The 115,343-nt window shown below is 61.8% G+C and carries 105 protein-coding genes and 1 tRNA gene (1 of these 106 running past the window's edge); 84 read left to right on the forward strand and 22 right to left on the reverse strand.

The annotated features are described in order from the left end of the window. The 7 genes from KOL99_RS09820 to KOL99_RS21900 all read right to left on the reverse strand — a co-directional run. A partial coding sequence (locus tag KOL99_RS09820; protein ID WP_216510306.1) for a transposase occupies positions 1-318 on the reverse strand: 318 nt, incomplete at its 3' end. 339 nt (positions 319-657) lie between these two features. Next, positions 658-1,686: a transposase gene (locus tag KOL99_RS09825; RefSeq protein ID WP_216510307.1), complete on the reverse strand. Its 1,029-nt coding sequence runs from the start codon at positions 1,684-1,686 to the stop codon at positions 658-660. Between the two features lie 80 nt (positions 1,687-1,766). Next, a complete protein-coding gene (locus KOL99_RS09830; RefSeq protein WP_216510308.1) occupies positions 1,767-2,468 on the reverse strand; it encodes a hypothetical protein in 702 nt (233 codons plus the stop codon). Then, complete coding sequence (locus tag KOL99_RS09835) at positions 2,468-4,105, reverse strand: RNA-directed DNA polymerase (RefSeq protein ID WP_216510309.1); 1,638 nt, start codon at positions 4,103-4,105, stop codon at positions 2,468-2,470. The genes KOL99_RS09830 and KOL99_RS09835 overlap by 1 nt, the downstream gene beginning before the upstream one ends. Before the next feature lie 226 nt (positions 4,106-4,331). Beyond that, positions 4,332-5,537, reverse strand: coding sequence for a hypothetical protein (locus KOL99_RS09840; RefSeq protein ID WP_216510310.1), 1,206 nt, complete (start codon positions 5,535-5,537; stop codon positions 4,332-4,334). After that, the gene (locus tag KOL99_RS09845) at positions 5,534-6,478 is read right to left on the reverse strand and encodes a DUF2157 domain-containing protein (protein ID WP_216510311.1); all 945 of its coding nucleotides are present in this window, start codon (positions 6,476-6,478) and stop codon (positions 5,534-5,536) included. The genes KOL99_RS09840 and KOL99_RS09845 overlap by 4 nt, the downstream gene beginning before the upstream one ends. A gap of 182 nt (positions 6,479-6,660) precedes the next feature. Further along, the gene (locus tag KOL99_RS21900) at positions 6,661-7,335 is read right to left on the reverse strand and encodes a DUF2845 domain-containing protein (RefSeq protein WP_216510312.1); all 675 of its coding nucleotides are present in this window, start codon (positions 7,333-7,335) and stop codon (positions 6,661-6,663) included. Positions 7,336-7,708: 373 nt separating this feature from the next. On the opposite strand from KOL99_RS21900, the gene KOL99_RS09855 reads away from it, so the two are divergent. The 30 genes from KOL99_RS09855 to KOL99_RS10000 all read left to right on the forward strand — a co-directional run bounded on the left by KOL99_RS09855 (position 7,709) and on the right by KOL99_RS10000 (position 36,776). After that, entirely contained in the window at positions 7,709-8,170 is a 462-nt protein-coding gene (locus KOL99_RS09855; RefSeq protein WP_216510313.1) for an RrF2 family transcriptional regulator, read from the forward strand. A 69-nt stretch (positions 8,171-8,239) separates the two neighbouring features. Beyond that, a complete protein-coding gene (locus KOL99_RS09860; RefSeq protein WP_216510314.1) occupies positions 8,240-9,232 on the forward strand; it encodes a sulfate ABC transporter substrate-binding protein in 993 nt (330 codons plus the stop codon). A 37-nt stretch (positions 9,233-9,269) separates the two neighbouring features. Continuing rightward, entirely contained in the window at positions 9,270-9,428 is a 159-nt protein-coding gene (locus KOL99_RS09865; protein WP_216510315.1) for a YezD family protein, read from the forward strand. Between the two features lie 170 nt (positions 9,429-9,598). Then, positions 9,599-10,807 (forward strand): methionine adenosyltransferase, encoded by a 1,209-nt coding sequence (gene metK, locus KOL99_RS09870; RefSeq protein ID WP_216510316.1) that lies wholly within the window; start codon positions 9,599-9,601, stop codon positions 10,805-10,807. A 100-nt stretch (positions 10,808-10,907) separates the two neighbouring features. After that, positions 10,908-11,735 (forward strand): nucleotide-binding protein, encoded by an 828-nt coding sequence (locus KOL99_RS09875; RefSeq protein ID WP_216510317.1) that lies wholly within the window; start codon positions 10,908-10,910, stop codon positions 11,733-11,735. A gap of 17 nt (positions 11,736-11,752) precedes the next feature. After that, complete coding sequence (locus KOL99_RS09880; RefSeq protein ID WP_328760089.1) at positions 11,753-12,121, forward strand: PLP-dependent cysteine synthase family protein; 369 nt, start codon at positions 11,753-11,755, stop codon at positions 12,119-12,121. 159 nt (positions 12,122-12,280) lie between these two features. Then, positions 12,281-13,159, forward strand: a complete 879-nt coding sequence (gene nifH, locus KOL99_RS09885) for a nitrogenase iron protein (RefSeq protein WP_216510318.1) — start codon at positions 12,281-12,283, stop codon at positions 13,157-13,159. A gap of 29 nt (positions 13,160-13,188) precedes the next feature. Next, positions 13,189-14,022, forward strand: coding sequence for a radical SAM protein (locus tag KOL99_RS09890; RefSeq protein WP_216510319.1), 834 nt, complete (start codon positions 13,189-13,191; stop codon positions 14,020-14,022). A 75-nt stretch (positions 14,023-14,097) separates the two neighbouring features. Further along, positions 14,098-15,183: a uroporphyrinogen decarboxylase family protein gene (locus KOL99_RS09895; RefSeq protein ID WP_216510320.1), complete on the forward strand. Its 1,086-nt coding sequence runs from the start codon at positions 14,098-14,100 to the stop codon at positions 15,181-15,183. A 206-nt stretch (positions 15,184-15,389) separates the two neighbouring features. After that, a complete protein-coding gene (gene cysT, locus KOL99_RS09900; protein ID WP_216510321.1) occupies positions 15,390-16,220 on the forward strand; it encodes a sulfate ABC transporter permease subunit CysT in 831 nt (276 codons plus the stop codon). A 29-nt stretch (positions 16,221-16,249) separates the two neighbouring features. Then, positions 16,250-17,125: a sulfate ABC transporter permease subunit CysW gene (gene cysW / locus KOL99_RS09905; RefSeq protein WP_216510322.1), complete on the forward strand. Its 876-nt coding sequence runs from the start codon at positions 16,250-16,252 to the stop codon at positions 17,123-17,125. A 4-nt stretch (positions 17,126-17,129) separates the two neighbouring features. Further along, positions 17,130-18,197: a sulfate/molybdate ABC transporter ATP-binding protein gene (locus tag KOL99_RS09910; protein WP_216510323.1), complete on the forward strand. Its 1,068-nt coding sequence runs from the start codon at positions 17,130-17,132 to the stop codon at positions 18,195-18,197. 416 nt (positions 18,198-18,613) lie between these two features. Next, positions 18,614-18,964: a NifB/NifX family molybdenum-iron cluster-binding protein gene (locus KOL99_RS09915; RefSeq protein WP_216510324.1), complete on the forward strand. Its 351-nt coding sequence runs from the start codon at positions 18,614-18,616 to the stop codon at positions 18,962-18,964. An 11-nt stretch (positions 18,965-18,975) separates the two neighbouring features. Next, on the forward strand, positions 18,976-19,905 hold the full coding sequence (gene cysK / locus KOL99_RS09920; protein WP_216510325.1) for a cysteine synthase A: 930 nt from the start codon (positions 18,976-18,978) through the stop codon (positions 19,903-19,905). Between the two features lie 36 nt (positions 19,906-19,941). Beyond that, positions 19,942-20,757: an ABC transporter ATP-binding protein gene (locus tag KOL99_RS09925; protein WP_216510326.1), complete on the forward strand. Its 816-nt coding sequence runs from the start codon at positions 19,942-19,944 to the stop codon at positions 20,755-20,757. A gap of 2 nt (positions 20,758-20,759) precedes the next feature. Then, positions 20,760-21,566, forward strand: a complete 807-nt coding sequence (locus KOL99_RS09930; RefSeq protein ID WP_216510327.1) for an ABC transporter substrate-binding protein — start codon at positions 20,760-20,762, stop codon at positions 21,564-21,566. Then, positions 21,563-22,591 (forward strand): ABC transporter substrate-binding protein, encoded by a 1,029-nt coding sequence (locus KOL99_RS09935; RefSeq protein WP_216510328.1) that lies wholly within the window; start codon positions 21,563-21,565, stop codon positions 22,589-22,591. The genes KOL99_RS09930 and KOL99_RS09935 overlap by 4 nt, the downstream gene beginning before the upstream one ends. Before the next feature lie 32 nt (positions 22,592-22,623). Beyond that, positions 22,624-23,673, forward strand: coding sequence for an ABC transporter substrate-binding protein (locus tag KOL99_RS09940; RefSeq protein WP_216510329.1), 1,050 nt, complete (start codon positions 22,624-22,626; stop codon positions 23,671-23,673). Between the two features lie 7 nt (positions 23,674-23,680). Beyond that, positions 23,681-24,637, forward strand: coding sequence for an ABC transporter permease (locus tag KOL99_RS09945; protein ID WP_216510330.1), 957 nt, complete (start codon positions 23,681-23,683; stop codon positions 24,635-24,637). Positions 24,638-24,658: 21 nt separating this feature from the next. Next, a complete protein-coding gene (locus KOL99_RS09950; protein WP_216510331.1) occupies positions 24,659-25,315 on the forward strand; it encodes a DUF1847 domain-containing protein in 657 nt (218 codons plus the stop codon). 45 nt (positions 25,316-25,360) lie between these two features. Beyond that, the gene (locus KOL99_RS09955; RefSeq protein ID WP_216510332.1) at positions 25,361-26,893 is read left to right on the forward strand and encodes a nitrogenase component 1; all 1,533 of its coding nucleotides are present in this window, start codon (positions 25,361-25,363) and stop codon (positions 26,891-26,893) included. Then, a complete protein-coding gene (locus tag KOL99_RS09960) occupies positions 26,886-28,229 on the forward strand; it encodes a nitrogenase component 1 (protein WP_216510333.1) in 1,344 nt (447 codons plus the stop codon). Before KOL99_RS09955 ends, KOL99_RS09960 begins: the two co-directional genes overlap by 8 nt. A 13-nt stretch (positions 28,230-28,242) precedes the next feature. Continuing rightward, on the forward strand, positions 28,243-28,908 hold the full coding sequence (locus tag KOL99_RS09965; protein ID WP_216510334.1) for a corrinoid protein: 666 nt from the start codon (positions 28,243-28,245) through the stop codon (positions 28,906-28,908). After that, complete coding sequence (locus tag KOL99_RS09970) at positions 28,908-29,954, forward strand: uroporphyrinogen decarboxylase family protein (RefSeq protein WP_236026036.1); 1,047 nt, start codon at positions 28,908-28,910, stop codon at positions 29,952-29,954. Before KOL99_RS09965 ends, KOL99_RS09970 begins: the two co-directional genes overlap by 1 nt. Before the next feature lie 153 nt (positions 29,955-30,107). Then, positions 30,108-31,139 carry a uroporphyrinogen decarboxylase family protein gene (locus KOL99_RS09975; protein WP_216510335.1) on the forward strand — a complete coding sequence of 344 codons (1,032 nt, stop codon included), beginning with the start codon at positions 30,108-30,110 and terminating at the stop codon, positions 31,137-31,139. Beyond that, on the forward strand, positions 31,133-32,806 hold the full coding sequence (locus KOL99_RS09980; RefSeq protein WP_216510336.1) for an ASKHA domain-containing protein: 1,674 nt from the start codon (positions 31,133-31,135) through the stop codon (positions 32,804-32,806). The genes KOL99_RS09975 and KOL99_RS09980 overlap by 7 nt, the downstream gene beginning before the upstream one ends. 196 nt (positions 32,807-33,002) lie before the next feature. Next, positions 33,003-34,037 carry an ABC transporter substrate-binding protein gene (locus KOL99_RS09985; RefSeq protein ID WP_216510337.1) on the forward strand — a complete coding sequence of 345 codons (1,035 nt, stop codon included), beginning with the start codon at positions 33,003-33,005 and terminating at the stop codon, positions 34,035-34,037. An 11-nt stretch (positions 34,038-34,048) separates the two neighbouring features. Continuing rightward, positions 34,049-34,810 carry an ABC transporter permease gene (locus tag KOL99_RS09990; protein WP_216510338.1) on the forward strand — a complete coding sequence of 254 codons (762 nt, stop codon included), beginning with the start codon at positions 34,049-34,051 and terminating at the stop codon, positions 34,808-34,810. A gap of 11 nt (positions 34,811-34,821) precedes the next feature. Beyond that, complete coding sequence (locus tag KOL99_RS09995; protein WP_216510339.1) at positions 34,822-36,195, forward strand: hypothetical protein; 1,374 nt, start codon at positions 34,822-34,824, stop codon at positions 36,193-36,195. Between the two features lie 38 nt (positions 36,196-36,233). Continuing rightward, entirely contained in the window at positions 36,234-36,776 is a 543-nt protein-coding gene (locus KOL99_RS10000; RefSeq protein ID WP_216510340.1) for a class I SAM-dependent methyltransferase, read from the forward strand. Between the two features lie 270 nt (positions 36,777-37,046). On the opposite strand, the gene KOL99_RS10005 is transcribed toward KOL99_RS10000, so the two are convergent. Further along, positions 37,047-37,144, reverse strand: a tRNA-Sec gene (locus KOL99_RS10005). Between the two features lie 244 nt (positions 37,145-37,388). On the opposite strand from KOL99_RS10005, the gene KOL99_RS10010 reads away from it, so the two are divergent. From KOL99_RS10010 to galU, 7 genes are all read left to right on the forward strand, one after another. Beyond that, positions 37,389-37,721, forward strand: a complete 333-nt coding sequence (locus tag KOL99_RS10010) for a YggT family protein (protein ID WP_216510341.1) — start codon at positions 37,389-37,391, stop codon at positions 37,719-37,721. Further along, positions 37,718-38,164 carry a DivIVA domain-containing protein gene (locus tag KOL99_RS10015; RefSeq protein ID WP_216510342.1) on the forward strand — a complete coding sequence of 149 codons (447 nt, stop codon included), beginning with the start codon at positions 37,718-37,720 and terminating at the stop codon, positions 38,162-38,164. Before KOL99_RS10010 ends, KOL99_RS10015 begins: the two co-directional genes overlap by 4 nt. Further along, positions 38,164-38,478: a DUF167 domain-containing protein gene (locus KOL99_RS10020; protein WP_216510343.1), complete on the forward strand. Its 315-nt coding sequence runs from the start codon at positions 38,164-38,166 to the stop codon at positions 38,476-38,478. The genes KOL99_RS10015 and KOL99_RS10020 overlap by 1 nt, the downstream gene beginning before the upstream one ends. Then, entirely contained in the window at positions 38,475-38,933 is a 459-nt protein-coding gene (locus tag KOL99_RS10025; protein WP_216510344.1) for a CBS domain-containing protein, read from the forward strand. The genes KOL99_RS10020 and KOL99_RS10025 overlap by 4 nt, the downstream gene beginning before the upstream one ends. An 85-nt stretch (positions 38,934-39,018) precedes the next feature. Further along, positions 39,019-39,258, forward strand: coding sequence for an FmdB family zinc ribbon protein (locus KOL99_RS10030; RefSeq protein WP_216510345.1), 240 nt, complete (start codon positions 39,019-39,021; stop codon positions 39,256-39,258). A 177-nt stretch (positions 39,259-39,435) separates the two neighbouring features. Continuing rightward, on the forward strand, positions 39,436-40,281 hold the full coding sequence (gene folD, locus KOL99_RS10035; RefSeq protein ID WP_216510346.1) for a bifunctional methylenetetrahydrofolate dehydrogenase/methenyltetrahydrofolate cyclohydrolase FolD: 846 nt from the start codon (positions 39,436-39,438) through the stop codon (positions 40,279-40,281). A gap of 283 nt (positions 40,282-40,564) precedes the next feature. Next, positions 40,565-41,431, forward strand: a complete 867-nt coding sequence (galU, locus tag KOL99_RS10040) for a UTP--glucose-1-phosphate uridylyltransferase GalU (protein ID WP_216510347.1) — start codon at positions 40,565-40,567, stop codon at positions 41,429-41,431. Here galU and KOL99_RS10045 read toward each other — a convergent pair. Continuing rightward, on the reverse strand, positions 41,428-42,276 hold the full coding sequence (locus tag KOL99_RS10045) for an energy transducer TonB (RefSeq protein WP_216510348.1): 849 nt from the start codon (positions 42,274-42,276) through the stop codon (positions 41,428-41,430). The genes galU and KOL99_RS10045 overlap by 4 nt on opposite strands. A 242-nt stretch (positions 42,277-42,518) precedes the next feature. On the opposite strand from KOL99_RS10045, the gene KOL99_RS10050 reads away from it, so the two are divergent. The 12 genes from KOL99_RS10050 (at position 42,519) to KOL99_RS10105 (ending at position 58,031) form a co-directional block, all read left to right on the forward strand. Further along, entirely contained in the window at positions 42,519-43,331 is an 813-nt protein-coding gene (locus KOL99_RS10050) for an electron transfer flavoprotein subunit beta/FixA family protein (RefSeq protein ID WP_216510349.1), read from the forward strand. Between the two features lie 22 nt (positions 43,332-43,353). Next, positions 43,354-44,679: an electron transfer flavoprotein subunit alpha gene (locus tag KOL99_RS10055; protein WP_216510350.1), complete on the forward strand. Its 1,326-nt coding sequence runs from the start codon at positions 43,354-43,356 to the stop codon at positions 44,677-44,679. A 53-nt stretch (positions 44,680-44,732) separates the two neighbouring features. Then, positions 44,733-46,727, forward strand: coding sequence for a (Fe-S)-binding protein (locus KOL99_RS10060; protein WP_216510351.1), 1,995 nt, complete (start codon positions 44,733-44,735; stop codon positions 46,725-46,727). Between the two features lie 171 nt (positions 46,728-46,898). Continuing rightward, entirely contained in the window at positions 46,899-47,990 is a 1,092-nt protein-coding gene (locus tag KOL99_RS10065; RefSeq protein ID WP_216510352.1) for a CapA family protein, read from the forward strand. 47 nt (positions 47,991-48,037) lie between these two features. Beyond that, positions 48,038-48,724 (forward strand): type 1 glutamine amidotransferase, encoded by a 687-nt coding sequence (locus KOL99_RS10070; protein ID WP_216510353.1) that lies wholly within the window; start codon positions 48,038-48,040, stop codon positions 48,722-48,724. A gap of 117 nt (positions 48,725-48,841) precedes the next feature. Further along, positions 48,842-51,295, forward strand: a complete 2,454-nt coding sequence (locus KOL99_RS10075) for a response regulator (protein WP_216510354.1) — start codon at positions 48,842-48,844, stop codon at positions 51,293-51,295. Next, positions 51,289-53,475: a putative bifunctional diguanylate cyclase/phosphodiesterase gene (locus KOL99_RS10080; protein WP_236026038.1), complete on the forward strand. Its 2,187-nt coding sequence runs from the start codon at positions 51,289-51,291 to the stop codon at positions 53,473-53,475. Before KOL99_RS10075 ends, KOL99_RS10080 begins: the two co-directional genes overlap by 7 nt. 414 nt (positions 53,476-53,889) lie before the next feature. Then, positions 53,890-54,228 carry a P-II family nitrogen regulator gene (locus KOL99_RS10085; protein ID WP_216510355.1) on the forward strand — a complete coding sequence of 113 codons (339 nt, stop codon included), beginning with the start codon at positions 53,890-53,892 and terminating at the stop codon, positions 54,226-54,228. A 52-nt stretch (positions 54,229-54,280) separates the two neighbouring features. Continuing rightward, positions 54,281-55,819 carry an ammonium transporter gene (locus tag KOL99_RS10090; RefSeq protein ID WP_328760097.1) on the forward strand — a complete coding sequence of 513 codons (1,539 nt, stop codon included), beginning with the start codon at positions 54,281-54,283 and terminating at the stop codon, positions 55,817-55,819. Between the two features lie 324 nt (positions 55,820-56,143). Beyond that, positions 56,144-56,587: a ferritin family protein gene (locus KOL99_RS10095; protein ID WP_216510356.1), complete on the forward strand. Its 444-nt coding sequence runs from the start codon at positions 56,144-56,146 to the stop codon at positions 56,585-56,587. Continuing rightward, entirely contained in the window at positions 56,577-57,389 is an 813-nt protein-coding gene (locus KOL99_RS10100; RefSeq protein ID WP_216510357.1) for an inositol monophosphatase family protein, read from the forward strand. Before KOL99_RS10095 ends, KOL99_RS10100 begins: the two co-directional genes overlap by 11 nt. 186 nt (positions 57,390-57,575) lie before the next feature. After that, entirely contained in the window at positions 57,576-58,031 is a 456-nt protein-coding gene (locus tag KOL99_RS10105) for a universal stress protein (protein WP_216510358.1), read from the forward strand. On the opposite strand, the gene KOL99_RS10110 is transcribed toward KOL99_RS10105, so the two are convergent. From KOL99_RS10110 to KOL99_RS10165, 12 genes are all read right to left on the reverse strand, one after another. Next, positions 58,021-58,815, reverse strand: coding sequence for a sugar phosphate isomerase/epimerase family protein (locus KOL99_RS10110; RefSeq protein ID WP_216510359.1), 795 nt, complete (start codon positions 58,813-58,815; stop codon positions 58,021-58,023). The two genes, KOL99_RS10105 and KOL99_RS10110, sit on opposite strands and share 11 nt — an antisense overlap. A gap of 13 nt (positions 58,816-58,828) precedes the next feature. After that, complete coding sequence (locus tag KOL99_RS10115) at positions 58,829-60,094, reverse strand: putative nucleotidyltransferase substrate binding domain-containing protein (protein WP_216510360.1); 1,266 nt, start codon at positions 60,092-60,094, stop codon at positions 58,829-58,831. Between the two features lie 15 nt (positions 60,095-60,109). After that, positions 60,110-61,630, reverse strand: coding sequence for a VC_2705 family sodium/solute symporter (locus tag KOL99_RS10120; RefSeq protein ID WP_216510361.1), 1,521 nt, complete (start codon positions 61,628-61,630; stop codon positions 60,110-60,112). Continuing rightward, a complete protein-coding gene (locus KOL99_RS10125; RefSeq protein WP_216510362.1) occupies positions 61,623-61,943 on the reverse strand; it encodes a DUF4212 domain-containing protein in 321 nt (106 codons plus the stop codon). Before KOL99_RS10125 ends, KOL99_RS10120 begins: the two co-directional genes overlap by 8 nt. Positions 61,944-62,004: 61 nt before the next feature. Further along, positions 62,005-63,222: a putative nucleotidyltransferase substrate binding domain-containing protein gene (locus KOL99_RS10130; RefSeq protein ID WP_216510363.1), complete on the reverse strand. Its 1,218-nt coding sequence runs from the start codon at positions 63,220-63,222 to the stop codon at positions 62,005-62,007. A gap of 204 nt (positions 63,223-63,426) precedes the next feature. Next, positions 63,427-65,421: a solute symporter family protein gene (locus KOL99_RS10135; protein ID WP_216510364.1), complete on the reverse strand. Its 1,995-nt coding sequence runs from the start codon at positions 65,419-65,421 to the stop codon at positions 63,427-63,429. 16 nt (positions 65,422-65,437) lie between these two features. Beyond that, positions 65,438-65,749, reverse strand: coding sequence for a DUF485 domain-containing protein (locus KOL99_RS10140; RefSeq protein WP_216510365.1), 312 nt, complete (start codon positions 65,747-65,749; stop codon positions 65,438-65,440). Between the two features lie 867 nt (positions 65,750-66,616). Continuing rightward, a complete protein-coding gene (locus tag KOL99_RS10145; RefSeq protein ID WP_216510366.1) occupies positions 66,617-67,669 on the reverse strand; it encodes a hypothetical protein in 1,053 nt (350 codons plus the stop codon). A 31-nt stretch (positions 67,670-67,700) separates the two neighbouring features. Beyond that, positions 67,701-67,952, reverse strand: a complete 252-nt coding sequence (locus KOL99_RS10150) for a hypothetical protein (protein WP_012529954.1) — start codon at positions 67,950-67,952, stop codon at positions 67,701-67,703. Positions 67,953-68,020: 68 nt separating this feature from the next. Then, a complete protein-coding gene (locus KOL99_RS10155) occupies positions 68,021-68,218 on the reverse strand; it encodes a hypothetical protein (RefSeq protein ID WP_216510367.1) in 198 nt (65 codons plus the stop codon). Positions 68,219-68,594: 376 nt separating this feature from the next. Next, the gene (locus KOL99_RS10160; protein WP_216510368.1) at positions 68,595-69,977 is read right to left on the reverse strand and encodes a sigma-54-dependent transcriptional regulator; all 1,383 of its coding nucleotides are present in this window, start codon (positions 69,975-69,977) and stop codon (positions 68,595-68,597) included. A gap of 37 nt (positions 69,978-70,014) precedes the next feature. After that, complete coding sequence (locus KOL99_RS10165; protein ID WP_216510369.1) at positions 70,015-71,985, reverse strand: cache domain-containing protein; 1,971 nt, start codon at positions 71,983-71,985, stop codon at positions 70,015-70,017. A 237-nt stretch (positions 71,986-72,222) separates the two neighbouring features. Between KOL99_RS10165 and KOL99_RS10170 the strand changes: the two genes are divergently transcribed. Then, on the forward strand, positions 72,223-73,128 hold the full coding sequence (locus KOL99_RS10170; RefSeq protein WP_216510370.1) for a DUF2156 domain-containing protein: 906 nt from the start codon (positions 72,223-72,225) through the stop codon (positions 73,126-73,128). A gap of 22 nt (positions 73,129-73,150) precedes the next feature. On the opposite strand, the gene mnmH is transcribed toward KOL99_RS10170, so the two are convergent. Next, positions 73,151-74,176, reverse strand: a complete 1,026-nt coding sequence (gene mnmH / locus KOL99_RS10175; protein ID WP_216510371.1) for a tRNA 2-selenouridine(34) synthase MnmH — start codon at positions 74,174-74,176, stop codon at positions 73,151-73,153. Positions 74,177-74,406: 230 nt separating this feature from the next. Here mnmH and secA point away from each other — a divergent pair, with 230 nt between their 5' ends. The 34 genes from secA to KOL99_RS10345 form a co-directional block, all read left to right on the forward strand. After that, a complete protein-coding gene (gene secA, locus KOL99_RS10180) occupies positions 74,407-77,289 on the forward strand; it encodes a preprotein translocase subunit SecA (protein ID WP_216510372.1) in 2,883 nt (960 codons plus the stop codon). A gap of 9 nt (positions 77,290-77,298) precedes the next feature. Continuing rightward, complete coding sequence (argJ, locus tag KOL99_RS10185; protein ID WP_216510373.1) at positions 77,299-78,474, forward strand: bifunctional glutamate N-acetyltransferase/amino-acid acetyltransferase ArgJ; 1,176 nt, start codon at positions 77,299-77,301, stop codon at positions 78,472-78,474. Positions 78,475-78,561: 87 nt separating this feature from the next. Then, positions 78,562-78,969: a DUF2914 domain-containing protein gene (locus KOL99_RS10190; protein ID WP_216510374.1), complete on the forward strand. Its 408-nt coding sequence runs from the start codon at positions 78,562-78,564 to the stop codon at positions 78,967-78,969. A gap of 66 nt (positions 78,970-79,035) precedes the next feature. After that, a complete protein-coding gene (locus KOL99_RS10195; RefSeq protein WP_328760101.1) occupies positions 79,036-80,184 on the forward strand; it encodes a serine hydrolase domain-containing protein in 1,149 nt (382 codons plus the stop codon). A 236-nt stretch (positions 80,185-80,420) separates the two neighbouring features. After that, a complete protein-coding gene (locus KOL99_RS10200) occupies positions 80,421-81,716 on the forward strand; it encodes a response regulator (protein ID WP_216510376.1) in 1,296 nt (431 codons plus the stop codon). Between the two features lie 259 nt (positions 81,717-81,975). Next, complete coding sequence (locus KOL99_RS10205; protein WP_216510377.1) at positions 81,976-84,642, forward strand: valine--tRNA ligase; 2,667 nt, start codon at positions 81,976-81,978, stop codon at positions 84,640-84,642. A gap of 133 nt (positions 84,643-84,775) precedes the next feature. Then, entirely contained in the window at positions 84,776-85,600 is an 825-nt protein-coding gene (locus KOL99_RS10210) for a prepilin peptidase (protein WP_216510378.1), read from the forward strand. Positions 85,601-85,610: 10 nt separating this feature from the next. Then, positions 85,611-87,095 (forward strand): sensor histidine kinase, encoded by a 1,485-nt coding sequence (locus KOL99_RS10215; RefSeq protein WP_216510379.1) that lies wholly within the window; start codon positions 85,611-85,613, stop codon positions 87,093-87,095. An 87-nt stretch (positions 87,096-87,182) separates the two neighbouring features. Continuing rightward, entirely contained in the window at positions 87,183-88,550 is a 1,368-nt protein-coding gene (locus KOL99_RS10220) for a sigma-54-dependent transcriptional regulator (RefSeq protein WP_216510380.1), read from the forward strand. A 227-nt stretch (positions 88,551-88,777) separates the two neighbouring features. Continuing rightward, positions 88,778-89,575, forward strand: coding sequence for a DsbC family protein (locus KOL99_RS10225; RefSeq protein WP_216510381.1), 798 nt, complete (start codon positions 88,778-88,780; stop codon positions 89,573-89,575). An 89-nt stretch (positions 89,576-89,664) separates the two neighbouring features. Then, positions 89,665-95,280 (forward strand): pilus assembly protein, encoded by a 5,616-nt coding sequence (locus KOL99_RS10230; RefSeq protein WP_216510382.1) that lies wholly within the window; start codon positions 89,665-89,667, stop codon positions 95,278-95,280. 2 nt (positions 95,281-95,282) lie between these two features. Next, positions 95,283-95,750: a pilus assembly FimT family protein gene (locus tag KOL99_RS10235; RefSeq protein WP_268898927.1), complete on the forward strand. Its 468-nt coding sequence runs from the start codon at positions 95,283-95,285 to the stop codon at positions 95,748-95,750. Continuing rightward, a complete protein-coding gene (locus tag KOL99_RS10240) occupies positions 95,728-96,117 on the forward strand; it encodes a type IV pilus modification PilV family protein (RefSeq protein WP_216510384.1) in 390 nt (129 codons plus the stop codon). The genes KOL99_RS10235 and KOL99_RS10240 overlap by 23 nt, the downstream gene beginning before the upstream one ends. After that, complete coding sequence (locus tag KOL99_RS10245; protein WP_216510385.1) at positions 96,114-97,313, forward strand: PilW family protein; 1,200 nt, start codon at positions 96,114-96,116, stop codon at positions 97,311-97,313. The genes KOL99_RS10240 and KOL99_RS10245 overlap by 4 nt, the downstream gene beginning before the upstream one ends. Positions 97,314-97,334: 21 nt before the next feature. Next, positions 97,335-97,991: a pilus assembly protein PilX gene (locus KOL99_RS10250; RefSeq protein ID WP_216510386.1), complete on the forward strand. Its 657-nt coding sequence runs from the start codon at positions 97,335-97,337 to the stop codon at positions 97,989-97,991. A 216-nt stretch (positions 97,992-98,207) separates the two neighbouring features. Then, positions 98,208-98,702 carry a pilus assembly FimT family protein gene (locus tag KOL99_RS10255; protein WP_216510387.1) on the forward strand — a complete coding sequence of 165 codons (495 nt, stop codon included), beginning with the start codon at positions 98,208-98,210 and terminating at the stop codon, positions 98,700-98,702. Continuing rightward, positions 98,674-99,081, forward strand: a complete 408-nt coding sequence (locus tag KOL99_RS10260; RefSeq protein ID WP_328760106.1) for a type IV pilus modification PilV family protein — start codon at positions 98,674-98,676, stop codon at positions 99,079-99,081. The genes KOL99_RS10255 and KOL99_RS10260 overlap by 29 nt, the downstream gene beginning before the upstream one ends. Continuing rightward, on the forward strand, positions 99,078-100,235 hold the full coding sequence (locus KOL99_RS10265) for a PulJ/GspJ family protein (RefSeq protein ID WP_216510389.1): 1,158 nt from the start codon (positions 99,078-99,080) through the stop codon (positions 100,233-100,235). The genes KOL99_RS10260 and KOL99_RS10265 overlap by 4 nt, the downstream gene beginning before the upstream one ends. 14 nt (positions 100,236-100,249) lie before the next feature. After that, positions 100,250-100,870, forward strand: coding sequence for a pilus assembly protein PilX (locus KOL99_RS10270; protein WP_216510390.1), 621 nt, complete (start codon positions 100,250-100,252; stop codon positions 100,868-100,870). Positions 100,871-101,116: 246 nt separating this feature from the next. Next, positions 101,117-101,314 carry a helix-turn-helix transcriptional regulator gene (locus KOL99_RS10275; RefSeq protein WP_041248407.1) on the forward strand — a complete coding sequence of 66 codons (198 nt, stop codon included), beginning with the start codon at positions 101,117-101,119 and terminating at the stop codon, positions 101,312-101,314. Positions 101,315-101,329: 15 nt separating this feature from the next. Next, entirely contained in the window at positions 101,330-102,382 is a 1,053-nt protein-coding gene (pilM, locus tag KOL99_RS10280; protein ID WP_216510391.1) for a type IV pilus assembly protein PilM, read from the forward strand. Further along, complete coding sequence (locus tag KOL99_RS10285) at positions 102,379-102,927, forward strand: PilN domain-containing protein (RefSeq protein ID WP_216510392.1); 549 nt, start codon at positions 102,379-102,381, stop codon at positions 102,925-102,927. Before pilM ends, KOL99_RS10285 begins: the two co-directional genes overlap by 4 nt. A 37-nt stretch (positions 102,928-102,964) precedes the next feature. Then, a complete protein-coding gene (locus KOL99_RS10290) occupies positions 102,965-103,570 on the forward strand; it encodes a type IV pilus inner membrane component PilO (protein WP_216510393.1) in 606 nt (201 codons plus the stop codon). After that, positions 103,545-104,075 (forward strand): pilus assembly protein PilP, encoded by a 531-nt coding sequence (locus tag KOL99_RS10295; RefSeq protein ID WP_216510394.1) that lies wholly within the window; start codon positions 103,545-103,547, stop codon positions 104,073-104,075. Before KOL99_RS10290 ends, KOL99_RS10295 begins: the two co-directional genes overlap by 26 nt. 12 nt (positions 104,076-104,087) lie before the next feature. Next, positions 104,088-106,862, forward strand: a complete 2,775-nt coding sequence (pilQ, locus tag KOL99_RS10300; protein WP_216510395.1) for a type IV pilus secretin family protein — start codon at positions 104,088-104,090, stop codon at positions 106,860-106,862. Positions 106,863-106,880: 18 nt separating this feature from the next. After that, positions 106,881-107,279, forward strand: coding sequence for a hypothetical protein (locus tag KOL99_RS10305; protein ID WP_216510396.1), 399 nt, complete (start codon positions 106,881-106,883; stop codon positions 107,277-107,279). A 13-nt stretch (positions 107,280-107,292) separates the two neighbouring features. Then, a complete protein-coding gene (locus KOL99_RS10310) occupies positions 107,293-109,206 on the forward strand; it encodes an Ig-like domain-containing protein (protein ID WP_216510397.1) in 1,914 nt (637 codons plus the stop codon). A 152-nt stretch (positions 109,207-109,358) separates the two neighbouring features. Beyond that, positions 109,359-110,540 (forward strand): chorismate synthase, encoded by a 1,182-nt coding sequence (gene aroC / locus KOL99_RS10315; RefSeq protein ID WP_216510398.1) that lies wholly within the window; start codon positions 109,359-109,361, stop codon positions 110,538-110,540. 168 nt (positions 110,541-110,708) lie between these two features. Then, the gene (locus KOL99_RS10320; protein ID WP_328760110.1) at positions 110,709-111,224 is read left to right on the forward strand and encodes a shikimate kinase; all 516 of its coding nucleotides are present in this window, start codon (positions 110,709-110,711) and stop codon (positions 111,222-111,224) included. Further along, positions 111,221-112,300, forward strand: coding sequence for a 3-dehydroquinate synthase (aroB, locus tag KOL99_RS10325; RefSeq protein WP_216510399.1), 1,080 nt, complete (start codon positions 111,221-111,223; stop codon positions 112,298-112,300). Before KOL99_RS10320 ends, aroB begins: the two co-directional genes overlap by 4 nt. A 9-nt stretch (positions 112,301-112,309) precedes the next feature. Next, on the forward strand, positions 112,310-113,482 hold the full coding sequence (locus KOL99_RS10330) for a tetratricopeptide repeat protein (protein ID WP_216510400.1): 1,173 nt from the start codon (positions 112,310-112,312) through the stop codon (positions 113,480-113,482). Continuing rightward, the gene (locus KOL99_RS10335; RefSeq protein WP_216510401.1) at positions 113,472-113,831 is read left to right on the forward strand and encodes a roadblock/LC7 domain-containing protein; all 360 of its coding nucleotides are present in this window, start codon (positions 113,472-113,474) and stop codon (positions 113,829-113,831) included. Before KOL99_RS10330 ends, KOL99_RS10335 begins: the two co-directional genes overlap by 11 nt. Continuing rightward, positions 113,828-114,271 carry a type II 3-dehydroquinate dehydratase gene (aroQ, locus tag KOL99_RS10340; RefSeq protein WP_216510402.1) on the forward strand — a complete coding sequence of 148 codons (444 nt, stop codon included), beginning with the start codon at positions 113,828-113,830 and terminating at the stop codon, positions 114,269-114,271. The genes KOL99_RS10335 and aroQ overlap by 4 nt, the downstream gene beginning before the upstream one ends. A gap of 21 nt (positions 114,272-114,292) precedes the next feature. Next, positions 114,293-115,343 carry the 5' portion of a M24 family metallopeptidase gene (locus KOL99_RS10345; protein WP_216510403.1) on the forward strand. 17 nt of this gene lie beyond the right edge of the window, so 1,051 of the gene's 1,068 nt are visible here — the first part of the coding sequence; its start codon is at positions 114,293-114,295; its stop codon lies off the right edge, out of view.

Below are 115,343 nucleotides of genomic sequence, written 5' to 3' on the forward strand. Positions count from 1 at the left end.
AAGAATCGACTTGTATCGGTTCTGAAACAAATGCCCGCAGCGTTGATGGCGCAGATTGAAAGCGGTAGCGTAGCCTCCCAACAACTTCTGCATCAGGCTGGAAATAGGAATGTTTCCAGTCTGCAGCAGTAGATGAAGGTGATTTGGGATCAAAGCCCAGGCAAAGCATCGGGTTGAGGAGGTGGTCGTAAGCTCGATGAGCCGAGACAGGAAGTCGTCTCTGTCTACATCATCGGAGAAAATGTCTCTACGTTCGATGCCACGGCAAATTATGTGGTGCAAAGACCCTGGTATATCGATCCGTCCTTGGCGAGGCATAGCCACCTCCTGGAAATCTTATAATCTTATACGTGTCCCCCTGTTCCTTGGAAATCTTATAATCTTATACGTGTCCCCCTGTTCCCCAGATAAAAGTGGTTACCTGATGTTGTTATTGCTTCTTTTGTCAAATCATGCTCGGTCATTTTGCATCTCTCTTTTTCAACGTCTCAAGGCGCACCGGCGACCGTAGCGAACACCGTGTGCCGCCGCTGGTTGAACTCTAAAGGCTTATTTCTTCAGTCACAAAGAATCAATTTCTAATCGCGCCTGCCTCTCGGGGCAAAGGGGGACACGTATAAGATTATAAGTTTCGGGCAAAGGGGGACACGTATAAGATTATAAGTTTCTGTCCAGCACCTCTTGCAGTTCCCATCCGTTTTCTTCGGCCAGCTTTTCACCACGTGAAACAGCTTGGGCAACAGCGGGTTGAGATATCTGTAACAACCTCGCTAGGGCCACCTCTGTAACCCCTATCTCTCTGACCGCCCAAAAACATAACAAACTGCGTGCCCGAACATGCTGGCGCTGTTTGCCCGCCGCACAAACGTCCTTTGCTTCCATCTCAAGAACATTAGCTACCAATAAAATTAATCTCTCAATATCCACCTTCTGTCGGCTGTATCTAGTCTTTTTTTCAAATTCGTCCTCTGCCAACTGCAGCAGAGAATGAACAAAATCACTGTCGCCCAGTATTCGTTCATCACTTTCGAAGAACATATCGGCATCTCTAGCAGAACGTAACTCTCGCCATCCGCCGACACTTCTCCTTAATCCGCCACCTGTCAAATCTGAGCGACGTCCCATCGCCACTCCGTCAAATACGAAGCTCTTATACGCTTTGCGGCTTTCTCCAAGCTTGTTGCCGAACCGCCCTAAAACATCTGTGATAGGCATCCATGACTCAAGGTCTGGGTTGCAACCAAGCATGCAACCATGCCCGCAGTACCGGAACTCCGATAATGCTTCAAACGTGGGAACAAGGCCTGCACGTAAGGGATTCAAATGGATGTATCTCACCAGTTCCAGCAAATAGACCTCTTCCTGGCAAAGAATCGACTTGTATCGGTTCTGAAACAAATGCCCGCAGCGTTGATGGCGCAGATTGAAAGCGGTAGCGTAGCCTCCCAACAACTTCTGCATCAGGCTGGAAATAGGAATGTTTCCAGTCTGCAGCAGTAGATGAAGGTGATTTGGGATCAAAGCCCAGGCAAAGCATCGGGTTGAGGAGGTGGTCGTAAGCTCGATGAGCCGAGACAGGAAGTCGTCTCTGTCTACATCATCGGAGAAAATGTCTCTACGTTCGATGCCACGGCAAATTATGTGGTGCAAAGACCCTGGTATATCGATCCGTCCTTGGCGAGGCATAGCCACCTCCTGGAAATCTTATAATCTTATACGTGTCCCCCTGTTCCCCCTGTTCCTGTTCCCCTGTTCCCTGTTCTGAGTTACATCGAACCCACTTCTGTGGAAACAAAAGCTATTACATCAGAAAAAACATCTACAGCTTTGGTTCCGGAACATGACTCTATTAATTCATCAACTGTGCACTCAAATTTTAAACCAGTGCGTGGATTAACTAGAGCAATATTTTCAATTTGATACTGCATAGAATAAAAATTTAGGGCAAGATATGTTATTATTTGCCGTAGATCGTTTGTTTTAAAATGTCTGTCACCAGCCTTTACCTCGACCAGCCTGTCAAGATATATAATATCTGCTTTGCAAGAATCCAATTGCCCACAGCCTTTAAATAATGGCCAAAAGACAATATTTGAAAAGTCAGCTCCATAAAAATATCTGGAAAGAGAATTTGCAATCTTCTTAGCTTCGCTCAGTTCTTTATTTGATAACGGATCAATTGGATTAATACTTTGAGCAAGTCGCTGGATATATGCACGTACGTTTTCCTCGATGGAACTGAACTTTCCAGACGCTACTTTCCCAGAAATTGATTTCTCTTTAAATAAGCGAAAGGCCAACTCGTTGATAACCGCTCTTCTATCTCTATCTACTTGACCTGATGAAAGCACAGGCAAATTAAATCTATTTGATGACAGGTTCAAATGTCTAACAAATGAATCCGCCGTAGGGAGCAGTTGATTCCAAAAAGATGAGTATGAATTAGAAAATTTGCGTTCAGAAATCATTATATTTCCAACCCCTTACCATTGGCTTTATGCTCAGATGCCCAAGTAAGAACCAATTTATCAAAAGGTGATAGGGATGACTTAATTCGTTTCCGCCATTCTTTTCCTTCGTCTTCAAGAATATACGAAGATATAAGTAAGGCGCGTTTTTCCCACGGGGTGGCTGTATTGAACCGCTTAAGTTGATTGGATACCCAATAATCAGCATTATGTTTAGCAAGAATCAAAATAATATCGCGCTTTATCATCATAGACGTTGTTTCCATAAAAACTTTTATAAGCACAGTGTCTGTTTCATCGGAGTTATCATATGATAGAACTCTAACAGCAAAGGCAAGATTGACCGGAACCTGACAGATATACGATTGTGTTTCGAGCAATTCTCTTAGTTTAGCAAAAACCTTCTGCCTCGTATTATCATTCAAATCATCTATAATACGAACAAGCAGTATCATAACTGTTGTGAATATTGGATATAAAATATATAAATTCTCCAACAACGACAATACTGCTGGGTTTTTTACGTTTTCATCAATGTGACCAATCGCTTTGATTAATTTACGAGTTAGGCCTTCCTGCACTCTAGTTTTTTGCATTTCACTCGCAAGCATTCCAACAATGTCAAACTTACCTAATTCATCGCAAAGTGTTTCGTAATCTTCATCAGCAGTATCAGAATATGGGTCATAGTGAATATGTATGCTTAGAAAATCCCTCTTATTTTTTTCTTCTCCATCCTCAGGAATGTTTGAATCTGAGAAGGTAGATGTTTCAAGGAATTCACCAGAACTAAGGATTCGAGTTTTTGTTTTTTGTATCGTCAAGCCTTCGTTATTCAGTAGGGTTTCACTTAGATAAATAAGATTTGCATACATCTCTTCTTTAGAATTGCCAAATATATGATAATCATCAACAAAACGGCAAAAGGAAATCCCGCGAGCGACCAAAAGTTTATCTGTTCTATTTAGCAACAACTCGCTAAGCAACCTTGCTGCTGGACCTCCGATGGGTAAACCATACGAGACCCCACCGGACAGGCCATTCAGCAAGTACTTAATTTGTTTGATCACTTCAGATTTTCTGGTAGTTTTCTTTAATGCATTTTCAAGGCGGTGATGATAAATATGAGGATAAAAATCAGATATGTCACACGTCAGTACAAATTTGAATTTACTAGCTTGCTGAATCGAATGCTTTTGGAAAGCAAGCCACCCAAAATCTTTGTCAAAAATTGTATGATCATCCATATCTGGTTTAAACCGATATGAAAAAACATTATCGTTGCTAGTACTGATCCTGCTTTTTTCGATGTCGTTACCTATAAAAATTACCAATCCAAGCAGGTAAGCATTCCAAATCGAATCTATCTGAGTCCCTTGCCTAAATCCAGTATACCCTACCGAGTTGAGTAGTTTTTCATGCTCTAGAGGCATTTGACTGATTAATTCGTCAAAAGATCCATTAATACTCTCAAGTAATTTTATTATATCGTCTTTCTTATCTTTAAAGATTTGACGCTCAATTGGGTACGGGAAGATATCAGTATCACCATATCTGATAATATTTTCAAGTGAGAAGGCTAAACATTTATCAAGTGAACCTAATTTAGGTGTTTCAGCTTTTTGTTTAAGTTGCACAGTGTGATCTACCTTTATTAGTGGAATATTGTTGTTCTAGTTGTTGGGAGGCCAACGCCCAAAGGGAGACATGGGGACGCCCATGATTTCATGCGTTTCTTCGGAAACTAAGAAAATGGGTAGCGCACAACTTCATGGGCGTCCCCCTGCTGCATAATCGCTGGAAGCTCGTCCTCCCTTTTCACATTTACGCCGATCTCCTTTAGGTCAGAAATTCTGCGGATCACTAATAGCTGCCGGATGCGCCGCCTCCGCCGAAGGTACCACCGCCCGGTTGAAATCCTTTTGCCTGTGGCACACTGGCCACCGGGGTGAGGGGCTGGATCGCCGCCAACGCCTCGGCATCGAGACCATAGAGGCGCGGTTCAAGAAGCGGTTCGGCGGTAAAGGCGCCCCGGCAGCGCTTCGAACCGGTGCGCAGCCAGCGCAGCAGGCCGAAGGCGAGACTTGCCAACAACAGTCCCGCTGCCGTCAACTCCTCGGCAAGATGCCCGAAATGTATGTAGTACTTGAGGGTGATGATCGACAGGATTGCGGAGACGACGCCGAACCAGAGCAGGGCCCGGTCGCGGCGGCAGATCCCTATCGCCAGGGCCGCCACCGGCAGGATGGCGGTAAGTAGCGCGCAAAGGGGATCGCTCCAGGGTAGCTGCCACTCTCCCGGAGTCCAGCCGAGCCATTCCCGCCAGAGGAGGCGATGGGCAAAGAGGTTCACGTCGAGGTAGATTCCCGCCCAGGCCGCGAGGCGCATGCTCTCCAAAGACCAAACGTATCCCCGGGGCAGGTTCTTTCGGCCGGTAAGCCGCAGTTGCGCCCAGATTGCCGCTGCGCCGAGCAGCAGCAAGAGGACGAGCCGGGACAGTCCCGGCGTCTGCCAGAGGAGAACGTCCGCGAGATGGAAGGGAAGACCGGCAAGGGCGAAGATCGCCCCGAACGCCGCCAGGGCGTAGCCGTAGCGGACCGTCAGCAGGACCGCTCCGGCCAGGACGATGACGTGCGCCGCAAGCCAAGCCAGGCGTTCCGCGCTGTGCCCCAAGTCGTGAGTGGGGATGGCAACCGCCAGGGCAAGCATGCCGACCGCCAGCAGCAGCAGCGCCTCCTCGGCGCCGCAGCGGTAGAGGCGGCGGCCGGCAATGAGCTCGTGATCGGCGACCCAGGCGCAGAGCGGGGCGAAGAGCAGGCACAATACAGTGAAGCCGTCTTCCTTGACATCGAACATAACAGCCGGCAGCGCCACCAGAGCCGCTACTCCGACCGTGGTGAACAAGGCGAGGAGGATGCGGATAAAGACGTTCACCCGCACCAATTCCGGCCGATAGCGCTCCGCCACCGCAGCGGCCTGCTCAGGGGTAATGATCCCGGCCTCCTGCCAGCGTCGCGCCTCCTCAACCACCGCCACCCGGCGCTCACCTTTCTCGTAGAGGCGTATCATTCGGCACTCCGAAGGCGGCGGTGCAAGGCCACCAGAGCCGTCAGCAACGACGCCGCGCTGATCAGGAAGTAGAGTATGCCCCCTTCACTGCTCCAGTGACCGCGATCGAACATGAAGCTGGTGATGCCGAGATAGCCATAAAGGACGGCGTACAGGAGGAAGGCGAAGCTGCGTTCCCGCAGGGCATAGAGGGCGCTGCCGCAGCCGGCCAGCAGCAGGCCGGCAAGATAGGCCAGACCGGTGGCGCGGGAGCTGATCCCGGCGACCAAGGCGGCGAGGAGTACGTTGACCCCGAGGTGCAGGTGGACGGGGAGGAAGTGGCGTTTCCAGCCGAGCCGGGTCTGTATCGCCCCCGTCGCCACAACCAGGGCCCCGAAGAAGAGGGCATTGTCGCGCAGGGCGCCATCCCAAAGCCCTGCGCCGAGTAGGCTCGTCTTGACGCCGAGCCAGGCGCCGAGGGTGGAGAGGGCCAGGGATAGGACCAGGCGATTATCAAAATAGTGGGCGCAGAGGAGATACGTCAGGGCGGAGACCAGCAGCCACCAGTTCCAGTATTGGGCGAGGAGTTGGTAGCGGAGTTCCAGATAGCCCTGTAGCGTTCCAAGGAGGAGGCAGCCGAGCAGGAGGACATAGTCGTATGCCGCGTCGGGGGGCGCGAGTTTTTCCCGAGAGAAACCTCCGCCGTGGCGCAGGCAGTAGGCAAAACAAACAGCACACCCCAGGGTAATGGCCGCGAGCAGGGTCAGGTGGCCGATGGAGGCAAAATGTTTGGCGACAAGCAGACCGAGTCCGGTAGTCAGGATCAGGATGCCGCCATAGAGGAGCAGCCGCAGTTCCCAGTGCACCGAAAATAGCTCCCGACCGTAGATCCGGCGCAGCAGCGCCGCCTGCTCCCGGCTCAGGATTTCGCTACTCTCAAGATCATCCAGTGCCTCTTGCACCGTGCCTCCCTTTCTTCAATCCACCACACACTCGACATCTGAGGAGACATGGGAGACATGGGGACGCCCATTGATTTTATGCGTTTCTCCGCACAGGGATGCATGATTTCATTGGCGTCCCAGCTTTCTACAAGCCTGCCCCTTTATCGCTACATCTCAGTTGTCCATCACTCGGCCGGCTATCAGTAGCCATAGTCGAGACTGAGAACTTTGCTCACGCGACCGCCCTTAAAACAAACGCCTTGCATGAACTCATTGGGCCCGAAGTTGTATAGCCAAATCTCCTGACAGTCGCTTTTCCAGGGAGACGGGTGGGCTACAGGCTGGCCACACTTCTGTAACACCTCTCCCTTGGAGTCACCTCTCGCCGCCAAACCGTTACTGCACCGGCACGACTCAAAAACGTTCGTTCCGGTAGTAGCATTTGCTGCGTTCATGGCTACCAAGGCAACATTCCTCGGTGGGGCGGCCTGTATTGGGGCAACTGTTGCCGGAGATATCTGCTGAGATGGCAACGGTGATCGTTGCGGCAAAGTTTGCTGAGGTGCTGCCTGAATTGGTGCCGGTTCTGCTTCGTACCTGGCGGGAACCACAACTACCTCATTCCCATTTTTATCGGTGTAGTGTTCATAGCCGGAGGTGTCAGTTGGTTTCTGAGGCTGCGGGGCGGGCATCGCTACTGGCTGTGCAGGCATCGCCGGAACTTGCTGCATGGGGATGGCAGGTTCTTTCGCAGCGCCGAAAATAAAGGAAGTCAGATCTGTTTTCACCAGCTGTACAGCGGCAAGCAGTATTACCACAGACATCCAGACACCCATGGCATTTTGCGGTGACTGGGGTTTTCTTTTCTGTCTCACAGAGGATTCTCCGGTTCAATCCATTCTTGTGCACACGCTACGGGTGATAATGGCAAGCTACGGTTGTGTGGGGAGACATAGTGGGTAAGAGCTTATTAAGTAAACGACACTATATGATTTCTTATGAGGCAAGTCAAACGGCAATGACTGTCACGGGTAGGATGGATACGTTCGGACTTAGAACAAGAGGGTGTGAGACTGTTGTGGTAAGAGGAGGGGGGATGCGGAAAGGTACTTTGATCGCAGAAATTTTCAGGAGAAAAAATAATGATATTAAATATATAGCATGGGGACGTAAAGTTGCCGGAAAAAAGAGTTGACATAAAGTTTTGGAGGAGCTATACACAAGTCTACAAAAACGACAGGGTAATAGATGATTTCTAAAAAGACTAAATATGGCCTGAAAGCCCTCATCTACCTTGCTCGCCAGTACGAGCAGGGACCGATCCTGATTGCGGACCTTGCTCGGGACGAAAACATCCCGAAGAAGTTTCTGGAAGCCATCCTGCTTGCCCTGAAAAACAGTGGCATCCTGCAGAGCCGGAAAGGGAAGGGGGGCGGCTACTACCTGGGCCGCTCACCCAGGCAGATTACCATGGGGCAGGCCATCCGTGTCATGGAAGGTCCCCTCGCTCCGGTTCCCTGCGTCAGCGAGTCCGCGTACGCGAAGTGTACCGAGTGCGGCAACGAGAACACCTGCGGCATCCGGCTGGTCATGAAGGACGTGCGCGACGCGATCGCCCAGATCCTCGACAACACTACCCTAGCCGATGTGCTGGAGCGCATCGACCACGCCGAACAGTCTGAAAAGAACGTCATCGATTTTTGTATCTAGCACGGCAACACTTTTTTTTGCCTTTAAAATCTATCAAATCTGTAGACTAACCAGAAAAGGAGAATGGCCATGAAAAGATTCATCCGCACCGCTTTTGTCACACTGCTCACCGCAGCACTGCCCCTCACCGCCTTCGCGGCACAGGAGTTCCTCAACGTCTCGTACGATCCGACTCGCGAGCTGTACCAGGACTTCAACAAGGCTTTCGCCAAAAAAGGGCACTCGAACGTCACCTTCAAGCAGTCCCACGGCGGCTCCGGAAAGCAGGCCAGGGCGGTGATCGACGGCCTCGAGGCCGACGTGGTCACGCTGGCGCTGGCCTACGACATCGACGAGATCAGCGACAAGGCGAAGCTCCTCCCGGCCGACTGGCAGAAGAGGCTCCCGAACAACAGCTCTCCCTACACCTCGACCATCGTCTTCCTGGTGCGCAAAGGTAACCCGAAGCAGATCAAGGACTGGAACGACCTGGTGAAGCCGGGCGTCGCCGTCATCACCCCGAACCCCAAGACCTCCGGCGGCGCGCGCTGGAACTACCTCGCGGCCTGGGCCTACGCCCTGAAGCAGAAAGGGGGCAACGAGGCCAAAGCGAAGCAGTTCGTGTCCGAGCTCTTCAAGCACGTGCCGGTGCTCGATTCCGGCGCACGCGGCGCCACCACCACCTTCGTGCAGCGCGGCCAGGGCGACGTGCTCCTCGCCTGGGAAAACGAGGCCTTCCTTGCGGTGAACGAACTGGGCAAGGACAAGTTCGAGATCGTGGTGCCGTCGGTGAGCATCCTGGCCGAACCGCCGGTCTCCCTGGTTGACAAGGTGGTCGACAAGAAGGGAACCAGGAAGCTTGCCGAGGAGTACCTGAAGTACCTCTATTCGCCGGAAGGGCAGGAGATCGCAGCCAAACATTACTACCGTCCGCGTGACAAGAAGGTGGCGGCGAAGTATGCCAAGGTGTTCCCCAAGGTGAAGCTCGTCACTATCGACGACACCTTCGGCGGCTGGCGCAAGGCACAGAAGACCCATTTCGCCGACGGCGGCGTGTTCGATCAGATCTACAGCGCAAAGTAGCTTGCACTGCATCACGCCAAGCGGGCCAGGAGGGAGCATGAACGCCGTAGCGGAAAAATCCGGCAAATGGAGTAAGGAGCTTGAGCAGAGAATCCGTCTTGCACTCCAGGACCTGCGCTTCGGGACGGTGACCCTCGTGGTCCAGGACGGCAAAGTCATCCAGCTCGACAAGAACGAGAAGATCAGGATTCAGTAGGTCATCAGCAGGAACCCCGGCGGCGCCCGAGAGGCCGCCGCCGGAGATACATCAATTCCCGAAACAACCTGTCGCCGACCAGACAAACTGGAGGCCAGGCCGTAACCGGATGCACGGTTATGCCTGGCCTTTTTTGTTGCCGCCGGCCAGTTCCAGAGGAGGAAGCACCCATGTCCAAGCAGCGATTTCTGTTCACCTCCGAATCCGTCACCGAGGGGCACCCCGACAAGCTGGCGGACCAGGTTTCCGACGCCATCCTCGACGCCTTGCTCGCCCAAGATCCCCATGCCCGTGTGGCCTGCGAGACCAGCGTGACGACTGGGCTTGTGCTGCTGTTCGGCGAGGTCTCCAGCTCGGCCCAAGTCAACTTCGCCCGCATCGCCCGGGACACCATCGCCCAAGTCGGCTATACCGACGCGAAGTACGGCCTGGATGCGGAACATGCCGCGGTCCTGGTTTCTCTGGACCAGCAGTCGGCCGACATCGCCCAGGGGGTAGACGTCGCGCTGGAGCAGAGAAAGGGGGCGGAGCACGACGGGTACCTCGACTCTGTGGGGGCGGGGGACCAGGGGATGGTCTTCGGCTTTGCCACCGACGAGACCCCCGAATACCTTCCCACCAGCATCGCCCTGGCCCACAAGCTGGCCCGGCGGCTCACCGAGGCGCGCAAGTCCGGCGAGCTTCCCTACCTGCGCCCCGACGGCAAGACCCAGGTAACCGTGGAATATGAAGGGGATGTTCCTGTCCGGGTGGACACGGTGGTCATCTCGGCCCAGCACGACCCGGAGGTGGAGCTCGAACAGATCCGCGCCGACCTGATCGCAAAGGTGATCGGGCCGGTGATCCCCGAGGCGCTCCTGGACGCGCAGACCCGCATCTTCGTCAACCCGACCGGTCGCTTCGTCATCGGCGGACCGCACGGCGACGCCGGCCTCACCGGCAGGAAGATCATCGTGGACAGCTACGGCGGCTTCTCGCGCCACGGCGGCGGCGCGTTCTCGGGCAAGGACTCCACCAAGGTGGACCGCTCCGGCGCGTACGCGGCCCGCTACGTGGCGAAGAATCTGGTCGCTGCGGGGTTGGCAAAGAAGGTCGAGGTCCAGATCGCCTACGCCATCGGCGTCGCCCGCCCGGTCTCCATCTTCGTCGACAGCTTCGGGACCGGGGCCTTGGCCAACGAGGAACTGGCCGGACTGATCGCGCGCCACTTCGACCTGCGGCCTGCTGCCATCATCGAGCAGCTCGACCTCAGGCGTCCCATCTACCGCGACACGGCAGCCTACGGCCACTTCGGCAGGCTCGATCTCGATCTCCCCTGGGAGCGGACCGACAAGGCCGATCTCTTGCGTCAGGCGGCGCGCGGCGTGGCGGTCAGCTGAAAGCATCCTGATCGGCCGGCCGTGGAGAACCTGTGCTTCACCGCCAGCCAACGGCGCACCGTGCTGCGCTTGGGCATGAAACAGTAAAAGGAGGCGCCACATGGCCGGACAACATCTCATCATCGTAGGGAAAAGCGGCGTCGGCAGGTCCACCGTCGCGGCCAATGTGGGCGCCGCCCTGGCGGAAACGGGGCGCCGGGTGCTGCTGATCGGTTACGACAACCACAGGAGCTCGGCGGGCAACCTGAGCGGAGGCAGCGAACTGAAGGCGCTGCCGGTCTGGGGGCACGGGGAGGAGCCACCCCTTTATGCACGTGGCTACCGCGGCGCCCTCTGCCTGGAAGCGGGGGGAGGCGTTGCGGAGGACGAAGCCGCGCAGGCGGCTCTTTTGGACCACCCCCTGGTCGAGGCTTACCAGCCGGAGTTCGTGCTGCATGATTTGGCCTGGGAGCCCGGCGGCACCTTCCGGCTCCCGGCGGGGATCGACGGCGTGGCCAGCGTCCTGGCGGTCACCTCCGCCGACCGTTGCGCACTGCAGGCGGTGAACCGGCTCTTCGGCTGGCTCAACACGGTCGCGGCCGCCAACACCAGGCTGGGAGGCGTGGTGGCCAACAACCTGACGGGGCCGCTGCAGGAGGCGATCGTGTCGGATTTCGCGGGGCAAACTGGGGCTTCGGTCACGGCGACCATCCCGCACTCCATCATGGTTTCGGTAAGCGACTTCTATAGCCAGACGCTGCTCGAGTCCGCGCCCTTCTCCCACGTCACCTACGCCTACCGCAAGCTGGCCAGAACGCTGGTAGAGGCGGCGACGCAGCGCCGTCCCCGGCAGCTCGACGACGATGCCATGAAGAAGTGGTCCGGCAAGTGGGGTGACATCATAGCCGAACTCGAGACAGGCGTGGTGAACGGCGGACTCGGGATCTAGACAAGGAGGATGCCGAGATGGCACGCATTTATGACAGCCTTACCGAGCTGATCGGAGCCACGCCCCTGCTGCGCCTGAACCGTTTCGCAGCCGGTATCGGGGCGGAAGTCCTGGCCAAGCTGGAAGCCTTCAACCCCGGAGGGAGCGTCAAGGACCGCATCGGCTACGGCATGCTCATCGAGGCAGAAAAGCAGGGACTCATCGACCGCGATACCGTCATCATCGAGCCCACCAGCGGCAACACGGGCATCGCGCTCGCCATGGTGGCGGCGGCGCGCGGCTACCGGCTGGTGCTCGCCATGCCGGATTCGATGAGCGTCGAGCGTCGCAACCTGCTCAAGGCCTACGGGGCCGAACTGATACTTACCCCGGTGCGGATGGGATGAAGGGGGCCATCAAGAAGGCCGAGGAGATCGCCGCTTCCGAGCCGGGACGCTATTTTATCCCGCAGCAGTGAGGGAAGGTTCACCAGAAAACACAATGGGGAGCCGCAGGCTAGCCGCCGCGGCCCTTGAGTAATCGAACACACAAAAGGAGTTAACGACATGTCCGGCAAAAAAGTGAAAACCATCGCCATCTACGGCAAGGGGGGGATCGGCAAGTCCACCACCACCTCCAACATCAGCGCGGCGCTCGCGGCCTCGGGGCTTAGGGTGATGCAGATCGGCTGCGACCCCAAGAGCGACTCCACCACCACGTTGCGCGGCGGAGGCTACATCCCGACCATCCTCGACACCCTGCGCGAGAAGAAGAATGTGAAGCTTGACGAGGTGGTGTTCCGCGGCTTCGCCGGCATCTACTGCGTCGAGGCGGGCGGACCCGCCCCGGGTGTCGGCTGCGCCGGCCGCGGCATCATCACCTCGGTGGAACTGTTGAAGCAGCTGCGCGTCTTCGAGGAGCTCGATCTCGACATCGTGGTCTACGACGTCCTCGGGGACGTGGTCTGCGGCGGCTTCGCGGTGCCGGTGCGCGAGGGGATCGCCGACCATGTCTTCACGGTTTCCTCCTCGGACTTCATGGCCATCTACGCGGCGAACAACCTGTTCAAGGGGATCCAGAAGTACTCCAACAACGGCGGTGCGCTCCTGGGCGGGGTGATCGCCAACTCCATGAACTCCGATTACCACAAGGCGATCATCGACGATTTCGTGGAGAACACCCAGACCCGGGTGGTCGAGTACGTGCCCCGTTCGGTTACCGTGACCCAGTCCGAACTGCAGGGGAAAACCACCATCGAGGCCTTCCCCGACTCGGAGCAGGCCAAGGTGTATCGCGCCCTCGCGGACAGGATCTACCACCATACCGACTCCAAGGTGCCCGCACCGCTGAACGACAAGCAACTGCACGAGTGGGCCCTCAAGTGGGCAGACACCCTGCTCGCCATCGAGACCGGCGAAGTGAGAAGCAGCGGCGCCAGCATCTAGATTCTGGCGGACGGGGGAGGGGAGAATACATGGCGACTTCATGCACGAGGGAAAAGGTACTGCATGGGCACCCATGCTTCGGCGGGAACCGGCACAAGAACGGTCGCATGCACCTGGCCGTGGCGCCGCGCTGCAACATCAAGTGCGGCTATTGCGATAGAAGGCACGACTGTGCCAATGAGTCGCGTCCCGGGGTGACCAGCAGGCTCCTTACCCCGCCGGAGGCGCTGGAGCGGGTGCGCGGCGTCATGGCCAGCTCTTACGGCCCACTGATCAAGGTCATCGGCATTGCCGGGCCGGGAGATCCTCTGGCCAACGAAGAGAGCTTCGAGACATTCCGGCTGGTGCAGCGAGAGTTCCCGGATTTGCTGTTCTGTCTGAGCACGAACGGGCTGGCGTTACCCGAGCGCGTCGAGGACCTTTCTATCGTCAACCTGCATAGCCTTACCGTCACCATCAATGCCGTTGACCCGGAGGTGGGAGCCCGAATTTACCGGGAGGTCCGGTACCGCGGCTGCGTCCTGCGTGGCGCTGAGGGGGCTGAAATCCTGATCCGGAACCAGTTTGAGGGGGTGCGCCTTGCCGCACAGCTCGGCATGGTGGTCAAGGTGAACACGGTACTCATCCCTGGGATCAACGAGGAGCAGATCCCGCTTATCGCACAGAAGGTGAGCGATGCGGGAGCTTTTGTCATGAACGTGATGCCCATAATTCCGCAGGCAGACCTCGCCCACGTCCCCCGCCCGACCCCGGAGCACCTGGAACAGGTCCGGTCTGCCAACGAAGCCACCATCGCACAGTTTCGCGGCTGTCAGCAGTGCCGCGCCGATGCGGTCGGCCTCATCGGCGGCTGCGCCGGATAATCGCGGCAGTAGACAAATCCGACTGAAGGAACCGGCAATGGTGAAAATGGAGATTGCCAAAAGGGGAAGCCGTGTATGAGTGCTGGCGCCTGGAAAGAAACCATGTCCTCCCGGGAGCGGACCGTAGCGGCCCTGACCGGAAAGCCGTACGACCGGATCCCGGTAAACCTGTTGATCAGCGACCATGCCGCCCGTGTCATCGGCGTCAGCGTCGGCGACTACAACAACTCGGAGCACCTTATGGCCAAAGGGCAGATCGCCGCCTGGCGCAGTTACGGCGCCGACAACGTCAACACCGGGCCTGGGCTCACGGGGGTGGCCGAGGCGATAGGGAGCAAGGTCGTCTTCCCGGACAGCACGCCCTACATCGCTCACAACGTGGTGGTCGACGAGTCGTCGCTCGACACCCTGCGCGTCCCGGACCCGGAGAACGACGGGCGCTTACCGCTCTTCCTGGAGGCGGCGACGCTGGTGCTCAAAGAGATCGGCGATCAGGTGCCGCTGACGATGACCTGTGCCGGTCCCTTCACCACAGCCGCCGGCATCCGCGGCACCGCACCGTTCCTGCGGGACCTGCGCAAGAACCCAGCCTTTGCGCACCGCCTGCTACGGCTCTCGACCGACAGTATCATCCGCTTCGCGAAGGCGGCCCTCGAACGTGGCGCCAGCATCGGTCTCGCCGATCCGACGGCTTCGGGGACCATGGTCTCCTCAGCGCTGTTCAAGGAGTTCGCGTTCCCCTACCTGCGCCAGCTCTGCTCGGCGGTCCGCAACGAGTGCGGCGCCGCACCGTCGCTTCACATCTGTGGCAATACCACAAGGATCTGGCGCGAGATGGCGGATACCGGCGCATCGGTGCTGAGTCTTGACGATGCCGTCGATCTTGCCGACGCCAAGGCGGAGGTAGGCGGGCGAGTGGCCCTTCTTGGCAACGTCAAGCCCACCGCCGCCATGTACCTCGGCACGCCGGGCGACGTAACACGTAACGCGAAGGAGTGCATCGCCAAAGGGTGGGACAACCCGAAGGGGTACATCCTCGGCCTTGGCTGTGGGCTCCCCATCGACACGCCGCCCGCCAATATCCATGCCCTGGTTGCCGCGGCCAAGACCTATGGGCGGTGGCCCCACGATGCCACGGCCGCGGCTAAGGAGGTGTTATAAATCAAGCATTTCAAGCGATACTGGTTTGTTTATAAGTTTGCTGTGTAATTTCAATCATAGTTACTACATCAAATAAGTAGTTTTTTTCGTTGACAATGCCGAACTCCTGGTGGTAAATACTAGTCCACTATTCCGATGGATTTATTATGCATAGGTTGGGCGATGCCCCTGCGCCAATGCAGATCCGACGATTAACAGGGGGGACCATGGCCTGGTCAGGCAGGAAAAACAACGTGTTGCCCGGATTCACTCCGGCGCTCGGCTACACCATCTTCTACCTGAGCCTCGTCGTGCTCATCCCACTCTCCGCGCTCTTCTTCAAGACCGCATCTCTCAGCTGGGACGCCTTTGTCGCAGCGGTCACCGCGCCGCGGGTGCTCGCTTCCTACCGGGTTACCTTCGGTTCCTCGCTTGCCGCTGCACTCATCAACGCGTTCTTCGGGGTACTGGTGGCCTGGGTGCTGGTCCGCTACCGCTTTCCAGGTAAAAAACTGATCGATGCCCTCGTGGACCTTCCGTTCGCCTTGCCGACCGCCGTGGCCGGCATCACCCTCGCCAGCATCTACTCGCAAAATGGCTGGCTGGGGCGCTACCTGGAGCCGCACGGCATCAAGGTCGCCTTCACCCCGCTTGGCATCGCGGTCGCCATGGTCTTCATCGGCCTCCCCTTCGTGGTACGGACGGTCCAGCCGGTGCTGGAGGAGCTGGACCAGGAAATCGAGGAGGCCGCCTCCTGCCTCGGCGCCAACCGGTGGCAGACCTTTCGCCGGGTGCTTTTGCCGACCATGCTCCCCGCCATTCTCACCGGCTTCGCCCTTTCCTTTGCGCGTGCCGTCGGGGAATACGGCTCCATCATCTTCATCGCCGGCAACATGCCGATGGTCTCCGAGATCACCCCGCTGCTCATCATCACCAAACTGGAGCAGTACGACTACGCCGGCGCGACTGCCATCGCGACCGTCATGCTGGTGGTCTCCTTCGTCATGCTGCTCTGCATCAACCTGTTGCAGAAGTGGAGCAGGCGGTTCGCGGAATAGACGGGCTTCGGCGCCGGGAGGGTTAGGACATGGTTGGAAAGGGACTTAACAAAAAGGAGAGGAAAGGGGCGACGGTCACCGAGCCTGCCTGGGTGCGCTCGCTGCTGATCGCGATAGCCCTGGCTTTCCTGGCGCTGTTCCTGCTGCTGCCGCTCGCCGCGGTGTTCAGCCAGGCGCTTGAAAAAGGATGGGAGGCGTACCTCGCCGCGCTCAAGGAGCCGGATACCATCTCAGCCATCCGGCTCACCCTGATCACCGCCGCGGTTTGCGTACCTTTAAACCTCTTCTTCGGCATCGTCGCGGCCTGGGCCATCGCCAAGTTCAGCTTTCCCGGCAAGAGCTTCCTGATCACGCTGATCGACCTGCCGTTCTCGGTATCCCCGGTGGTCTCGGGCCTCATCTACGTGCTGATCTTCGGTTTGCAGGGGTGGCTCGGCCCGTGGCTCCAGGCGCACGACATCAAGATCATTTTCGCTGTCCCGGGGATCATTCTCGCCACCATCTTCGTCACCTTCCCGTTCATCGCGCGTGAGTTGATCCCGCTCATGGAGTCGCAGGGGCGCGAGGAGGAGGAAGCTGCGCTGACCCTTGGCGCCAACGGGCTGCAGACCTTCTTTCGGGTCACCTTTCCCAACATCAAGTGGGGCATCCTCTACGGCGTGATCCTCTGCAACGCGAGGGCGATGGGGGAGTTCGGCGCGGTCTCGGTCGTTTCCGGCCACGTGCGTGGCTCCACTAACACCATTCCGCTCCAGGTGGAGATCCTCTACAACGAATACAGTTACGCTGCCGCCTTCGCGGTCGCTTCACTCTTGGCACTGTTGGCCTTGGTGACCCTCGCGGTGAAGACGGTGGCCGAATGGAAGATGCAGCAGACGATCACAGCAGCAGAGACAGAAAGGTAATCCCATGAGCATCGAGATCGAAGCGGTAAGCAAATCATTCGGCACCTTTGCCGCACTGAAGGATGTGAGCCTCAAGGTCCCCTCCGGGGAGCTGGTGGCGTTGCTCGGCCCCTCGGGCTCCGGGAAGACTTCGCTTTTGCGCATCATCGCCGGGCTGGAGAGCCCGGACAGCGGCAGGATCCTCTTCGACGGCGAGGAGGCCACCAAGCGCCAGGTCCAGGAGCGCCAGGTGGGGTTCGTCTTCCAGCACTACGCCCTGTTCCGGCACATGACCGTTTTCGAAAACATCGCTTTCGGTCTCACCGTGAAGCCCAAGAAGAGCCGCCCCGGCAAGCAGGAAATCCGGGACAAGGTGCACAACCTGCTCAAGCTGATCCAGCTGGAAAACCTTGCCGACCGCTACCCGGCACAGCTTTCGGGTGGGCAGCGGCAGCGTGTGGCCCTGGCCCGGGCCCTCGCCGTCGAGCCGCAGGTTCTCTTGCTGGACGAGCCGTTCGGCGCGCTGGATGCCAAGGTGAGGCTGGAGTTGCGCCGCTGGCTCAGGCGCCTGCACGACGAAATCCACGTCACCAGCGTCTTCGTGACCCATGACCAGGAGGAGGCGCTCGAGGTTGCCGACCGGATCGTTGTCATGAACCAGGGGCGCATCGAGCAGGAAGGGACGCCGTCCGAAGTCTACGATCGCCCGGCCACCCCCTTCGTCTACGACTTTTTGGGCAGCGTGAACCTCTTCCACGGCAGGGTCCACGAAGGAACCGCCCAGATGGCGGGTATCAATCTTTCCTCGCCTGAGAACGCCTCGGCAAATGACGCTCCGGCAATAGGGTACGTTCGGTCGCACGACATCGCCATCGGACGGGAATCGGCCGACGGCGCCATCAGGGCGGAGGTGCGCTACCTTCTCTCCGTTGGGCCTCTGGTACGCGTAGATCTTGCGCTCTCCTGCAGCGACCGAACCATCGAGGCGGAGCTGCCGCGTGACGAGGCGGACCGGCTCCAGTTGCAGGTAGGGGAGCAGGTCTACGCCAGGCCGCGCAAGATGCGTGTCTTCGTCGAGGATTACCAGATTTAGCAACACTCTATAAAAATTGTAGGCTAAATAGAAAATTGCTTGACTTGTTCAGGCGCAGGCGCTATGATCGGCGCCAACAGTAACGGTGGGGCTCCCAGAGCTTCATCATCATAAGAACTGGTTGACCAGACAAACTGGAGGCCAAGGTAAGTGATTCCCTCGCGGGAGGCGCTACCTTGGCCTTTTTTCGTTTTGGGGCGCACGCGGAACATCGCCCCCGCCTAAAGCCCCCCTCCCTGTCCCTCCCCCTCCGGGGGCGGGGACGCTTGACAGGTATCTCGGCCCCTCCCCCCGCTGGGGCGACACTTGGCAGGTACCCCCTCCCCCTGGAGGGGGGAGGCTGGGAGGGGGGAATGGGAGGGGGGAATGGGAGGGGGGAAACTTTGGACGGCTACAAAAACAGTCGGAGGTGCTGCGTGGAGTTGAGAGTTGCTTTGGCCAGCAGTGACGGGATAGTGGTGGACCAGCACTTCGGCCGGGCCACCCGCTTCAGCATCTACCGTCTCACCGACGGTGGCTGGGAGCACCTGGAGGACCGCGACAACATCCCTGCCTGTGCGGGCCAGGAGCACGCTGACGGGATGTTGGAGCAGACCGCCGAGGTCATATCCGACTGCAGGGGGGTGGCCGTTGCCCGTATCGGAGTAACCGCCATGGACGTTCTGCTGGCGCGGCGTATCTTCCCCTTCGTGCTGGAACTCCCGGTGGGAGAAGCCCTGCAGGTCCTGCAAAAATCGAAGCTCATTCACAGAGCCATCAAATCTTAAGGAGGCAGTTCATGTCCAAAATCGCCAACAGTATCACCGATCTCATCGGGAGAACTCCCTTGCTGCGCCTTTCCGCTCGCCAGTCCGGCGGCAACGCGGACCTGGTCGCCAAGCTCGAGTCCTTCAACCCGGGCGGCTCGGTAAAGGACCGCATTGGCTTCGCCATGATCAAGGCTGCCGAGGAGCAGGGGCTGGTCAACAAGGACACCGTGATCATCGAGCCGACCAGCGGCAACACCGGCATTGCGTTAGCCTTCGTGGCGGCGGCCAAGGGGTATCGCCTCATCCTCACCATGCCCGACACCATGAGCATCGAGCGCCGTAACCTCTTGAAGGCCTACGGCGCAGAACTGGTCCTGACGCCGGGTGCCAAGGGGATGAAAGGCGCCATCGAGAAGGCGACCGAACTCGCCGCGGCGACCCCCAACTCATTTGTGCCGCAGCAGTTCAACAACGGCGCCAACCCGGCCATCCATCGCGCCACCACGGCCGAGGAGATCTGGGAGGACACCGCCGGCAAGGTGGATATCGTGGTCGCCGGCGTCGGGACGGGCGGGACCATAACCGGCGTGGGCGAGGTGCTGAAAGAGCGCAATCCCGCCATCAAGGTGGTGGCCGTCGAGCCGCTCGACTCGCCAGTCCTTTCCGGCGGCACCCCGGCTCCCCACAAGCTCCAGGGGATCGGTGCCGGCTTCGTGCCGTCAGTTCTGAACACGGACGTGTACGACGAGATCTACAAGGTGAAGAACGAGGAGGCATTCGAGACGGCGCGCAGCTTGGCCAGGGAAGAGGGGCTGCTGGTCGGGATCTCGGCCGGTGCGGCCGCCTTCGCCGCGCGCCAGGTGGCCAGGCGTCCGGAGAACAAGGGGAAACTCATCGTGGTGGTGCTTCCGGACACCGGCGAGCGCTACCTCTCCACCGCGCTCTTTCAGGACGCATAACCAGCAGAAGTCACACTTCAAGACCGGGGATTCACCATGCACGAGATAGCGATACAGAACGTCAGTTTTTCCTATGGCAGCCAAACCGTACTGGAGGAAATCAACCTTACCGCCCAAGCGGGAGAGTTCGTCTGCCTCCTGGGTCCTTCCGGATGCGGCAAAAGCACGCTGCTGAGGCTGCTGGCGGGTTTGGGATTACCAACGTCCGGCCGCGTCACGCTGGACGGGACGCCTATCACCGGCCCCGGCCTCGACCGCGGCGTTGTATTCCAGGACTACAGCCTGTTCCCCTGGATGACCACGGGACAGAACGTGGTCCTGGCACTGAACCAGGCCTTTCCCGGCAAGAGCAAGGTCGAGCAAGCTGCGACGGCACAGGACTACCTCGAGATGGTCGGCTTGAACGACGTGTTCCACAAGCTCCCGGGGGCCCTTTCAGGCGGCATGCGCCAGAGGGCCGCCATCGCCCGCGCCTTCGCGATCAACTCGCCTGTCCTTCTCATGGATGAGCCCTTCGGGGCGCTGGATGCCATCACCCGCGCGCGCTTGCAGGACCTGCTCTTGCAGCTTTGGCAGCACAACTCGCAGGAGCGCAAGACCGTCTTCTTCGTCACCCACGACGTGGAGGAGGCGATCCTGCTCGCGAACCGCGTGGTGGTCATGGGGCTCAATCCCGGATCGGTGCGGGGCGTCTTCGAGGTGAACATCCCTCGCCCCCGCCAGCGCCAAGACCTCTACAGCAACCCCGCCTTTACCACGCTGCGGGACCAGCTGATCCGGGAACTAAATGCTGACGTGCTCCAGGAACTGGACGGCGGCCGAACGGTGCAAAGCGCCGGGGAGGCGATCTGAGCATGCGGTGCCTGGGTTACCTCTTGCTGATCGTATCGCTTGCGCTGCTCGCCGTCGGCGTCAAGCCGGATTCCGCCCGGGCCGCTGCGGCGATCAGGCTGGGGTTCCTCGATGACCCCGGCAGCGCTTTGGTCCTGCTCGCCGATGCCGGGTCCCTGTTCAAGGAAGAGGGACTCGAAGTCAAGCTGGTTCGCTTCAACGACAGCGCCAGCGGCCTCGCCTCACTGGCTGCCGGGAAGGTGGATGTCGGGGCCTTTGCGGTAGGGGAGACCTTGAAGGCGATAGCCAAGGGGCACCAGCTACGAATCATCGCCGGAGGCGGTACCGACCGCACCGGGTCGCTTCTGGATGAGGTCGATGCTTCGGCCCGCCTGGAGCGCGAGGACCGCGGCGTCGTGGTGAGCCTGCCGGACCTGCCCGGGGCGCCTGGCAAGGAGACGCTGGCCAAACTTGTCAGCGCGCTGATCAAGGCGGACCTGCTGCTGCACAACCACCCCGCCCGGGCCTGGAACAGCATTGCCCACCAACGCCCCACTAAAGGGCGGGATTTCCGCTTCGATCCCGATCCCGATTACTATCGGCTGGCAGATATCTGGAAACGGCTGGACCTGCAGGCACCCAGCATGGCGCGGAGCTTCCTCGCCGACCACATCTACGACGAGATTTACTGTGACGCTCTCCATGACCTGAGAGACGGGGAAGGGGAGCCTGACCCCGTATTGAAGAAATTAGCTGACAAGGCGGTCTGTCCCCCCGACTGCTGCCCCACCGGCAAAAAGAAACGCAACGATAAAGGAGGTTCTCAATGAAACGGATTTTCGCACTGGTTCTCATGATCGCCCTGCTGGCCGGCAGCGCCTACGGCGCCACTCTGCCCAAGCTGAGGGTGGGGTACGTGCCGGAGCCGGCCCACGGGCTCTATTTCGTAGCCAAGGAAAAAGGGTTCTTCAAAGACGAGGGGGTTGACGTTGACCTGTATCAGTTCGGCAGTGCCGCCGAGGGAATGGCGGCACTCAAGGCGGACAAGCTCGACGTCGGCACCTTCGGCACCACGGCCCCCCTGGTCTTCATCAGCAAGGGGAGCGAGTTCACCTTCATCGGTGGCATGATGATCGGCGGGCAGGCGATCATCACCCGTCCCGAGCGGCTCGCCGAACTCTCCGGCAAGGACCTGAAGGTCTACAAGGGGAAGAAGATCGGCCTGGTCAAGCTCTCCACCGGCGACGTCATCTTCAAGGGCGCCCTCAAAAAAGCAGGCATCGACTACAAGAAGGACGTCAACTTCGTCGAGTTCGGCAGCGTCGCGGCAGTGGTCGAGGCGGTCAAGAAAGGGGCGGTCGACGCCGGCCTCGTGTTCCCGCCGCACTTCTCGCTGGCGGAGAAGAACCACGGTCTGAAGGTCGCCCACTACATCGAGGATTTCTACCCCGATTACACCTGCTGCCGCATCGTCGCCCCAACCGCACAGGTGAAGGCGAACCCCGATACCTACAGGCGCTTCCTGGCCGCGCTGATCCGCGCCTACCGCTTCTACAAGACCAACCCGGACGAGACGGTGAAGATCTACACCCGTGCGCTGAAGATCGACGAGGACATCATCCGCAACGAGACCTACGTGAAACGGGTTGCGGAATCGAACCCCGATCCCCTCAGGAAGGGAATCCTCGATTTCTGGCAGCACATCAGGGACGCGGGCTACATCACGCAGGACTACCCGATCGACCAGCACATCAACACGGCCCTGTACAAACAGGCGCTCGACTCGATCGTGAAGCGTGAGCCCAAGGACAAGGTGTACCAGCAGATGCTGGCCTTCTACAAAAAGAACAACTGATCGGCGCCTGCCGGCGCACAAGGAGCCAAACCATGAAACGCATCTTTACCATCATCCTATCCCTGGCGCTGCTCGCGCTGGGTGCTGTGACCGCGGGGGCGGCAGAGCTGCACAAGCTCAAGGTGGGGCATCTCCCCACCTCGGGGCACCTCCTCTATTTCGTAGCCAAGGAAAAAGGGTTCTTCCAGCAGGAAGGGCTTGACGTGGAACTGTTCCGCTTCACCAACTCCGGCGAGGGACTGACCGCCATCAAGAGCGGCAAGCTCGACATCGGCTCTTTCGGCACCTCGGCGCCCTTATCCTTCATCGCCAACGGCGCCGACTTCACCATCTTCGGCGGACAGATGGGGGAAGGGCACGCCCTGATCGCCAAGCCCGAGAACGCCGCACGCTTCAAGGACCTGAAGAACTACCGCGGCGCCACCATCGGTGCCATCCGTCTCGCTACCGGCGACGTCGTCTTTCGGGCGGCGCTGCACGAGGCCGGCCTTGACTGGCGCAAGGACCTCACCATCAAGGAGTTCGATTCGCCCGCTGCGGTGCTGGAGGCGGTGAAAAAGGGAGCGGTCGATGCGGGTCTCACCTGGATTCCCTACTACACCATGGCGGAGAAGCAGGGGCTTGCAGTGGTGAAGTACTCCGGCGACGTCATCAAGTCGCACACCTGCTGCCGCCAGGTGGCGCTCACTTCCACGGTGAAGGCACGCCAGGCCGATTTCGAGAAATTCATGGTCGCCCTTTTGAAGGCATACCGTTTCTACCAGGGTAACCACAAGGAAACGGTCGACATCGTGGCCAAGTACGTCCAGATCGACAAGGCGGACCTGAACAAGGACATCTACGGCGGCCACCTGCTGGTGAGTCCGGACCCGCACAAGCCGAGCGTGGTGCAGTTCTGGGACTTCATGAAGAAAGCCGATTACATCAAGTCGAAGGAAGCCATCGAGCCGCACATCAACACCACCCTTTACGCGCAGGCCCTGACGGATCTCTCCAGGCGCGAGCCCAAGGAGAAGCTCTGGGCCAGCCTGGACCGGGATTTCCGCGACGGGGACCCGACGCTGCACATCAAGAAACACTGAGGTCGCCATGGAAGCCGTCCTATCAGCGGGAGCCCGCGTCGAGCGGGTCAGTATCGCCAAACGCCTGATCCTTTCCCCGGCGAGCATCGTCTTCGTCCTGCTTCTCGCGGAACTGTTCTGGCCGGTGCCGGGGGAGGAATACCCGGCGTACCTGCTGGCGCTGACCGCAGCGGTGGAGCTTGCCTACCTGGTGCGCGTAAGCCTTGGCCGCGGCGGCAAGGGTCTGGCGGGCGCCGGTGACGTCGCCGCCATCGTCTTCGGCATACTCCTGGCCTGGCACCTCTGCACCACCAGGTTCGTGCTTCTGGACAAGATGCTCTTCCCCAAACCGGAGCCGGTGTTGCGCCTGTTCGTGAGCGAGCTCCCCGACATGCTGAAGGGGCTGGTCAACTCCCTGATCCTGCTGGTGAGCGGCTACCTGATCGCGCTCGCCACCGCGATCCCCCTGGGACTCCTGGTCGGCTGGCGCGTGCGGCTTTTCAACGCGCTGCACCCCTTTACCAAGGTGCTCGGCCCGATCCCGCCCATCGTGTACATCCCGTACGCGATAGCGCTTTTGCCGAGCTTTAGGGCGGCATCGATCTTCGTGATCTTCATCGGTGCCTTCTGGCCGGTGTTCATCAACACCGTGAACGGGGTCTTCAACATCCACAAGGGACTGCTCGACTCGGCCCGGGTGCTGAGCCTTTCCGAGCGGACCCTGCTCTTCAGGGTGATCCTCCCCGGCGCCATGCCCTCGATCTGCACCGGCGCGACCCTGGGCCTCGTTTTCGCACTGGTGCTTCTGACCGCGGCGGAGCTTATCGGCGCCAACTCGGGCATCGGCTGGTACGTGAAGAACTTCGCGGACTTCGCGGATTACCAGCGGGTGGTGGTCGGCATTATCTTCATCAGCATCGTGGTTACCGTCATCACCTGGGGCACCGAACGCCTGGAGCGCCGCCTGCTGCGCTGGCGCAACTGATTCTTTCAAGGAGTTGCAAACATGAGTAAGAAGAACGGGGTCAAAAGCTGCAGCGACTGCGGCACCCTCAACTGCTACAAGCTGAATGCGAGCTTTCCCACGGGTTGCCTCACCGTGGGGCTCGACCAGGAGGAGCTGGCCGAGGCGGTGGACCTCTACAAGAACGACCCGCTGGTGTCGAAGATCTCCTGCTCCGCCGCCGAGGTGGAGGGGACCTATTACGGCCAACTGACCCGGGTCGAGGAAATCGCCGCCTTCGCCCGCCGCGCCGGCGTCACCAAAATCGGGATCGCAAGCTGCGTCGGCCTGGCCGCCGAGGCACGCACCTTCGCTAAATTCCTCGAGTCGCAGGGGATCGCGTCCTACAGCGTGCTGTGCAAGGTCGGTGCGGTGGAAAAGACCGAGACCGGCATCCCGAAGGAGCACAAGATCGATCCCGATGCCCACGAGTCCATGTGCAACCCGGTGCTGCAGGCGCGGCTATTGGCGAAGCAGGGCACCGAACTGAACGTGGTGGTGGGGCTCTGCGTCGGGCACGACTCGCTCTTCATCAAGTACTCGCAGGCGCCGGTCACCTACCTGGTGGTGAAGGACCGGGTGCTGGCGCACAACCCCGTGGGCGCGCTTTATACCGGCGGGACCTACTACAAGAAGCTCTTCGACGGGAAGCTGCGCTGAGACTTGCCTGCGCCGCGCCCGCTTCACTGCAGAAATGGAGGATCCATGAGTTATTTCGACAACAAGGTCCCGCCCAAGCGCGAGGACCGTTTGAACACGGTGATAGCCCACCAGGACAGCATCTGCGGCCTGGCCCGGAAAGGGAAGGGGGGCAAGAGCTGTCTGATCGACGACGGCGAGCGCGGCTTCACCCAGGGGACTATCTGCCTCCTGCTTCCGGCCCTCGCCATGCTGAACTCGCTGCCGGACAATGTCGTGCTGTTGCACAGCGCGGTTGGCTGCGGCTCCTGCACCCACTCGCAAAACGCCAACGTCCGCATGGGGAGTAACGCGCGCAGGGGGAAGGCGCAGGACGGCATCTGGCTTTCCACGGCGCTGGACGAAACCGACGTCATCAGTGGCGGCGAGGACAAACTGGAGCGCGCCATCATCGAGGCGGACCGGCGTTACCGCCCGGCCAGTATCACCATCGTGGCGGGGTGCGTCCCCGGGATCATCGGCGACGACATCGACGGCGTCGCGCAGAGGCTGCAGCCGCAGGTGAGCGCCAAGCTCCTCCCGGTACACTGCGAGGGGTTCAAGACCAAGATCTGGGCCACCGCCTACGACGCGGTCTACCACACCATCGGCCGCAACCTCCTGGAAGAAAAGGGGGTGACGGAGCACACGCCGCAGGACGAGCTGGAGGTGCTCCGCGAGCAGGAGCGCCTGGCGCGCACCGTGAACCTCATGAACGTCTCCTCCATGGGGCGCGTCGATGAGCAGGAACTGGAGCGGCTGCTGGTGAGTCTCGGGTTGGAGGTGAACGTCTTCCCGGTCTTTGCCCACCCCGATTCGTTCGTGAAGGCGACCCGCGCCGCGCTTTCCATCAGCACCTGCCCAACCCACGACGACTATTTCCTGGGCTACCTGGAGGAGCGCTTCAACGTCCCCTCCATCATCAAGCACATGCCCATCGGCATTGAGAACACCAGCCTCTGGCTTCGTGACGTGGCGGCGCGCTTCGGCTTTGAGGAGCAGGCCGAGCGTCTCATTGCCGCCGAGGAGGCGGAATTGAAAGAAGCCCTCGAAGAGTTCAGGCCGCTCTTCCAGGGGAAAAAAGTCTTCGTGAGTGCGGGAGAATTCCGCGCCCTGGCGACCGCGCGCCTGCTCCAGGAGGTCGGCCTCGAGGTGGTCGGCATCCGGTCGTTCCACCACGACCATTTCGCCGAGGTGGAGTACGAGAAGCTCGCCCGCGAGGCGAAGACCGATTACGTGGTGGACATCGCCAACGTGCAGCCCTTCGAGGAGGCGAACCTTTTGAACCGGCTGAAGCCGGACCTCTTCCTCGGGCACGCCAACGGCAACATGACCGCCTCGAAGCTCGGCATCCCCACCCACGTCATCTACAACACGGGGCTCGCCTACATCGGCTACCGCGGCGTCTACGAACTTGCGCGTCGCCTGCACCGCCAGCTCTTGAACCCGGCCTACAACCGGAACCTGGCCGAGAACCTGAGGCTCCCGTACGCCGATTCGTGGTACCAGGCCGAGCCGTTTTCCTATCTCAACACCCGCGGGAGGAGCGTCAATGAGTGAGAATTTCGTAGAGAGGGCCCGCTATCTCTGCTCCCTGGGCGGGGCGGCGGCCACGGTGACCGCGCTGCCGGGTGGCATTCCGATTCTGCACTCGGCCTCGGGATGCGCAGGCAACTTTGCCTGGACCCAGAACGGCGGCAGTGGCCTCCAGGTCGGGGGGTATTGCGGCGGGCTCACCGTCCCAAGCTCCAACGTCCAGGAAACGGAGGTTGTCTTCGGCGGCGAGGACCGCCTGCGCGAGCAGATAACCTCCACCCTCAAGGTGATGCAGGGCGGCCTTTACGTGGTCCTGACCGGCTGCGTCCCCGAGGTAATCGGCGACGACATCTTCGCAGTGGTGAACGATTTCCGTGAGGAGGGAGCTCCCATCATCGGTGCGGTCACCGGCGGCTTCCGCGGCGACTCCTACTGGGGGTACGACCTGGTACTGCAGGCACTGGTCAAGGACTACCTGGACAAGGGGCTGGCAAAGGTGAAGGGACGGGTGAACCTCTGGGGCGTGGTGCCGTACATGGACCCGTTCTGGCGCGGCAACCTGGAAGGGGCCCGTCACCTCCTGGAGTTGCTCGGCCTGGAGGTCAACTCCTTCTTCACCCCTACTGATACGCTGGAGGGGATCAGGGAAGCGGGCTCGGCGCAACTCAACATCGTGCTCTCTGATCTCTACGGCCAGGGCGCCGCCGCGCTTTTCAAGGAGAAGCACGGCACCCCATTCGTCACTACCTCGCTCCCTATCGGGGTTTCCGCTTCCGAAGCGTTCCTGCGCCAGGTTGGTGCCGCGCTGGAACTGGACTCGGAATTGGTGCAGCGGGTGATTGATAGGGAAAAGCGGCACTACTACCAGATCCTGGAGCCGCTCACTGACTGTTACAACGACCTCGACCTGCAGCGTTACGCCGTGGTCGTCGGCGATGCCAACTACGCCGTGGCACTAACGCGCTTTCTTGCGGACGACCTCGGCTGGCTCCCCGTCCTCACCGTGGTGACCGACAGAATTCACGAAAACGGCCAGCCGGCGATTGCGGCCCGAGTTGAGCAGCTGGCCTCCGGATTCAGCACCAACGTAGTCTTCGAGTCCGACGCTTCCCAGGTCCTCGGGCACTTGAACCAGGTCTGGCCCCGGGCCGCCGGGCAGAAATACTACAACGCCTTCAGCCCCGCCTTCGTGGTGGGCAGCTCGCTTGATCGCGAACTCGCGCTGCAGATCGGAGCGCCGCACCTCTCGGTCTCCTTCCCGGTGGCGAATCGCGCCGTGCTGGATCGCGGCTACACCGGTTTCCGTGGTGGCTTGAGGCTCGCCGAGGATGTCTTCGGGCAGATAGTGGCGAACAGGTAAAGGAGGAAAGACAATGGGTCAGATCGACAATGAGCTGTTCAAGCGGCTCTCCGACGCGGTCGTGGATATGGACGAGGACGAGGCGATTGCTGCCGCCAACGAGGTGGTCGAGCGCGGCATCGACGCCTACCAGGCCATCGAAAAGGGGCTTTCAGCCGGGATGGAGCGGGCCGGGCAATTCTTCGACGAGGAGGAGTATTTCATCCCTGAGCTCCTCATGTGTTCGGACGCCATGTACGCCGGGATGGACGTACTCAAACCGCACCTTCGCAGTGATGGCGCCGCCGAGAAGCATAAGGTGGTGATCGGCGTGGTGGAGGGGGACACCCATGACATCGGCAAGAACCTGGTGAAGATCATGCTGGAGACCTCCGGCTTCGATGTCACCGACCTCGGGCGCGACATCCCGCCGGCCCGGTTCGTGGAAACGGCCAAGGAGATCGGCGCCAACATCATCGCCCTCTCCACCCTGATGACCACCACCATGGACGGCATGGGCGCCGTGGTTCGTCAGCTTAGCGAGGAGGGGATCCGGGACCGCTTCAAGGTCATCGTCGGCGGCGGTCCCATCTCGCAGGGGTTCGCCGATCGGATCGGCGCGGACGGCTATGCGGTGAACGCCGCGGACGCGATCCGCCTGGCCAGGGCGCTGGTGGCCCCCGCGGAGGCGGCTGCCTGATGAGCCGTGACCAGATGACACCGCTTGAGCGCCTGGCGGCCTACGGCGCCGGCGCGCCCATCGACCGGCTCCCCTGCGTTCCCATTGTGGGGAACACGGCGGCGCGGGTGATCGGCGTGAAGGTCGGGGACTTCCGTGGCAACGGTGCGTTGATCGCACAGGCACAGGTAGCAGCCTACCGGCTCTTCGGCTACGACATCATCAGGATCTTTACCGACCTCTACACCCAGGCGGAGGCGATGGGGGCCAAGGTGAGCTACCCGGAGGACGAGACGGCCTTTCTGGCCGCCCCGGCCATCACCGACTTGGCGGAACTGGATCGCCTGCGTCCCGCGGATCCTCAACGCGACGGGCAGTTGCCGCAGCACCTGGAGGCGATGCGCCGTGCGGTGGATCAAGTGGGGCACGAGGTGGCGGTGACCGGCGCGGTAACCTGCCCCTTCACCAACGCTTCCTTCCTGGTGGGAGCCGACAAGCTGGCGCGTCTCATGATGCGCTCACCCGAGATGGTGCACCACCTGTGCGAGATTTCGCTGCAGACCAACATCGCCTATGCCGGCGCCATCATCGACGCCGGCTGCACGCCGAGCCTCACCGATGCCATGTCCTCCATGTCCGTGATCAGCCCGCGCCAGTTCAGAGAATTCTCGTTCCCGTACCTGAAGCGGCTCATCGACTATGTCCACGGGCGCGACAGGAAGGTCACGCTGCACATCTGCGGCAAGACCTCCGGCATATGGGAGGCGATGGTAGAGGCGGGTGCCGATTGCCTGAGTATCGACAACGATGCCGACCTCGGCGAGGCGCGGATCGCGGTCGGCGACCGGGTGCGCCTGATGGGGAACGTGCATCCCTCCGAGGTCATGCTGCAGGGGATTCCTGACGCGGTACGCCGGGCGACGCTCTCGTGCCTCGCCCAGGCGAAGGACAGCCCCAAGGGGTTCATCGTAGCCTCGGGCTGCAGCCTCCCCACGGAAACCCCCTTCGCCAACATCCACGCCATGCTGGACACGGTGCGCGAGGCGGGCTGGCCGGTAAAAAACTGACATCTCAACTTTTGCGTCCGCGACTCCTCCCCCCGGAGGGGGGAGGTCGGGAGGGGGGCTGTTTGCAATAGCCGCTGCGCGCCCCCTCCCTGACCCTCCCCCTCCGGGGGCGGGGACCTGGTGGGATGTACTACCTGACACAGGAGTAAAACCATGAGCCTCAGCCCCAAAGAGCGGTTGCTCGACACGCTAGGTAAAAAGAAGGTCGACCGGCCGCCGGTCGTCTGCACCGGCGGCATGATGAATGCCGCCATCGTCGATGTCATGAACCGCACCGGGCACACCCTGCCGGAAGGGCACTTCCGGTCCGACCTGATGGCCGAACTTGCCACCGACGTCAACCACGACACCGGCTTCGAGAACTTCGGCATCCCGTTCTGCATGACCGTGGAGGCCGAAGTGCTCGGCAGCGAGATCGACTTCGGCACCCTGGCCTGCGAACCCAAGATCGCGCGTGAGCCTTTCGTCTCGAATGCCCAGGTGCAGTTTCGCGACATAGACAGGATGCTCGACTCAGGACGTATCGGTCAGGTTGCCGAGGCGGCCTTGCTCTTGAGTCGCTCCAACCCCGACGTGCCTGTCATTGGCAGCATCACCGGCCCGGTCAGCACCGCAGCCTCGATCGTCGACCCCATGATCTTTCTGAAGGAGCTGCATAAAAAACGGGAAGATTCCCACCGCGTGCTCGACTACGTGAGCGACTTCCTCATCTCGTTCGCCCGCCTGCTGGTCGACGGCGGCGCCAGCGCCATCTGCATCGGCGACCCGACCGCCACCGGCGAGATTCTCGGGCCGCGCCTGTTCCAGGAGTACGCCGTCACCTACCTGAACAAGGTCATCGACGGCATTCACGCCACCGGCGTCCCGGTCCTGGTGCACATCTGCGGCGAGATGAAGGCGGTCAAGCCCTCCATTCCTCAACTGCACAGCGACGCCATCAGCACCGACGCCTTCGTGAACCTGAAGCTCCTGAAAGAGGAATACCCGCAGCTCACCACCATGGGGAACCTGAGCACCTTCCTTCTGGAGCTCGGGGAGCCGGATAAGGTCTCGCGCCATACGGCGGGACTCGTGCGCGACGGCATCGACATCATCTCCCCCGCTTGCGGGCTGAGCACCGCCTCCTCGATCAGGAACATCCAGGCCATGACCCAGACGGTGAAGGACGGAGGGCGCGGATGGTAACGGTTGTATTTCTTCCCGACGATAAACACGCCACGGTCTCCAAGGGCTCGACCATCCTGGAGGCCGCCCGTGCAGCCGGAGTGACCATCGATTCCCCCTGCAACGGCGCGGTGGTCTGCGGCAAGTGCGCGGTGACCCTGCCTTCCCACAACCTCGACAAGGTGGTCGAAAAAGGAGCGCACCGGCTTCCGGCGGGAGAAAGGAGCCGCGGGCAGGTGCTTGCTTGCGCAGCCGAGGTCCACGGCAACATCGCGGTGCTGGTTCCCGAGGGGCCTTCGCTGCGTGATTTCAAGATCGCCAGCCACGGTGAGGCTTGCACTGTCGATCTCTCCCCGCACATCGTCAAGGAGTACCGGCCGGATCTGGGCGTGACGCGCGTGCTGGGCGGCGGAGCACTCCTGACCGAAGAGGAGGGCGATACCGCCGGCGAGAGCTTCGGCGTAGTGGTCGACATCGGCACCACCACCCTCGTGGTCGCGCTGGTGGACCTGACAACCGGGACTCAACTGGCGGCCGCTTCGTCCCTCAACCCGCAAAGCCGCCACGCCCAGGACGTGCTGTCGCGCATTAAAATAGGGTCGGAAGAGCGCGGGCTGGAGGAGTTGCGAAGTGGCGTCATCGGCGAAATCAATGCCCTGATCGACCAGGTCGCGGGGACGGCTGGAGTACGCCGGGACCGTATCTACGAGGTGATCTTCAGCGGTAACACCTGCATGTTGCACTTGGCCGCCGGGGTCGATCCGGCGCCGCTTGGCAGGTATCCCTACACCTCTGCGCTCACCTGCGCCGCCTGGCTCCCTGCGCAGGCAACAGGAATAGATATCGCCCACGGCGGGCTGATCTACCTTCCGCCGATCATCTCAGGCTACATCGGCGCCGACATCACGGCGGGCCTGCAGGCGGTCCGCCTGCACGAAAGCACGGAAACAGTGCTGTTCGTGGATATCGGAACTAACGGCGAGATGGCTTTGTGCCGCGACGGTAAGATTTGGGCCACCTCCACCGCCGCCGGCCCCGCCTTCGAGGGTATGAACATCCGCTTTGGCATGAGGGCAGGGGAGGGGGCGATCGAGCGTTGCAGCTTCCAGCCAGACGGCACCCTGGAAATCAGGACCATCGCCGGGGCGGAGGCTGTCGGCATCTGCGGGTCGGGCCTGATGGATATAGTCGCCGAGCTTGTGGCCCACGGCCTGGTGGGAAAAAACGGCAAGTTCGTCAAGCCGGACGCGGCCGCAATTCATCCGAAGCTGGCCGAGCGCCTGGTGGAGCGGGATGGCAAGCCGTCGTTCCTGCTCACCGAGAAAGTCTGGTTGACCCAAAAGGACGTGCGCCAGGTGCAGCTCGCCAAGGGGGCGATCCGGGCCGGGGTGGAATTTCTGCTGCGCGAGGCCTCGGTCCCAGTAGCGGAACTGCAGCGGGTCCTGATCGCCGGCTCTTTCGGCTACCATCTGACCGCCGACAGCCTGACCACCATCGGACTCTTGCCGGCCGGCACCTCCGGGCGGATCAGGTTCGTCGGCAACACCGCCAAAAGCGGAGGGGAAGCGTTCCTCCTCAACGCCGTCTCGCGCCGGGAGATGAGCGATCTGGTCGAGCAGGTGCAGGTCGTGGAGTTGGCCAACTGCAAGGACTTTGACAAGGTTTTCGTGGAAGCACTTTCCTTTTGAGTGCTGTCAAGTGATGGCTAGACTATAAAACTTATAGACTAGATATTTTTATATTGACTCCAGCAGCAGCCGGTGCTATGGTTTCCCCCACAGTTCAATAGTGGTGGCTGACCAGAGACACTGGAGGCCAGGCAAGTACGGTGATGACACCGACTCGCCTGGCCTTTTTTATTTCCCACAGAAAAAGGAGCACGAGATGAGATCTGCATGGAAAAGATTGCTGTTGCTAGCCGTTGCCGCCCTAGGATTATCGGCGCAGGCTGACGCTGCCGTTGCGAAGACGAAGCTGAAAGTCGGCTACGCTCCGGGAGGGGGCAGCGTGCTCACCTTCTTGGCACAGGACCAGAAGCTGTTCGAGAAGGAAGGCGTCGAGGTGGAACTGGTACAGTTCGCCAGCTCCTCCGACGGGCTCAACGCGTTGAACAGCGGCAAGATCGACATCGGCATCTCCTTCGGCACCGCCGGACCGCTCACCTTCATCTCAAAGGGGAGCGACTTCTCCATCATCGGCGGGCACCTCTCCGGCGGTCACCCGGTGATCGCGCTCCCGGAGAAGGCGCAGAAGATCAAGACCATCGGCGACTTCCGCGGCAAGACCGTGGCCACGCCGCGCATCTACACCGCGGACATCGTCTGGCGCGGCGCCTTGAAGCGTGCCGGTCTCGATCCCGAGAAGGATGTAAAGATCATTGAACTGAAGAATCCGGCAGCCGTGCTGGAGGCCGTGAAGGCGGGCAAAGCGGACGTCGGAATCGGCGCCTCCTCGATTCTGTTGAAGGCCAAGGAGTCGGGCGTGGTGGTGGTCGGCTGGAGCAACTACTTCTTCCCGCAGCACCCCTGCTGCCGCATCGTGGCCAAGGGGAAGGCGGTGAAGGAGGATCCCGAGACTTATCGCGCTTTCCTCAGGGCGATCCTGCAGGCCGAGAAGATCAAGACCGAGAAGCCCGAGCTGGCCGTTGACGTCAACAAGCGCTACCTGAACCTCGACGACAAGATGGCCCGCGAGTTCACCCTGGAACCGCACCAGGAGACCCATGCCGACCCGAATCGTAAAGGGGTCACCAGGATGTGGCATGACATGAAAAGCATCGACTACGTGGAAGGGGATATCGACCTGAACCGCTACGTGAACGTGGATCTCTACCGCGACGCCTTGAAGGAACTGCAGCGGCGCAATCCCAAGGACAAGTTCTACCGCGAGGCGAAGAGACGCTTCGAACGTCAGAACTGAGGCGCATCATCATGGTTGCACAACTGATCAAACGATACAGCGGCCCGGCGGTGGTAATCCTGCTGCTGGTGCTGCTCTTCGAGGCAGCCACCGACTGGTCGGGCTGGCTTGAGCCGGTGTTGTTCCCCGGTCTTTCGAAGATCCTGCCCGCCTTCGGCAAGTCCCTGCCCAAACTGGTCCTGGGCTTTGGCAACTCCATGGGGATGCTGGTGCCGAGCTACTTCCTGGCGCTGGCGCTGGGCGTCGGCGGCGGCTTGGTGGTCGGCTCCTCGAACTTTTTGCGCGGGCTGCTCATGCCGGTCTTTCGCGGGGTGAGCCCGATTCCGCCCACCATGCTGATCCCGTACGCCATCGCGGTGCTGCCGACCTTCTGGCTCTCCTCCGCCTTCATCATCTTCGCAGGCGCTTTCTGGCCGATCCTGATGGGGACTATCCACGGCGTGGTTCATCTGGAGGAGCGCTACATAGAAAACGCCAGAACCTTGGGGCTCGGCGGCTTCCGGCTTTATCGCAAAGTCATCCTCCCCGGCGCCCTTCCGATGATCTTTAGCGGGGCCGGGATGGCGCTGGTCTTCAGCTTCATCCTGTTGACCGTCGCCGAGATGTTCGGCGCCAAGTCGGGCATGGGGCACTTCATCCAGTACAACGCGGATTTCTCCGACTACCCGAAGGTGCTGGCCGGCATGCTCTTCATGTCGCTGGTCATCATCTTGATTATGGAACTGTTCGACCTTGTGCAGCGCCGCGTGCTGCACTGGACCGGCAAACGCTGACGAGGCAACCGATGAGCGCTAACAACGACACCAGCAAGTCCCTGTTTGAAAACGAGATCCCCAAGTGGGGCGAGCCCTATCCGCGGAAGCTGGACCGGCAGTCCGTTCTGGAGGCACTGACCGATTACATCCTAGGCGTCAACTATCGCGGCTACCGTCCCGACTTCCGCAAGGTGCTTGCGGTACGCAGCAGCGACCGCACCGCGACCCTGCGCAACTTCGCGGCGCCATTGCGGCAGGAGGTGTACTACTTCATCGAAGGGGAGATCTTCCCCGAAGCAGGGACGACCAAGTTGGGAGAGGGGGAGAGCCCCGTCGAACTTGCCTCCCGGCTTTTGGATGAGGTCTTCGAGCAGCTCTATATCTGGGTGGCCTATGATCTCACCAAGGGCTCCCCTCCTGGATTCCGCAAGCCATTCGACCATCCCCCTGTCGTAAAGGGATCTCAGTACGCCAATCCGGAGCAGGTGACACGGGATGCTGCTCGCCGCGAAGGGGTAAATCCCGGCTTCTACCTTCCCGATCCGGCACCGCTGTCCACGGCGGAAGCGGTGGGGGACGACGATATCGTGCTTGAGGAAGTGCTGAACCATGTGACTCAGTTGGTGCGGACGGACTTCCGCAACGCGCTCCCTGAAGGGGAAAACCCACCCATCTGGGACCTCCCCCTGATTGGCGTTGCCTCAGTCGAAGATCCGCTGTTCGAGCGCTTCCAGGACCCGGAGGTGGTGGGTCCCATGCACCGGCTGCCGCAGGAGTGGCTTCCCGGTGCGCGTTCCATCATCAGCGTCTTTCTTCCCTTCACCGGGCACATCACCGAGCACTACGCCAAGGATCAGCGCTTCTCGGCCATAGAATTTTCCTCCGGGAAATGGAACGGCTCGAAGTTCCTTAACGTGGTGCGCCGCTCCCTGATCCGTTTCGTTGAGCGCCACGGCGGGAGGGCGGTCGCGCCCAACATCGACCCGCGTTACGATTCCGACGACTGGCGTCCCTTCTGGTCCGAGCGGCACACAGCTTTCGCCGCCGGTCTGGGAACCTTCGGTCTGCACCAGAACTTTATCTCCGAAAAGGGGGCGCTCGGGCGCCTCTGTAGCGTCATCACCGACCTCAAGCTAACCCCGACGCCGCGCCCTTACACCGACGTCTACCACTACTGTCTTTACGCTTTCGACGGGAGTTGTGACGCCTGCATCAGGCGCTGCCCGACGGGAGCGATAACCAGTACCGGCAAGATCCCGGGGCGTTGCGAGACCCACGGCAACAAGGAACACTTTGCCGCCTGGAACTACGGTTCGTGCGGGCACTGTTCCACCCTTATCCCGTGTGCCCGTGAGATTCCACCTAAGATCAGGAAAACCCTTTCCCTCAAGCCGCGGCCGTGACCGGATAATCCGCTGTCACCGCCGTATCAGGAGCATATATGGCGACAGCAGCAATCAGTGTCAGCAAGTACTTGGAGTTTTTTAGGAAGAAAGAGGTGCGCTCGGTCCTCGATTACGGTGCAGGCACCCTGCGCAATTCGGCCTTCATGGCCGAGGCGGGTTTCAGGGTCTACGCCGCGGACCTGCCGGTGCAAGTGGCGCGGATCATGAAGATGGTGAGCGCCAAGAAGTTGGCCGGTGTTCTCAATGTGGATGAGTTGACAGATGGCAGGCTAGATGTGGATCTCGTGCTTTCCAGCTACGTGTTGAATATCATCCCGGATGGCACGGAGAAGAGCCGGTATCTCAAGAACATCGTCCTCAACCTGCGCCCGGAAGGTTACCTCCTGGTGGAGGTGAGGTGCCGGGCTACCGCGCCGCAGTGCAGCAGCGGCTGCGCTCACGGCACGAGGTGCCCGAACTGCATCAAGACATACTCGCACCAGGAACTAGATCAACTGGTTGAGTCGCAAGGCTTCAGGCGCGTGAGCCACTACTACCGTCGTCATTCCGTTGCTGTGCTTTATCAGCGATCCCATTAGACGCGTCCCGAGTTCCTTCATCTCTCGTATGGACCCCAACCGACTGGTCAGGCTTATGGGGCATAACAGCAAAAAAAATGATTTATGTGACGTGCGCAGAGTATGTGGAAGGGCTCGAAGACGATGTGATGTCCATCCTGGAATATCTCGGTGAAGACTTCGTAACACAAAAAAAGAGAGGACTGTTTGCCCTCTCTCTTCTCGATGGTGAAAATTTTGGTGAAAGTTGCCAGGTTTTCACATCTATCTAGCTATAATTATTATTAATTATGGCGGAAGCACATGGGAATCGAACCCACCTGGGAAGTTTCTCACCCCCCACACCGGTTTTGAAGACCGGGCCGCCCACCAGCGACGGTGGTGCTTCCATTCGTTTCTGTCGCACCTTGTTTAAAGCATCTCCAACTTTTAGTCAATATGTAAAATCGAATGTAATCTTCCAGCTTCATTGGAGCGACCCGCTCAATCTCTCTTTAATTTGTTGCTCAGTCTGAATTGTCTTCGTTATTGCAAATAGTTACCACTCTCTATCCACCCCGCTCGCCCTTGACAAACCATCGTGATTTCTGTATAGCATGGCATGCTTAACCACCCAATCTCTGAGGGGGAAAAATGATCCTGCTTGCCAACATCCTCTTGGCCCTTGCGAAGATCGTCGAGTTGGCCAGTGGTCTTTTAACCGTCTACAAGTACATACTGCTCGCCAGCGTCATCATCTCCTGGATCAACGCCGACCCTTACAACCCCATCGTCAACTTCATCTACCGCGTGACGGAGCCGGCCCTGCGGCGCATCCGCCGCTACATGCCGGACACCGGTATGCTCGACCTCTCGCCACTGGTCCTGTTCGCCCTCATCTACCTGGTGCAGATCATCGTCTTCGACACCGCCTACACCTACCTGATGATCTTGAGTACCCAGCTCAAAGGAGGGGGAACCCTGTGAAAATCACGCCGATGGATATCCAGCAGCAGCAGTTCAAGGGGAAGATGCTCGGCGGTCTCGACCCCGAGGACGTGGACGGCTTCCTGCAACAGGTGGCGGGCGAGATGGAGGAGCTGATCAGGGAGAACAACGACCTGAAGGAGCGCCTGAACCGCAACGCCACCCAGATGGCCGAGATGGAGGCCCGCGAGGCGCAGTTGCGCGAGACCATGCTGGCGGCCCAGCGCATCACCGAGGAGATGAAGGCCAACGCCCAGAAGGAGGCGCACCTCATGATCTCGGAGGCTGAGTTGAAGGGGGAGCGCATCGTCGCCGACGCCGAGAACAAGCTGGTGCAACTCAACAACCAGATCCAGGAGCTGAAAAGGGACAAGCTCCAGTTCGAGAGCGGCTTCAAGAACCTCCTGGATACCTACTACAAGCTGCTCGCCCTGGATAAATAATGAGCCAAGAGACGGTGAGGGTCACCCGGACGGCGGAGGGGCTTCTCTTCACGGTGCACGTGCAACCGCGCGCCTCGCGCAGTGAGATCTGCGGCCCCAAGGAGGGGGAGCTCAGGGTCCGGCTCACGTCGCCGCCGGTGGACGACGCGGCCAACAAGCAGTGCGTCGAACTGATCGCCAAGAGCCTGGGGATCGCGAAATCCAAGGTGAGCATCAAGTCCGGGGCCAAATCCCGGCACAAGGTAGTGAGGGTGGAGGGGGTGGAGCAGGATGAACTCGACCCGCTATTCAAAATAGACAAGGAGCATCCATGAAGGCGAAAGACATTATGGTAACGGACGTGCCGTCCATCACCACCAAGACCACGGTGGCAGAGGCGGTCCGGATCATGAAGAGCAATTTCGGCGACGAGAGTTTCCTGAACGCGGCGCCGGGCCTGATCGTGGTCAACGAACGGGGGGGGCTGGCGGGGATCCTGACGCCTCTTAGCATCATCACGTCCATCATGGACGGCGCTCCTGAAGGAAAATCCGATCCCGCCTTCTTCGGCTCCCTGTGCGACCGCATCAAGGATCTTCCCATCTCCGCCATCATGGAACACCAGCCCATCTCGGTAACCCAGGACGCCAGCGTCAGCGACGTGGCGCGACTCTTTCTCACCCACCGCTTCCAGAGGGTGCCGGTGGTGGACGGCAAGAAGGTGGTCGGTATCATCTACCGCTCGCGCCTGCTCTTCGCCATTTCCCAGAGTCTCCAGGTTGCCCCTTGACAAAGACGGGGGCGGGTCCTTATATTAATCCTGCCCTTAGCCGTCTTATGGCCGGTGTCACAGTTTATTAGGAGGTAGTTAAAAAATGCCACTTTACGAGTATCAGTGCAAAAGCTGCAATAATACCTTTGAGTTGCGCCAGAAGTTCTCCGACGCGCCCGCTTCCGAGTGCCCCGCCTGCGGCGGGCCGGTCGAGAAGCTGATCTCCCAGTCCGGCTTTTCGCTGAAAGGGGGAGGGTGGTACGGCGACGGTTACGGCAGCTCCAAGGCCGCTCCCGCCTGCCCCTCCGGCGGAAGCTGCGCCGGCTGCCCCTCGGCCTCCTGATCAGAAAACCAACCAGCCCCCCGTTCGCGGGGGGCTTTTTTTGTCCCGTTGGCGGGGCAAAGTCCTTTACAAAAACCTCCTCTTTACTTATTATCGACAGCTTAAAACCTGACGCCGGTGGGGCCCGCGCGCCCGCACCGCGCCTGCATATTCCAGTGAAAAGAGGGGTACACGTTAATGGCGAAAATCATCGACGGGAAGGCCATCGCGGCGAAGATCCGCGCAGAGATCAGCGCGGAGGCGGCTCGACTCAAGGAGAAGGGGATCGTCCCCGGTCTGGCCGTGGTGCTGGTGGGGGAGGACCCGGCCAGCAAGGTTTACGTCTCCATGAAGGAGAAGGCATGCGCTGATGTGGGGATCTTCTCCGACGAGTACAAGCTCCCGGTCGAGACGACCGAGGACGAGTTGCTGGCCCTGATCGAGAAGCTGAACGCGGACCCCAAGATCCACGGTATCCTGGTGCAGCTGCCGCTGCCCAAGCAGATCAACACCGAGCGCGTCCTCGAGGCGATCTCGCCGGACAAGGATGCCGACGGTTTCCATCCCTACAACGTGGGACGCCTGGTCATCGGCAAGCCGCTCTTCCAGCCCTGCACCCCCTACGGCGTGATGGTGATGCTCAAGGAGGCGGGGGTCGAGCTCTCCGGCAAGGAAGTGGTCGTGGTGGGGCGCTCCAACATCGTGGGCAAGCCGGTCGCCTTCATGTGCCTGCAGCAAAATGCCACGGTGACCCTGTGCCACTCAAAGACCCGCGATCTCGCCGGCAAGGTGGCCCAGGCCGACGTGGTGATCGCGGCGGTGGGCGTTCCCGAGATGATCAAGGGGGCCTGGATCAAGGAGGGGGCGGTGGTCATCGACGTCGGTGTGAACCGCGTGGGCGAGAAGAAGCTGGTTGGCGACGTGGAGTACGCGGCCGCCAGCGAGCGCGCCTCGGCCATCACCCCGGTGCCGGGGGGCGTGGGGCCGATGACCATCACCATGCTGCTGCAGAACACGCTGGAGTCGGCCAAGAGAGGGATGTAGGCGCTTAAAAGGCTTAAAAGCAAATCCCCCCTCTGTCCCCCCTTCGCAAAGGGGGGGACGCTGGGGCAGGTGCGGCGCTTCGTGGCACCTCGGACCGTTTCGGCACAATCTGCCGCAAGGGGAGGGGGAGCAAAGGCGGGCGAATGATTATTCGCCCCTACAGGATGAACGGTCCCGTGCCGGGCACATCCTTTCCGAAGGGGAAGGGGAGCGGCGTTGCGGGATACATAGCGGGTGCAGGTCCGCTGCAACTATTTCTTCTATGTGAGCAAGGAGTATCGCTATGCGCGTTAAGAAGGCGGTCTTTCCGGTCGCGGGCTTGGGGACCAGGTTCCTGCCGGCTACCAAATCGACACCCAAGGAGATGCTGCCGCTCATCGATAAGCCGCTGGTGCAGTACGTGGTGGAGGAGGCGGTAGCCTCCGGGATCGAACAGATCCTCTTCGTCACCGGCCGCGGCAAGAGGGCGATCGAGGACCATTTCGACATTTCCTTCGAACTGGAGTCGCTGCTTTACGAGAAGGGGAAGGACCACGAGCTGCAGCAGGTGCGCCAGATCGCGGAGATGGCCAACATCTTCTTCGTGAGGCAGAAGGAGGCGCTGGGCCTGGGACATGCCATCCTCTGCGCCAAGGACTTCGTGGGGGACGAGCCATTCGCGGTGCTCTTGGGCGACGACATCATCGACGCCCAGCAACCGTGTCTCAGTCAGCTCCTTGAGACCTACGAAACCTACCGCTCGCCGGTGCTCGCCCTGGAGCAGGTCCCCATGGAGGCCATCTCCTCGTACGGCTGCGTCAAGGCGAACCACCTCGCCAAGCGCGCCTTCGAGGTGCTGGACCTGGTGGAGAAGCCGCCGGTCGCTGAGGCCCCCTCGGACCTGGCCATCATCGGGCGCTACATCCTCACCCCGGGGATCTTCCCGATCCTGGAGAACCAGGAGCCGGGCAAGGGGGGGGAGATCCAGCTGACGGACGCCATCAAGACGCTGTCACGCAAGGAACCGATCTACGGCTGCCGTTTCGACGGTATTCGCCACGACTGCGGCGACAAGCTCGGCTTTTTGAAGGCGACGGTGGACATGGCGCTCAAGCGCGACGAGTTCAACGGGGATTTCGAGGTGTTTTTGAGGCAGCGCCTGGGCTGTTAGTGCAGCCTGCCGCTGCCGCTGCCGTAGTGGAAGAAGGCGATCAGCTTGAAGGTTTCGCCGGTGTACCCCTTGGGGAAGGAGCCGATCGGCCCCAGGGCGTTCAGGGTGCGCAGCACCTCGTCGTCGAGGATCTTGCTCCCCGAGCTTTCCAGCATGTCGACGCGGACGATGTCGCCCTTGCGGTTGAAGGTGATGCGCACCGGCGTCGTCCCCTCGATGCCGCGCAGAAGGGCCGCCTGCGGGTAGTGCCACACGCCGTAGATGGCGGTCTCGAGGCGGCGTAAAAACGAGCCAAAGAGGATGTCGTCGGTGTTGAGGAAGCGGGTATCCCCCTCCTCGACCTCGCTGCGGTACTTCTCCCGGTAGCTCTCCTCCAGGCGCGCCATGCGGGTCGCACTGGGAAAGAGCTTGGAGCGGTCGGGAAGCTGGGCGGTCTTGGGTTTGAAGATTCCCTGGCCGGGGAGCGCCGGTTCCTGGGTCGGCTGCGCCGTCTGGGGCAGTTCCGGTTGCCTCGGCGTCGGTGCCGGGCGGCTCACCTGCGGCAGCGGCTTCGTTTTCGGCAGCATCCGGTCCACCTCGTCCCGCCCCTTGGGCGCCGTCTCCTTGGCAACACGCTGGGATTTTTCGGAGTACCGCTTGAGCTCTGGTTTCGGTTCAGGCATCTCCTTGGACTGGGGCTGGGGCGGCAGGTCCGGCAGGTCGGTGAGATCGACCATGGTCGGTTCCGGTGGCGTTTTGGGTTGTTCCGGCGGAATTATCATGATAACAAGATATATCGCTACGTGAACAAGTAGTGACAGCGCCAGCAGGTAGAGGAAGTTTTTTTCGATATATCTGTTGGACATGTATCTCCACCCGCCGTTCCGGGTGTTTAGTGATGTCGGGGGGGCGACGGTTTCCGCCCCTTGCGCTCCGCGTGATGGTAGAAGATCATCCCGTAAAAAGCAAGGGGTTTGGGGGGCGTCCCGGCACCGCGCCGCTGCTACCCCCCCTGGACCCTACCGTAAACATCCGCTCCTTGACCTAGGTCAACTTTTTTTCTCAAATCTCCTTGTAACTTGAAGGCATCAAACTATCCGAGGTCGCCATGCTCGTAGTGGTATGTGTTAAGCAGGTCCCCGACACAACGCAGGTACAGATCGATCCCGTCACCAACACCCTGATCCGCGAGGGTGTCCCCTTCATCGTCAACCCCTACGATACCCACGCCGTGGAGCAGGCGCTCCGCTTCAAGGACCGTTTCGGCTGCCGCGTGGCCGCCATCTCCATGGGCCCTCCCAACGCGGAGGCGACCTTGCGAAAGGCGCTCGCCCAGGGGGTGGACCGCGCCGTGCTCCTCTCCGACCGGACCTTCGGCGGCGCCGACACGCTGGCCACGAGCAAGGTGCTGGCCGCGGCCATCGAGAAGCTCGCCCAGGAAGAGGAGGTGGGGGTGGTGATCTGCGGCAAGCAGACCATCGACGGAGACACCGCCCAGGTCGGCCCCGGCATCGCCACCCGGCTCAATTTTTCCCAGCTCACCCTGGTGGACAGGGTCGACGATCTCGACATCTCCGGCAAGAAGATCCGGGTGAGCCGGAAGCTCGAGGGGCGCCACGAACACGTGGAGGCGCCGCTGCCGGTGCTTTTGACCGTGGTGCGCGAGCTGAACCGGCCGCGCTACCCGACCGTCGCCATGCGCCTTGACTCCGCCGACGCTCAGGTCGAGGTCTGGGACAACAAGGTGCTGCAGCTCGACGTGAACAGCATCGGCCTCAAGGGCTCCCCCACGTGGGTGAGCCGCATCTTCTCGCCCGAGCGGGCCAAGGGGGAGATGCTGGGGGACGGGGTGCACGACCCGGAAGGGGCGGCGCAGTTGCTCATCGACAAGATGCTGGAGAAGGACCTTCTGGCTCTCTAAATAAACTACCAAGGGAAAAGCAATGACCGATGCTGTGAAACCACCCAAGAAACCGCGCGGCAAGGCAAGGCTGCTGGAGAACAAGTGCATCGCCTGCGGGGCTCGCTGCCAGAGCGCCTGCCCGGTAGACGCGATCCAGATGAACGACGCGGGCGAGCCGATTATCGACGCTTCCCGTTGCATCGGCTGCGTCAAGTGCGTCAAGGTCTGCCCGGTTCAGGCGCTGGAGATGGCCTTCACCCCTGAAGAGCTGCGTATCCTGCAGGAACTCGCGGCAATCTCCGGCGGCGAGCCCACCGAGGAGGACGCCGAGGAGGCCGCGCTCAAGAAGAAGCTCGCCGCCTATTCCGGGGTATGGGTCTTCGTCGAGCAGACCGAGGGGGAGGCCGCCAAGGTCTCCTGGGAACTTTTGGGAAAAGGGAAGGAGCTGGCGCAGGCGCGGAAGTGCCCGCTGTGCGCCGTGGTTATGGGGGAGGGGGTGGAGAAGCTCTGCGCCCAGGCCTTTGGCTACGGCGCCGAGAAGGTCTATCTCATGGACGCGCCGGTACTGCGCCACTACCGCACCGAGGCCTACCAAAAGAGCCTGTGCGCCCTGGTCGAGAAGTACAAGCCGGAGGTGATCCTTATGGGCGCCACCGGTCTCGGGCGCGATCTCGCCGGCGTGGTCGCCACCGTGATGGCCACCGGTCTCACCGCCGACTGCACCGGCCTCTCCATCGACGACAAGGGGAACCTGATGCAGACCCGCCCGGCCTTTGGCGGCAACATCATGGCCACCATCGTCTGCGACAAGTTCCGTCCCCAGATGTCCACGGTGCGCCCGCACGTGATGCCCATGCCGGAGTTCGACCCGCAGGCCAGGGGGGAGATCGTCCGCGAGCCGGTGCCGGTGGCCGAGGAGCAGATCCTCGTCAAGGTGCTCGACATCCTCATGGACGGCGGCGGCTCCAAGGTTGACATCGCCGGGGCCGAGTTCATCGTCTCGGGGGGGCGCGGCATGATGGCCAAGGAGAACTTCGCCATGCTCGAGGAGCTGGCCGAGGTCCTGGGCGGGGTGGTGGGCGCCTCGAGGAGCGCGGTCGACGCCGGCTGGATGCCCCCCGACCGCCAGGTTGGGCAGACCGGCAAGACGGTGCGCCCGAAGGTCTACATCGCCTGCGGCATCTCCGGCGCCATCCAGCACCTGGTCGGCATGCAGGACTCCGACGTGGTGATCGCCATCAACCGCGATCCGGAGGCCCCCATCTTCGAGGTGGCGAGCTACGGTATCGTCGGCGACCTGTTCAGGATCATCCCGGCGCTGACCAACAAGCTCAGGGCGCTCAAGGCCGCCCGCTCCAAGGCGTGATCAACCAAGATCCAGTTGCGCGGCAGCGCCGCACTCCATAACGAGGTACCCCTATGATGCCGCAAACCGCTATCTTCACGACGCTCCTGGTCGCCTCGCTCCTCTTCTTCTGCTGGAGCGTGTATCGCCGTTTCTCGCTGGTCCTCTACGGCCAGCCGGAACAGAGGCTGGACCAGCCGGGACGCCGTCTCGCGGAGATGTTCCTGTACGCCTTCGCCCAGTTGCGCGTGCTGAAAAAGCCCTTCGGCCTGAACCACTTCGTGATCTTCTGGTCCTTCATGATCCTCGCGCTCGCCAACGGCGAGTTCCTGGTGAACGGGGTCTTCCCGTCGGTGAGCCTCGCCCTCCTGCCGGATGGGGTGCACCGGGTGCTCCTGATCGCCTTCGACGTGGTGTCCCTGTTGACCCTGGTCGCCATCGCCCTCTCCTTCGTCCGCCGGCTGGTGGTGAGGCCACCTCACCTGGACAGCCTCTACGTCAAGGGGAGAAGCCCGGAAGCGTTCCTGATCCTCTCCTTCATCGCGCTCCTGATGCTCGCGTACTTCGGCCTGCACGGCTCCCTGGTCGCCCTCGGCACGGAGAACGACCCGGCGGCCATGCCGATCTCGAGCCTGGTCGGCGCCGGGCTCGCGGCGCACCCGTCTATGATCTCCACGGTGTATGTCGTCTCGTGGTGGCTGCACGCCCTCGTGCTCTTCGCCTTCATCTGCTTTTTGCCGCACTCAAAGCACATGCACATCCTGACCGCGATCCCCAACTGCTACTTCGGCGCGCTCACCTGGCCCGCGACCCAGCCGCGCGAGAAGTTCGAAAAGGGTGCGGTCTACGGGGTGGGGACGGTGGAGCGGTTCACCTGGAAGGACCTGTTCGACTCCTTCACCTGCACCGAATGCGGCCGCTGCCAGGCCGCCTGCCCGGCCACCAACACCGGCAAGCCCTTGAACCCGCGCCAGATCGTGCACGCCATCAAGACCAACCTCCTGGAGAACAGCCATGCGCTCCGGGAGGGGAGAAGCGGCACCCTGCCGCTGATCGGCGCCGAGGGTGAGGGGACCAACACCGAGGAGGCCATCTGGTCCTGCACCACCTGCGGCGCCTGTATGGAGGCCTGCCCGGTGCTGATCGAGCAGATGCCCAAGATCGTCAAGATGCGGCGCCACCTGGTGGAGACCGAGTCGCGCTTCCCCGAGGAACTCTTGAACCTGTTCGAGAACATGGAGCAGCGCTCCAACCCCTGGGGCATCGCCCCGGGCGAGCGCGCCAAGTGGGTCTCCACCCTCCCGGTGAAGCCGTTCGTGGCCGGCGAGACCGAATACCTCCTCTACGTCGGGTGCGCCGGATCGTTCGACTCCCGAGCCAAGCAGGTCACCGTCGCGCTCGCCACCGTCTTGAACGCCGCCGGCGTCTCCTGGGGCATCCTGGGCAAGGACGAGAAGTGCTGCGGCGATTCGCTGAGAAGGCTCGGCAACGAGTACCTGTTCGAGAAGATGGCCCTGGAGAACGTGGAACTCTTCCGCGAGCGCGGCGTCACCAAGGTGATCACCCTCTGCCCGCACTGCCTCACGACCCTGAAGAACGACTACCGCCAGTACGGGCTCGAGCTCGAGGTGGTGCACCAGAGCGAACTGATCGCGGAACTGATCCGGAGCGGGCGCATCAAGCTCGACAAGAAGGACGGCAGCTTCGGGCGCATCGCCTACCACGACCCCTGCTACCTCGGGCGCCACAACGACATCTTCGACGCTCCGCGCACCCTGGTCCAGTCGGCCACCGGTTCCGCTGCCGTCGAGGCCGAGCGCACCGGCAGGAACTCTTTCTGCTGCGGCGCCGGCGGCGGGCGCATGTGGATGGAGGAGTTCACCGGCGAAAGGGTGAACCACGCCCGCGTGGACGAGCTCCTGGCCCAGAAGCCGGATACCATCTGCGTCGCCTGCCCCTACTGCATGACCATGATGGAGGATGGACTCAAGGACAAGGGCGCCGGCCAGGTCCGGGTCAAGGACGTGGTCGAGGTGCTCGCCGAGGGGCTTTTGAGAAAGAACGCGTAATAGGGCATCGGGGGAGCTGCCATACGCGGTGCAGATGGCAACCCCCATCCCCCTCCCTGTCCCTCCCCCTCCGGGGGCGGGGACACAGGGGGCGACTTCCTCGCCAGGGGAGAGGGGACCTGATTATAAGAATCCCAAGGCGGCGCATGTTTAAAAACAGGGCCGCGCTGCATGCTTCTTAGGCAAGAAAGGAACTTCGCCCTGTCCCATTTCACCCATATCAGCGCAAGCCTTTGCCCCTTCCGGGGCGTCGTCCTCTTTTTTTTACTCCTGCTGCCGTTTAACGCCTACGGCGCGCCGACAGTTACCGTGGCCGCGGTGGGCGACATCATGATGGGGAGCGACTTCCCCAGCGCAAAGCTTCCCCCCCGCGGCGGCCGGGACCTCTTCGCCGCCGTCGCTCCCTACCTGCGCCGCGCCGACCTCGCCCTGGGCAACCTGGAGGGGCCGCTGTGCAGCGAGGAAACGCCCACCAAGCAGCCCCTTGCCGGGCGCCGCTACCTGTTCCGCACCCCCCCCTCCTACGCCAAGAACCTGAAGGAAGCCGGCTTCTCCGTACTCACCCTGGCCAACAACCACGCCCTCGACTTCGGCCGGCCGGGGCTGGAATCCACCAGGCAGGCGCTCGCCGAGGCGGGGCTGCAGTTCTCCAGCAAGAAGGGGGAGATCGCCCGCTTCGACCTGCACGGCGTCCGCGTCGCCGTGATCGCCCTCTCCTTCGGCCCGCCGCCGCGCTCCATCGTCTTTCCGGCACAGGCCCTGCAGGAGATCGCCCGTGCCGCCGCCGACTACGACGTGGTGATCCTTTCCATCCACGCCGGCGCGGAGGGGAGGGGGGCGCTGCACGTGGCGCCGGGCGAGGAGCGCTTCCTGGACGAGCCGCGCGGCGACCTGGTCCGCTTCGCCCATGATGCCATCGAGCGCGGCGCCGACCTGGTGCTCGCCCACGGGCCGCACGTGCCGCGCGCCCTGGAGCTGTACCGCGGCCGCCTGATCGCCTACAGCCTCGGGAACTTCGCCACCTACGGCGGGGTGAGCGTGGCCGGCGAGAGCGGCTACGCGCCGCTGCTCAAGGTGGAATTGGCGGCGGACGGCTCGTTCCTCGGCGGGAGCGTCGATTCCTTTCGCCAGTTCCGCTACACCGGTCCGCAGCCCGACCCCAAGCACCGCGCCCTGCGCCTGATGCGCAGGCTCTCGGCCGAGGACTTCCCGGAGTCGCCGCTGCTGTTCGGAGACGGGGGACGGATCGCGGTGAAGAAATAAGGGGAGAACGTGCGGACAGCACTGACAATATACAAGGAGGCGGCAGGATGTTCCTGATCGTGCAAAATGACCCGCTCTGCCCGGCGGGCGGGCTGCTGCGTCTGCTGGATGACTCCGGGCATCCCTACCGGTGCCTGGCCGCCTACGCCGCGGAGACCTTTCCCGACCCGGCCACCTGTACCGGCATCGTCGTGCTTGGCGGCGAGATGGGGGTGCACGACACGGCCGAGCACCCGCACATCGCGCTGGTCGTCGACTTCATCCGCGCGGCCCTCACGGCGGGGACCCCCCTCTTGGGCATCTGCCTCGGGGGACAGCTCCTCTCCCACGCCGCCGGCGGTGTGGTGAGCTCCCCTTCGCCGCACCGTGAAATGGGGATCTGCGGCGTGGAGTTGAACGGCGAGGGGAGCGCCGACCCGCTCTTTGCCGGCATCGCCACCCACTTCGTGACTTTCCAGCTCCACAACGACAGCTTCACCGTCCCCCCCGGGGGCACACTCCTCGCCAGTTCCGACGCCTGCCCGTTCCAGGCCTTCCGGCTCCCCGGCTGCGTCTACGGCGTCCAGTTCCACCCCGAGGTGGGCCGCGCCATCGTCGACGCCTGGGACGGCCTGTTCTCGCCCCGCGCCGACTACCTCTCCGGCTTCATAGCCGCCGAGGCCGCGTTCAACGCCGCCTCCCACGCCATTCTCGCCAACTTCATCTCCCTCGCCGCGGCTCCCCGCCTGTCTTGAAATCCGGACCTTATATTGTAAAGTTCTAACGTTTGTCTTCCGGGCATCACGAGGCCGCGCCCCCACTGGGGCGCCGGCCGGTCAATTCCCCCTCCGGAACGCGACAAAGGAGGTGCCGTGCAGTTTTCGTGGCCGGGAAAAGGCTCCCTCAAGTCCAGACTGATCACGCTGCTCCTCGGCTGCAACACGCTGCTGCTTCTTTGTCTCACCCTCAGTTTCGTCTGCTATCACTCCCTCGCCTTCCCCCCCCTTGCCGGAGAACCCCGACTGCTGCTGTTCGCCTCGTTCCAACTCACCCTGGCGCTGCTCGGGGTAGTCGGGCTCGCCGCGCTTCTCGCAAAGCGCATCGACGGGACCATCTCTGAGCCAATCCGGGACCTGAGCCGGAAGATGGAGATCGTCTCGACGAGCCAGGATTACCGGGTCAGGGTGGAGCGCGCCGGCGAGGACGAACTGGCGGTGCTGTTCGCCTGCTTTAACAACATGCTGGCCGAGATATCGGTCCGTGACGAGCGCCTCGCGCTACATTCGGAGGAGCTCGAGCTGGAAGTGGCGGAGCGGACCGTGGAGCTGTCGGAGGTGAACCGCCAGCTCGAGGGGAGCCTTGAGAGCGTGCGGGAGGCCATGCAGAGCGCACAAGCCGCCAACCGCGCCAAGTCCGATTTCCTGGCCCAGATGAGTCACGAGATCAGGACTCCGATGTACGGCGTGCTCGGCATGACCGAGCTCCTGCTGGGGACCGACCTGACCAAGGAGCAGACGCGCTACGTGGACACGGTGCGGCGCTCCGGCGAGGCGCTTCTCTCGATCATCAACAACATCCTCGATTTCTCCAAGATCGAGGCGGGGCGCATGGAGCTGGAACAGATCCCGTTCGACATGCACCAGTTGGCCGCCGACGCTGTCGCCATCTGCGCCGAGGACGCGGCCAGGAAGGGGCTTGAGCTCACCGTGGAACTGGAGCCGGGGCTGCCGCGCATGTTCCAGGGGGACCCGGGAAGGCTGCGCCAGGTCGTGGTGAACCTCCTGGGCAACGCGGTGAAATTCACCCTGAAGGGGTCGGTGCGCCTCCGGCTCGCGCTTGCCGAGGCTCCCGCCCTGGTCCGCTTCAGCGTCGAGGACACCGGTATCGGCATCGCCCCCGAGGCACAGCGCCGCATCTTCAACCAGTTCACCCAGGGGGACGAATCGATGACCCGCAAGTACGGCGGCACCGGGCTGGGGTTGGCCATCGCCCGGCAGCTGACCGAACTGATGGGGGGGGCACTGGAACTCGAGAGCGAGCCGGGACGCGGCTCCCGCTTCAGCTTCACCGTCAGGCTGCAGCCTCACGAGGAGGCCCCGCGCCCGGAGCGCTGCTGCGTCGCCTTGCGCGACAAGCGGGTGCTGCTGGCGACCGACGACGAGCAGACCCGGGAAGGGGCCATGGAGCAGCTCCTCTCGTGGGGGGTGGACCTCGAATGCGCGGGCGATGCGCCGGACGCTTTTTGCCGCATCGTGACCGCCCCCTTCGACCTGGCCGTTCTGGATTACCGGCTGGCCGGCACCGACGGAATCGAGCTCGCGGCCACCATCCGCACCGTGCCGGCCGGGCGCTCGATCCGGATCATGCTGCTCACGGAGCGGGACGAACAGGCCGCGGACCCGCGCCTGGCCGAGCTGGAGGCGACCTCGTTCCCCAGACGGCAGCTGCGGCAGGAGGGTCTCTACCGCGCCCTGGTGGCGGCGCTCGGGATGGACGACGAGGAACGGCTGGCCGTGGGGTGTTGCGGGGCTCCGCCTCCGCCGGGGCCGCGCCAGGTGCTCCTCGTGGAGGACAACGTGGTGAACCAGGAGGTGGGGAAGGGGATGCTGGAGAGCCTGGGGTGCCGGGTCAAGGTGGTGGAGGACGGCGCCGCCGCGGTGAGCGAGGTGCGACGCAACCGCTACGACGTGGTCTTCATGGACTGCCAGATGCCGGTCCTCGACGGCCTGGAGGCGACCCGGCGGATCAGGGCCTGGGAGCAGGATAGCGGCGGCCGCGTCCCGATCATCGCGCTCACCGCGTACGCCATGCCGGGGGACCGGGTGGCCTGCCTGGAGGCGGGGGCGGACGACTACCTCTCCAAGCCCTTCACCTGCGACCAGATCGCCAAGGCGATGGACCGGCAGTTGAACGGCAGGGTGGCGACCCCTGGCATGGTGGAGGAGGGGAGCGCACCCGCGTCTCTCGAGGTGATCTCCCACGACAAGATGAGCGGGGCCCTGGAGATGATCCGCACCCTCCCCGGCAACCGGGGTGTCGAGATCCTGCGCAAGGTGGTGGACCTGTACCTGGCCAGCACACCGGCGCTTTTGCAGACCATGCGCGAGGCCGAGTCGGGCGGTGATGCCGAGAAGCTCAAGGCGGCCGCGCACAGCTTCAAGTCCAGCAGCGCCAACCTGGGCGCCCTGCGCCTGGCCGGGGTCTGCATGGAGCTGGAGAGCCTGGGGCGCGCCGGCTCCACGCAAGGTGCGCTGCCGCTGCTGCATCAGGTCGAGGAGGAGTACCGGCTGGTGCGCGACGCGTTGCGGGGAGGACCGCTATGTTGACCAGGAAGACCAAGCGCGCCACCCCGCTGGTCATGGTGGTGGACGACGACCAGGCCGTGCGTCTGCTGGCCCGGGAGACCCTGGAGAACTCCGGGTTCGTGGTGCGCGACGCCGAGACCGGCGAACAGGCGCTGGAGGAATTCGTGGCCCACGCCCCGGACCTGGTGCTCCTGGACGTGATGCTGCCGGGGGTGGACGGGTTCTCCGTCTGCAGTTCCATCCGGCGCACCGAGGGGGGGCGCGACACCCCGGTACTGATGATGACCGGCCTGGACGACCTGGAGTCCATCGACTGCGCCTACGAGGTCGGCGCCACCGACTTCATCACCAAGCCGATCAACTGGCACATCCTGGGCTACCGGGTGAGCTACATGCTGCGGGCCAGCAGCGCCCTGGAGCAACTCCGGGAGAGCCGCGCCGGCCTGGCCCACGCCCAGAGCCTCGCCCACATCGGAAGCTGGGAATGGGACCTCACCACCGGCGAGATCCGCTGCTCGGAGGAGGTCTACAGCATCTGCTGCATCGATCCCACCCACCGCGACGGCAACCCCATCCTCGACCCGGTGCACCACCAGGACCGCGCCTTCGTGCAGGGCTCCATCGACGACGCCATCGCCAAGCGCGCCCCGCTCAGTTTCGACTACCGCATCCTGCTGGACGGAGGTGAGCGGACCCTGCACGCTGAGCTGGTGACCGTCCTGGACGAGGAGGGGGAGGCCGTCTGCCTGACCGGCACCATCCAGGACATCACCGAACGGAAGCGGGCCGAGGAGCAGATCCGCCTCCTGGCCTACTACGACGCCTTGACCGGGCTCCCCAACCGCCGCTTCTTCCAGCAGCAGCTGGAGCAGGCGCTGGTGTTCGCCAACAGAAACGACCGGATGCTGGCCGTGCTGTTCCTCGACCTGGACCGCTTCAAGCTGGTGAACGATACCCTGGGGCACGGGGTGGGGGACCGGTTGCTGCAGGACGTGGCGGACCGCCTGCTGCGCTGCGTGCGCCGAAGCGACTGCCTGGCGCGCGCCGAGGACGACTGCCCGCCGTCGCTGGTGTCGCGCCTTGGCGGGGACGAGTTCACCATCATGCTTTCCGACATCGAGCACTTCCAGGACGTCGCCAAGGTGGCCCGGCGCATCCTGGACGCGGTGTCGATCCCGTACTCGCTGGAGGGGCAGGAGGTGTTCGTCTCCACCAGCATCGGTATCAGCCTCTACCCCTTCGACGCCACCACGGCCAGCGACCTGATCCGCAACGCTGACGGCGCCATGTACCAGGCCAAGGAGCAGGGGCGCAACGGCTACCAGATCTACGACGAATCGATGAACGCCAAGGCCTTGGAGCGGATCATCCTGGAGAGCCAGTTGCACAAGGCGCTCAAGGAGGAGGAATTCGAGGTCTACTACCAGCCCCAGGTGAGCTGCCGGACCGGAGAGGTGGTGGGGATCGAGGCACTGGTGCGCTGGCACAGCAAGGAACTCGGCGTGGTCGAACCGGGCCGCTTCCTGCCGCTGGCCGAGGAGATCGGCCTGGTGATCCAGATCGACCAGTGGGTGATGAGGGAGGCGTGCCGCCAGCACAAGCTCTGGATCGACCAGGGGCTGCCGCCGGTGACCATCGCGGTCAACATCTCGGGGCAGCAGTTTCTGAAGAACGAGCTTTTGGACACGGTCACGGCCGTCCTGGAGCGAAGCGGCCTCGACCCCGGCCTGCTGGAGCTGGAACTCACCGAGGGGGTGCTCATGGCGCACACCGAGCGGACCGTGAAGACCCTGGAGGCCCTGAAGGGGATGGGGGTGCGCCTCGCCATCGACGATTTCGGCACTGGTTTCTCATCGCTTTCCTATTTGAAAAGGTTCCCGCTCGACGTGCTGAAGATCGACCGGACCTTCATCAACGACATCACCCATGATCCCGATGACGCCGCCATAACCCTGGCCACCATAGAGATGGCGCACACCCTCAAACTCCAGGTGATCGCGGAAGGGGTCGAGACCCAGGCGCAGCTCGAATTTCTCACCAGGAACCGCTGCGACATGTACCAGGGGTACCTCTTCAGCAGGCCGATCCCCCCCGAGGAGTTCCCCCGCCTGTTCCTTCCGTCATCCTGCGATCCCGCCGCCGCGCCGCCGCTGCCCCCCGTCGCCCCCCTGCCTAAAAAAACATCATCCCTGCCGCAATAAGTGACCGGATCGATCCCGCGTTTACACTGCCGTAAGTAATTGCGACGTCATTCCGGGGTGTTACCGAAAATAACGCGCGCTGGCACAGCCTGTGCTAAACCATGGTCACACGGCACGAAGGTGTGCCGCAGAAGGCTTTCCCGCCCGTTTAGGCAATGGTGCAGGTCGTGGTGGAGGGCATCATTATTGGGAAAGGGGGACTGTTTTCAAGGCTGGAAAGAGCTGTTTATTCGACGTTGAACAAAAGGCAAGGGCATCGAAGCCTTCAGGGGCCTGAAAAGAGGGTAAAACCTGGAACCGATGGATGCTATGTCCGCAAGCCGGAGACGGCCTGCTGAATGTTCTGCAAGACCTGTGATGCACGCAGCGTGCAAACGACAAATCCACCGCCATTAACTAACAAGGAGGCAAGCGATGAAGCTGATCGAAGCAATCATCAAGCCGTTCAAACTGGATGAGGTGAAGGACGCCCTCAACGAGATCGGGATCGAGGGGATCACCGTGAGCGAGGTGAAGGGGTACGGGCGCCAGAAGGGACACACCGAACTGTACCGCGGCGCCGAGTACGTCGTGGACTTCATACCCAAGGTGAAATTGGAAATCGTCGTGGCCGACGAACTGGCGGCAAAGGCCGTGGCCACCATCGAGGATACCGCCAAGACCGGCAGGATCGGTGACGGCAAGATCTTCATCCTCTCGCTGGAGGAGGCAGTCCGCATCAGGACCGGCGAGAAGGGCGACGAGGCGATCTAGGACTTTCGGTTCTTTCAATCCAAACCCATAAATACGATCAATGGAGAGTGTTATGATGCGTGACATCAAAAAGGTAAAGGATGCAGCTAAGCCCGCTTCCAGCTGCCTCACCATGAAACTTGGGAAGCTGGCCCTCCTGGCCAGCCTGATGCTGGTGCCGGTCCTCGCCATAGCCGAGGAGAAAGCGGCCGATTCCGCCGCCGCTCCGGCTGCCGCGACTGCAACCGCCGCCCCCGCCGCCGCTGCCCCCGCCGCGGCGCCTGCTCCGGCCGCCGCTGCCCCCGCCGCCGCTCCGGCCGCCGCGCCGGCCGCCAAGAACGTCGCCCCGGTCCTCAACACCGGCGACACCGCCTGGATGCTGGTCTCCGCCGCGATGGTCCTCTTCATGACCCCGGGCCTCGCCCTGTTCTACGGCGGCATGGTCCGCCAGAAGAACGTCCTGTCCACCATGATGCATTCCCTGGTGGCCATGGGCATCGTCGGCGTGCAGTGGGCCATCATCGGCTACTCGCTGGCCTTCGGTCCCGACCTGGGGCACGGCCTCGTGGGCGACTTCAGCAAGGCCCTTCTGAACGGGCTGATCACCTTTAAGGATGGCAACGCGATCTACGCGCTGTTCCAGAACGTCCCGACCGAGCCGGGCGCCATCCCCGAGTACGTCTTCGCGATGTACCAGGCCATGTTCGCCATCATCACCGTGGCGCTCATCTCCGGCGCCCTGGCCGAGAGGGTCAAGTTCTCCGCCTACTGCCTCTTCGTGCTGCTCTGGACCACCCTCGTCTACGATCCGCTGGCTCATTGGGTCTGGATGTCCGACGGCTGGCTCTTCAAGCTGGGCGCGCTTGACTTCGCGGGCGGCACTGTCGTTCACCTCTCCTCCGGTATCTCGTCCCTGGTGGTGCTCTTCTTCCTCGGCAAGCGTCACGGCTTCCCGACCGAGCGCATGGCTCCGCACAGCCTGCCGCTGACCCTGATCGGCGTCGGCATACTCTGGTTCGGCTGGTTCGGCTTCAACGCCGGTTCCGCCATCGTGGGCGCCGGCTGCTCCGACGCGGCGGGCGGCCTGGCCGGCCTCGCCTTCATGACCACCACCATCGCACCGGCCGCGGCCGGACTCACCTGGATGATCGCCGAATGGATCCATGCCGGCAAGCCTTCCGCTCTGGGCTTCGGCTCCGGCGTCGTGGCCGGCCTGGTCGTGATCACCCCCGCTGCCGGCTTCGTGCAGCCGGGTGCCGCCCTGCTCATGGGCGTCGCCGGCGGCCTGGTCTGCTACGGCGGTGTGCTGGTGAAGGCGAAGTTCAAGTACGACGACTCCCTGGATGCCTTCGGCGTGCATGGCGTGGGCGGCACCACCGGCGCCATCCTGACCGGCGTGTTCGCCACCGTCGGCGCCACCGGCCTCACCTCCGGCAACATGAAGCAGTTCGTCACCCAGCTGATCGCGGTCGGCGCGGCAGGCGCCTACGCGGTGGTGGTGACCCTGGTGATCGCCTTCGTGCTGCACAAGACCATCGGCCTGCGTGTCGACAAGGAAGACGAGATCATGGGCCTCGACCAGACCCAGCACTCGGAGACCGCCTACAACTAACACCGTCCGGACAGCTAGCAACGAGAAGGGGGACCGCAAGGTCCCCCTTCTCTTGTTTCTGATCGAGCATGATCTTCCGGCTTGAAGCGTCCACATCCCCTCTCCCTCCGGAGAGGGCTAGGGTGAGGGGATTGACCTCGCGCAGAGCCCTCACCCCCCCTTCGGGCACCCTCTCCCAGGGGGAGAGGGACGAGGGGAGGATCACCGGTACTCTTCTGTCTGCCTCCACGCACGTTCCATAAATAAATCGCCTACCCTTTTGAAATATAGAGATTTCCTGTTACTGTTTTCCAGCCAGAAAAAGACAGTCGGGGAGGGGGAACTATGAATTCCAGGGACATGGTGCTCCGGAAGGAAGGGGACGGCATCGGGTACTACGAGCGCTGCGGCGCGGAGGCGGGAATCGCCGGGCTGTCCACCATCTTCAGGATGTTCAGCGAGGATGAACTGCGTCACGCGGGTGCCCTGCGCGCGCTGCGGGACGGGGGGAGGGTGGACCTGCGCCAATCGGCCACGCTGGAGGGGGCGCGGAGCATCCTGCGCCGGCTTTCCGCCGAGGAACTCTCCCGCTACCGCGGCGACCTCGGACTGTACCGCAACGCCATGCAGTTCGAGGCGCTTTCCGCGCGTGCCTGCTCCGAACTGGCCCGCGAGGCGCTGCACCCCTGGGAGCGCGAGATGTTCCAGACCATGGCCGACGAGGACGAGATCCACTTCACGCTGCTCGAGGAGATGCAGGAACTGCTGGAGGATACTGATGTCCAGTGAGGCCGGGCTGCGGCAGATGCTCGAGGTAGCGGTGGCGGCGGCACGAGAGGCCGGCGCTCTCCAGAAAGAGAAGCTCTGGAGCGATTTCAGCTTCTCCTTCAAGGGGGAGGTCGACATTGTGACCGAGGTGGACCGGGCCTGCGAGGAGATGATCGTCAACCGGATCCGGAGCGCTTTTCCCGGCCACAGCTTTCTCGCCGAGGAGAACCTCTACGCGGACGGGGATCCGGCCTGGCGCTGGGTCATCGACCCCCTGGACGGCACCACCAACTACGCCCACGGCTTCCCCTGGTTCTGCGTTTCCATCGCCCTGGAGCGGCAGGGTGAGCTCACCCTCGGGGTGATCTACCACTGCATGATGGACGAGCTCTTCACCGCCATCCGCGGGGAAGGGGCCTTTTTAAACGGCGCCCCCATCCACGTCTCCTCCCGCCAACCCCTGAGGCAGTCCCTTATCGCCACCGGGTTTCCCTACGACGCCTCGCGCGGCAACGAGAACAACTTCCGCAACTTCTTCGAACTGCAGCTCGCGGCGCGTGGGGTGCGCCGGGCCGGGGCCGCGGCGCTCGACCTGGCCTACGTCGCGGCGGGGAGGCTGGACGGCTACTGGGAGTGCAAGCTGAAGCCCTGGGACGTGGCCGCCGGGGCGCTGCTGGTGCGCGAGGCGGGCGGGACGGTGACCAACCACAAGGGGGAGCCGCACCGGGTCGATGATCACCGCATCCTGGCCAGTAACGGCCTTATCCACGAGGAAATGGAGTCCCTGCTGGAGAGGGCGGAGAAGGCCGAGCCGGTGCTTTGACCGGCGGATCATGGTTGGAAAAGGGGCGCCTGCAGGCGCCTTTTTTTTTGTACGGCAAATCCCCCTCCGTCCCCCCTGCGCAAAGGGGGGGGCAGGGGGGATTTGCCGTAAAATACTGTAGGAAAAAGCTTGGCGATGTTATATAGTTGTGCGGCCTTTCACCCCCATCCGCACTCCGGAGGAAAGATGCTCAACCTGCGCAAGAAGATCCTGGTGGCCATCGACGGCTCACCGCTTTCGGACAAGGCCGCCGAGGAGGCGGTCCGCTTCGCCGCGGGCATCCCGAGCCAGTTCAAGAGCAAGGTCTACGGGCTCCTGGTGCTCCCCAACGCGCCGCGCAACACCTTCACCGACTTCGTCCCGGCGCGCCCCATCACCGAGCAGGACCAGTGGAGCGAACTCAAGGAACGCATCTTCTACGTGGTGGAGAAGCTCGCCGCCGAGCTGGAGGTGCCGTTGGAGACCGCGGTGGTCTACGGCGACCCGGCCGAGGAGCTGATCCGGTTTTCCCAGAAGGAGGAGATCGATGTGATCGTGATCGGGAGCACCGGCAAGGGCTTTTTGAAGCGGAAGCTTTTGGGGAGCGTGTCGCACAAGGTGGTGCGGGACGCCAAGTGCTCGGTCTACGTGGTCAGGGGGTAGTCTTGGCGGTTTCCTGCCTCAGGTAGGCGAGGATCTCCTTCAGGCTTTGCAGGATGATCCCTTCCCCCTTGGGGAACTCGTGAGGGGAAAGTTCCAGGGTGAGGATGTCGTTGTAGGCGGTGTTCCTCAGGTGGTTCAAGAAGCGGGTGAGCGGCAGGATGCCGTGCCCTGGCAGCAGGTGCTGCCGGCCGTGCCCGTAGTCGGAGAAATGGATGTTCCTGATCCGGCCGCTGTTGTAGCAGAGGTAGAAGTCGTTGATGAAGTTGGCCCGCCCGCTCCCCATGTGGGTGCAGTCGAAGGTGAGGTAGAGGTTCCTCTCGTGGAGGAACTCGATCAGCTTCTGGGTCTCGGAGAGGATGTAGCCGTTGATCCGGTACTTGCCGGTCCAGGGCATGTTCTCCAGGGTGACGGCAACCTGGTCCCCCCCGATCTCCTTTTGAAAGTCCTGCATCCGGTACAGCCAGCGCCAGTACGCGAACTCCAGTCCCAGCCATGAGGGGGGATGGAAGTTCACCAGCCCGATGCCGCAGTCCGCGGCGATCTCCACGCAACGTTTCAAAGAATCGACAGGGCTCCCCCAGCCGTCCAGCTGCAGGAACGGGGCATGGATCGAGAAGATCGGCATGATCTGCGCGAGTTCCTTTACCAGTCGCCGCGAGTTCACCTTCTGGAACTCCTGGTTGATCACCAGTTCCATGCCGTCGAAGCCGGCTTCCCGCGCCATGGCGAAGGCCTTGGGGAGGGGGAAGGTGAACAGCGTTCCTGCGGAGATGGATATGCGCATGCCCGGTCCTATCCTATACCTGTCCTACCAGCCTCTGGTAGGCGATCTTCTGCAGGCTGAGCACCGCCTCCAGCGCGCTCCTCAGCCGCGCGTCCAGCGCCATGCTGAACTCCTCGGGATTGGCGAAGGCCGCCGCTTCCTCGCTGCGAATCTCACCCTCGATCCTCAACTGCATCAGGCACTGTAGCGCCTTCAGGAGCCGCTCGGCCAGGTCGACGTCCAGCGCGCCCCGGTACAGGAGCTGCCGTATCCGCTCCAGCGTCCCCCCTTCGTGCACCTCCGCCTGCAGCGCCAGGATGCGGACCAGTTGCACCAGGGGAGAGAGACCCAGCGTCTCGATGTCGATCTCACCCTGGTGCTCGCCGCCGCGCTCCAGGCGCCAGCGCCCGAAGTGCCCGAGGGCGAGGGGGAGGTTGATCACCCGGCGCGCCAGCTGGAAGAAGGGATCCCGCCCGCGCTGCTCCTTGAGGGCGGCCGCCGCCGCGGTGAGCGCCTGCTCGCCCAGCGGCTCGAAGCCGGCGACGTGGCAAAGATCGGCCATCGACTCAAGGCGCCAGCGCCACTCCGGAAGCGGCGGCGCGGCCTGCTTCTGCGCGGCGGCGAAGGGGAGCATCGGCTCCAGTTCCGGGGGGGGCGGTTGTTGCCGGTCCACGTTCTTCAACAGGGAGCGCCACTCGGTGAGGGAGCCGTGCCACGGTACCTCACCCTCGGCGAGGAGCCCCGCCTCGTGGAGCGCCTGGGTGAGCTGGCGGCTGAACAGGTAGAAACGCTGGGAGTCGAGCTGGTGCAGCAGCAGGTAACGGTTCCGGCCATAGAGGGTCTGCTCGCCGCGGCCACGGTCCCCGGAAACGAGCAGGGCGTAAACCGGCGCCGTCCCCTGTCCCAGGTCGCGCATGCGCTCCTCGGCCAGCTGTGCCGCCCTCAGCAGCACCCGGTCGTGCAGGGCGTTGCAGGCGCCGCAGAGCGCCAGGGTGGAGTTGCGGCGCCGGAAGTGGGCGGAGACCAGTTCGCGGTAGCGCGCCTGGAGCGGCACCAGCGCCGCCGGTATGGGAGCCTCGGCGATCCCCTGGTCCAGCGCCGCCAGTTCCTGGTCCATCTGCTCCTCGTAGGCCAGCTCCTCCTTGAACGAACCGATCAGGGTCCCGAGGAAGGCCTCCGCCTCGCGCGACGAACTGCTGCCCCACTTGGACTCCAGGCGCTTCTTGAGGCTTGCCACCAGCTCCGTGCTGGCGCGCCACTTGAGGATCTCGTCACCCTTGGTTCCCAAAAGCATGGGCATAAAAAAACTCCTCTTTTAGTCCAGGTGCCCGTGGACCTCCTGCTCGAGGAAGCGCCTCATCTCCTCGGGGGGGGCGGGGGTTGCCAGCGATACGGCGATCATCACGCAGATGACCAGCGGGGCACCGCACAAGGCCGAGGAGGTGACGGGGAAATACGAGGCGAGTCCCGGCAGTACGCCGCCCAGGAGGGGCTCGGCCACCGTGCAGAGAACGCCGGTGACCATGCCGGCGATGGCGCCGTAACGGTTGGCCCGGTCCCACCAGATCCCCAGGAGGAACAGCGGGAAGATGGTGTTGCCGGCCAGGGCGAAGGCGACAGCGGTGATCTCGGCGATCAGCCCCGGCGGGTTCAGCGCCACCGCCAGGACCAGCACGGCCAGCACCAGGGTCCCCCCCTTGGCAACCTGCATGCGCGCCGTCTCGCTGGCCCGGGGGTTGATGAAGCTGTAGTAGAGGTCGTGGGAGATGGAGGCGGCGCCGGTCATCAACAGCCCGGCCACGGTGAAAAAGGCGGCCGACAGCGCCCCGGCCGCCAGCACGCCGACCAGCCAACCGGGAAGCCCGGCCATCAGGGCGGTTTTCAAGGTGATCACGTCGGCCGCGGCGCGGGCGGTCTCGGGCGTGAAGGCGATCCCCTGGCGCGCCTCGAGGAGCCTGCCGAAGACGGCGAAGGCGGGGGCGGACCAGTAGATGAGCGCGATGAAGAAGAGCCCCCAGACCACGCTCCAGCGGGCGTCACGGACGTTGGGGACGGTGTAGAAGCGCGACAGCACGTGGGGGAGCCCGCCGGTCCCCACCATGAGGGTGAAGCAGAGCGCGCACCACTGGAACAGCGAGTCGCCGGCGAAGGGGAGGGTGAAGTCGATGCGGAACTCGCGGGCAAGGTCGGTCAGGGCCCGGCCGTAGCCGAACTGCGGCAGCAGCCAGAAATAGCCGAGCTTTCTGGCCAGCCACATGAGCGGCACGATGAAGGCGACGCAGATCACCAGGTACTGCAGCTGCTGGTTGCGCGGGACCCCGAGGGCACCGGAGACCACCAGGTAGGAGACCACGGCGAGCGCCCCGTAGGTGACCCCTTGCTCATAGCCGATGTCGAACATGAAGGCGAAGATGAGCCCGATCCCCTTGAACTGGGCCACGCAGTAGATCACGGAGATGGCGATGGCGATCACCGCGGCCATGAGCCTCGCGGCGGGGGATCCGTAGCGCTCGCCGACGAACTCGGGGGTGGTGAACTTGCCGAAGCGCCGGATCTGGCTCGCCAGGAGCACCAAAAGGAGCACGTAGCCGCCGGTCCAGCCGATCACGTAGGCGAGCCCCTGGTAGCCGCGCAGGTAGATGATGCCGGCAAGCCCCATGAGGCTTGCCGCACTCATCCAGTTGCTGGCGATGGCCGCGCCGCCGCCGATCCTGCCGGTGTAGCGGCCGCCGAAGCCGTATTCCTGACTTTCGCGGGACTTCTGCCTGAGCCCGACCAGGATGAAGGAGAGCATGACCAGCAGAACGACGAAGATGGACCAGGACGAGTCATTCATAGCTTCTGTCTCTCCTGCGGCTGTGGTATTCGCTGATTCGATCCGCGTAGATGTTGAAGATGATGCACAGGAAGATGAACCACAGAGGGAGGAACTGCCCGGTGAACCAGAAGTGCAGCGGCAGGTTGAACAGCGTGAGCCGGGTCAGCAGGCTGCCGGTGCCGGTGCCCCGGCAGGCATAGACCAGGAACTGGAACCCGAAGGTGCAGACTCCCCAGCCGAAGAGGATGGCGAGAATGATGTGCACCTCGTCCCGCATGTGCCCCTCCTTGGGGCGGAGCAGGTTGACCTTGGACTTTTCGGGTCGGCTCATGTCTCCTCCACTGATGGCGCCCGTTCGGGGAAAAACCCGCCAGGAACGACCCATCGTGCTTCTAAACTATGGAAAAGTTGGTGTGGATGGTCTTTTGCAAATCCTCGATGAGGAGCAGCGCCTGTCTCATCCGTTCCCTCTCGTCACTGGGGAGCGAGTACGGGTTCAGGTAGTAGGCGTCGTTCTGAATCCCCTTGATCACCTTGATCTGGAGCAGGATGCGGTGCTTGGTGAGGATACGGTAGGCGGCCACGAGCCCGCGCGCCATGTTGGCGGAGAAGCTGTGCTCCTTTTCCAGGAGCTCGATCCGCGTCACCGTCGAGGTGGCGGGGATCCCCTGGTTGATGGCCAGGATGCGCACGTTCATCACCAGGGGAGCCCAGGCCAATAGTTTCAGGTTGAAGGAGCCCTTGTGCTCGCCGCTTCCCTCGGTCCAGAACCGCTTCAGGAAACCAAGGGCCAGCTTCATCTCGGTGGCGGCCTTGGCCATGCCCCAAAGGGCCATGAAGTAGTCCTGCAACAGGGCGCGGATCAGGGAGACCAGCTTGCCGGCCAGTTCGGCGTCGCCGGCCACGAAGCGGGCGTCGGAGAGGACGATGAGGTCCATCATGTTCTTGCCGTAGTCCTCGGTCTCGTAGCGCACGATGGCGTGCAGACGGCGCTGCCACTGCGACAGTGAGCCGCGCCAGTTGTCGTTGACCGGCATGATCCCGCCGCTGCACTTCTTGAAGCCGATCTCGGCCAGCCGCTCCACCAGGATCCGGCTGTACTCCTGGAAGTAACGGTCGGCCGCCTCGCCCCCGTCGTCGCTGTAGACGATCAGGTAGTCCTGGTCGGTGATGAGGGTCTGCTCCTCGCGGCCGTCGCTCCCCATGCTGATGAGGGCGAAGGGGACCGGCGGGGGGGAGGGCATCTCCGCCGCGACCAGTTCCAGCGCCCGCCCGGCCAGGGCGTCGCGGTACCAGGTGCAGTTCTCGTGCAGGGCGGTGACGGAGTAGAAGTTGAGGAAGCGCTCCATCTCGAGGAGGTTCAGTTCCTCGTGGAGCTTCAGGAGCGCCGCATAGTCGGTCTCGGCCGCCACCCGCTCGATGATGGCTTCTTCCCGCCCGGAGTACAGGCGCAGCTTGCCCAGCTCCTCGGAGGTGTGCCACACCAGCCCTTCCAGCAGCTTCTTCCCCTCGTCCCGGTCCAAAAGCGGCAAGAAGGCATGCACCTCCCCCAGCAACTCCGAAAGGAGTTCCCCGTCGCCTGGCTCCGGTGGGTAGATCTGATGGGGCATGCGCGGCCACCTCTTATTAAATCTGCTGGCGTTGATTCTACAGAAAAAAACGGTGATGTAAAACTGTTTTGCTGATAACCAGAACGATTCGTTGACTTTTTTCCACTCGGTGCAGCTGGGAAGGGGAAGAAACGATTAGGCGCCGGACAAAAAAATTGGGGAAGGTTTCCCTTCCCCAATTCCATGCTGCCGTGTTGCTGGAGCTTAGTGCTCGACTGCCTTGGCCATACCCAAACCGGTGTTCTGGCGGACGTAGACCTCGTCGAACATCTCCTCCGAGCGCCTGTTCGGGAAGGCCAGGGCGCCCAGGATGGCGGCCATGAAGCCCAGCGGGATGGAGATGATGCCCGGGTTCTTCAGGGTGAAGAGCGGCTTGTCCAGGCCCACGATCGAGGTGCCGTCCTGCTGAGCGTCGACCTTCGCCTTGGCGAGCGCCTTGGCGTCCTTCTCGGAGAGGGTCTGGCCGGCAGGAAGTGCTGCCTGCTTCTTCTCCATGGCGGCTACCACCTTCTTGGCGCCGGCGGCTACCACTTTCGGGTAGGTCATGTTGGGGGATACCATCACCAGGCCGATGGAGGCGATGGTGCCTACCAGCAGGCCGGAGATGACGCCGCCGGTGTTGAACTTCCTCCAGAAGAGGGACAGGATGACGACCGGCAGGTTGCCGGAGGCGGCGACGGCGAAGGCCAGTGCCACCAGGTGGGCGACGTTCTGCTTCTCGGCAGCGAGGCCGATCAGGATGCCGCAGGCGCCTACCACGAAGGAGGTGGCGCGGGCTGCGAAGACCTGCTCGTGCTGGTCGGCGTGGCCGTCCTTGATCACGTTCACGTAGATGTCGTGGGCGATGGCCGCGGAGGCTGCCAGTACCAGGCCGGAGACCACGGCGAGGATGGTGGCGAAGGCGACGGCGCACAGGAAGGCGAGGAAGAGATCGCCGATGACCGGGGCGATGTCCGCGCCCATCTGCTGCGCCAGCATCAGGGTAGCCATGTTGCCGCCCGGGTCGATGGCGGTGATCCCCTGCGGGGTCAGGTGGATGGCGGCGCCGAAGCCGAGCAGGGTGGTCAGGATGTAGAAGCCGCCGATGATGAACATGGCGATGATGACGGACTTACGTGCGGCCTGCGCGGTCGGCACGGTGAAGAAGCGCATCAGGATGTGCGGCATGCCGGCGGTGCCGAGCACGAGGGCCATGCCCAGGGAGATCTGGTCGAGCGGGTTCTTGAGGTACAGACCGGGCTCGAGGAAGCGCTGCCCGGCGTCCATGCCGGAGAGGATGACGCCGTCTTTGAGCACCAGCTTGGAGACGTGGTCCTGGATGTCCGGGCTGGACACGATGGTGGAGAAGAAGCCGATCGGGTTGAAGCCCGCCTTGATCATGACCAGGAAGGAGAGCAGGAAGGCGCCCGACATGAGCAGGCCCGCCTTGATGATCTGTACCCAGGTGGTGGCGACCATGCCGCCGAAGACGACGTAGCCGACCATGAGGACGCCGACGCCGATGATGGACATCTTGTAGGGGATGCCGACCAGAAGGGCCATCAGCTTGCCGGCACCGACCATCTGTGCGGTGAGGTAGAAGGTGGAGACCGCGACGGTGGAAATGGCGGCGAAGGCGCGTACCGGCTTGGGCGAGGTCCTGAAGGAGAGGATGTCGCCGAGGGTGTACTTGCCCGCGTTGCGGCAGGGTTCCGCCACGATCAGAAGCACCGTGATGTAGGCCACCAGCCAGCCGACCGAGTACATGAACCCGTCATAGCCGTAGAGCGAGATGAGGCCGGAAATACCCAGGAAGGAGGCCGCCGACATGTAGTCGCCCGCGATGGCCCAGCCGTTCTGGGTGCCGGTGATGCCGCCGCCCGCTGCGTAGAAGTCCGCTGCGGACTTGGTCTGCTTGGCTGCCCAGACCACGACGCCCATGGTGACGGCGATGATGATCATGAACATGCCGATGGTGATGGTCTTGTTGGTCTTGAGCTCTTTCTTGACCGGTGCGGGTGTCGCGGGGGCAGGGGCGGCCACGGCAGCGGCCGTGTTGGCCGCCGGTGCGGCTGCGGTCGCGGCGGGTGCTCCCTGGGCTGCCGGGGCACTCATCGCCGGCGCTGCGCCGGCTGCCGGCGCCTTCTGCTCATCTGCGTAGGCTGCTGCGGCTACCGAGAGGGCCAAGCTGGCTGCTATGAATATCTTCTTGATGGTCATGTCCTGTCCTCCTTTCCTAGAGATGTAATTCGTCGATCAGTTCCCTGGTCAACCGGTCAAAGTCCTTGTTGGCGACGTGCGAGTAGTAGAGTGCAATCCCCCAGGAGACGAAGAACTGGGAGAGTGCGAAGATGTACCCGAAATTGATGACGCCGATGATTTTGACCTTGAAGATTCCCGGTGTGTAGGCCGCCCCGATGGGGAGCAGGAAATAGTACACACAGGAGAAAATCCACCACCCGAAAAGGAAGGCCGTCTTCTTGTGATGTAGCTCCACGAACTTGGGATTTTTTGCGATTGCTTTCCAGTCGTACTGTTTTTCTGCCATGGTTGTCACTCCTTTCTCAGTAAGATGCGTTGCGGCGGCGTCCCGCCCCTCTGGTTTCAGTTCCCGATAAATCCCCCTTTCCGATCTCTAAATTTTGTTTCTAAAACCGTCTAAGCTGTTTTGCTGAAAATGGTTAAAGCGTTCTGTTTGGAGCGCTGCTTTGCAAGTTGCTGTTTTTGCGGAGTTGACTCGTTTGGGTGGCCCGTCGGTGCGTTCGGCGTCGGTCCTTGGCCCCCTCGCATTTTGCGTATACGTGAGTTTGTTGTATCACATGATTTTCAAATGTACAATAAAAATAAACAGCGTTCTAAATAAATTGATACCCAAAAAACGGGTTGTTCTACGATCTGGTTGCGTGCAACTATTTTAAATCACAACTCAAAAAAGAAAAGCACCCGTTAAATTATTTTTTATTATTGTTGGGCGGCGGCACGGGATGGCCGATTTTGGAGGTTTTCGTGGTGCCGTTTTGCGATCCGCTCAAACGCTGTCGCATTATTGTGTCAAACATTCCGGTTACTCAATTTCGTGGTCCGTCACGGCCGCCAACGCACTATTCCACGGTAAAGACGTTGTTCCTTGGAGCCAGCGGCAGGTTCCGGACTGGCTTTGGGAACTCCATGTATCTTAGTGAGGCCTGCTGATGCATGGCAATGAGTGGAAAGGTCGGGAGTGATGGGGAAATGGTACTGAAAAAGATGATCGTTGTGAGAGTACTGTGAATGTCGTGATGGTGAGATATTATGAAATAGATTTAAGTAGGTGACGGCGTTTTATTTGATAGGTATTTGGTGTGGAGAAATGGAAAAACAAAGGGGAAGCCTGGATAGGCTTCCCCTTTCGGTACAGTCGCATGTCGAGAAATAACTACACGTGTTTTTCCGTTGTCAGTCTGCGTGACGGTCCGTTCATCCGGATGGCCGCGGCGAACTCCATCCAGAAGATGAGATAGATGGAAACCATCAGGGAGAGCCCGATGTTGGCGTTCTCCGGCCCGAGCGCCTTGCTCAGGATGGGCGAGGCGAAGCCGGCGCCCAGGGTCCCGGTGGCCCGCTCCAGGAGGTAGAAGACGGGGAGGGTGATCAGAGTCCCGGCGAACATGATGGCGATGCCGCGTCCCCGTTTCACCCAGTACTTGGGCGAGAAGCCGAACATGCGCATGAATATCACCACCAGGATGATCCAGACCGAGTAATCCACCGCCGCGTCCGGGAGCGCCAGCTTGTTCTTGACCAGGGCCACCTCGAGGATGGTGACCGCGAAGAGCAGCACGAACATCCAGTTGAACTTCTCGTTGGCCTGGGTCTGCCAGTTGCGGCTGTCCGGTGCGGCGGTCTCGCGCATGGAGTGGTTCGGCGTCCCCAGCGCGGAGAAGAGGATGGCGAACCAGATGCCCGCGTTGTGGAACAACAGCGAGGCGTGGTTGCCGGCGACGTTGGCGATGCGGGACATGGGGTCGCGGGCGAAGTCGGCGGCGATGCGCATCAGGAACAGGTTCACGATCACCGAACACATGATGATCACGGTCAGGGTGAAGATGCGTCGCGGCAGGAGGTACGGGTCGATGCGGTCCGGGAAGCCCAGGATGAAGGCGAACCAGATCAGGTACATGATGAGCGGGATGCCGAGACAGATGCCGTACACCGAGTTGCCGGCGAAGTCACCGTTTTGGGCGTAGATGATGTACTTCTCGTCGTTGTCCGGGTCGGTGTTGACCGCCTGGACCACTTCCTTGGGTACCTTCTTCACGTGGGGGAGGAGCCCCATGCCGTACCAGCCATGGTCGCCCTGCGTGGTATCCACCACCCAGTACTGGTCCCCCATCATCTCGTCGAGTCCCTGGAAGATCCTGAGCGAGAAGGTCGCGCAGAGAACGACGACGAGTAGCAGAAGAATCACGTTTGAAAATTTCATCGGCATGTGATGTTCCTCCTAATCGGCGCCGGGCGCGTTATTCCTTGTGGGTGGTCCAGAACATGGAGACCGCGTTGGCGGCAAAGAGGCCGTAGAGCCACATGGTGTTCCAGGCAGGCCCGGACCAGTGGCTGCCGCGTCCGCCGCCGACCACACCGGAGGCGATCACGATGCCGATCATGGCGGTGAAGGCTACCATGGCGACGGCGCGCAGGATCGCCGAGTTGCGCCAGGTATGCCGCTCCAGCTCCTCAAGCCTCGAGAGCAGTTCAAGTTCTTTTTCACTCATCGCCGTTCTCCTTTTCCATAGTAATGCAGGGCTGCTTTGATTCGCCCCCGCCCGGATTCACCCGTCGGCTACACCAGGCAGAGGTTGGAATCGAGTTGTCCCACCGGCACCCGGTCGGACAGCTCCTGGTATTTGAGGCACTCCCGGTGACGGCAACTGCAGAAGGTGATGATCTGCTTGACGTCGTGCGGCGAGATGTAGCCGCAACCCACGTCGCAGTAATCATCATTTTTGCCGAAGAAGGGGCAGACCGTTGCTTCCTGCATAGGACCTCATACCTTTTACAACGTAAAGAAAGGGTGACGTAGACAGTATTAGCAACTGCCGTACCAATTTGCCGTTTACCTCCTTTATCGTTGTAAAGTGCAGTTAAAACAGCGCGTTGTGCGGCGGCCGTCGCGTGCTGCCACGAGCGCCGGGCGGGGGTTTTTGCAGAATCGCAAAGAAAGATTAAAGGGGGATCCGGCGGGAGTTAACCTTCGAGGGGACACGGCGATTTCGGAGGGGCGGTTTAAAATGGCGTTAAAACGGTAGTTTGTGCGGTTGGTGCGGGGGGAGTGCCTGCATTTGCACGCGTGCAACGACGCGGCGCCGGTTTTTGCAATGCTGCAAAAGCGGGCGCCCTGTTTCCGGCACGCATTTTCAGCTGTTGTACTCGTCCTTCCTGATCCCGTATTTCTTGATCTTTCTATAGATGGTGGCCATGTTGGTGCCCGCTTCCTTGGCGGCCGCCTCCACGTTGCCCTGGTTCTTGCGCAGAAGCCCTCTCAGGTACTCGGTCTCGAAGCGCATCAGCGCCTTGGAGTATTCCCCCTCCTCGGAGAGCGGCTCGCCCGCCGTGTCGTTGGGGACCACCTCGATGAACTGGGACAGCACCGGCAGGGTGATGTAGTCGCTGCTTTCCATGGCGATGCACGCCTCGATCACGTTCTTGAGCTGCCGGATGTTGCCCGGCCAGGCAAAGTCCACCGCGGCCTCCATGGCGTCGTGGGTGAGCCCCTTGATGTGGGTGCCGAACTTGGAGTTTTGCAGCGAGATGAAGTGCGCGGCCAGCAAAGCGATGTCGTCCCGGCGCTGGCGCAGCGGGGGGAGGTGGATGTTGACCACGTTCAGGCGGTAGTAGAGGTCCTCGCGGAAGTCGCCCGCCTTGACGGCCTGCTTCATGTCGGCGTTGGTGGCCGAGAGGATGCGGACGTCGACCTTGGTCGGCGTGGGGTCCCCGAGCCGGTTGAACTCCTGCTCCTGGAGAAAGCGCAACAGGGTCTTTTGCACGGTCATGGGGAGGTTGCCCACCTCGTCCAGAAAGAGCGTCCCCCCGTCGGCGGTCTCCAGGAGGCCGCGCCGGTTCTCGGTGGCGCCGGTGAAGGCCCCCTTCTTGTAGCCGAAGAGCTCGCTCTCCAAAAGGGAAGCGGGGAGGGCGCCGCAGTTGATGGCGACGAACTTCTTCTCCTTCCTGGGGGAGTTGTAATGCACCGCCTGGGCGATCAGCTCCTTGCCGGTGCCTGACTCGCCGGTGATGAGCACCGAGGTGTCGCGCACGGCGAGCTTCTCGACCCGCTCCAGCACCTCCTTCAGCGCGGTCGAGGCGCCGATGATGTTGCCGAAGTTGAAGCGCCCCACCAGTTCCTCGCGCAGTTCGCGGTTCTCCTCCATGAGCCGGGTGTGCTGCAGGGCGTTCTTGACCCGGTACAGGAGCTCCTCGGGCTCGAAGGGCTTGGTGAGCATGTCGTAGGCGCCTTTTCTCAAGGCCTGGATGGACATCTCCACGGTGGCGTAGGCGGTCACCATGATCACCGGAATGGCGGGGTCCTTCTGCTTCACCTTCTGCAGCAGTTCCAGCCCGTCCATCCCCGGCATCTTGATGTCGGTGACCAGGAGGTCCCACTGTCCGGCCTGGAAGCTCTCGGCGGCCTCGAAGCTCCTGGTGAACGCGGACACCGCGTACCCGTTATCCGAGAGGACCGCCTCCATCATCCGGCACAGCCCCTCCTCGTTGTCTACCAACATCACCCGTTTCTTGGTCATGGACCTACTCCGTCAGCCGCGCTCGGGCGGCGGTAATTCAGCAGTAATCTTCCCTTTTCAAGGGGAGGCGCACCTCGACCGTGGTCCCGGCGCCGATCTCGCTCTCTATGCCGATCTTGCCGTGATGCTGCTCCACGATCTGCCTGGTGATGGCGAGCCCCAGCCCGGTCCCCTTGACCTTGGTGGTGAAGAAGGGTTCGAAGATCCGCTCCATGTGTTCCGGAGAGATGCCGGCGCCGTTGTCGCGGAACTTGAGGCTCACCCACTCCTCGCCCCCCGGCTCGGTGCTCACCACGAGCTCGCCCCCCTTCTGCATGGCCGCGCCGGCGTTGAGGATCAGGTTGATGGCCACCTGGCGCAACTGGTCGCCGTCCACCATGATCGGCGGCAGGGTGTGGTCGAAGCTTTTCTTCACGGTGACGTGGTGCATGTCGGTGTGGTTCGCGGCGAAGTCGACGATCTGCTCCAACAGCTCGTTGATGTTGGTCTCCTCCAGCACCGGCTGCGGCGTCCGGGCATAGGAGAGGAGGTCCTGGACGATCTTCTTGCAGCGCTTGCTCTCGCGCTTGATCTCGTGGATGAACTTGTAGTTCGGGTCCTCAGGCGTCAGCTTCTTCTCGATGTAGGCCGCGTATCCCAGGATGACCCCGAGCGGGTTGTTGATCTCGTGGGCGACGCCCGAGGAGAGGACGCCAAGCGAGGCCATCTTCCCCTGCTGGGCGAGGTTCGCCTCCAGCTCCTTGTTGTGCTTGATGATCCTGGTCATCCGGTTGAAGGCGTGGGCCAGCTCGCCCAACTCGTCCTCGCTCTCAACCGGCATGGTCTCGTCCAGCCTTCCCTGCTTGACCTTGCGGATCACCTCGATCATCCGGCTGATCGGCTCGGTCATCACGCGCGAGGCGAGCAGCACCATGAACACCGACAGCACCGAGACCAGGATGGTGAGGACCACCATGCTCTCCAGGATGCGCCCCTTGATGGCGTTGGCCTCCTGGTAGAACTCCTCCTCGTAGGAGCCGACGGCGACGATCCAGTTCCAGGGTTCGAAGTACTCGTAGCGCACGATCTTCATGCGCGGCGCCTCGTCCCCCTTGTTTTTCCAGGGGTAGCGGATCCAGCCGTTTTTGCGCTCGCACATCTCCTTGATGAAGTGCTGCCCGTTGAAGTCGACGGCGTTGAGGAAGTTACGCCCCTCGCCGGTTGGGTGGATCATGAAGTTGCCCGAGCTGTCCATGGCGAAGATGTAGCCGGTCTTGCCCACCTTCTTGCTCTTGATCTTCTCCTTGAGCGCCTCGAAGGAGCGGCGCTCGAAGGCCAGGTCCTCGTAGGTCTCCTCGAGGTACCCGCCGGCGGCGATGATCCAGTCCCACTCCTTGAAGTAGCGGTAGGCCACCACCTTCTTCCTGAGCGACTTGTCGCCCAGCGCCGTGTTCTTCCAGGGATAGACGATGTAGAGGACCTCGCCCGGCTTGGCGTTGTGCGCCTTTTCGATCATCTCCTTGATGAAATAGCGGCCGGTCTCGTCCCGGCTGCCGGAGACGTTGGCGCCCTCCTGGGCCACGTGGACCTTCAGCTCGCCCCGGCTGTTCATGGCGTAGATGTAGCCGGTCTTGCCGACGTTCACCTTGAGGAGCGCGTTTCTGGCCTCGCGCATGGCGGTCGCCAGGTCCATCCGCCCGGACTTTTGCAGGTTGTGCTGGCTCTTGACGACGTTGTAGGCCAGTTCACTCACCGTCTTCAGTTCTTCGTGGAAGGTCTTTTCCTTGTCCTGCTTGTAGACCTGGAACTGCTGGTAGTGTGAGTTCAACAGGTCGACCGTGAACGAGGCCATGTGCTGCAGGTCGTCCTTGCTGGTCTGGGTGATGCCGAGGTAGGCCTGCTTGGTGGAGATGTAGCCGATGATGCCACCCACCAGGAAAATGGGGATGATCACCAGGGGGAGCACCAGGACCACCATCTTCCAGCGCAGTTTCAGGTTCTTTATGACATTGAAGAGATATCTCTGCACTGCTCCCCCGGAAAAATCCGTTTTCTTTTTGCCGCGATTGTCGTAAGTCTGTTTGAGTAGCAGGGCGGTATTTTGCTTTGGCTTACCGGCTTTGCGTTAGCCAAACAGCTTTTTGCAAACACTATCGGTACAGTATGCGCGATACTACCGTATACGGTGTGGGAAATGCCAGCCCTTTTTTCGCAATTTTGCAAAAAAATGAGTATACTGTGACAGATTTTTCCCGGGAGAAACTAGATGGAGATTCCACGTTACCCGCAAAGCCGCGCCCTCGACCTGCAGGACAAGCCCCTGCTGGACCGGCTTTTCGCCGAGTTGCAGCCCCGCATTTCGGAACTGACCTTCGCGAACCTGTACCTGTTCCGCAAGGTGCACGAGTACCGGCTGACGCTTCTGGGTGACGCGGTGTTGGCGCTGGGGCGCGGCTATGACGGCTGCGCCTATTTTCTCCCTCCCTTTGGCGGCGACATCGCCGGCGCGACCGGTGAGCTTCTGGACCAGGGACTTACCTTGTACGGCGCCGATGACGCGTTCCTGGCGCGCTACCTGGAGGGTGGGGACGGTGTCGAGGCGATCGCGGATCGCAACAACTTCGACTACCTGCACCTGAAGGAGGAGATGGCGCAGCTCAACGGGAAGCAGTACCACAAGAAGAAAAACCGGGTGAACTACTTTCTCAACCGCCACCGGCACCAGGTGGAGATACTGAACGACGGGCATCTCCCGGGGACGCTGGCCCTCCTGGAGGAGTGGGGGCGGGTCAGGACGGAGATCGTGCCGCGGGGGACGGGGCAGGGAGGCTCGGTGCAGGGGGAGATCGAGGGCGCGGCGGAGGCGCTCAGGCTGCACCGGGAGTTGGGGCTTTCCGGGGTGGTGATCCTGGTCGATGGTGTCGTGCGTGGCTTTGCGCTCGGGGAGAGGCTGAACCGGGAGACGGCGGTCTGTCACTTCGAGAAGGGGGATCTCTTCATGGAGGGGCTGTACCAGTTGCTGGACCGGGAGTTCTCCCGGCTGTTGTTCACCGACTGCAGCTACCTGAACCGGGAGCAGGACCTCGGCGAGGAGTCGCTGCGGCAGGCGAAGCTCTCCTACCACCCGGTGGAACTGGTGGTGAAGTATCGGGTGAGGAAAGGGAGGGGCTAGGGGCCAGGGCGGCGGTAGTAATTTATTGCGCCAGCCGCGCGGCCAGGACCTCTTCCAACTCCTCGGCGGCCCGGTCGAAGTCCTCCATGTCGAGGTCGAACTCCGCTTCCCAGGTCCGGTTCTTGTAATAGACCTTGTCGTAGTAGTCGCAGACCAGTCCCGTCATGAAAGCTTCCATCTCCCAGCGCTCCAGGTTTTCGGCCAGTTCCTCGCACCGCTTTCCGCCGAGCTTCTTCCTGATGCGCTGCAGCGCAACGCCCATCTCCTCCTTGTACTCGGGGAGGCCGTATTCCTCGATCAGCCTGCGTACCCGGGTCTCGAGGCTCGCGTGGCACCAGACCCGGATCCCCTGCGCCATTTTCTGGTAGAAATCACCCGGCAGGGAGACGCGGCCGATGCGCTCGCTTTCCCCTTCCAGGATGAGCGGTCGCCCGGCGGGCGCCTTGCGGCAGGCGTCCCATAAGAGCGACTCGAAGCGCTTCTGGGTGAGGTCCTGGTTCAGGCCGAGCTGGCCGAAGGCGGAACCGCGGTGGCAGGCGAGCCCTTCCAGGTCGAGCACCGAGTTGCCCCGCTCCTTGAGGCGCTGCAAGAGGGTGGTCTTGCCGATGCCGGTCATGCCGTGCAGCACGACGAGCGGTGTCTTGGGGAGGTACGGGTTGAAATAGTCGCCGACCACGTGGCGGTAGCTCTTGTAGCCGCCGATCAGCTGCACCGCCTTCAGTCCGGCGAGGTCGAGGATCGAGGTGACCGTCTTGCTGCGCAGCCCGCCGCGCCAGCAGTAGACCAGGATGGGGCGGCCGGTCGCGCTGTCGGCGATCTGCCGCACCATCTCCGGGAAGCGGTGCGCGGTGAGCTCGAGCCCGCGCCGGCGCGCGGCGTAGGGCCCGGCCTCCTTGTGCAGGATGCCGATCTCGACCCTTTCGTCGTTGTCGAGCAGCGGGACGTTGATCGCTCCGGGGATGTGGTCCTCCCGGTATTCCAGGGGGGAACGGACGTCCACCAGCAGGTGGCTGTCCAGAAGTTCTTCGTTGAAGGGGGTCGTTTCCACGTACACAGGCTCCTTTTTGGCGGGCTCATTATAGAGATGCGCCGCCTCGATTGCAACAATGAGGGCGAATAATTATTCGCCCCCACGGTAGTCTGCGCTCACGTCGCACCCATTCCTCGACCCCCGGAAGGCCCTCATAGCAGGCGCCTTTTCAGTTGAGGGTTTCTCACTTTTGTGGTAGCGTACACTGTTTTTTTTATCCTGTTTTTACTGCTAAGGAGATTTCATAGATGTTTGGCGCGCTTATAAAGAAGTTTGTCGGAAGCAAGAACGAGCGGGAACTGAAGCGTCTTTGGCCCATTGTGGATCGCATCAACCAATTGGAAGCCGAGATCGTCAAACTCTCCGACGACGAACTGCGCGGTAAGACCGCCCAGTTCAAAGAGCGCTATGCCAGGGGCGAGAGCCTGGACGCCATGCTTCCCGAGGCGTTCGCCGTCTGCCGCGAGGCGGGCAAGCGCGTGCTGGGCATGCGCCACTTCGACGTGCAGCTGATCGGCGGCATGGTGCTCCACTCCGGCAAGATCGCCGAGATGAAGACCGGCGAGGGCAAGACCCTGGTGGCGACCCTCCCGTCCTACCTGAACGGCATCTCCGGCAAGGGCGTGCACGTGGTCACGGTCAACGACTACCTGGCCAAGCGCGACGCGGACTGGATGGGACGCATCCATAAGTTCCTCGGGCTCTCCGTCGGGGTCATCGTGCACGGCCTGGAGGACTGGGAGCGCCGCGAGGCCTACGCCGCCGACGTCACCTACGGCACCAACAACGAGTTCGGTTTCGACTACCTGCGCGACAACATGAAGTTCGACCTGGCCGACTACGTCCAGCGTCCCTTCAACTTCGCCGTCGTCGACGAGGTGGACTCGATCCTCATCGACGAGGCCAGGACGCCGCTCATCATCTCCGGCCCGACCGAGGACTCCACCGACAAGTACTACATCATCGACCGCATCATCCCGATGCTCAAGAAGGGCGAGGTGATCGAGGTCGAGGCCAACACCCTCTCCGGCAAGAGAAAGACCTACACCGGCGACTTCACCGTGGACGAGAAGGCGAAGAGCGCCACCCTCACCGAGGAAGGTGTGCTCAAGGTCGAGAAGCTCCTGAAGATCGACAACCTCTACGATCCCAGGAACATGGAGATGCTGCACCACACCCAGCAGGCCTTGAGGGCTCACGCCCTGTTCAAGCGCGACGTGGACTACGTGGTGCGCGACAACGAGGTCCTCATCGTCGACGAGTTCACCGGCCGCCTCATGCCGGGGCGCCGCTGGTCCGACGGCCTGCACCAGGCTATCGAGGCCAAGGAAGGGGCGAAGATCGAGAACGAGAACCAGACCCTCGCCACCATCACCTTCCAGAACTACTTCCGCATGTACGACAAGCTGTCGGGCATGACCGGTACCGCCGACACCGAGGCGGAGGAATTCCACAAGATCTACAAGCTGGACGTCGTGGTCATCCCGACCAACCGTCCGCTGTTGCGCCCGGACTTCCCGGACGTGATCTACAAGACCGAGCGCGAGAAGTTCAACGCGGTCATCGGCGAGATCAAGGAGCTGCACGAAAAGGGGCAGCCGATCCTGGTCGGCACCATCTCCATCGAGAAGTCCGAGCAGCTCTCCGAGCTCATGAAGCGCGAGGGGATCCCGCACTTCGTCCTCAACGCGAAGCAGCATGAAAAAGAGGCGGAGATCGTGGCCCAGGCCGGGCGCAAGGGGATGGTCACCATCGCCACCAACATGGCCGGCCGCGGTACCGACATTGTCCTTGGCGGCAATCCCGACGGTCTGGCCCGCCAGGAGTTCGGCGGCACCCAGGAGACCAAGGCCGAGGCGTTCGTGCAGGCTTACGTCGAGGCGCAGGCGAACGGCCTGGCCGAGAAAGAGCTGCTGCAGGCACTGGAGCGGGACTATCCGGGTTGTTCCGCGGCGGTTGCCGGTTATCTGGACGCGCACGAAGAGATCGATTTCGAGGAGCTGCAGGGACTGGTGCTCCCCGTGTTCAAGAAGCAGTTCGACGCGCTGGTGGAGAAGTACAAGCCGACCTGCGCCGCCGAGCACGACGAGGTGGTGGCCCTTGGCGGCCTGCACATCCTTGGCACCGAGCGCCACGAGTCGCGCCGCATCGACAACCAGCTGCGCGGCCGTTCCGGCCGTCAGGGCGACCCGGGCTCCTCGCGTTTCTACCTCTCGCTCGAGGATGACCTCCTGCGCATCTTCGGTTCCGAGCGCGTCTCCATGATCATGGACAAGCTCGGCATCGAGGAGGGGGAGGCGATCACCCACGGCCTGATCACCAGGGCGATCGAGAACGCCCAGAAGAAGGTCGAGGCGCACAACTTCGAGATCAGAAAGCACCTGATCGAGTACGACGACGTCATGAACAAGCAGCGCGAGGTGATCTACACCCAGCGCAAGGAGATCCTGGCCGGCAACGAGATCAGGAAGAGCTTCGTCGGCATGCTCGACGAGACCGTCACCGACGTCGTCCAGGCCTTCGTCATCGACCGCACCCCGGCGCGCGAGTGGGACTGGCAGGGGATCACCGACACCGTGTTCAGGCTGTTCGGGTTCAACCTCGACCTCACCCCGGAAATCTTCGACCGCATCACCCCGATCAACTTCGAGGAGACGCTGCGCAGCGGCACCCGCGACCGTTTCAACCAGAAGGTGACCGAGTTCGGCGACGAGCTCATGGACCACCTGATCAAGGTGATCATGCTCCAGGTCATCGACACCCAGTGGAAGGACCACCTCCTCTCCATCGACCACCTGAAGGAAGGTATCGGCCTGCGCGGCTACGGGCAGAAGGACCCGAAGCAGGAGTACAAGCGTGAGGCGTACCAGCTGTTCATGGACATGATGAACAGGATCCGCCAGGAAGTCGTGGAGAAGATCTTCTGGGTGCAGGTGGGGACCGAGGAGGATATCGAGCAGTACGAGCTGGAGCAGCCCAAGCCGCAGAAGATGGTCTTCAACCTCGTGGAGCAAGAGGACGAAGATGCCCCCGGCAAGGGCGGTCCCGCCAAGAGCGCAAGGAACGCCGGCCGCAACGAGCCCTGCCCCTGCGGCAGCGGCAAGAAGTACAAGAAGTGCTGCGGCAAGTAAGGAGGTTCTATGAAAGGTTTTCGCTTTGCCGCCGTCGAGGCGGCCATCAAGAAGCCGGGCCGGCTCGACCTGGCGCTGATATTCTCTGATCTCCCCGCCCAGGTGGCGGCGGTCTATACCACCAACAAGGTGCAGGCGGCTCCGGTCATCATCTCGCGCCAGCGCTCGCAAAACGGCACGTGCCGCGCGCTTTTGGTCAACAGTGGCAACGCCAACGCCTGCACCGGCGAACAGGGGATGACCGACGCCCTCGAGTGCGGCAGGAGAACGGCCGAGGCGCTGGGGCTTTCCGACGAGGAACTCCTGATCGCATCCACCGGCGTCATCGGGCAGCCCCTCCCCATGGAGCGCTTCCGGAAGGGGATCCAGCCGCTCGTGGACGGGCTCGACCACGGCACGCTGGACGACGTGGCCAAGGCCATCATGACCACGGACACCTTCGAGAAGATCGAGCGCCGCAGCGGCGAGGCCGGCGGCAAGCCCTACAGCATCTGGGGGATCGCCAAGGGGGCCGGGATGATTCATCCCAACATGGCCACCATGCTCTCCTTCCTGGTCACCGACGCCGACGTGGACGGCGCCTTCCTGAAGAGTGCCTTCACCCAGGCGGTGGACGGCTCCTTCAACGCCATCACGGTGGACAACGACACCTCCACCAACGACACGGCCGTCATCTTCGCCAACGGCGCCGCGGGGAACCCCGCGATCAAGGGTGGGACCCCGGAAGGGGCCGCTTTCGCCGCGCTCTTGCACGACCTGCTCCTCTCCCTGGCCAAGCTGATCGTGAAGGACGGCGAGGGGGCGACCAAGTTCGTCGAGATCAGGGTGAAGGGGGGCGCGACCCAGGCCGACGCCAAGAAGGCGGCGCTCGCCGTCGCGAACTCCATGCTGGTCAAGACGGCCTTCTTCGGCCAGGACGCCAACTGGGGCAGGATCATCGCCGCCATCGGGTACTCCGGCGCGCAGGTGGAGCAGGAGCGGGTGGAGATCCGGTTCGACGACGTGGTGATGGCGACCGGCGGCATCTTCGCCGGCGGTGACGCCGAGGCGGCCGGCACCCGCGTGCTGCAGCAAAAGGAATTCAAGGTCTCCATCGACCTGAAGATCGGCGGCGGCGAGGCCGTGGTCTACACGAGCGACCTCTCCTACGACTACGTACGCATCAACGCCGACTACAGGACCTGATCAGGCACCTAACGCTGCCGCCTCTCCTTTGGGGCGGCACCGGCGCAGGCCGGTATCCCACTCTCCGCAAATGATGCTGGAGGCACAATGAGCCGTACCTCGATTCTTTCGATAGCAACCGCTGTAGTGTTGGGAACTCTCGCCGGCTGGAGTCAGTCGTGGGCGGGCGACCTGAAAATCACGGAGATGGCGGTCACCACCAAGATCGTCAAGGGAAACCCTATCGACTCGGTGCGCCGCATATCGTCCACTTCGGTCAAGGCGCTCTACTGCTTCACCAGGTTCTCGGCCCCCGAGGACACCGACACCACCATCAAGCAGATCTGGTATCTCAACGACGAGGCGGTGGCGGAATACGAACTGCCGGTCAAGGGGGCGCACTGGCGCACCTACAGCCGCAAGGTGGTCGAGAAGGGGCTTTCGGGCGAATGGCGCTGCGACGCGGTCGACACCGATGGGAAGGTCCTCAAATCGGTCACTTTCAGAATGAATTAAACAGGACAGCATCCAGCCAGGACCGAGAGAGTCACATTGAGATTGAACACGTATTTTAGGGGGCGCGTGCGCACCCTGTTGAGCAGTATCTGCGGCTGTCTGCTGGTCATCCTCCTCGTCTCCGCCGCCCGCGCCGCCGACCAGCCCCGCATCGATTCCCTGATGAACGAGGCCATGGCGCGCAACCTCATCGCCGGCGGAGTGGTCCTCATCGGCAACCGCGACAAGATCCTCTTCGAGAAGGCCTACGGGCGCCTCTCACCCTTTCCCGACGCACCTCCCATGGCCACCGACACCATCTTCGACGTCGCCTCGCTGACCAAGGTCATCGCGACGACTCCCTCGATCCTCAAACTCGCGGAAGAGGGGAGGATCTCGCTGCTCGACCCCGTGACCAAGTGGTTCCCGGAACTGGCAGGGAAGGGGAAGGAGGCCATCCTCGTGATGAACCTGCTCACCCATACCTCCGGGCTGGACGACGTCCCGCTCTCCAGCGTGAATCCCATGCAGAGCGCCATCGAGGGGGCCGCCGCCCAGAAGCTCAAGGGGGAGGTGGGGAGCCGCTTTCGCTACGCCGACCTCAACTTCATCCTGCTTGCCGAACTGGTGCGCCGTGCCACCGGGGCTCCCCTCGACCTCTACGCCCAGGTCTCCTTCTACCGTCCGCTGGGCATGGGCGACACGGCCTTTCATCCCAAGGAGGCCATGCGCTGTTCGGGGACCATCAGCGACGACCGCATCCTCTTCGGAGAGCCCCAGGACTACCTCTGCCGCCAGTTGGGTGGGGTGGCCGGGCACGCCGGACTCTTCGCCACCGCCCGCGACCTGTCCCGCTTCTGCCGCATGATGCTCTCCGGCGGCACCCTGGACGGCAGGCGCGTGCTCGCCAAGCGCACCGTCGACCAGATGACGGCTCCCTACTTCTCGCGCGGCGGGACCGTGGTCCGAGGCCTTGGCTGGGACATCTCTTCTCCCTTTTCCGCCCCCCGCGGCCAGGGATTCTCCCGGGTCTCGTTCGGCCACACCGGGTACTCCGGAGGCTCGATCTGGATCGATCCGGCCACCGACACCTTCGTCATCCTGCTCACGTCGCGCCTGGAGTACAAAAAGGTGCATGAGATCAACAAGTTGCGCGGCGATATCTCGACGCTTGCCGCGCAGATCTTCGGCATCCCGGTGGAGTTCGGGGACATGGCCCGTTTCAATGACGAGTGATTAATAAGAAAGGGCAAAAACCTTGACACCCTACGCCCTTTATGCTAGCTTTTTTTACCATTTTCAGTGTCATACTGGATATATTTGCGCCTGATTACGAACTGCCATTTCTGTCTGTCCTATGCCGAGAAATCTGTGAGCTTCTTTCCTGATCATCTCTGTCACAGCCGGGCGGCTCGAATTTGTCGTGGCAACATAAACTCCTGCAGAAAGCTTCCTAAGTAGAGGGGGGATAGATGGGCAATAGACTGCTCCTCGCCGATGACAGCATCACCATCCAGAAGGTCGTGGCGATCATCTTCGCCAATGAGGAGTTTGAACTGACCGTTGTCGACAACGGTACTGCTGCCCTTGACAAGGCGCGGGAGACCAAGCCGGACGTGATGCTGGTCGACGCGCTCATGCCCGGCAAGACCGGCTACGAGGTCTGCGCGGAAATCCGCCGCGACCCCGTGCTTGGCGCGGTCCCTATCCTCCTCCTGATCGGCGCGTTCGAACCGCTGGACGAGGAGAAGGCGCGGGAGTGCGGCGCCGACGCCACCATATCGAAGCCTTTTGAATCGCAGCAGCTGATCGACCGGGTCAAGGAGATGCTTGAGCTGGGCAAGACCCGTAAAACCGCCCCCCCCGTGGTTCAACCGGCAGCGCCGGCCCCCGCCGCCGAGGAAATCTGGGGCGATCTTTCCGCCATGGACGCCATGGCCCCGGCAGCAGCTCCCGCAGCTCCCGCACCGGCAGCCGCTCCGGCGGCCGATGCCGAGGACATCTGGGGGAGCGTCGGCCTCGAGACCGAACCCGCCTGGGAGGCTCCCGCGGCCGCGCAAGAGCCGGCGTGGGAGATCCCCTCGGCCCCGGCACAGCCCGCAGCCGTTCCCTCCGCGCAGGTGGAGCCGGTCGAGGCGAGCTTGGAGGACGATCTTTGGGGCGCCTTCGAACTGGAGGAGGAGAGCCCCGCGGCTGCCGTCGAAGCGCCGTCCGAACTGTTCGGCGTGGTTGAGCCGGAGGCGGGCTCCGAGGGCGAGTTCGAGGCCGAAGAGGTGTTCAGCTTCGACGAGTCCGAAGAGATCGAAGAGACCGGCCCGGCGCTCGACCTTGAAGAGCCGGCGGTTGATTCCTCGCTTGCCGTTTCCGAGGAGGAGTTCTTCGCCTTCAGCGAAGAGTCGGAAACACCAGCGGCAGCGGTGCCGGCAAAGGCGGAGACCGAGGCTGAGGCCGAGGCCTTCGGCGTACCCGAGTACGAGCCGTTCGAGTTCGAGGCGGAGGAGTCCGCACCGCAGGCCGCAGCACCGGCAGCACCGGCAGCACCGGCAGCACCGGCAGCACCGGCAGCGGCCGCGCCCGTCGAGCCTGCCCCTGCCGCAGCCGCGCAGCCGGCCGCAGTCGCCGAGCTTACCGAGGACCAGCTGGTGGCCGCCCTCTCCAAGGTGTCCCGCGAGGTGATCGAGCGGATCGTCTGGGAAGTGGTGCCCGACCTGGCCGAGGTGCTCATCAAGGAAGAGATCCGGAAACTGAAGAGCGGCGTACGCGGCTAACGCGGGCGTCGCTCCCATCCGCTTATGAAACAGGGGATTTCACGATCCCCTTTTTTCATAGCTGAGGCAGCAGCTGCAGGCAGCAATCTTTCCCGCAAGCGTTCCCGCCCCCGGAGGGGGAGGGACAGGGAGGGGGATGTCGTCTCACAGCTACAGCCTTCCCCCCTCCCAACCTCCCCCCTCCAGGGGGAGGAGTTGCGATACTAGTTTTGCAGGGGCGCCCCCCCTGCTAAAGCATTTTTCCTATGAGGTAGATTAGATGGCAAACAAAGAGCTGGAAAAGGTTTACGAGCCGAAAAGCGTTGAGCAGAAGTGGTACCAGGAGTGGGAAGGGAAGGGGTACTTCCACGCCACCGTCCCCTCGGATAAGCCGAGCTACTCCATCGTCATCCCCCCCCCGAACATCACCGGCGTGCTGCACATGGGGCACGCCCTCAACAATACCCTGCAGGACATCCTGTGCCGCTGGAAGCGGATGAGCGGCTACAACGTGCTCTGGATGCCGGGTACCGACCACGCGGGCATCGCGACCCAGAACGTGGTCGAGCGCCAGCTGGCCGCCGAAGGGAAGGATCGCTTCGAGCTCGGCCGTGAGGGTTTCATCGAGCGCGTCTGGCAGTGGAAGGGCGAGTCCGGCGGGCAGATCATCGGCCAGCTTAAAAGGCTCGGCGCCTCCTGCGACTGGGAGCGCGAGCGCTTCACCATGGACGCCGGTCTCTCCAAGGCGGTGCGCGAGGTCTTCGTGCGCCTGTACGATGAGAAGCTGATCTACCGCGACAATCGCCTGATCAACTGGTGCCCGCGCTGTCACACCGCGCTTTCCGACATCGAGGTGGAACACGAGGACAAGGCAGGCAACCTCTGGCACCTGCGCTACCCGGTGGTCGGGAGCGACGAGTACGTGGTGGTCGCCACCACCCGTCCCGAGACCATGCTGGGCGATACCGCCGTCGCCGTCCACCCCGAGGACGAGCGCTACAGCCACCTGATCGGCAAGAAGGTCCTGCTGCCACTGGTGAACCGCGAGATCCCGGTCATCGGCGACGACTACGTCGACCGCGAATTCGGTACCGGCGTGGTGAAAATCACCCCGGCGCACGACTTCAACGACTTCGAGATGGGGCTCAGGCACAACCTGGACCGCATCAACGTGTTCGACGAGTCCGGCGTGGTCAACGCCGCCGGCAAGCAGTACGAGGGGATGGACCGCTTCGCCGCCAGGAAGCAGGTGGTGGCCGACCTCGAAGCGGCCGGGCTTTTGGAGAAGATCCAGGATCACGCCCTCTCCGTCGGCGGCTGCTACCGCTGCAAGACCGTGGTCGAGCCGTACATGTCGCTGCAGTGGTACGTGAAGGTGGGACCTTTGGCCGAGCGCGCCCTGGGCGCCGTCAAGGACGGGCGCACCAAGATCGTGCCGCAGCAGTGGGAAAACACCTACTACGACTGGATGGAGAACATCCGCGACTGGTGCATCTCGCGTCAGATCTGGTGGGGACACCGGATTCCCGCCTGGTACTGCGACCACTGCGGGCACATCACCGTGGCCAAGGAAGATCCGACCGCGTGCAGCCAGTGCGGCTCCGACGAGATCCGCCAGGAAACCGACGTGCTCGACACCTGGTTCTCCTCGGCGCTGTGGCCCTTCTCCACCATGGGGTGGCCGGAAAAGACCCCGGAACTCTCCGCCTTCTACCCGACCTCCTGCCTGGTCACCGGCTTCGACATCCTCTTCTTCTGGGTGGCCCGCATGATGATGATGGGGCTGCACTTCATGGACGAGGTCCCCTTCACCGACGTCTACATCCACGCCCTGGTGCGCGACGCGCAGGGGCAGAAGATGTCCAAGTCCAAGGGGAACGTGATCGATCCGCTCACCGTGATCGACGCCTACGGCACCGACGCCTTCCGCTTCACCCTGGCCGCCTTCGCCGCGCAGGGGCGCGACATCAAGCTCGCCGAGGAGCGGATCGCCGGCTACCGTAACTTCGCCAACAAGATCTGGAACGCCTCCCGTTTCGCCATGATGAACCTGGAAGGGTTCGATCCTGACCAGGTCGACGCGGCATCGCTCAAGCTCTCCAATGCCGACCGCTGGATCCTGTATCGCCTGAACGAGGCGGCCACCTCGATCGACTCGGCGCTGACCGGGTTCCGTTTCAACGAGGCGGCCAGCGAGCTATACCGCTTCACCTGGAGCGAGTTCTGCGACTGGTACATCGAGCTCGCCAAGGACGACCTCTACAAGGGTGACGCCGAGCGCCAGGCTGCTACGAAGTACGTGCTCTGGCTGGTGCTGGAGAACCTCCTGCGCCTCCTGCATCCGTTCATGCCGTTCATCACCGAGGAGATCTGGCAGGCCCTGCCCAAGAAGAAGGGCGCCGCCGATTCCATCATGATCGCCGACTTCCCGACCCCGTGCGAGCAGTGGGCGGGCTACGCCTCCGCGGCCGCCGAGATGGAACTGGTCATGGAAGTCATCAAGGGGATCAGGAACATCCGGGGGGAGATGGAAGTCGCCCCGAGCAAGCAGATCGCCGCCATCCTCGACTGCAAGTCCCAGGCGAGCCTCGCGCTCTTGAAGAAGAACGAGGTGTACGTCATGAGCCTGGCCCGTCTCTCCGACCTCGCCATCGGGCAGGGTATCGAGCGTCCCGCCGAGGCCTCGCTGCAGGTGGCCGGCGACGTCGAGATCATCGTGCCGCTCAAGGGCCTCGTGAACGTCGAGGAAGAAGAGAAGCGTCTGGGCAAGGAGATCGCCAAGATCGAGAAGGACATCGAGTTCCTGTCCAAGAAGCTTGAGAACCCGAGCTTCATCGAGCGTGCCCCCGCCGACGTGGTCGAGAAGGAGCGCGAGAAGATCGCGGAGTTTGGCAACAAGAAACAGCTCCTCCAGGAGAGCCTGGAGAAGATTTTGAGGCTGAAGTAGACCCAAAACAGGTTCTACGTTCTATGTTCTACGTTCTACGTTGACCTCGCCACTGCCACAGGAGCAGTTGGCAAGTTCGCTTTTAACGTAGAACCTAGAACGTAGAACGTAGAACGGCCGTTAAGAGGTTTCCTTGACTCCTTACATCACCTACGCCGTATTCGCTTTCCTCTTCGGGGCCGTGGTCGGCTCTTTCCTGAACGTCTGCATCTGCCGGATGCCGAGCGACGAGTCGGTGGTGTCGCCTCCGTCGCACTGCCCCAAGTGTGACTACCAGATCCGCTGGTATGACAATATCCCCATCGTGAGCTACCTGCTGCTTGGCGGCAAATGCCGCTCCTGCGGGACATCCATCTCGATGCAGTACCCGCTGGTCGAACTTCTGAACGGCCTGCTTTCGCTCGCCCTTTTCTTCAAGTTCTTCCCGCTGCGCCTGTTCGAGGATGGGGCTCCGACCCAGTACCTGCTCACCGGCCTTTTCTACTTCGGCGTGCTCTTCGTGTTCTGCAGCGCCCTGGTCGTGGTCACCTTCATCGACCTGGAGCACCAGATCATCCCCGACCGGATCACCCTGCCGGGCATCGTCATGGGCTTCGTCGTCTCCTTCTTCATCCCGCAGTTGGGATGGCTCAACTCCCTGATCGGCATCGTGGCCGGAGGCGGGAGCCTGCTGCTGATCGCCTGGCTGTACCAGGCGGCCACCAAGAAAGAGGGCATGGGAGGGGGGGACGTCAAACTCCTGGCCATGATGGGTGCCTTCCTCGGGTGGAAGCCGATCCTGTTCATCATCTTCGTTTCCTCGCTCCTTGGGTCCATCATCGGCATTACCCTGATGCTGATCCGCAAGAAAGACTCCACGCTCGCCATCCCGTTCGGACCGTTTCTGGCGGCGGCCGCCGTGCTCTACGTCTTCTACGGCAGGCGCATCATCACCTGGTACCTGGCCATGGGAAGCTGAACCGGCACCTATGAAACCTTTCCGTTTCAGCCTCACCTTCTACATCCTCTCCGCAGTCAGCATGCTGCTCGTGCTCACTTGGCTCCTCCTCTCTCTCATCTCCTTCAAAACCGCCGAAAACGACCTGCTGGCCCAGAACGCGGACGAGGCGCGCGTGCTCGCTTCCAGCATCATGCTGCTCCTGCCGCGGCCGGTCGTCCCCCCGGAGGTCGGCACCGCCACCTTTAGGTACATCGAAAACCTGCGCAGGCACCAACGTTTCGAGGGACTGCTGGTCGTCGACAGGGTGGGGCAACCGCTGTACACGGTCTCCGAGCGAGGAGGGGCCGACGCCACCTTGCTGGAGGTCATGCGCAACGGGCGCGGGACCTTCCTGGTCTCCGCTGACGGGAGTACCGGACGCAGTTACCAGCCGGTCATGGAGCAGGGCAAGGTGGTGGGAGGGGTCCGCCTGACGGTCTCCCTGGCCTCGGCGCGTGAGCGGCTCAGGAGCTCCCGGCACTTCTTTCTCGCCTACTTCGTCCTGGATTTTCTGCTCCTGCTGGCTTTCGGTTCTTACCTGCTGTCGCGCTCCGTGGTGCAACCAATCAGGAAGCTCCTCGGGGCCACGCGTCGGATCACCGCCGGTGACCTTGGGGTGACCGTGCCGATCCAGGGGAGCACGGAGGTTGCCGAGCTTTCCGAAGCCTTCAACACCATGACCATTGCCCTCAGGGGGAAGCGGGTGGAAGTCGAGGAGAAGGTGGCGTCGCTGAAGTGGGCCAACAAGGAACTGGTCGAAGCCAGAAACGAGACAGTTCGTTCCGAGAAGATGGCGTCCGTGGGGCTATTGGCCGCGGGAATGGCCCATGAGATCGGCACGCCGCTTGCCGCCATCATGGGGTACAGCGCGCTCCTTGCGGAAGACCTGGCCGCCGATCCGGAGAAGTCCGACTACCTGCGTCGCATCGACGAGGAATCCAGGCGCATTGACCGCATCGTGCGAGGGCTCTTGGACTATGCCCGGCCTAAGCGCGTGCAGTGGGAGGAGGTGGCGATACGCCCCTTGCTGGAGAAGGTGGTGGAGTTGCTGGCTGACCAGGGCGTGCTGAAGCACCTCGAGGTATCCATCGAGGTCGAGTCCGGGCTTGCCACGGTGCATGCCGATCCGCACCAGCTCGAGCAGTTGCTGATCAACCTCATTGTCAATGCGCGCGACGCCATGCCGAAAGGTGGGGAGCTGTTGCTAAAGGGGAGCCGTTCCGGAGCCGAAGTGGTCATCGAGGTGGTGGATAACGGTGAGGGAATGCCTCCGGAACTTCTCGGCAAGGTTTTCGATCCGTTTTTCACCACCAAGGAGCCGGGGAAGGGGACCGGTCTCGGGTTGGCCATAGCGGCGCGGATAGCTGAATCCTGTGGCGGGCGGCTTGACGTGCAGAGTGAGCTTGGCAAAGGGAGTCGCTTCACCCTGACCCTCCCCGCGAGTGAGAAACAGGGGCTAGGGGCTAGGGGCTAGGGGCTGGCTGCTGGCTGCTGGCAGGGTTTCAGGTTTTAAGCTTTCCGACCAGTCCGACGTCCGACCGTCCGACCAAGGAGCACAAGAGTGACCCAAAAGAAAAAAATCCTGGTGGTGGACGACGAGGCGAACCTGCGCCACATGCTCCAGGTCCTGCTGGAAAAACAGGGGTACCTGGTCCAGCAGTCATCCGACGGCGCCGACGCCCTGGCCAAGGCGCGCGAGGGAAGCTACGCCTTCATCCTGTGCGACATCCGTATGCCGGTCATGGACGGCAAGAAGTTCCTGACCGCCTGCACCGAATCCGGCATCGGCGCCACCATCATCATGATGTCCGCCTACGGCACCGTCGACGACGCCATCGACTGCATGAAACTGGGTGCCTACGACTACATCTCCAAGCCCTTCAACAGCGACGAGATCTCGCTGGTGCTGAAGAAGGCGGAGGAGCGGGAGCGGCTCAAGGACGAGAACCGCAGGCTGCGCGAGGCGGTGCGGGGGCGGTCCTTCCCTGACATCATCAGCAGAAACGAGCGCATGGCCCAGATCATGGACCTGGTAAAAAAACTCTCCGAGCACAAGACCACGGTCCTGATCCAGGGGGAATCCGGGACGGGCAAGGAACTGGTGGCGCGGGCGCTGCATAACGGCGGCGTGCGCCGCAAGGGGCCTTTTGTCGCCGTCAACTGCGGGGCCATCCCCGCGTCCCTGCTGGAGAGCGAGCTTTTCGGGCACGTCAAGGGGGCCTTCACCGATGCCGGTCACGACAAGATCGGCCTCTTCGAGGAGGCTAACGGCGGCACCCTGTTCCTGGACGAGATCGGCGAGCTGCCGCTGCCACTGCAGGTCAAGCTGCTGCGGGTGCTGCAGGAGGAAGAGATCCGCCGGCTCGGCGCGGCCGCCGCGCAAAAGGTCGACGTCAGGGTGGTATCCGCCACCAGCAGGGACCTGACCCGGGAAGTGGCGGCGGGTAGGTTCCGCGAGGACCTCTACTTCCGCATCAACGTCTTCGCCTTGTCCCTGCCCGCCCTGCGTGAGCGGGTGGAGGACATCCCCCTTCTGGTGAACCACTTTCTCGAGAAACACGGCGAGCGCATGGGGGTGCCGGGGGTGCGCCCCACGCCCGAAGCGCTGCAGGCGCTGGTGCGCTACGGCTGGCCCGGCAACGTGCGGGAGCTGGAAAACTGCGTCGAACGCGGTCTGGTGCTCTGCGACGGTGACACCCTGGGACTTGCCTGCCTGCCGGAGGCGGTGCGCAGGATGGCGGGACAGGATCGGGGCGAAGTGAACCTCCCCGATTCCCTCTCGATAAAGAAGGGGGCCGAGGCGCTGGAGCGGCAACTGATCGTGCGCGCCCTGGAACAGACGGCGGGAAACCGGACCCACGCGGCGCGGCTTTTGGAGATCAGCCACCGGGCCCTGCTCTACAAGCTCAAGGAGTACGACCTCGGCTGATTTCCAGGTCGCCTCCGGCGCCAGGTACCCTCCAGGTGCCAATTTTTTGCGGAGTGGGGTCCCCTGCTATGAAAAAAATGCGTAGTTTTTTGCGGTGCCACCGTGCTATGGTATGCCACAACTAACCGTATTGACGCTAAAACCGCCGCCTGAGGGTCGCGGATGGGCGCAGGGCACGGTTGTTGCTCGCCATGTCGGAGCAGTGAAATCATCCACGAGGTAGCTGAATGTCCATCGCAAGAAATCTCACCCGCATCTTCGCAGCCTGCTTCACCCTGGTTGTCATCGCTTTCGCCGCACCCGCCTTCGCCATGTCCGAAGGCTGCAGCGGGGAGTGCGCTTCCTGCCACTCCATCACCCTGCAGGAGGCCAGTGGTCTCCTCAAGGGGATAGGACCGGTGACGGATGTGAAGCCGGCGCTGGTTCGCGGGTTGTACGAGGTGACCTTCGAGCAGGGTGGCAAAAGCGGCGTGGCCTACCTCGATTACGCCAAGAAACACATCATCGCCGGACAGGTGTTCGACATAGCGACCCGGCAGCCGGTGGCGAACTCGGCCCAGGCGAAGCAGGAACAGAAGACGTCCAAGGAGCGGCTTGATCCCGCGACGATCAGCACCGATCACGCGCTGGTCATGGGCAACCCCAAGGGGAAGAAGAAGCTTTTCGTCTTCACCGACCCCGAGTGCCCCTTCTGCGCCAAGGCGCACATCGAGCTCAAAAAATTGGCGTCTCTTGAACCGGATCTTTGCATCTACATAAAGCTCTATCCGCTCAAGATACATCCCAGGTCTTTTGACAAGTCGCGGGTGATCCTTTCCAGGAATGCGGTGGAACTGCTGGAGAAGTCGCTTGCCGGGCAGGCGCTGCCGGCCGCTACGGAAAAGGACGCCAGAAAGCCTGTGGATGACACCATCAAGTTCGCCGAAAGTAACGGCATCTATTCCACGCCGACCCTGGTGCTTCCGGACGGCCGCATCATGGTGGGATACCGGGACGCGAAGGCGATGCAGGAGTTGTTGCGGTAGAAGCCGCGCAGCTTTCTCCACTGGCCGTTGTCGAGAGCCTGGAGAACATGATGGACCCTATTCCAGATGAATTTCACCGAGGTGCGCCCATGAGACTTGCAACAAAGATCCTGTCACAGTGTTTGTTCTTGATGCTGCTGTCGCCGTTGGCATCCCAGTCGGCTACTTTGAACGATTACTGCGTGGTCCCGCCGTTCATCCAGGAGATAGCCAAGCCAAACCTGCTGATGATCATCGACAACTCGGCGAGCATGTACGACTTGGCCTACGTCGACAAGGGGAGAAAGACCTGTTCGGGCGACACCTCGTACGCCTGCGACTCGGACGCGACCTGCGCCGCGGTCGGCAAGGGGACCTGCACCCACTTCCTGAGGGAGCCGTACTACTGCTACGACCAGACCTTCTCCAGCGCCAACAGCTACGTCGGCTATTTCGACAGTACCAAATACTACCAGTACGATTTTGATGCAAATCAGTTCAGTGAAGTCGGCAGCATTCCGACATCCTGCGCCGTTGCCGCATCGAGCACCTCGACCGGCAGTGTCATCTGCAAGATCAGGCCCGGCGTGCTCCACGTGAACATGGGCAAGGGGGACGCCTCCGGCACCCACTATTTCTACGCCTCGGGGAAATACCTGAACTGGATCACCGCCTCCAAATTCGACGTGGAAAAGCAGGTGCTGACCGGCGGGAAATACGTAGCCAAGGTCTGCTCGAAAGACACCAACAAGTCATGCCTCGCCGACGGCGACTGCACGGTCAATGGCAACACCGACACCTGCGTCAACGCGTCGAGCTTCATGCAGCCCGAGTCGCGCGGGTGCGTCGGACGCGGGTTCGTAAAAGAGGCGCTGACGAACGACTTCGTCAACTACACCACTGACGCGGACAACACCAACACGTCGTTGCAGATCGCCTTCACCGTCCAGGGGCCGCCCAATCCCGTCCCCACCGCGCCGACCCCCGGCGGACAGACCTACATCAGCGTCTTCGGCGGCAAAGACTACGACTTCGGAAAGTGCCAGGCGGCTATCGACGCTATCGCGACGGGCACAAACGCCACCATCAAAAGCACCGTGGCCGACTGCCTTACCTCCTCTGCGCCCACCACGGGGTACTGCCAGCAAAAAACCACCCAGAGCTGCACGACGTCTTCCCAGTGCGTGCAGAACAGCACCTACTCCACGACCACCAACGTGTGCAGCGGTGCCACCAACCTCTCCTGTACCAGCAACGCGAACTGCTCGATCCCGGAAACCAAAACCTGCGCGAAGGTACCTTCCCAGGTCTGCAACCTTGACAGTGACTGTCAGATTAGCATCCCGGAAAAACTCGGGACCTGCGGTAGTTATTCACCCGGCCTTTCGCAAGGGGCATCGAACCAGTATCCCACCAGTTGCCGGACCAACGCGAACTGCAGCTTCAGTCATGGCAACACCAACTATACCGGTACGTGCAGCGGCTATGTCGCAGCCCAGGCCATTAATAACGGCCCCTGCCAATCCACCTTGGCCCAGAACTTCGGCACCTGTGTTTCGAACTACACCGGTCCCTGCGTCCTGGAGGATGCCGCAACCAAAACCAAGGTCTCCTTCCAGCAGTCCATGCAGGCCTGCTGGCAGCTAAGGGAAGGGCACGCCATCGGCAGTGACGACATCAATACCGTCATCAACCAGTGCTCCGATATCTACGGCAACTTCTATACCTGCTCCAACAACACCCTGCAGACCTGCGGCGGCACCAACGATACCACCACGTGCGGGTCCGGGACCTGTGTCGGCGGGCCGCTGGCGATCGGGCCGGGCAGCCCGGCGCTCCTCTGCGGGCAGGGGTGGGAAGGGCAGTACTACGAGAAAAACTCCGCCGGCGCCTGGGTCCTCAAGGCCGGCTACGACAAATTCAGCCAGGCGATGCTGGACACCCATACCGCGTTCTGCAACTCGTTGAATACGCCGGTGGTCACCGACCCCACCGACTCCCCGTCGGACACTTCCGTCTCCGACAACCTCCCGGCCATCCTGAGCGGCATCGGTGTCGAGGCCCAGATGGGGGCTCCCTTCGCAACCATGCGGGTCCGAATCGCCGCGAACACCCCTCCGAGCGGGCTGGTGCAGGAATTCGAAAACAAGATACGCATCGGCTTGATGACCTTCAACGCGGTCGGCTCCAAGACCGAGGTTGACAACAGCCTGCTCCCGGCGACCAAGGTCTGCTCCAACGCGCCCGAAAGGACCTGCGCTACCGCTGCGGACTGCGGAACCGGCAACAGCTGCAATGCCGTGACCGACAAGGACGGGGCGCAGGTTCTCTCCCTGGTCGGGAAGGGGCACTGCAAAGTCACCACGGGCACCGCGTGCACCAAGAGCGCACACTGCCCCACAGGCGAAGTGTGCGTAAGCGACGGCGCCGGTACGCACACCTCGACCGGCCTCGTCAACAGCATCGACGCCCTGCGCGCCTCCACCTGGACCCCATTCTCCGAGGCCTTCTACGATGCCATAGGCTACTTCGCCATGTCCCCCAGCGACACCACGGGCAAGAGCAGCCGCACAGACCTCAGGCTGAACAGCGACGATTTCCCCTCCGACATGAACCCTTCGGAGTACGTCTGCCAATCCAACAACATCCTGCTGGTCACCGACGGCGCCTCCACGGCCGACCAGAACGGCGACGTCGGGGACGTGGTGAATACCTATAAAGGTGTCTCCGGCAATGTCACCGGGACCTGCCCCAAATATGCGGGGAGCAAGAACCTCGACGACTTGGCCTGGCTGGCCCGCCACCGCAACATCAACGCGTTCTCCAGGACCTCGGCCTCGACCGAAGTGCCGGTCAAGAAGAACCAGATGATCTCCACCTACGTCGTCTTCAACGGCGCCGACAACGGCGAATCCGGCGAGTGCGACAACCTGAGCCTGCTCAGCAACACGGCGAGCAAGGGGGGAACCGACCTCCTGAGAGCCGACATTCCGGACCAGTACCAGGAGACCCTGCGCAAGGCGTTCGAAGCCGTCGCCGGCGGTACCGCATCGGGTACCGCGGCGTCGATCCTCAGTAACAGCGAGGGGAGCGGGGCCAACATCCTCCAGGCGGTGTTCTACCCCTCCAAGGATTTCGAAACCCCGACCGGACAGACCACGCCCACCTTCGCGAGATGGATCGGAGAGGTGCAAAATCTCTGGTACTACGTGGATCCCTTCATCGGCAACAGCACCGTGCGCGAGGACACCAACACCAACAATGACCTCGACATCGTCAACGACTACGTGGTCGACTTCCAGTTCAAAGGGGGCGAGACGCTGGCGGTGCTGACCAAGGACACCAACGGCGACGGCGCCGGTGACACCGTCGTCACCACGGCGATGGACTCCAGGGTGAAAAACCAGGGATTCTGCACCAACAGCACCACCCCCACCAGTTCGTCTTATAGCAAATGCGCCACGGATGCCGGCTGCATTACAGGTGAGACCTGCGTGGTCCAGGGCGTGGTCAACGCGGACGACGTGCACAGCCTGTGGCGTGCCGGCAGGACGCTGTGGGAGCGCAACCTCGATAACAGCCACCGCACGCTCTTCACCTACCTGTACGGCACCACTGCTTCTGGTTGCACGGGAGCCTTCTCCGGCAGCGGATTGTACGACCTGGCCGCCGCCGCCAGAAACTGGGACACCATCAACGCCAACGACAAGTGCATCCTGAAGAGCGTCCTGCAGGCATCCAGCGATGACGAGGCCAAGAACATCCTCAAGTTCGCCGAGGGGTACGACTACAAGGACTACGATTCCTCCACCAACAGCATTCCCGGGACCATCGACAACAAGATACCCAGGAAGCGCACCGTGCAGAGAAACGGCCTCAGTAAGGTCTGGAAACTGGGTGACGTCATCACCTCCACCCCCCGCATCCAGTCCTTCAACAAGCTGAACAACTATCACCTTGACGTGCCGGCGGGGTACGCCGACACCACGTATGCCAACGACGCCACCCAAACCGGTTTCGCCAACTCCACCACGTACAAGGAAAGAGGGATGGCTTACGCCGGGGCCAACGACGGCATGCTGCACGCCTTCAACCTCGGTTCGCTGACCGTCTCCGGTACCGGTCCCGTCAAGGCCACTCTGAACGACAACGGCTCCACCCTGGGCAAGGAGATGTGGGCCTTCCTGCCGAAGCACGTGCTTCCGTACCTGAAGTACCTGGCGGACCCCGACTACAGCCATCTCTACCTCGTTGACGGCCCCACGCGCCTGGTCGACGCCAGCATCGGCACCGATTATGCCAACGCCACCGCGCCCTACGTTGCCGCGGGATGCAACTCCACCGACGACAAATACTGGGCCTGCAAGAGGGACGGGGCCACCACCAACAACAAGAGCTGGCGTACCATCCTGATCGGCAGCATGGGGGTGGGGGGCGCTTCCGCAAATGCAGGCGCGACCTGCACCGACTGCATCAAGACCCCGGTCGACGGCGTGGGGTACTCGTCCTACTATGCCCTCGATATCACCAATCCCGCCAATCCGACCTATCTCTGGGAGTTCTCGGATGCCAACCTCGGGGCTGCCACAACCGGCGCCGCCGTGGTCCGTATCGCCCACACCTTCACCGCATCCGACGGGGTTTACGGCAAGGAAGGGAGCACCCCGACCAACGGCCGCTGGTTCGCGGTCATCGGCAACGGACCGAGCGGACCGATCGACACCACCTACCATCAGTTCAAAGGGAAATCCAACGGTCCGCTGCGGCTGTTCATCCTGGACCTGAAAACCGGCAGTGCTTTCGATCCGATCGTCACCTCGATCAATAACGCCTTCGCCGGGGCCATCGGCCCGGGGCCGATCGACACCGACCGCAGCAAGAGGACCGACCCCGGGTTCTATTCGGACGATGCCGTCTACTTCGGCTACGCCAACTGCAGCGGGAACTGCGGCACGGACACCCCCACCTGGGACGGCGGCATCATGAGGCTTTTGACCAACGAGAGCTCAGACGTGAGCACGTGGTCCCTCAGCACCCTGGTAAGCGGTATCGGCCCGGTAACGACCGCGGTCAGCAAGATTCAGGACCGCAAAAACCACAACCTCTGGCTCTACTCCGGTTCCGGCCGTTACTTCTTCAAAGGGGATGATTCGTCCGCCGCCGGGAAGATCTTCGCGGTGAAGGAACCGTGTTACGACACGGTCAACGATGACATCTACAAGAAGAACATCATCGATGGGCAGTCTCCCAAATGCACCGCCGCAATCGCCTTCTCGACCTCCGATTTCGCCAACCAGACCAGCGACATCAACTCGGTGACCGGAAAGAAGGGGTGGTACATCGACCTTGGGGCGGAAGACACCACCAACAAGTACGGCGCCGAGCGGATCATCACCGAACCTGTGGCCATGGGCAACGGGGCGGTCTTCTTCACCTCGTTCATGCCCTCCACCGACATCTGCAACTATGGCGGCAACTCGTACCTGTGGGGTATGCGTTACGACACCGGGGGGGCCGCTTCCGCGGGGCAGTTGAAGGGAAAGGCCCTGGTCCAGGTTTCAACCGGCAGCTTCGAGGAAATCGACCTCTCCACCGCTCTCACCTCGAACCTGAACAGGAGGATGGCGGTGCCGATGGTCGGTAAACCGCCGACCGACCCTCCGCCGATCGTGTCCAGTTCCGGCAATAAGCCACTGAGAAGGATTCTGCACATACAGGAAAAATAATTATGGATCGACGCGGATTCACAGTGATCGAACTGATAGTCGTGGTCGCCCTGATGGGGTTTTTGGCGGCGCTGGGAACCGTTCAGTTCAACGTCTATATGAAGAAATCACAGATCACCTCCCAGACCAGGACGCTCTACGGTGAGTTGATGCAGTACCGTTTAAAGGCGTTCCACGAGAAGAGGAACTGGACGTTCAAATTTACAGACTCCGGCTACGGGATCTATTCATCGGTCAACGTGGCGGTGTCGCCGGTACGGTCGGTTGAACTGAAGCATCACGTGACGAGCAGCGACACCGCGAATGTGACCTTCGACGGCCAAGGGGGGAGCACCGCCGCGGCGAAGGCCATCTGCGTCGACACCCAAAACGAGGCCACGGTCGATTCGGTTGTCATTTCCACATCAAGGGTTTTGATCGGGAAAAAAGGTGAAGGGAGTTGTGATAGTGCACATATTACCGCGCAATGAATCCGGGTTCACACTGGTAGAACTGATGGTGGCCATGCTGATCATGATGGTCGGCCTGGTGGGGCTTTTACAGACGGTCAACATCGCCATCGAGTACAACCTGAAAAACCAGATGCGCAACGAGGTAGCCCGCGTCGCGCAAGACCAGATGAACGGGATGCGCGCACGCGCATTCGACGCGGTCTCCGCGGTCGCCACCACCAGTGTCAATACCAGCCTGAGAAACATCAACAGGCAGTACGTGGTCACCAGGACCAAGTCTCCGATCAACTCCACCACTGACAGCTACCAGGTGGACGTGAGATGGAAGTACAAGAACGTTTCCACGACCTACTCGATAGCTTCTACAAGGAGTCGCACCGAATGAGCCCCCTGCGTCGTCCAGGTTTTCTCGTGCGCCACGTCCTCCGTTCCAGGAAGGGGTTCACCCTGGTTGAGTTGATCGTGGTCATGGGCATCTTCATGTTCATCATCATCATCAGCAGTGAAGCCTTCAACAAGCTCCTGACCCTCTCCACCCAGCAGACCAAGTCCGCGGAGAGCGACACGCAAGGCATCTTGGGGCTGGAGATGCTGCGGATCGACCTGCAGCACGCCGGCTATGGACTGCCGTGGGAACTCACCTTCCAGGACAACTTTGAGGAGGCGCAGGCCGCGTCGGGGTCGCTGGCGCCGGGTGTCGATCCCAAGGACTACAACGACAACCACAACACCAGCACCGACACCAACAAGGTGCCCCGCGCGGTGCAGGCCGGGACCTCGCCATCCGGAAGCGATTACCTGGTGCTCAAATCGACCCTGATCAACACCAGCGACACCAGTAAGAAATGGGCCTACGTGGAGGGTGTCGGCTCCACCAGCACGCTCAAGGCGTGGGGGAACAACAATTTCGCCAGCGGCGAAAAGGTGGTGACCCTCAACTCCAAGAACAAGCAGTTGATTACCAGGCCGGTGGTCCCTCCCGCAGTGATGACCGCTGACGATTTCTCCTATGGGATCACCTCCGCCACCATGACCCCGCCGGATGGTTTTCAGCCCCCGTCCGAGTCGACGGTCTACCTGGTGTACGGCGTATCCAGCGCCGGCAGCCTGCGCGTCCCCTACAACAGGGTCGACTACTACGTCAAGCGCCCCGCCTCCACCTCGGAGATGCCGGCACGCTGCGCCCCCGGGACCGGCATCCTCTACAAGGCGGTCATGAACCACCCGGCCGGGGACTTCACCGAGCTGCCGCTATTGGAATGCGTGGCGGACATGCAGGTCGTCTTCCAACTCGATACCAACGGCGACGGCGGCGCGGACTCCTTCGCGACGCACACCGGCCTCAGCAGCCTCTCGGCGCGCGACATCAGGCAGCAGCTGAAGACCGTGAACGTCTACGTGGTGGCCCACGAGGGGGGCAAGGATGCCAACTTCAGTTACAACAAGGGGAAGGACCTGGCCGTCGGGGAAGGGTACGGCAGGACGCTGGACCTGCAGGCGCTGGTTGGCGGTGCCGACTACAAAAACTATCGTTGGAAAACGTACAAGATCAGCGTCAACCCGAAGAACATCAATTATTGATCCTCATAAACAGGTACCGTCATGTCAACAGTCAGGAACGAAAATGGTATAGCTTTGGTGACGGCGCTGCTGTTCACCCTCATATCCCTCGGCATCATGATGGCGCTTCTGACCATCGTCATCCAGGGGACGCAGGTGAGCGCCGCGAACAAGATATACAAAAACGCCACGGAAGCGGGATACGGCGCCGTGGACCTGGTGACCAAAGACGTCTTCCCCGCCATCCTGAGCTCCGCGTTCGACTCGACCTATCAGGAGACCATGCAGAACAAGGTCGGGATGGTGCTGTCGTCGACCAATGCCTGCCTGACGCAGAAGATGACTACGTCCACCTCTTCGGTCAACTGGTCCTCCTGTTCCACCCTGGCGACCACCCCCTTGCCCAAGGAAGCTCCCGATTTGACGTTCACGCTTAAGGCGGCCAACGACCCTACAGGCTTCAAGATCTTCACCAAGATAGTAGATACCAAGTGCGGCGGCGATACCTCTGCCGGCCAGCCCTGCACCAATTCCGATACCTCCGGCGTCGACTACCTCGATGCGGGCGGAGGCGTGACCGCTGGCAGCGGTTCGGTGACGCCGCAGCACAAGCCCGCGTATTTCCGCCTGGAAGTGCAGAGCGAACGTGCCGTGAACCCATCGGAAAAGGCCCAGATGTCGGTGCTGTACGGTTACTGATCTCTGTGTAGCCGTCTCAGCGTCTCCCTAACCTCCCTACGCCCCTCCGCCCGCCGGCGGAGGGGCGCATTTCTCCGCGGCAGGCCGTCCGCCCCGGTCCTCTCTTCAATCCTCCCCACAGCTTTATTTTCTTCCGCGCTTTGCTAGTATTGGAAAGTTCAAATTTAAACGTGGCGACCGCGTAAGGCACCTCTACGTGCACCAGCGGGGGGAGCTATGCGATCTGAAGGTTTTTCGCTGGTGGAGATGATGTTTATCGTGGCCATCGTCTCCATTTTGGCTGCCATAGGAACCCTGAGGTTCCGGGAATACCAGCAGCGTTACCGCACGGAGGCCCAGACGCGGCAACTCTTCACGGAACTGCTCAACGTGCGGACCCAGGCCATCTACCAAAGAAGAGGGAAGCGAGTCAAGCTCTACGCCAACCGTTTCGAGGTGTACTCCTCGCTGCAGGACGGCGGCACCGTCAACCCGCTTCAAACACACCCGCTCCCCTATCCCGTTACCGCCACCAGCAACCTCAACCTCGTTGAAGGCGCCAACATCGATTTCGACGAGACCGGGGTCACCAACAGCTGGGGCTCCATCTGCGTTGAATCAGTCGACGGCAACGGCGGCTTCGACAGCGTGGTCCTTTCCACCACGAGGGTCAGCATCGGCAAGAGGGACAAAGGTGATGCCTGTGAAACTGATAGCATCACGCTCTGGTAGGGGCGGCTTCACCCTGGTCGAGATGCTCATGGCGATGTTGGTCATGACGGTCGGTCTCTTGGGGTTGTTGCAGTCGGTCAACGTCGCCTACCAGCAAAGCCTCAGGGATAAACTGCGCAAGGAGGCGACCTCTTTGGCAGAGGCACGCATGCATGACTGGTGCAGGCAACCCTTTGCAAGCATAGTCGGCACTGAGCCCACGGTCGAGCGAGGCGAGAAAGTGGTCGGCGGAGCATCCTGGCGCTACGAGGTCCGCCGTGAACGGCAGGCGGTGGGATCAGACACGGTGAAACTGCAGCTGGTCGTGACCTGGTCGGTCAGGGGGGTGTCGAACAATCATGAAATTTTCGCGCTGCGGACAAGGAGGGACGGGGAATGATCTCTTTCAGGGGGGCGCGAGGATACAGTCTCGTAGAGTTGATCGTCGTCATGCTGGTCTTCGCGGTCGTGATGTCGCTGATCAGCATCTCCTTCAACAACATCGTTCGCAGCGCGGGGCAACTGGGCAAACGGGTCGAGACAGACATCGGCGGGCTGATCGGCTTGGAACTGATGCGCGGCGACCTGGAACTGGCCGGCTTTGGTCTCCCCTACACCTTGCCTTCTGGAATGAACTATACGGAAGCGCCGGACGACCTGCAGCTCGTGCCAGGGTACCCGGAGGCGAAAGCGTATAACTACAATGACAGTCCCTCGGCCGCTCCGACGGCGTATCGCATCGGGAGCAACGTCGGTTTCAACGGCTCCGACTACCTGGTGCTCAAGGGGACGCCGCTGGGCGCCAGCACGGTGTGCCGCAGTTGGTGCTACCTGAACTACAGCGCAACCACCAGGGCCTCGCGCGTCGATCCGGAGCTGAAGATCGGCGAGAAGGACCGCGCCATCGTGTTGCGCACCGGGGCCGACCGCGACGGCAAACCGGTCCGCAAGCTGGTGGCCAGCGGCAACAATTTCACCTTCTTTCTGGACCGGGAGCTCGATAAAAACTTTGCCCCAGCTGACAGGACCGGCAGCTACCTGGTCTATGGCGTGGCGCGCAAGGACGATGCAGACGCGTGGCTCAACTTCCCCTTCAACCGCTCCGACTATCACATCACCCGCAAAACAGACATTTCAACCACCTGTAACGCAGGAACTGGGACTCTTTACAAAACCGTCATAGCCCAGTCCGGAAAAACTCCGGTTAAATATCCCATCCTCGACTGCGCGGCTGACATGCAGGTCGTGCTCTATATGGACACCGACCAGGACGGGGACATCGACTACCACCCCGACCCGGCGGACCACGTGTTCACCGCAAAGGAACTGCGCGAAGAGTTGAAGGAGATCCGGGTCTACATCCTCGCCCAGGAGGGCAAGAAGGACCCGACCTACCAGTACCCGGATCCCGCCATCCGGGTAGGGGACAAGGAGTTGGAGGATCGTCTCGGACATGTCTGGACCTCAACCATGATGAGCGCGACCTTCGGCGCGGACTGGCGCAACTACCGCTGGAAACTGTACACGATCGTGGTGCAGCCCAAAAACCTGTAGCAGGGGAGGGGGAGATGGCGGCTCTTCGTTCCGAAAGGGGTGCAGCCCTGATTACCGCTTTGATGCTGACGACGCTCTCCCTGGTGATCGCGATGGCGCTTCTCACCACCATCATCACGGGGACGCACGTGGCCGCGAGCCAGAAGCGCTACCGCAGTTCTCTCACCGCTGCCCAGGGAGGGGTCGACCTGTTCACCCGCGAGATCATGCCCAGGCTGTTTCAGTCGGACTACGGGGCGACCAGCTTCGCCACCGATTTCCCGGGCTTGGAGCTGAAGGTGACTCTGAGTCCATGCCTGCGTCAGAAACTTACCCTGCCGGGTTCTTCCTGGACCAGCTGCGACCCGGCCCAAGCCAGTTCCGATCCGACGCAGGCGCCTGACGTCTCCTTCCGTCTTGCCGGGCTCCCCGCTGCGGCCGGTTTCAGCATCGGCACCAAGATCGTGAATACCGTTCCGGGAAATACCGACCGCAGCGGCTATCACCTGTTGGACGCCGGGGGCGCTGTGGCAGCGCAGGACGACGTGATCCATCCGCAGCACGTTCCCACCATGTACCATATCCGCGTGCAGGGGGTGCGCGAGGAGCCGGGGACGCAGGAAAAGGCCCGTCTTTCGTTTCTCTACGCCTACTGAAATACCTGCTCCCCGTAGGGGATTCACCGATGGCGCGTTGCGGAAAAATTGCAACGCGCCTTTTTATTGGTATGATCTCCCCATCCCACCCATTAGAATCCGCGTGAGACAGTAGTGGCCACGTCTAAAGGTAATCACTTAGACATATAATTAAAGGTAATTGGAATTAAAATGTTGACATTCCTTTTTAATGGTGTAAATGTGTGCAAAAATTTGCAATGTCTGTCTCACACGCGGTGCCTACTTATGATCATGAACAGCGTCAAGAAACTTCGGGAAGAACGACTGATGAGCAAGGCCGAGCTGGCGCGGTTGGCCGGGGTATCGCCCATCACCATCGACCGGATCGAACGGGGTGAGGACTGCAGGATGGAGACCAAGCGCAAGATCCTGCTTGCTCTTGGATTTTCCCTCTCCGACAAAAACAAGGTATTCCAGGACTAGGGATAGGACCACGCGATGCTTTTCTCCAAGAAGAAGGACATAGTAGGGGTCGACATCGGATCGAGCGCGGTTAAGCTCGTGCAGTTGCGCCCGGCCAAAGGGGGGTTCCAGCTGGTGAAGATCGGGATCCTGCCGCTGCCGGCCGAGGCCATCGTCGACAACACCCTGATGGACAGCTCCTCGATCGTCGAGACGGTCAAGCAGCTAATGGACACCCTGGGAGTGAAGGCCAAAGAAGCCGTCTGCTCCATCTCGGGTAATTCCGTCATCATCAGAAAGATCTCACTGCCGGTGATGCCGGTCGAGGAACTGGAAGACCAGATCCACTGGGAGGCCGAGCAGTACATCCCCTTCGACATCAACGACGTCAACGTCGACTTCCAAATCCTCTCCCCCGACGACCAGGACCCTTCCAAGATGAACGTTCTGCTGGTCGCCAGCAAAAAAGACATCATCAACGACTATATCTCCGTCTTCGCCGAGGCCGGGCTGAAGCTGGTGGTGGTCGATGTGGACTCCTTCGCCGTGCAAAACGCCTTCGAGCTCAACTACCCCATCGACCCTGACCAGGTGGTGGCGCTGGTCAACATAGGCGCCAGTATCTTCAACCTGAACATCGTCAGGGACGGCGTCTCCCTGTTCACCCGCGACGTGCAGATGGGTGGCAACCTCTATACCGAGGAGATCCAGAAGCAGTTCGGCATCAGCAGCGCCGAGGCCGAGGAGATGAAGCTTGGCGCCGGGCACTCAGAGAACCCGCGCCTGGACGAGGTGCTGCAGCGGGTCAACGACACCATCGCCCTTGAGATGCGCCGCTCCCTGGACTTCTACAACTCCACCGCCGGCGAGGAGCGGATCACCAAGGTCTTCCTGAGCGGCGGCGCGGCGAAGACGCAGCACCTGATCGAGGCGGTGCAGCAGAGACTGACACTACCGGTGGAGATCCTGAACCCGCTGGCCCAGGTGGCCGTGAACGACAAGGAGTTCGATCCCAGGTACCTTGACGAGATCGCCCCGCTCATGTCCGTTGCGGTGGGGCTCGCCACGAGGAGGGCTGGAGACAAATGATCAAGATAAACCTCCTCCCGCTGAGAACATCTAAAAAGCAGGAAACGATGCGGCAGCAGATCACCATCGGGGTGGTGAGCCTGGTTCTCGTGCTCGTCGTCGGGGTGGCCGCGTGGGGATATCTGCGCAGCGAGATCAGCACCCTCAAGACCGGCATCGCCTCCTCCGAGGCGGAACTCGCGGCCCTGAAAACAAAGATCGGCGCCATCGACAACCTCAAGAGGCTGCAGGCCGACGTGAAAAAGAAGCTCGACGTCCTGAACCGGCTGCGGCGCGGCAAGTCCGGCCCCGCCGCCAGGCTCGCCGCGCTCTCCGAAACTACGCCTGACAAGGTGTGGCTCACCAAGTACAGCGAGAATGGGGAGAAAGTGTCGCTAAGTGGTGGCGCCATGAGTGAGGAGCTCATCGCCATCTTCATGAAGAGCCTGCAGGCGTCCGGTGCGTTCTCCAACGTGGAGCTGGTGGTCAGCGAGCAGGCCGAGATCACCGGCGTGAAGTACAAGCGTTTCGATCTGGCCCTCCAGATCCTGGACCAGAAGCCGTAGCCGGCGAAGCCCGGCGCGTACAAGCAGAGGCATAGTCATGGATCCACAGATAGAAAAATTGCTGAAGCTGCCGACCAAGGAAAAGGTCGCGCTCCTGGTACTGCTGCTGCTCCTGGAGGGGGTGGGGCTCTACTACAGTCTGCTTCTCCCTCGCATCAACGAGCAGAAGGAGCTCAAGACCAGGCACGAGGAGTTGCAAAAGCAGATCGACGAGAACCGGCGCATCGCCAACAACCTGCCGCGCTTCAAGGCGGAGTACGAGCAGCTCAAGCGCGACCTCGACAACGCCCTGACCGAGCTGCCCAATCAGAAAGAGATCCCTTCGCTTCTGACCAGCATATCCTCCCTGGGCAAAGGGGCCGGTCTCGACTTTCTCCTGTTTAGACCCAAGCCGGAGGTCCCCAAGGACTTTTACGCGGAGGTGCCTGTCGATATCTCCGTATCCGGGACCTTCTTCAGCGTTGCCGACTTCTTCGTCGCGGTGGGCAAGCTGCCGCGCATCGTCAACATCACCAACGTGAATTTCACCGAAGTAAAGGAACTTGGTGGCCGCAGCAGCCTCAAGGTCAACTGCCTGGCCACGACCTTCCGGTTCCTTGACGCGAAAGAGGCGAAAAATGCCAATGCCAATAAACCGAAATAGCGCCGCTTTGTTGCTGCTGCTGGCGCTTTTGGCCGGCTGCAAGAAGGAAGAGGCTCCAGCGCCCGCGCCCCCCGCGCCTCAAGCGCAGCGCAAGCCTGCACCCAAACCTGCCGCGCCGGTGCAGCGGCAGCTTTCCTCGGCGACGAGGCTTGGCACGGGGCTCACCTTCAAGAAGGATCCCTTCAAGCCGTTCCTGGTTCCGGTCGCGCCCGTCGCGCCGGCGACTGGCGCCGCGCGACCCAGCGGCTCCCGCGCCGGGGACCTGCTCCCGATCCAGAGCTTCGAGACGAACAAGTTCAAGGTGGCCGGGATCATCGCCGGGCTCAGGGAGAACAAGGCTCTCGTGGTAGATCCCACCGGCAAGGGATACGTTGTGCAGGTTGGCATGCAGATTGGCAACGCCAACGGCAGGATCTCCAAAATCACGGCTTCGTCTGTGGAGGTCGTGGAGAAGAATGGTCGCAAGAGTAAAACCACCGTGCTCACGCTGGCCAAGAAAAGGTAAGGAGCGTTTCAGATGACCATGTACCAGAGCAGAATTCTTTGTCATGCCATGGCCCTCATCGTCCTGTTGACGGTTTCTGCTGGCTGCGTCAAGAGGATGAGCGCCGTAAACGAGCCTGCTCCGGCGGAGGCCGCGGCTTTTGCGACGCTGCGCTCCGTGACCGTGTCGCCCGACGGCGCCAGCGTGGAGTTGACCAGCGACAAGCCCTTGACCTACACCTCCTACAAGGGAGGCGAGCCGGCGAAAATCGTCGTCGATATCTCGCAGGCCGAGCCCGGCGCGGTGACTTCGCCGATCGAGGTGAACCGCGGCAGCGTGAAGCGCATCGACGTGGAACGTCAGCCGATAGGCGGCAGCGTGCTGACCCGGGTTTCCATCGTGCTCGCCCGTGACGTCGACTTTTCGGTTGCCACCGACCCCGCCAACAAGAACAAGCTGGTGGTCTCCCTGCCGCGCGAGCCCGAGGCGAAGACCGAGCCGGTCGAGTCGAAAGAGGCGCCTATCGCGGAACCGCGCATCGAGGAGAAGACGCTGGTAGCGGACGCGGCAGCCAAGAGCCAGCCCCCGCAGGGGACCGACGCCAAGGCCGCCGTCCCGGAACCGCCCGCACCGGCCGTCGAAAAGCCGGCCGCCAAGGCGGCTCCGGCTCCCCAAAAGGATGCCGACAACGGCGCCGGTTCGCGGCTCAACGCCGTGCTCACGGCCGTCGACGGCGTCGAACTGTCGATCCAGGGGGGAGTGGAGACCTTCAACTCCTTCAAGCTCGCCAAGCCCGATCGCATCGTGGTCGACCTCTTCAAGGTTAAAAACGCGCTTGCCCAGAACGTGATCCCCATCGGGGCCTTCGGCGTTGCCAACGCGCGGGTCGGCTCCACCCCCGACAAGGTGCGCGTGGTGCTCGATGCGTCCGGCGAGGGACTGCCCGGCTTCGAGGTGGTCAAAAGCGACCTCGGCGTCAAGATAAAGCTGAAAGGGAAGGGACCGGCGGTAGCCGCCCCCGCGCCTGCCCCGGTTGCCGCTCCCGTACCGGCCCCGGTTCCTGCTCCGGCACCCGCGCCGGCGGCCAAACCCGCGCCGGTCGCCAAGATGAAGGCCGAGGTCCCGCCGGGTCGCCACGTGAAGGGTGCACTTGAGGCGGTCGACTTCAAGATCGTGGACGGTGTCTCGCGCATCTCGCTGAAACTCTTCGGCACCTGTGAGCCGGGAGAGCCGGTGCGCGCGGCCCAGGGGCTCACCCTGACCATCAATAACTGCCAGGTGCCCAAGCCGCTGCAGCGCGCCATGGATACCTCCAAGTTCGGTTCCCCTGTCCTTTCCGTGACGCCGTACCAGGTGAAGGTCAAAGGCGGCTACGTTACCAAGATCGCCGTCAAGATGCAGGGGAGCCCCGAGTACACGACCAGCCGCAAGGGTGACGTGCTCACCTGGGACTTCGTTAACCCGGGACCCGCTGTGCCGGCCAAGCTCCCCCCCGCACCGGCTGCCAAGCCCAAGGTGGCGGAAGTATCCGACGAACTGGCCGCTGCTCCCCCCGCGCGCTCCGAGGAGCAGATGACCGACGTTTCCGGAAACGTCGAGAAGCGAGGGGTGAAAAAGGCGTACAAGGGGAGGAGGGTCACCCTCGAGTTCTCCGACGCGGACATCAGGAAGATCTTCCAGCTGATCGCGGAGGTGAGCAATCTCAACTTCCTCATTGCCGACGATGTCACCGGCACCATCAGCATCAAGCTCGTCAACGTCCCCTGGGACCAGGCGCTCGACGTGATCCTCGACGCCAAGGGGCTCGCCATGGTGCAGCAGGGCAACATCGTCCAGATCAAGCCCCGCAACAAGATGCAAAACCAGGCCGACGAGGAGCTCGCGGCCAAGAAGGCCGCCGAGCGTATGATGGAGCTCAGGACTGCCGTCTTCGAGGTCAACTATGCCTCCGTCAGCGACGTCGCCATGCAGTTCAACATGCTGAAGAGCGACCGCGGCGTGATCACCAAGGACGAGCGCACCAGCCGCGTCATCGTCAAGGACATTCAGCCTGCCCTGGACGACATGCGGGCGTTGCTGAAAAACCTGGATTCGCCCGAGAAACAGGTACAGATCGAGGCGCGCATCGTGGAAGCGACCTCGACCTTCACCCGCGATCTCGGCGTGCAGTGGGGGCTTAAGTACGCGGACGGTGCAGCCTCGATCGCAGGTGTCAACTCTCTTGAAACGACTTTCGGTGGCGTGGTTTCCTCCGCTGGTCCGGGCTCAAGCGGTGCCGGCGGTATCGGGATGGGTGTCTCCTTCGGCAAGCTCACCAGCAATGTTCAATTGGACATGAGGCTCGCCGCAGCTGCCACTATCGGGCAGGTGAAGATCATCTCCACGCCCAAAGTGGTCACGCTGAACAACAAGGCGGCCAAGATCTCCCAGGGGCAGTCGATCCCGTACCAGACGACTTCCGCAGAGGGGACCAAGACCGAGTTCGTCGAAGCGGCTCTCACCCTCGAGGTGACCCCGCACATCACCGCCGACGGCTCCGTCAGCATGAAAATCAAGGCGAGCAACAACTCCCCGGGGACCGGTTCCCCGCCGCCGATCAACAAGAAGGAAGCGACCACCGAACTCGTCGTCTCCAACGGCGACACCACGGTCATCGGTGGCATCTACGTCGACAATGAAACCGTTTCCGATACCGGCATTCCCTTCCTGGCCGACATCCCGCTGCTGGGGTGGTTGTTCAAGTCGAACTCCAAGCAAAAGACAAAGACAGAGTTGCTCATTTTCATAACGCCTAAAATTGTTCTGTAATCTGAGGAGAAAATGTATATGTTAAGACGTTTGAGCGGTATTTTGGTCCTGGTAGTTTTTCTTTTTGCTATCGGCGGGTGCGGTAGCGGCGGGGACAGCGGGACCAATGGAACCCTAACTCTTGCTGCCAGTTCAAATTTGGTTGCTGGCACGCATGTCGTCACCGCGAGTGCTGTGTACAGCAATACCACCGCAAAAAAATTTCAAGGCATCCCAATAACCTTTACCTATACGGCACGTAGCGCTTCAGGTGTAGTTCAGACAGCCTCGTATACGGCTATTACTGATGACAGCGGCACCGCCTATGATCTGCCGAGATCCTTCACCCAAATCAACGAAGCGATAGCTGTGACTATCATTGCAACCGTCGACGGGCTTAGAAGTGCACCAACTATTATCGAGCTATCTGCTCTGTAAAGGAACATACTTTATGATAACGCGCCAGTTGTTAAGATTGTCATTGCTTGTGCTCGTGGCCCTGGTGCCCCTGTTTTCAGGCTGTTCCGGTTCCGGCAACTCTGGTACCAACGGTTCGACTATTACCATCGGGTCGTCCAACGCAAACATGGTCCTGGACAGTTCCTCCCTTGACATCGGGGGCAGCACCACGGCAACCGTTACTTTCAAGAAGGTCGACGGAAGCCCCGCCGCTGGCTATGCAGTAAATTTTTCCACCACCAACGGGACTCTTACGCCGGCTTCCGGCATTCGGACCGACCAAAACGGTGTAGCCACTGTTAAACTCACTGCTGGATCTACATCGGGGCAAGGGCAAATAACTGCCTCCGCCATGATTGATAACAAACTGGTTTCCAACACCGCGCTGTTCAGCGTTAACCTTCCGCCGCTGCACCTTGCCAACCTCAGGCTCGTCGATAACGTCGGCGGCTCGATCAACTACGGCAGCAGTCAGGGTGTCGCCGTAGACGTGCTCGACGTTAATAACAACCCTTATACTGCGCAGGCCGTTGACGTGGTCTTCACGTCGACCATGACAGGTCAGGGCAAGGCCACCATCAACTCTCCGGTCTCGACCGTGAATGGTGTAGCCTCTACGACCTATACTGCCGTGACTGCAGCCGGTGATGACACCATTACCGCCTCGATAGCCGGTTCGTCGAAGACGATAACCCTTAATGTCATTCCTTTGACGGCCGCATCTATCTCTTTTGTCTCCGCGACGCCCTCTGCCATAGGTCTGAAAGGAATGGGGGGAGTCGGGGTGCAAGACAGCTCCCTTGTCACGTTCAAGGTTCTTGATACCGTTGGTAACCCCAAAGCAAACCAGGCAGTGACCTTCTCGCTCAATACCAATGTCGGCGGGCTGGCGCTATCCACCACAACTGGCAGCACCGATACCAATGGCCTGGTCAGCACCAGAGTCCAGTCAGGTGTTATTGCGACACCGGTCCGTGTTACGGCTTCCACCACTGTCGGGACTGCCACACTTACCACGCAGTCGGACAAACTCACCGTGTCCACCGGTGTTCCCGCGCAGGATGGCTTCTCTGTTTCCCTGGGCAACATGAACGCGGAGGCGTTCAACTACGATGGGGTCACCTCCACGGTCACCGCTCGTCTCTCAGACCATTTCCACAACCCGGTCCCGGACGGTACGGCCGTTTCCTTCACCACTTCCGGCGGTTCCATCGAACCTTCCTGCGTCACCGTCAAGGGCGCCTGCACCGTCACCTGGACCAGCCAGAATCCACGTCCGAGCATCGCTGGTGGCGCCTTGGGTGAAGGCCGTGCTGTGATACTTGCCTATGCAGTCGGTGAGGAATACTTCCTTGATCTCAACGGCAACGGGCTTGCCGACGTGGGCATCGACACCCTCCAGGACGACCCGGAGGCCTTCCGGGATGACAACGAAAATGGAGTCCACGATGCCAACGAAACCTTCATCGATTTCAACAACGATGGCATTTACAACACTGGTGACGGGAAATACAACGGTGTCCTCCAGGGTAGCGGCAACAGTGGCGCGCCGATCTCCAAAAACGTTTTCAGCAACTCCGTTCTGGTCATGTCGACTTCAGGCGCGAACATAACGACCTCAACCAATACGCTGCTGGCGCCGGGAACTTTCACGGTTACCGTTAGGGATCTCAACGGCAACACCATGCCTTCGGGAACTACCATCGTAACCTCAGCTCCTTTCGGCACGCTCACGGGTAACACCAGCTACACGGTCCCCATGAACGTAGGGTACGGGGTCACTCTCTCCTTCAACCTTGCCGGTTCGGATACGCCCAAGGCGCAATCCGGCTACATCACCATAACTGTAACAACACCGAAGGGGCTTCAGACCACAAAACTGATAGCAGTGTCAGGTAACTTCTAACCGGATCCAACGCCTGATACAGCTAGACCTTGACCAATGAATGCCAGGGGAACCCCTGGCATTCGTTTACCTAAGTCCTCAACTACGATCCCATTACGACAGTAACTGATTCAGTTCGCAGCACCGCTACTTTACCAATTGTAGGAGCAGGCATGTTCAGATACCTTACCGCGGGCGAATCCCACGGACCGCAGTTGACCGCCATCATCGAAGGGATCCCCTCCGGGTTGAAGCTCACCGAAAGCGACATCAACGCCGACCTGTTGCGCAGGCAGGGGGGGTACGGCCGTGGCGGCCGCATGAAGATTGAAACCGACCGGGCCAGCATCCGCTCCGGCGTGCGCTGGGGCGAGACCCTCGGCTCACCCATCACGCTGGTGGTGGAAAACTCGGATTGGGTGAACTGGGAACAGCGCATGTCGGTCAACGCGGAGCACCGAGACGATTCCATCCGCGTCACCCGCGCACGCCCGGGACACGCCGACCTGCCCGGCGCCATGAAATACGCCCACAAGGACGTGCGCAACATCCTGGAGCGCTCCAGCGCGAGGGAAACCGCGGTTCGTGTCGCGGTAGGTGCCGTCGCCAAGGCTTACCTGGCCCGCTTCGGCATCGCCGTGACCGGCTGCGTGGTGGAATTGGGCGGGGTGAAGGCGGAGCGTCCCGATCTCTCCGTAAAGGCGCTGCAGGACGCCATCGCGTCCTCGCCGGTTTATACCTATGACGCCAGGGCCGAGATCGAGATGGTCGAGGCCATCGACCGCGCCAAGGCAGCGGGCGACACCCTGGGTGGTGTGGTCGAGGTGAGGGTGACCGGTGTGCCGGTGGGTCTTGGCAGCCATGTCCAGTGGGACCGCAGGCTGGACGCGCGTTTAGCCGCGGCCGTCATGAGCATCCAGGCATTCAAGGGGGTAGAGATCGGCGCGGGTTTCGAGACGGCGCGACTCCCGGGATCCCAGGTGCACGACGAGATCTACTTCGACGAGCAGCGCATGGCGCGCGGCGAGAAGACCGGCTTCTACCGCAACACCAACCGGGCCGGCGGCCTGGAGGGCGGGATCACCAACGGCGAGGAGATCGTGGTTTTCGGCGCCATGAAGCCGATCCCGACCCTGTACACGCCGCTCAAGTCGGTCGACATCCTCACCAAGGAGCCGTTCGAGGCGACCGTTGAGCGCTCGGACTGCTGCGCGGTGCCCGCCGCTTCGGTAGTCGCCGAAGCCGTGGTCGCCGTCGAAATCGCCAACGCCTTCATGGAGAAGTTCGGCGGCGATTCCGTCGCAGAGACCGCCAGGAACTACTCGTCCTACATCGAGTACCTGCGGGAGTTTTAAAGACAAAGTTATTAACGCAAAGCCGCAAAGGCGCAAAGAACACAGATAATCAGGGTCTTAACCCAAAATGTTTTTGTCTTTTGTTCTGTCTTAGCGTCTCTGCGTCTTTGCGTTACCCAATATGCCTTTTGCTTGATGTCTTTTGGGTCTTTGCGTTAGAGGTTTTTTGTGAGTTTCGAAAATATTTTTCTCACCGGCTTCATGGGGTGCGGCAAGACCAGCGTAGGCCAAGTGCTGGCGCAGCGGCTGGGGTGGTCCTTCGTCGATCTGGACCAAGTCATCGTCCAGGAGGCGGGGCGGAGCATCAAAGAGATCTTTGCCGAAGAGGGCGAGCCCTCCTTCCGGGCGCTGGAGTCCAAAACGCTGGCACGGGTGGCCAACGGTTCGGCTCAGGTGGTTTCTACCGGGGGCGGCGTGGTGATCGCGCCCGCCAATCGCGCCGTGATGCGCAGCCATGGCTGCATCGTTAACCTGACCGCAACCGTGGAGTCCATCGCGCAGCGGGTGAGCGGTGACAGCGAGCGGCCCTTGCTGGCCGATGACGCATCGGCATTGAAAATTCGCACCATGCTGGACGGCCGCGAGCAATTCTACGCCGACGCCGATGTCCGGATCGACACCACCGGCAAGGAGATCGCGACGGTTGCCGATGAAGTACTAGATTTCTGCAAGGGGTCCTTGTGAACGTCCAACAGATCAAAGTTGCTCTCGGAGAGCGGAGCTACGACATACAACTTGGCGCCGGCATCCTCGGAACCGTCGGCACCCTCTGCCGCGAACTGGGACTGACGGGCACCGCGGCCGTCGTATCCAATACCACCGTCGCACCGCTTTACTACGAGTCGGTGCGCGCCTCCATGGAAGCGGCGGGGTACCAGGTGCTCCTGGTATCGCTTCCCGACGGTGAGGCGTACAAGAACAGCGCCACGCTGAACCAGATCTACGACGCCCTCGTCGACGCCTCGCTCGATCGCGGCTCCTTCATTATCGCCCTGGGGGGCGGCGTGATCGGGGACATGGCCGGCTTCGCCGCGGCGAGTTACCTGCGCGGCATCCCCTTCGTGCAGCTCCCCACCACGCTCTTGTCCCAGGTCGACTCGAGCGTCGGGGGGAAGACCGGCATCAACCACCCCCGTGGCAAGAACCTGATTGGCGCCTTCTACCAGCCCAAGGCGGTACTGATCGACGTGATGACCCTGGACACGCTGCCGGAGCGGGAGTTCCGCGCCGGGTTGGGGGAGATCGTCAAGTACGGCGCCGTGCTGGACGGCGACTTCTTCAGGTTCCTCGAGGCGAACGTCGCCGCGCTGCTCGCCCGCGACAAGGACGCCCTGATCGAGGCCGTCGCCCGCAGTTGCTCCATCAAGGCCAAGGTGGTGGCGGTGGACGAGAGGGAAGGGGGGGTACGCGCGGTCCTGAACTACGGCCACACCCTCGGGCATGCCGTCGAGACCCTCACCGAATACACCAGCTACCTGCACGGGGAGGCGGTGGCCATCGGCATGGTTCAGGCCGCCAAGATCTCCCAGCATTTCGGCTACTGCAGCCAGGCCGACCGTGACCGGATCGAGGCGCTCATCGCAGCGCTGGGGCTGCCGGCCGAGCTCCCCTTGTTCCCGTGCGAAAAGTACGTGGAGGCTCTCTCCCACGACAAGAAGGTGCGCGACAAGGGACTGCTCTTCATTTGCAACCGCGGCATCGGCGCCTACAAGATGGAAAGGGTCACCGACCTCAAGGCACTTCTGGAGATCTGCGCATAGGAGCGTGACATGGTAGAGGACGCGTTATCGTTTTGGACTGAGATTCAGCGCTACGAAGACATGCTGGCGGCGGACGGGAAATCCCTCTGCTTCGCACCGCTCTCCGACCTGTACCGGAAGCTCGGCCTCTTGGACGACGCCGTCTCCGTGGCCCAGAAGGGATGCGCGGCGCACCCGGAGTACGCCCTCGGATTCGTCGCCCTGGGCAACGCCTGTTACGCGAAGGGGATGACGCAGGAGGCACGGCTCGCCTTGGAGAAGGCGATCGCCCTCAAGCCCGACCACCTCCAGGCAATGAAATTGCTGAGCCAGCTCTACGTCGAGGTGGGTGAACTGTCGCGCGCGCGCGAGGTGCTGGGGCAGTTGCTGGAGAGCGATCCCGAGGACCTGGAGAGCACCATGCTGCTCAATTCCATTGCCTCGGCTCCGGCTCCCATCCCCGCGGCGGCGCCCGAGGAGGAAGTGCTCGAAGAGCTTGAGATCATCGAGGAGCTGGAAGTACTCGACGAGGAGCCGGATGATGAGCCGGTAGCCGCGACCGCTCCCCCCCGGGCCGTCCCGGCCCCGACCGCCGCGCCCTCCGCGGCAGCGACAGATGACGCCATGGAGGACATCTGGGCCATCGAAGACCTGGAAGAGCTCTCCGACGTGCCCGCCCCCGCCGCGTCCCAACCGCGTGCTGCCGTTCCGGATCCCCTCACCACGGCGACGTTGGCGGAACTCTACGTCTCCCAGGGCTTCCTGGACAAGGCTATCGGGATCTACCGCGAGCTGATCGCGGCGCACCCTGAAAACCAGCAGTACTGGCTCCGGTGCGAGGAGCTCCTGGAACAAAAACAGTCGCAGCAGGTGGCACCGGCGCACGCGGCGTCCGCCGAGACTGCGGCTGTCACGGCGGCTCCCGCGCCCCCCGCCGCTGTGGTCACACCCGCGGCACCGGCAGCACCGGCCGCGCCTGCAGCTTTCGATGTCATTGACGAGCCGGTGGCCATGGAGGTGCCCATCACCGTGGAGCGGACCGCCGCTCCCATCACTGCCGGCGGGATGGAATCGCCCGCGCAGTTGGAATCGGCGCCGCTCGAGCGGCCCCACGAGTTGGGGGAGCCGGATGAGGGCGCAGACCTGGAGAGCTCGCTGCAACGCTGGCTGGAAAACATAAGGAGAAGAAAAGATGGGGTTTAAGGGAATTCTCAAGGGGATCGTCGAGGAGAGTGGCGGCCTGGGTGGCGTCATCATGGGGTACGACGGCATCGCCATCGACGAGTACCTGCGCGAGGCCGCAGGTCTCGACGTGCAGACCATGACCATCGAGTACGCTTCCGTCCTGAAGGAGATCAAACGGACCGTGGGCGTGCTCAAGACCGGTGAGCTGGAGGAAGTTTCCATCATCACGGAGAAGTGCTGCATCATCGTGCGCGGCATCAGCGACGACTTCTTCGCCGCACTGGTGCTCCCCTCCGACGGCAACTTCGGCAAGGCCCGCTTCCTCCTGAAACGCGCGGCCCCCGGTTTCCGGGAGTCGCTGCAATGAGCGCCGCCAGGATCCTGGTCCTGCACGGGCCGAACCTTAACCTTTTGGGGATCCGGGAACCGGGGGTCTACGGCACCACCACCCTGGAGGGGATCAACCAGGCGCTCACTGAGCTTGCCTGCGAGCTGTCGCTGGAGCTCGACATCGTGCAGAGCAACAGCGAAGGTGCCCTCGTGGACGCCATCCAGGGGGCCATGGGGAAATGCCAGGGCATCCTGATCAACCCCGCAGCCTACACCCACACCAGCGTCGCCATCCGTGACGCCATCGCCGCCACAGCGCTCCCCGCCGTCGAGGTCCACCTCTCCAACGTGCACGCCCGGGAGCCCTTCCGAAGCCACAGTTTCATAGCCCCGGTAGCGGTCGGTCAGATCTGCGGTTTCGGCCCTGACAGCTACCTTTTGGGGCTGCGCGCCCTCGCCAAACGGCTGGGAAAATAAGATTGTCTTACGGACGGAATTATGATAGGTAACAGAATCCTTGCGGCCCGAGAATGCCTGAAACGACTGGATGCCGATCTGTTGCTGGTCCTCAATTTGAGCAACATACGGTACCTGACCGGGTTCACCGGCAGCGAGGGGCTGCTGCTACTCTCTCCAGACGACGGGTGGTTTCTCACCGACTCCCGTTACACCTCACAGGCTGGCGCCGAGGTCACGGGCGCGAAGGTTATCGAGTTCTCGAACCGGATGGAGACACTGGTCGAACTGCTGCAACAAAGCGGCGCGACCAAGGTGGCCTTCGAAGCCGGCTCCACCACAGTCGCTTTCTACCAGGAGCTTTGCGGCAAGACGCCGAAGATCGAGTACCTGTCCGCCGACACCGAGATGGTGGGGTTGAGGACGGTGAAGGACGCCGGCGAACTGGAGATCCTCGAGCGGGTGGCGGCGATCGCCTCGGAAGCGCTCCTCGAGACCGTGGCGCGATTAAAGCCGGGGATGATCGAAAACGAAGTGGCCTGGATGCTGGAAGTCGCCATGCGGGAGCGGGGGGCGGAGGGGAAATCCTTCGACTTCATCGTCGCGTCAGGCGAGCGCGGCGCACTGCCGCACGGCCGGGCCTCCGATAAGAAGCTGGTGGCGGGAGAGCTGGTCACCATCGACTACGGCGCCATCTACCGCGGCTACTGCTCGGACGAGACGGTGACGGTCTGCCTGGGACAGCCCGACGCGAAACAGCGCGAGGTGTACGAGACGGTTTTGGCGGCCCAGCGGGCGGCCCTGGATGCGGTGCATCCGGGCCTCAGTTTCCGTGACCTGGACGCCAAGGCGCGCGACCACATCGGGGCAAAAGGGTACGGCGACTATTTCGGGCACGGCCTCGGACACGGAGTCGGCATCGACATCCACGAGCATCCCACGGCCTCGCCGCGCAGCAAACAGGTGATCCAGGAAGGGATGGTGTTCACCATCGAGCCCGGGATCTACATCCCCGGGTGGGGCGGGGTGCGCATCGAGGACACCGTGGTGGTCGAGCATAACTGCTGCCGGCCCATCACCAGGGTCCCCAAGG

It is taken from the genome of Geomonas azotofigens, from assembly GCF_018919395.1.
Classification (GTDB): domain Bacteria; phylum Desulfobacterota; class Desulfuromonadia; order Geobacterales; family Geobacteraceae; genus Geomonas; species Geomonas azotofigens.

Coding starts and splice junctions, on each gene's coding strand:
- KOL99_RS09925 (WP_216510326.1), top strand. CDS start 19,942: ATGCACGAGATAGCGATACAGAACGTCAGTTTTTCCTATGGCAGCCAA.
- KOL99_RS10150 (WP_012529954.1), bottom strand. CDS start 67,952: ATGAGTGAAAAAGAACTTGAACTGCTCTCGAGGCTTGAGGAGCTGGAG.
- KOL99_RS09865 (WP_216510315.1), top strand. CDS start 9,270: ATGAACGCCGTAGCGGAAAAATCCGGCAAATGGAGTAAGGAGCTTGAG.
- secA (WP_216510372.1), top strand. CDS start 74,407: ATGTTTGGCGCGCTTATAAAGAAGTTTGTCGGAAGCAAGAACGAGCGG.
- KOL99_RS10250 (WP_216510386.1), top strand. CDS start 97,335: ATGTCAACAGTCAGGAACGAAAATGGTATAGCTTTGGTGACGGCGCTG.
- nifH (WP_216510318.1), top strand. CDS start 12,281: ATGTCCGGCAAAAAAGTGAAAACCATCGCCATCTACGGCAAGGGGGGG.
- KOL99_RS09860 (WP_216510314.1), top strand. CDS start 8,240: ATGAAAAGATTCATCCGCACCGCTTTTGTCACACTGCTCACCGCAGCA.
- KOL99_RS09965 (WP_216510334.1), top strand. CDS start 28,243: ATGGGTCAGATCGACAATGAGCTGTTCAAGCGGCTCTCCGACGCGGTC.
- KOL99_RS09880 (WP_328760089.1), top strand. CDS start 11,753: ATGGCACGCATTTATGACAGCCTTACCGAGCTGATCGGAGCCACGCCC.
- KOL99_RS10100 (WP_216510357.1), top strand. CDS start 56,577: ATGTCCAGTGAGGCCGGGCTGCGGCAGATGCTCGAGGTAGCGGTGGCG.
- folD (WP_216510346.1), top strand. CDS start 39,436: ATGGCGAAAATCATCGACGGGAAGGCCATCGCGGCGAAGATCCGCGCA.
- aroQ (WP_216510402.1), top strand. CDS start 113,828: ATGAGCGCCGCCAGGATCCTGGTCCTGCACGGGCCGAACCTTAACCTT.
- KOL99_RS09990 (WP_216510338.1), top strand. CDS start 34,049: ATGGTTGCACAACTGATCAAACGATACAGCGGCCCGGCGGTGGTAATC.
- KOL99_RS09995 (WP_216510339.1), top strand. CDS start 34,822: ATGAGCGCTAACAACGACACCAGCAAGTCCCTGTTTGAAAACGAGATC.
- KOL99_RS10090 (WP_328760097.1), top strand. CDS start 54,281: ATGATGCGTGACATCAAAAAGGTAAAGGATGCAGCTAAGCCCGCTTCC.
- KOL99_RS09970 (WP_236026036.1), top strand. CDS start 28,908: ATGAGCCGTGACCAGATGACACCGCTTGAGCGCCTGGCGGCCTACGGC.
- KOL99_RS10335 (WP_216510401.1), top strand. CDS start 113,472: ATGGGGTTTAAGGGAATTCTCAAGGGGATCGTCGAGGAGAGTGGCGGC.
- argJ (WP_216510373.1), top strand. CDS start 77,299: ATGAAAGGTTTTCGCTTTGCCGCCGTCGAGGCGGCCATCAAGAAGCCG.
- KOL99_RS10070 (WP_216510353.1), top strand. CDS start 48,038: ATGTTCCTGATCGTGCAAAATGACCCGCTCTGCCCGGCGGGCGGGCTG.
- KOL99_RS10115 (WP_216510360.1), bottom strand. CDS start 60,094: ATGCCCATGCTTTTGGGAACCAAGGGTGACGAGATCCTCAAGTGGCGC.
- KOL99_RS10265 (WP_216510389.1), top strand. CDS start 99,078: ATGATCTCTTTCAGGGGGGCGCGAGGATACAGTCTCGTAGAGTTGATC.
- KOL99_RS10215 (WP_216510379.1), top strand. CDS start 85,611: ATGAAACCTTTCCGTTTCAGCCTCACCTTCTACATCCTCTCCGCAGTC.
- KOL99_RS09855 (WP_216510313.1), top strand. CDS start 7,709: ATGATTTCTAAAAAGACTAAATATGGCCTGAAAGCCCTCATCTACCTT.
- KOL99_RS10080 (WP_236026038.1), top strand. CDS start 51,289: ATGTTGACCAGGAAGACCAAGCGCGCCACCCCGCTGGTCATGGTGGTG.
- KOL99_RS10125 (WP_216510362.1), bottom strand. CDS start 61,943: ATGAGCCGACCCGAAAAGTCCAAGGTCAACCTGCTCCGCCCCAAGGAG.
- KOL99_RS10295 (WP_216510394.1), top strand. CDS start 103,545: ATGCCAATGCCAATAAACCGAAATAGCGCCGCTTTGTTGCTGCTGCTG.
- KOL99_RS10140 (WP_216510365.1), bottom strand. CDS start 65,749: ATGGCAGAAAAACAGTACGACTGGAAAGCAATCGCAAAAAATCCCAAG.
- KOL99_RS10285 (WP_216510392.1), top strand. CDS start 102,379: ATGATCAAGATAAACCTCCTCCCGCTGAGAACATCTAAAAAGCAGGAA.
- KOL99_RS09940 (WP_216510329.1), top strand. CDS start 22,624: ATGAAACGCATCTTTACCATCATCCTATCCCTGGCGCTGCTCGCGCTG.
- KOL99_RS10055 (WP_216510350.1), top strand. CDS start 43,354: ATGACCGATGCTGTGAAACCACCCAAGAAACCGCGCGGCAAGGCAAGG.
- KOL99_RS10190 (WP_216510374.1), top strand. CDS start 78,562: ATGAGCCGTACCTCGATTCTTTCGATAGCAACCGCTGTAGTGTTGGGA.
- cysK (WP_216510325.1), top strand. CDS start 18,976: ATGTCCAAAATCGCCAACAGTATCACCGATCTCATCGGGAGAACTCCC.
- aroC (WP_216510398.1), top strand. CDS start 109,359: ATGTTCAGATACCTTACCGCGGGCGAATCCCACGGACCGCAGTTGACC.
- KOL99_RS10235 (WP_268898927.1), top strand. CDS start 95,283: ATGGATCGACGCGGATTCACAGTGATCGAACTGATAGTCGTGGTCGCC.
- KOL99_RS10255 (WP_216510387.1), top strand. CDS start 98,208: ATGCGATCTGAAGGTTTTTCGCTGGTGGAGATGATGTTTATCGTGGCC.
- KOL99_RS09895 (WP_216510320.1), top strand. CDS start 14,098: ATGAGTGCTGGCGCCTGGAAAGAAACCATGTCCTCCCGGGAGCGGACC.
- KOL99_RS09890 (WP_216510319.1), top strand. CDS start 13,189: ATGGCGACTTCATGCACGAGGGAAAAGGTACTGCATGGGCACCCATGC.
- KOL99_RS10105 (WP_216510358.1), top strand. CDS start 57,576: ATGCTCAACCTGCGCAAGAAGATCCTGGTGGCCATCGACGGCTCACCG.
- KOL99_RS09985 (WP_216510337.1), top strand. CDS start 33,003: ATGAGATCTGCATGGAAAAGATTGCTGTTGCTAGCCGTTGCCGCCCTA.
- pilQ (WP_216510395.1), top strand. CDS start 104,088: ATGACCATGTACCAGAGCAGAATTCTTTGTCATGCCATGGCCCTCATC.
- KOL99_RS10045 (WP_216510348.1), bottom strand. CDS start 42,276: ATGTCCAACAGATATATCGAAAAAAACTTCCTCTACCTGCTGGCGCTG.
- KOL99_RS10110 (WP_216510359.1), bottom strand. CDS start 58,815: ATGCGCATATCCATCTCCGCAGGAACGCTGTTCACCTTCCCCCTCCCC.
- KOL99_RS09875 (WP_216510317.1), top strand. CDS start 10,908: ATGGCCGGACAACATCTCATCATCGTAGGGAAAAGCGGCGTCGGCAGG.
- cysW (WP_216510322.1), top strand. CDS start 16,250: ATGGTTGGAAAGGGACTTAACAAAAAGGAGAGGAAAGGGGCGACGGTC.
- KOL99_RS10030 (WP_216510345.1), top strand. CDS start 39,019: ATGCCACTTTACGAGTATCAGTGCAAAAGCTGCAATAATACCTTTGAG.
- KOL99_RS10130 (WP_216510363.1), bottom strand. CDS start 63,222: ATGCCCCATCAGATCTACCCACCGGAGCCAGGCGACGGGGAACTCCTT.
- KOL99_RS10020 (WP_216510343.1), top strand. CDS start 38,164: ATGAGCCAAGAGACGGTGAGGGTCACCCGGACGGCGGAGGGGCTTCTC.
- KOL99_RS10095 (WP_216510356.1), top strand. CDS start 56,144: ATGAATTCCAGGGACATGGTGCTCCGGAAGGAAGGGGACGGCATCGGG.
- KOL99_RS10225 (WP_216510381.1), top strand. CDS start 88,778: ATGTCCATCGCAAGAAATCTCACCCGCATCTTCGCAGCCTGCTTCACC.
- KOL99_RS10000 (WP_216510340.1), top strand. CDS start 36,234: ATGGCGACAGCAGCAATCAGTGTCAGCAAGTACTTGGAGTTTTTTAGG.
- KOL99_RS10065 (WP_216510352.1), top strand. CDS start 46,899: ATGCTTCTTAGGCAAGAAAGGAACTTCGCCCTGTCCCATTTCACCCAT.
- galU (WP_216510347.1), top strand. CDS start 40,565: ATGCGCGTTAAGAAGGCGGTCTTTCCGGTCGCGGGCTTGGGGACCAGG.
- KOL99_RS10245 (WP_216510385.1), top strand. CDS start 96,114: ATGAGCCCCCTGCGTCGTCCAGGTTTTCTCGTGCGCCACGTCCTCCGT.
- KOL99_RS10155 (WP_216510367.1), bottom strand. CDS start 68,218: ATGCAGGAAGCAACGGTCTGCCCCTTCTTCGGCAAAAATGATGATTAC.
- KOL99_RS10290 (WP_216510393.1), top strand. CDS start 102,965: ATGGATCCACAGATAGAAAAATTGCTGAAGCTGCCGACCAAGGAAAAG.
- KOL99_RS10330 (WP_216510400.1), top strand. CDS start 112,310: ATGGTAGAGGACGCGTTATCGTTTTGGACTGAGATTCAGCGCTACGAA.
- cysT (WP_216510321.1), top strand. CDS start 15,390: ATGGCCTGGTCAGGCAGGAAAAACAACGTGTTGCCCGGATTCACTCCG.
- KOL99_RS10270 (WP_216510390.1), top strand. CDS start 100,250: ATGGCGGCTCTTCGTTCCGAAAGGGGTGCAGCCCTGATTACCGCTTTG.
- KOL99_RS10170 (WP_216510370.1), top strand. CDS start 72,223: ATGGAGATTCCACGTTACCCGCAAAGCCGCGCCCTCGACCTGCAGGAC.
- KOL99_RS09930 (WP_216510327.1), top strand. CDS start 20,760: ATGCGGTGCCTGGGTTACCTCTTGCTGATCGTATCGCTTGCGCTGCTC.
- KOL99_RS10120 (WP_216510361.1), bottom strand. CDS start 61,630: ATGAATGACTCGTCCTGGTCCATCTTCGTCGTTCTGCTGGTCATGCTC.
- KOL99_RS09975 (WP_216510335.1), top strand. CDS start 30,108: ATGAGCCTCAGCCCCAAAGAGCGGTTGCTCGACACGCTAGGTAAAAAG.
- KOL99_RS10135 (WP_216510364.1), bottom strand. CDS start 65,421: ATGACCATCAAGAAGATATTCATAGCAGCCAGCTTGGCCCTCTCGGTA.
- KOL99_RS09830 (WP_216510308.1), bottom strand. CDS start 2,468: ATGATTTCTGAACGCAAATTTTCTAATTCATACTCATCTTTTTGGAAT.
- KOL99_RS09935 (WP_216510328.1), top strand. CDS start 21,563: ATGAAACGGATTTTCGCACTGGTTCTCATGATCGCCCTGCTGGCCGGC.
- KOL99_RS10275 (WP_041248407.1), top strand. CDS start 101,117: ATGATCATGAACAGCGTCAAGAAACTTCGGGAAGAACGACTGATGAGC.
- KOL99_RS10085 (WP_216510355.1), top strand. CDS start 53,890: ATGAAGCTGATCGAAGCAATCATCAAGCCGTTCAAACTGGATGAGGTG.
- KOL99_RS10305 (WP_216510396.1), top strand. CDS start 106,881: ATGTTAAGACGTTTGAGCGGTATTTTGGTCCTGGTAGTTTTTCTTTTT.
- KOL99_RS10205 (WP_216510377.1), top strand. CDS start 81,976: ATGGCAAACAAAGAGCTGGAAAAGGTTTACGAGCCGAAAAGCGTTGAG.
- KOL99_RS10200 (WP_216510376.1), top strand. CDS start 80,421: ATGGGCAATAGACTGCTCCTCGCCGATGACAGCATCACCATCCAGAAG.
- KOL99_RS09840 (WP_216510310.1), bottom strand. CDS start 5,537: ATGATACGCCTCTACGAGAAAGGTGAGCGCCGGGTGGCGGTGGTTGAG.
- KOL99_RS10145 (WP_216510366.1), bottom strand. CDS start 67,669: ATGCCGATGAAATTTTCAAACGTGATTCTTCTGCTACTCGTCGTCGTT.
- KOL99_RS09960 (WP_216510333.1), top strand. CDS start 26,886: ATGAGTGAGAATTTCGTAGAGAGGGCCCGCTATCTCTGCTCCCTGGGC.
- KOL99_RS10025 (WP_216510344.1), top strand. CDS start 38,475: ATGAAGGCGAAAGACATTATGGTAACGGACGTGCCGTCCATCACCACC.
- KOL99_RS09955 (WP_216510332.1), top strand. CDS start 25,361: ATGAGTTATTTCGACAACAAGGTCCCGCCCAAGCGCGAGGACCGTTTG.
- KOL99_RS10160 (WP_216510368.1), bottom strand. CDS start 69,977: ATGACCAAGAAACGGGTGATGTTGGTAGACAACGAGGAGGGGCTGTGC.
- KOL99_RS09980 (WP_216510336.1), top strand. CDS start 31,133: ATGGTAACGGTTGTATTTCTTCCCGACGATAAACACGCCACGGTCTCC.
- KOL99_RS09945 (WP_216510330.1), top strand. CDS start 23,681: ATGGAAGCCGTCCTATCAGCGGGAGCCCGCGTCGAGCGGGTCAGTATC.
- KOL99_RS10050 (WP_216510349.1), top strand. CDS start 42,519: ATGCTCGTAGTGGTATGTGTTAAGCAGGTCCCCGACACAACGCAGGTA.
- KOL99_RS09825 (WP_216510307.1), bottom strand. CDS start 1,686: ATGCCTCGCCAAGGACGGATCGATATACCAGGGTCTTTGCACCACATA.
- KOL99_RS09910 (WP_216510323.1), top strand. CDS start 17,130: ATGAGCATCGAGATCGAAGCGGTAAGCAAATCATTCGGCACCTTTGCC.
- KOL99_RS10010 (WP_216510341.1), top strand. CDS start 37,389: ATGATCCTGCTTGCCAACATCCTCTTGGCCCTTGCGAAGATCGTCGAG.
- KOL99_RS10230 (WP_216510382.1), top strand. CDS start 89,665: ATGAGACTTGCAACAAAGATCCTGTCACAGTGTTTGTTCTTGATGCTG.
- KOL99_RS10310 (WP_216510397.1), top strand. CDS start 107,293: ATGATAACGCGCCAGTTGTTAAGATTGTCATTGCTTGTGCTCGTGGCC.
- KOL99_RS09950 (WP_216510331.1), top strand. CDS start 24,659: ATGAGTAAGAAGAACGGGGTCAAAAGCTGCAGCGACTGCGGCACCCTC.
- KOL99_RS10060 (WP_216510351.1), top strand. CDS start 44,733: ATGATGCCGCAAACCGCTATCTTCACGACGCTCCTGGTCGCCTCGCTC.
- metK (WP_216510316.1), top strand. CDS start 9,599: ATGTCCAAGCAGCGATTTCTGTTCACCTCCGAATCCGTCACCGAGGGG.
- pilM (WP_216510391.1), top strand. CDS start 101,330: ATGCTTTTCTCCAAGAAGAAGGACATAGTAGGGGTCGACATCGGATCG.